This window comes from Nonomuraea sp. NPDC049758, from assembly GCF_040674635.1.
In the GTDB taxonomy this organism is placed as follows: Bacteria; Actinomycetota; Actinomycetes; order Streptosporangiales; family Streptosporangiaceae; genus Nonomuraea.
Window position 1 is genome coordinate 222,338 of sequence record NZ_JBFAMZ010000007.1, and the last position, 111,287, is coordinate 333,624.

Consider the following 111,287-nt stretch of genomic DNA (forward strand, 5'->3'; position numbering starts at 1 on the left):
CGCGGCGACCGAGTTCAGGCCCGAACGCCCCGGCCCCGGCTGCGTGCGCGGCGAGGTGCACGACGAGACGGCCCACGCCCTGGGCGGGGTGGCCGGGCACGCGGGCCTGTTCGCTCCGGCGGACGACCTGCTGGCCTTCGGGGAGGCGCTGCGGCTGGGCGGGGGCGCGATGCTGAGCTCGTCGAGCGTGGCGGAGATGACCCGTGACCAGGGGGCGGAGGGGGCCGCGTTCCGGCACGGGCTCGGCGTGCGGATCGGCGACCCCGGCATCGTGGGCCCGCTGAGCGGCGCCTACGGCCACTCCGGGTTCACCGGGACGTCGCTGGTGGTCGATCCGGCGCGCGGGCTGACCGTGGTGCTGCTGACCAACGCCGTGCATCCGGTGCGCGGGCGGCCGGGGATGCGCGAGCTGCGGTGCGCGGTGGCCGCCGAGGCGCTGCGGCACGTAGCGTGAACGCATGCCCGTGCAGCTGAACCACACCATCGTCGCCGCCACCGACCGGGACGCCACGGCCGCCTTCCTGGTCGACGTCCTCGGTCTGGAGCCCGCGCCGGTCTACGGCCCGTTCCGGGTCGTGACGCTGGCCAACGACGTCTCGCTCGACGTGATGCAGGCCGACGGCGAGGTGACCCCGCAGCACTACGCCTTCCTCGTCGGCGAGGAGGAGTTCGACCAGATCTGGGGGCGGATCAGGAGCCGCGGCCTGACGTTCTGGGCCGATCCGGGGCACACCAGGCCCGGCGTGATCAACACCCACGACGGCGGCCGCGGGCTCTACTGGTCGGGCCCCGACGGGCACAACCTGGAGATCATCACGGTCCCCTACGGCGGTTAGGGCGCCAGCGCCTCCAGGGCCTCCTCGGCCCGGCGCATCGCCTCCCCGGCGTCGGCGGTGACGATCTCCTTGTCGAAGTTGAGGTCGTGGAAGACGTCCGTGACGCCCTCGGCGGCCAGGGCGGCGACGTCCTGCCTGATCTGCTCGTACGTGCCGGTCAGCGGCCGGCGGGCGTCCTCGGCGCCGGCGGGCCGCACCTGCGTGACGCCGCGGCACACGTAGCGGAACGGGGCCGCGTCGCGCCCGGCGCCGGCGATCGCCTCCTTGATCAGTGCGATCCGGCCCGCGACCGCCGACAGGTCCTCCCTGCTGGAGCTGATCCAGCCGTCGGCCAGCCGGCCGGCCCGGCGCAGCGCGACCTCGGCGGTGCCGCCCAGCAGCACCTGCGGCGGCCCCGGCGCCGGCTTGGGGTCGATGTGGGAGGCCGGCACCCGGTAGAACTCGCCGTCGTGCTCGACGACGTCGTCCGTCCACGCCTTGCGCAGCAGCTCGACGAACTCCTCGCCCCGGCGCCCTCGGCGCTCCATGCCGACGCCCGCGGCCTCGAACTCCTCCGGCACCCAGCCGAGCCCGATGCCGGCGCTGACCCGGCCGCCGGAGAGGGTCTGCAGGGTGGCGAGCTGCTTGGCCAGCACGACCGGCTGCACGTACGCGTTCACCACGGCCACGCCCAGCCGGATCGTCCCGGTGACGCCGGACAGGTGCGCCAGCGTGACCAGCGGGTCGTGGACACTGCGGTAGGTCGGTCCCATGGGATGCCCGACGGGGTACAGCAGCCGCTGGAACGTCCAGAGCTCGTGGTAGCCCAGCTCCTCGGCCCGCGCGGCGATGCGGCGCATGTTCTCCGGTGTGGCCCAGGGCCCTGACTGGGGTACGGCGAAACCGATTCTCATGCTCCCAGTCTGACCGGCCCGGGTGCGCGATCTCCCACCACACACGGCACCCGCTCCGGCCGGCGCTTCGGCCACGAGCTGGACCCCGTACCAGGCGTACCGCACGCTGCAGAACTGCGTGTCGGCGGGCACCACCCTGCTCATCACGAAGGGGTACAAGGAGTACGACTGCCGCTGGGACAGCCCGTACCACATGCTCTGGCTCAGGAAGTAGGCGCGGTCAGGCTCGTCAGCGCCTGAGGGCGGCCCTTCGCGAGGGCTCGGGTGGCTTCATCCGTCATGTCACCCGTGTCCCCGCTCCCGCCGCGCCCGGGCCCGCGCCCGCTCCAGCGAGGTCGCCCGCGCCAGCGCCGCACGCGCCCGCTCGATCTCCTCCTGGCCCGGACCCTCCGCCGCCGGCTCGACCGCCCACCGCGCCGGCTCCCGGGCGGCCTCCCGGTCCACGGGCCTCCCCCGCCGGGCCGCCGCCGGACGCCGCTCCCGGCGGCGCCGGGCGGCCTCCTGATCGTGCTCGCGCATCGCCTGGGCGGCCCGCGGCGAGCTCGCCCTCAGCCACTCGCGCGCCAGCGCCGCCCACTCCCTCGCTTCCGCCATCACGACGGCATTTACCCCCAACACTGCCCAATACTCTGTACGAGTGGGTCTAGAGGAGGAACTGGCGGGCATCGCCGCGGCGTACGGCGGCACGGGCGAGCCCGTGCGACACCAGACACGCACCGACGTGGTCGTGTTACGGATGGGCGAGGTGGTGGTCAAGGCCCACTCCGCCCGCGACGAAGTGGAGCCGCTGCGCGTCCGCCTCAGGGCCGCCGCCGCGGCCTCGGTCAATGGTGTGCTGCTGGCCCCGCTGGAGGCCGAGGTGCTGACGGCCGCGGGCCGCGCGGTCAGCGTCTGGCCGGCCGGCCGCCCGGTCCCCCACGACGATCCCGGGTCCGCCCCCTGGGAGGAGGGCGCGCGGCTGCTGGCCCGGCTGCACGCCGTCCCCCTGACGGTGGTGCCGCCGATGCCGCCCGCCGGAGGCCCCGCGCGGGCCGCCCGCGCGGTGTCCAGGATGAGCGGCGACGGCCCGGTCGAGCAGCTCGTCAGGCACGCGTTCAAGGAGCTGCCCGAGCCCGCCCCGGTGCCGGGCCTGCTCACGCATGGCGACTGGCATCTGGGCCAGCTCGTCTGCCGCGACCGCTGGCTGCTCATCGACGTCGACGACCTGGGCGTCGGCGACCCGGCCTGGGACCTGGCGCGACCGGCCGCCTGGTACGCGGCGGGCCTGCTGGAGCCGGCCGTCTGGGAGCGGTTCCTCGGCGCCTACCTGGCCTCGGGCGGCCCCGCGCTCGGCCAGGGCGACGATCCCTGGCAGCGGCTCGACCTGCCGGCCCGGGCGCTCACCGTGCAACTGGCCGCCGTGGCCGTGCTCAACGCCGAGCGCGAGAACCGGGAACTCGACGAGGTGGAGCACGCGTTAATCGAATCGTGCAGCAGAATCGTCCGAGCGTGACGGGGGCCGCACGCGGTAGGTTTCAGCCTGAGACCCCGGATCCAAGGAGAGCGACTTAGATGCAGTGCCCGAAGTGCCGCGGCAACATGCGGACATATGAGCGCAACGGCGTCCACATCGAGCAGTGCGACAACTGCCGTGGGATCTTCCTCGACTATGGCGAGCTGGAGACCCTGACCCGCATGGAGTCGCAGTACCACGCCGCTCCGCCGCCGCCCCCCGCCCCCGGGCCGGCCTGGGGCGCTCCCCACCACGGCGGTCACCACTACGGCCACCACCGCCAGCGCAGCTGGGTGGGCATGCTGTTCTCGACCTGATCGCCCCGGCAGCCGCGAAGGGGCCGCGCGTTCGCGCGGCCCTTTCGCGTGTGCGGGCCCGGCTCCGGAGGGTCAGCTCGGGAAGTCGTCGGGGTTGACGGGCGCGGTACGGGCGTTGCCGCCGGTGATGGCGTGCAGGGTGACCCGCCAGTCGTGCCAGAGGATCTGGGTGGCGGTGACCGTGGTCTTGAACTTCACCGACTTCTGGAACCGCTCGAAGCTGCACTGGCGGCTGAAGGACCGGCTCTTGCCGTCCCAGTCCACGCCGTGGGTGAAATAGATCTTGTACGTGCCGTCGGGCACGCCCCTGACCTTGAACTTGGCCTTCTTGCGCACGTACACGCTGAACGTCTTGCCGCCGCCTCTGACCGCCGTTACGACGGCGTCGCGGGTGCCGCCGTTGTCGACCTCCAGGGAGCTGCGTCCGCCGAGGGAGGTCCGGCGGATGAACGCGCCGTTCTTCAGCCGCCTGTTCTGCTTGCCGCCGGCCTTGACCGTGACGACGTCGGCCGGGTAGTCACCGGCGCTCTGCAGGGCCTCGCCCGCCTTGTTCAGGGCGGTGAGCTTGGTGTTCAGGTCGCTCAGCACGGCCGAGGGGGTGCACAGCTCGCGGCTGCCGACCTTGCCCGCCGTGGAGCCGAGCTCGGTGGCGAAGTCGCGCAGGCTGGTGACGTACGCGTCGTGCTGGGCGCGGATCTCGGCGGGCGGGGCGATCGCGGACAGGGCGTCGGCGGCGCCGCTCAGCGCCTGCTCGGCCTTGTCCACGCGCTGGTTGAGCGCCTGGACGCCACGCGCGCCGGCCAGGCCGCTGATCGCGCCGGTCATCGCCTTGTGCCTGCTGTCGAGCTCGCCCTTGTACGCCTCCGGCGTCAGGGCGCTGACGGCGGGGCTGGATCCCGACGAGGGGTCGCCGCCGGGATCCCCACCGGGATCGCCGTTGAAGGCTCCGCCCTTGCCGTCCGCCACGCCGCTGACCTTCGGCTCACCGCCGGTCAGCGGTGGCGGAGAGGAGCAGGCGGCGAGCGTCACCGTCGCCAGGGCGAGAACGCAGGAGATCAACCGGGGTGAAGCCACCTGCCCCACTATTGCCCGGTTGATCCCCAGACGTCAATTACGATTCGGCCAGGCCCTCATCCCGATCCTGTCGCAGCCACCGGGTGATCCCCAGCGTCTCCAGGAACGGAACGTCGTGGCTGGCCACGACGAGCGCGCCCCGGTAGGCCGCCAGCGCCTGGGAGAGCTGGCGAACGCTGGACATGTCCAGGTTGTTCGTCGGCTCGTCCAGCAGGAGCAGCTGCGGCGGCGGATCGGCCGACAGCAGCGCGGCCAGGGCGGCGCGGAACCGCTCGCCGCCCGACAGCGTGCCCACAGGCTGGTCGGCCCGCGTGCCGCGGAACAGGAAGCGGGCCAGCCGCGCCCGCACGTCGTTGACCGAGGCCGCCGGCGCCACGGCCCGGACGTTGTCCACGACGCTCAGCGCGTCGTCGAGCACGTCCAGCCGCTGCGGCAGGTATGCCACCGGGACGTGCGCGCCGTGCTCGACGATCCTGCGCAGCAGGGTCGTCTTGCCCGACCCGTTGGGCCCGAGCAGCGCGATGCGTTCGGGGCCCCGGACGACCAGCCGGTCGAGCGCCTTGAGCCCCTCCCGGCCGGGCGTGCCGTCAGGGCCGCCGGGGCCGCCGGAACGGTCAGGACGGTCGAGCGGCAGCGTCAGCAGGGTCCGGCCGGCCGGGACGGCGGTGCCGGGCAGCTCGACGCGGATCTCGGCGTCGTCGCGCACGGCCAGCTCCGCCTCGGTCAGCCTGCCCCTGGCCTCGGCCAGCCGCTCCTGGTGCAGCGCGCGGTGCTTGCCCGCCGACACCTGGGCCTTCATCTTGAGCCCGCCGGCGACGATCTTGGGCACCTTCTTGTTCTCGAACGCCTTCCGCGCGGTGCGGCTGCGCCGGTCGAGCTTGGTCCTGGCCTCGATCAGCTCGCGCTGCTGCCGCCGCACCTCGCCCTCGGCGGTCCTGACCGTGCGCTCGGCCGCCTCCTGCTCGGCGGCGGCCTGCTCCTCGTAGGCGCTCAGGTTGCCGCCGTACAGGCGCACGGCGGCGTCGCGGAGCTCGGCGACCTGGTCCACGAGATCGAGCAGCGCCCGATCGTGGCTGACCACGACCAGCACCCCGGGGTACGCCGAGACCGCGGCGTAGAGCCGCCGCCGGGCGTCCAGGTCGAGGTTGTTGGTGGGCTCGTCGAGCAGCAGCACGGCGGGGCGCTTGAGGATCTGCGCGGCCAGCGCGACCATGACGGCCTCGCCGCCCGACAGCGTCGCGACCGTGCGGTCGAGCCCGACGTGGCCGAGCCCGAGCCGGTCGAGCTCGGCCCGCGCGCGTTCCTCGACGTCCCAGTCGTCCCCGATGGCGGTGAAGTGCTCCTCGGCGACGTCGCCGCTCTCCACGGCGTGCAGCGCGGCCCGCTTCCCGCTGATCTCCAGCAGGTCGGACACCGTGCGGCTGCCCTCCAGCGGCACGTTCTGCGGCAGGTACCCCACCTCGCCGGTGACCGAGACCGAGCCCGATCCGGGGGTCAGCTCCCCGGCGATGATCTTGAGCAGGGTGGACTTGCCCGACCCGTTCGCCCCGATGAGCCCGGTACGTCCGGCGGGGAAGGCGGCGTCGAGACCGTCGAGCACCATGGTCCCGTCGGGCCAGCCGAAGGACACGTGATCGACGACAATGGAAAAAGACATGTGGCGGCTCCCATCACAAAAATCGAAATTTCGTGACTTGGCGGGAACACCGCTGCGCGCGCGACGACCAGACAGCTTGAGCTGCGAAGAACCGGGGCGAAGAGGTCGCCGAGGTCGAGGTGCGCACGCGACAGAGCCCGTGACCGGGCGGTAGGCGCGGTGCCCGCGGCCTCAGATCCTCACGTCAGCTGCCCCCAGGGGTCGGCGATACGACCCCGACACATTACCCGAAACACGGCCGACAGGCAACGTCCCGGGCTCGATGGGCGGCCACGTTGACCCGGTTCGCGCAGGTCAGCGAGCAGAATCGGCGCCGCCCGTTACGCGAGGTGTCCACATAGACGGTCTCGCACCCCGTCCGGTCGCACCGCCCGAGCCGCCGCCCGTCGGAGAAGCACACGGCCATGGCCAGCCCGCCCGCGGTGGTGTCCTTGGCCCTGGAGACGATGTCGGCCTCGGTGGAGAAGAAGTGCAGGTGGGGTTCGAGGCCGTCATGGGTGCTGATGTGCGGCCTGGACGCGGTGATCTCCAGCAGCTCGTTGATCAACCGCACCTGGACGCCGAGGTCGGGCTCCCCGAAGACGGGGGCCAGCCGGCGCGCCCAGGCCGCCAGCTCCGCCGCCTGGGCCGGGGTGACGTCCGTGCGCCACATGGCGTTGGCCGTGAGCGTCTCCCGCACCGCGGCCGGGCTGAAGTCGCTCGCGTTGACCAGGGCCGCGGCGAGTTCGGCGCCGTTGCCGCCGTAAGTGTTGAAATGCACAAGGTCATTACATCAGGTTGGAGTCATGCATCCCGGAGAGCCGCACGACCCCTTCGCCCTGACCCTCGTCTCCTCCCACCGCACGTCCGAGGGGCTGGTCTCCTACCTGCGCTGCGCCTGCGGCGCATGGGAGGTGCGCACGTCCAGGACGGTCGCCAGCGCCGGCCCGCCCCCGGCCGGCGGCAGGTCGATCACGGCCATCGACTGATCCGGCGCACTCGTCCTAGAGTCGGCGGCACACCCCTCAGGAGGTCAGGCATGTCCAGCATTCCCTCCCTGCTGCGCGACCGGATCACGGCCACCCCCGACGCCGAGGCGTACCGGGTGCCGTCGGGCGAGGCGTGGACCTCCCTGTCGTGGAGCGAGGTCGGCGAGCGCGTCCGCGGACTGGCGCTGGGGCTGTCCGGGCTCGGCGCGGGGCCCGGCAGGCGCGTGTCGATCCTCTGCTCGACCAGGCTCGAATGGATCCTCGCCGACCTGGCCGTGCTCTCCACGGGCGCGGCCACCACCACCATCTACCCGTCGAACACGGCCGCCGAGTGCGCCTTCGTCATCACCGACTCCGGCAGCACGATCGTCATCGCCGAGGACGACGAGCAGGTGGCCAAGCTCAGGTCCGTGCGGAAGGAGCTGCCCGACGTCACGTGCGTGGTGGTCGTGGACGGCTCGGCAAGCGACGACGGCTGGGTGGTCACCCTCGACTCGGTCAGCCAGGGCGAGGGTGACGCGCCGGACGACTACGACGCCCTGGTGGACGCCATCGCCCAGGACGACCTGGCCACGCTCATCTACACCTCCGGCACCACCGGACGCCCCAAGGGCGTCGAGCTCACCCACGACAACTGGCTGTTCGCGGCCGGCTCGGTCCGCGAGATCGGCCTCCTGTCCCCCGCCGACCTGCACTTCCTGTGGCTGCCGCTGTCCCACTCGTTCGGCAAGCTGCTGGAGGTCGTGATGATCGACATCGGCGTCCCGACCGCGATCGACGGCCGCCTCGACCGCATCGCCGACAACCTGGGGGCGCTGCGCCCGACCGTGATGGCCGCCGCGCCGCGCATCTTCGAGAAGATCCACAACACGGTCGTCGCCACCGTGCGCCGCGAGGGCGGGGTCAAGCTGCGCATCTTCGAATGGGCGCGGGAGACCGGCCTGCGGGTCAGCAGGGCGCGGCAGCGCGAGGCGGCCGTCCCGCTCACCACCCGGGTCGAGCACGCGCTGGCCGACCGGCTGGTCTTCGCCAAGCTGCGGGCGCGCTTCGGCGGCCGCATCCGCTTCTTCATCTCCGGGGCCGCGCCGCTGTCGCGGGACGTGGCCGAGTTCTTCGACGGCGCCGGCCTGACGATCCTGGAGGGGTACGGCCTGACCGAGTCGTCGGCGGGCAGCTTCCTCAACCGGCCCGAGTCGGTGCGGTTCGGCACGGTCGGCCCGCCGCTGCCGGGCACCGAGGTCCGCATCGCCGACGACGGCGAGATCCTCATCGGCGGGCGCGGCGTGATGCGCGGCTACCACGGCCTGCCCCAGGAGACGGCCGAGGCGCTGGCGGACGGCTGGCTGCACACCGGCGACATCGGCGAGCTCGACCAGGCCGGCCGGCTGCTGATCACCGACCGCAAGAAGGAGCTGATCAAGACCTCGGGCGGCAAGTACGTCGCCCCCACCTACCTGGAGGGCCGGATCAAGGCCGCCTGCCCGTTCGCCTCGAACGTGTTCGTGCACGGCGACCGCCGCAACTACGTGACGGCGCTGGTCACCCTCGACATGGACGTCGTGCGCCCATGGGCCGAGGCAGAGTCGCTGCCGGCCGACCCCGAGGCGCTGTGCGGGCACCCGCGCATGCGCGAGGAGGTCGACAAGGCGATCCGGCAGGTCAACGCCGACCAGGCCAGTTACGCCACGGTCAAGAAGTTCGCGATCCTGGCCGGCGACTTCACCGTGGAGACCGGCGAGCTGACGCCCAGCCTGAAGATCAGGCGCAAGGCCGTCGAGGAACGCCACGCCGACGTCCTCGACGGCTTCTACGCCGACTGACGACGCCCGCCGACCGACGGCGGCGGGCCCGAGGACCCGCCGCCGTCCGGCGAGCCTGGTGCCGGGGCCCGTCGTCTCACTCCTGGCCGGAGGGCTTGCGGAACTGCTCGATCAGCGCCGTGTAGCCCTCGCCGCCGTGGCCCGCCGCGACGGCCCGGCCGGCCAGCTCCCTGATGAAGCGCGGCAGCGTGGCGTCCACGCCGTGCGACTCGCTCTCGTGCACGAGGTGGTCCATGGCCGCGACGTGCGTGTCGAGGGTGGAGTCGGTGGCCGGGTGCGCGCCCTCGTCGATCTGCCGCGCGTAGTCGGCCAGCCAGCCGGCCACGGTCTCGACGCCGTTCCGCGCGACCGGGACGAACGCCGCCGCCTCCACCCCGGCGGCCCCGAGCAGCGCCGCGCCCTGGAGGAAGCCGTTGAGGATGTTCCACATCAGGCTCAGCACCCCGACGTCGTAGAGCGCCGACAGGCCGTGGTCCGCGCCGAGGTACGTCGTCGCGCCGCCGAGGCTGCGCAGGGCCGGTTCGTGCAGGTCGAAGGCCGATCGCGGGCCGCTGTAGAGCAGGGCGGCCGCCGGGGTGCCGATGGCGGCGGGGGTGGTCATGATCGCGCCGTCCAGGTAGGCGCCGCCGTGCCGCGCCACCCGCGCGGCGGTGTCGCGGGCCTCGGCGGAGGTGCCGGAGGTGAGGTTGACCAGCACCCGGCCGTCCAGGGCTTCGCCCAGCGGGTCGAGCACCTCGCGTACGGCGTCGTACCCGGTCAGGCAGACGACCACGAGCGGGGCGGCGGCCACGGCCTCCAGCGCCGACCCGGCCCGTACGGCGCCCTGCCCGGCCAGCCGCTCGGCCCTGGCCGCCGTACGGTTCCAGACGGTCGTCGGCCGGCCGTCGCGCAGGAACGCCCCGGCCAGCGCCTCCCCCATCAGCCCCAGGCCGAGGACGGTCACGGGGGTACGGCTTTCCTTCGTCATCACAGTCGCTCTCCCAAAAGAGGTGGTTCAGCAGCTATGGGAGAATCGTCAACGTTCAGACCGGTATGAAGGTCAAGGGGGACGGCCGTGCTGATCGGTGACCTGAGCCGGCGGACCGGGGTCCGCCCGCACCAGTTGCGCTACTACGAGGCCCAGGGCCTGCTGGAGCCCGGCCGCCGCGCCAGCGGCTACCGCGAGTACGACGACGGGGCCGTGCTGACCGTGGCCCAGATCAGGAAGCTGCTCGACGCCGGGCTGTCGACCGACGAGATCGCGTACCTGCTGCCCTGCGTCACGGGCCCCGACCCCGATCTGGTGCCCTGCCCCGAGCTGCTGGACACGTTGCGCGCCCGGCTGCGCGGCCTCGACGAGCAGATCGACACGCTCAGCCGCTCCCGGCGCGCCCTGCGCGGCTACCTGGAGACCACCGAACGGCGCGCGCCGGCCGATCAGGCCGGCCGGGCCCCCGCGGGAGCGCGGCCGGCCTGATCGGGCGCCGGGGAGGCGGTCAGCAGGACAGGTTGCCGCCTGGCGCGACACCGAGGATCTGGGTGAACCGCTGGTAGGCGTTGACCCGGCTCTGCACCTGGCCCGGGTTGCCGCCGTTGCACTCCAGGCTGCCGTTGATGCTGCGGATGGTCTCGCCGAAGCCGCGGCTGTTGACCATGGCGTCGTGCGGGGTCATGGTGCCGGGGCCGTTCTGGGTCATCCAGTACCACAGCGCGGTCTTCCAGGCCACGGACGCGTTCCGTTCCACCTGCCAGGGGTCGTTCAGCAGGTTGATGCCGAGGGCGTCGCCGGCGGCCTTGTAGTTGAAGTTCCAGCTCAGCTGGATGGGCCCGCGGCCGTAGTAGGCGGCCTGCCCGGCCGGGCAGCCGTAGGGCTGGGTCGCGTCGCAGTAGTGCGGGTAGTTCGCGGTGTTCTGCTCGACGATGTAGACCAGCCCGCCGGTCTCGTGGCTGACGTTGGCCAGGAAGGCGGCGGCCTCCTGCTTCCTGACGGTGGCCGAGCCGGTCCCGGCGAAGGCGGGAAATGCGGCGATCGCCGTGGTCAGGCCGCTGTAGCTGTAGAAGGAGTTGCGGCCGGGGAACATCTGGTCGAACTGCGCCTGACTCACCACGAAGCCTCCCGGGTCCGGCGGGTCGGTGGGCGTGCCGCCGCCGTCGCACGCGTACGGGTCCCAGTACCAGGTGCTGATCACGGGGTCGTAGCCGGGATTGTCGTGGACGGCGATGTAATAGTTGCCGTCGGTGTATCGCACGATGCTGCCGGTGGCGTAGTACCGGCCGGCCACCCAGTTCGGGTGGTCGCAGCCGGGCGTGGGGGTACCGCCGCCGCCCCCGCAGGCGCCCTGGTCGGCCCAGACCGCGGCGGTGCCGGGGGTCTCGTTCTGCGTCCACCACCTGGCCGACCAGTTGTGCCCGCCGCGGGACACCACCGCGCCGCCGTTGTAGGCCGTCGAGGCGTTCCACGGCGTCGCGCACGTGGCCGCCCCGGCCGGCGGGGCCGGCACGACGGCCGACAGGACGCCCGCCACCAGCAGCGCGGCGGCGAACAGCGTCAGGCTCCGGCGCACCCCGATCACTTCCCTTCACGGAATCTCTTAAGAAAGTTTCCTAAGAGTTAGCGCGATGGTGGCACGCCGCCGAGGGCCCGGCAAGGCCCAAAGTCAAGCCCGCAGTCAGAGGATGCGCCTGGCCCCCGGCAACGACCGGACCGCGTACGCCAGCCCCCAGCACAACGGCAGCGACACCGCCAGCACGAGGGCGAACTTGACGACCGCCGCCGCGTGCAGCCCCCGCACCGCCCAGGCCACGGCGACCAGCACCAGCGGGTGGATGACGTAGACCGCGTAGGCGTTGCCGGACAGGAACCTGCCGCGCGGCCCCTGCCGGGCGAACCGCTCCCTGAACAGCACCACCAGACCGACGATCATGCCGACGGCGAACACGGACTCCCACAGCGCGTTGATCGCGACCGCGACCAGGCCCGTGGTCAGGGCCGCGGGCGGCAGCAACACCACGGTCGCCACGCCCGCGACGACGAACCCGGCCCGCCCGGCCCGCCTGGGCAGCGCCTCGAACCAGCCGCGTCGGAAGGCGACCACTCCGGCCGCGAACATCGCCGCGTACTGCGGCAGGAAGTAGGGCGTGGGCAGCCCGAGCACCGGCACGTACGTGCCCTGCGGCACCGGGATCCGCCACAGGAGCGTGGCCGCCGCCAGCCCGAGGGTGAACAGCACGACCCCCTTGAGGCTCGGCGCCCCGACTCTCTCCGCGCCGGCCCGTCGCCCGCCGGCACGCCGCCACCACGCGTAGAGCAGGGCGAAGACGATCAGCACCTCGACGAACCACATCGGCCCCGGGTCCCACGAGACGACGTACCACTTCCAGAACGGCATGCCGTGCTCGCCGATCGTGAGCAGCGGCCGCAGCAGCAGGAGGAAGACCAGCAGCGGCACCCCGAGCCTGACCAGCCGGTCGCGGACGAACGCGCGCCCGCCCTTGCGGTCGTGGGAGCCGGGGGTGAAGAAGCCGGAGATGAGGAAGAAGAACCCCATGAAGAACGCCTGGTTGAGAACCACCAGGATGTCCAGCGCCGTCCCGGAGGGGTCGGCGGCCGGCTCGGTGTAGTACCACAGCGGGATGTTGCCGTACGTGACGGCGACGTGATGGGCGACGACCAGCGCGGTCAGCAGCACGCGCAGGTTGTCGACGGCCAAGAGTCTGGTGCCGGTCTCGGTCTTCATCGCCTGCATGCCCTCTCGAACAGGTCGGCCAGCTCCGCGGCGTGCGCGTCGAGGTCGTGGTCGGGGTTCGCCACCCAGTAGGCGAACATGTCGTCGATGGCGGAGAAGTGGGTGATGGCCATGACGCGGCGGTCGAAGTCGCGGAACTCGCCGCTGGACTGGCCGTAGGCGTAGATCTGCTCCATCACCTGGTAGAGCTCGTCGTTGGCGTTGACGCCGTAGCGCGGCTCCCCGTCGGCGGTGCGCAGGTTGTAGAAGATCTCGCCGAGGGCCTTGAGCCGGGTGCGGTGGTCGCGCATGTGCTCGGCGACGGCGAGGATGTGCGTGCGCACCATGGCGGTGGGGCCTTCGACGCCCTCCATCCGCGCCATGACGTGTGTGGCGATCTCGCCGTAGACGCTGTTGACCACCTCCTCCATCAGCTCTTCCTTGCCGGCGAAGTGGTAGGAGATGACGCCCTTGCTGATGCCCGCGTGCTGGGCGATGCGCGCCAGCGACGCCTGACCGAACCCGACCTCGGCGATCACCTCCACGGCCGAGGCGATGATCTGCGCCCGCCTGGCCTCCTCGATGAACGAGCGCACCTTCTGGCCACCCGACTGATTTTCTGACCGCATGGCCAAAATCTAGCACAGGCGGCCAGAAACGCGCGGGTCAAGCATCGTGCGGGAGTCGGGAAACCGCGAGCCGGGGGTCAGGACAGGCGGTCGCGGTAGACCGCTCTGGCCTGGTCCAGGAGGGCGACGTGGTCGGCGAGCTGGCCGGGGGCGGTCAGGCGGGCGTGCGACCTGATCAGCTCCTCCAGCAGGTCCAGCCACTCCAGGCACCAGCGCACGTCGTCCCGCCTGGCCACCCGGCGGCCGGCCACGTCCACGTAGACGGGGCTGGTCAGGGCGTAGCCGGTGCCGGTCATGGTGCGCGGGTGCGGGTCGCACACGACCTCGGCCAGCACGTACGTCGGCTCGTCCACGCGCAGGTCGGCCGTCACGGTCAGCCGCTCCTCGCCGTCCGGGCGCCGCTCGCCGTCCGGGCGCCGCTCGCCGTCCGGGCGCCGCTCGCCGGCTGGGAGTCGTTCCGCGCCCGCGCGCACGCCCTCGGCCGTGCGGACGCGCACGGCGGTCACCTCCGGGCCGATCGCGGTGGCGGTCACCCGGACGTGGTCGCCGGGGCGGGCGTCGATGACGTGGCCGGGGCCGTGCCCGTCCACCGTCAGCTCCAGCCACGGGCCGGTGGTGGCGAACGTGCGGCCCGCCCGTACCGCGTCGGCGAACGCGCGGGCGGTCAGCTCGCCCTCCACCCGGGCGTAGACGCGGGCCCAGCCGGGCGGGTTGGACTGGTTGTCCGAACGCGTGAAGGAGATCATCGAGTCGGTCCCGGCGGTGACGGCGAGCCGGTTGCCGGCGCCGATCAGCCGCCGGTAGACGGCCGCCGTGGACGGGATCGAGGCGTGGGTGAGCACGTCGAGGCTGTCCACCAGGCCGAGCGCGGCGTCGGCGACCAGCTCGCGGGCGGCGCAGTTGCGCGGCGCCGGGGAGACGACGGCCCTGGGCGGATCGCCGTCGGCGAGCGGCGTGGCGAAGGGGTGGCTGTAGCCGAGGACCGCGCCGAGGCCGCGCAGCTCGCGCAGCCCCTCGGCGTTCGGCGGCCAGTCGGCGTCGCCGGCGAACCCGGTGTGGAACCGGCCCGGCGCGCGCTCCGGGGCGAAGGCGTAGACGTGGCCGAGCAGGTCGTTGCGGTACTCGACGCCCATGCGGGCCAGGTGGGTGGCGTCGGACCAGGGCAGGTCCTCCCCCGCCCAGTGGTCGAGGGCCTCCCGGTCGTAGACCCGCGACCCCGAGACGTTCCCGGCGAGCAGGTTGAGCACGTGCAGGTCCTCGCCGAGCTGGGCGGCGGCCGCGTCGGCGGGCAGGCCCACCAGGTCGCCGGCCCAGTTCAGGTGGACGTGCAGGTCTCCGCCGTACCAGCCGCGGGCGGCGGCGTCGTAGAGGCGTTCCGGGGTGAGCCGGACCACGCGTTCCTCGCCCGGGGCCAGGGTGACGTCCAGGGCGGACTCGGCGTACTCCATGCCACGGGTGACGGTGATCGTCAGCGGTTCGGCCGGAACGTCGAGGGTGCGGCCGTCACCGTGGAAGTAGGGCCTGCCGTGGTAGTCGTGCCGGGCCGGGACGCCGGGCGGGTACCAGCCGCGGCCGTCCCGGGAGGCGACGCTCCACCGGCACGGCTCCCCCGCCACCAGCGTGAGCCGGGCGGCGGGGACCGGGCGCAGCAGGGGATCCAGCCGGACGCGCTGCCCGTCGGCCACGATCACGCTGCCGGCGTCGGCCTCGACCAGCCAGACCCCGTGGGGGGCCAGCTCGCGGCGGGCGTCGTCCACGCTGACCGGGCAGGGGGTGTCGCGGGAGGAGTCGACGAGCAGGAAGATCTTCTCCGCACCGCGCCCGGAGGGCGGCGGCGGACCCTGAACGGCCGTCGCGGGCCGGGCGTCCGTGACCGGCACCGCGCCCACCCAGCGCGGGCCCGAGTGCGGCTCTCCCGGGGTCAGGACGGTGATCGGCGCTCCGCGCAGCTCGATCCGGTCGGGGCCGACGCGGAGCGCGGTCAGGTGTGGCGGCAGCTCGCCGGCGAGGGCGTCGCGCAGCACCCGGTCGTAGTCGGGCTCGGCGAGGTGGGCGGCCAGCCGGTCGATCGGCTGGCCCGGGTGCAGCCGCACGGCCTCCTCGAAGGCCAGGCGCCAGAACGTGCCGAACAGCGAGGGCGGCAGCACCCTGCGCCGGGCGAAGAACTTCACATAGTGGATCTCCGGCTCGCCCCAGGTGATGCCGTGCTCGGCCAGCAGGCGGCCGTACTCCTCCAGGGCCTCCGTGACCGTTCCGGGCAGCATCGGTTCCGCACACATCTGCGCTTCTCCCCACGTCGGTTGCGCGACATCGTGACATGTCCCGCTCAAGCCGTCGGATCGCAGATGACGCTGCGGATGCGGATATTTCTCCCCCGGGCGCAAGTCTGTTCCTCCGGGGAGTGGACAGCTCCCGGCGCCCGCCGCCGGACGTCAGGACCGCTCGAACACCGACGGCCGGACGTCAGGGCCGCTTGAACACCGACAGCAGGCGGTCGGCGGCGAGCGCGGGGGTCAGCTCCCCCGCCAGCACCTCACGCTCGACCTCCGCCGTGATCGCCGCCACCTCGGGGTCGTGGCGCAGCTCGGCGAGCAGGCGGTCGCGGACCAGCGTCCAGGTCCACTGGACCTGCTGGCGGCGGCGCTTGGCGGCCAGGTCCAGCGAGTCCTGATGGGCCAGGATGCGCCGCCACAGCTCCTCCAGGCCGTCACCGGTGAGCCCGCTGCAGGTCAGGACGGGCGGCGGCCCGGCGTCCGAGCGGAGCATGCGCAGCGCTCCGGCCAGCTCCCTGGCCGCCTTCCTGGCCGCGAGCTCGTACTCGCCGTCGGCCTTGTTGACCGCGATCACGTCGGCCAGCTCCAGCACCCCCTTCTTGATCCCCTGGAGCTGGTCGCCGGTACGGGCCAGGGTGAGCAGCAGGAACGTGTCCACCATGTCGGCCACGGCGGTCTCCGACTGCCCGACCCCGACGGTCTCGACCAGCACCACGTCGAACCCGGCGGCCTCCACCACGACCATGGCCTCCCTGGTCGCGTTCGTGACGCCGCCGAGCGTGCCGGAGGTCGGCGACGGGCGGATGAACGCCGCCGGATCGACCGACAGCCGGGCCATCCGGGTCTTGTCGCCGAGGATGCTGCCGCCCGTCCTGGTCGAGGAGGGGTCGACGGCCAGCACGGCCACCCGGTGCCCCTGGCCGGTGAGGTACGTGCCGAGCGCGTCGATGAACGTGGACTTGCCCACGCCGGGCACGCCCGAGACGCCGACCCGGCGGGCCCGGCCGGACAGCGGGGTGAGCTCGACGAGCAGCCGCTGGGCCAGCGCCATGTGGTCCGGTCTGGTCGACTCGACCAGGGTGATCGCGCGGGCGATCCACGTACGGGAGCCTGCCCGTACGCCTTGGGCGTAGTCCTCCAGCGAGCGCACGCGGTTCACCCCTTTCTTCTCATTGATCAGCCTAACTTCTGACAAGTCCGGTTATTTGCCAGTAAGGTGCTGGAGTTCTGATCACAGCCGTCACAGGAGTCACTCCCCTCATGCCCAACGTCGAACCCCTCCGCGAGGGCGACCCGGCGGCGGTGGGACCCTACCGGCTGGCCGGACGGCTCGGCGCGGGCGGCCACGGTGTCGTGTACCTCGCCCGCGGGCGCGACGGCGGTCCGGTGGCCGTCAAGATGCTCGCCGAGGGCGTCACCGCCGGTGAGCCGTTCGCCAGGGAGCTCGCCGCCGCGCGTGCCGTGGAGCCGTCCTGCGTCGCGCGAGTGCTGGACGCCTCGGTCAGGGGCCGGCCGTACGTCGTGACCGAATACGTGGACGGGCCCTCACTCCAGGACGCCGGCGCCCTGCGCGGCGCCGACGAGCTGCGGCGGCTGGCGGTGACGACCGCGACGGCGCTGGCCGAGGCGCACCGGGCGGGCGTCGCGCACCGCGACTTCAAGCCGTCCAACGTGCTGCTCGGGCCGGACGGTCCGCGGGTGACCGACCTCGGCGTCTCGGCGGCGTTCGGGACGGGGGTGAGCGCGACCGGCGCCATCACGGGCACGCCCGCGTACATGGCGCCCGAGCAGCTCTCGGGACGGGAGGCGGGTGCGCCCGCGGACGTGTTCGCGTGGGCGTCGGTGATCGTCTTCGCGGCGACGGGGATGCCGCCGTTCGGCGAGGACTCGCTGCCGGCGGTGATCAACCGCATCCTGCACGACGAACCCCGTACCGGCGACCTGCCGCAGCCGCTGCTCGGCGTGGTCCTGGCCTGCCTGGCCAAGGACCCCGCCCGCCGCCCGCCCATGGCCGACGTCCTCCGCCACCTGCTCACCATCCCCGCCCCCACCTCGGGCCCCTCACCCCACCAGGCCCCCTCAGGACCCGCGCCCCACCCGGCACCGTCGGGACCCCCGACCCACCCGGCGCCCTCCGACCCCTCGCCTCGCCCGTCATCCGCCGGAACGCCGACCCGCCCGGCACCCTCGGGAACGCCGACCCGCCCGGCAGCCCCCGGAACGCCGACCCGCCCCGCGGCCGCCGCGGGGCCGGGAGCCGCGTCGGGGACCACCGGGCTGCGACTGGTCGCGGGCACGCCGCCCCTCCCCCACGCGGGATCGCCGGCCCCACAGGTGCCGGACCCACAGGTCCCCGCCCCGCAGGCCGTCAAGCCGGGAACCGCGCCCAAGATCAAGGTGCGGCGGCGGGTGAAGACGGCGATGGTGGCCGGGGTCTCCGGGGTGTCCGTGCTGGTGCTGTCGGGCGCGATCGTGTGGCTCACTCCCTCGACGCCCACGCCCAAGGCCACCCACGTGGCCGACGTGACCACCGCCCCCGCGCCCACTCCAGGCACCGCGACCTCCCCCACCCGACGCCCACGACACACCCGCACACCGGTCCCCGGGCCGCAGGACGAGAGCACCTCCGGCACCACCCCGGCCCCCGACCGCCTCACCCTGGCCTCCCTGCGCCCGTCCGGCGGCACCAGGAACGGCGACTGCTGGGACGGCACGGTGCGGCTCCAGGCGGCGGTGACCAGGACCGGCGCCCCGGTCACCCTCCGGTACACCTGGATCGTCGACGGCACGGTCACCGCCCGCTCCTCGGCCACGCTCACCGAGGACGCCCCCCGCCACCTGACCTCGCCGACCGCGCTGACGACCGCCGGCCCCCACAGCGTCACGCTGCGGATCACCGCACCGGTCGCCCGCCAGCGCACCGTCGCCGTCACCATCTGCGACGACGCCCTCTGACCCGGGCGAGCCGCCCGAAGGGTCACGGGCGGCCGGTGACCCGCCGAGCCGCCCGCAGCGCCATGGGCGGCCGATGAGCGGCCGGAGAGCGCTACGGGCGGCCGGTGAGCGTCCGGAGCAGGTCGAGGGCGGCGTCGGCGATCACCGTGCCCGGTGGGAAGATGGCGGCGGCGCCGGCGGCGCGCAGCTCGTCGTGGTCGCCCGGCGGGATGACGCCGCCCACCACGATCATGATGTCCGCGGCGTCGAGGTCGGCCAGGGCGCGCCGCAGCGCGGGCACCAGCGTGAGATGCCCGGCCGCCAGCGACGAGACGCCCACGATGTGCACGTCGGCCTCGACCGCCTGCCTGGCCACCTCTTCCGGCGTCTGGAACAGCGGGCCGACGTCGACGTCGAAGCCCAGGTCGGCGAAGGCCGTGGCGATCACCTTCTGGCCCCGGTCGTGGCCGTCCTGGCCCATCTTGGCGACCAGGATGCGCGGGCGGCGGCCCTCGTCCCGCTCGAAGTCGGCGCAGGCCAGGCGGACGCGCTCGATGGCCTCGGCGTTGCCCGACTCGTCGCGGTACACACCGGAGATGGTACGCACCTGCTCGGCGTGCCGGCCGAACACCCGCTCCAGGGCGTCGGAGATCTCGCCGACGGTGGCCTTGGCGCGGGCGGCGTCCACGGCGAGCTTGAGCAGGTTGGCGTCGAGGCCCGGCGCGGGGTTCTCGGCGGCCTTGGTGAGCGCGTCGAGTGCGCGCTGCACGGCCTCGCCGTCGCGTTCGGCCCTGAGACGGGCCAGCTTGTCGAGCTGCTGGGCGCGTACGGCGCTGTTGTCGACCTTGAGCACCTCGATGGGCTCGTCGTCGGCGGCGCGGTACTTGTTGACCCCGATGACCGGCTGGCGGCCGGAGTCGATGCGCGCCTGGGTACGGGCCGCGGCCTCCTCGATGCGCAGCTTGGGCAGGCCCGCCTCGATGGCCCTGGCCATGCCGCCGGCCGCCTCGACCTCCTCGATGTGGGCCCAGGCGCGCTCGGCGAGGTCGTGGGTGAGCCGCTCGACGTAGTACGAGCCGCCCCACGGGTCGATGACCTGGGTGGTGCCCGACTCCTGCTGCAGGAGGAGCTGGGTGTTGCGGGCGATGCGGGCCGAGAAGTCGGTGGGCAGCGCGAGCGCCTCGTCGAGGGCGTTGGTGTGCAGCGACTGGGTGTGGCCCTGGGTGGCGGCCATGGCCTCGACGCAGGTGCGGGCGACGTTGTTGAAGACGTCCTGGGCGGTGAGCGACCAGCCGGAGGTCTGGCTGTGCGTGCGCAGGCTCAGCGACTTGGGGTTGGCCGCCCCGAACCGCGACACCAGCTTGGCCCACAGCAGCCGGGCGGCGCGCAGCTTGGCGACCTCCATGAAGAAGTTCATGCCGATGCACCAGAAGAACGACAGCCGGGGGGCGAACCGGTCGACGTCCATCCCGGCGGCGATCCCGGCGCGCAGGTACTCGACGCCGTCGGCGAGGGTGTAGGCGAGTTCGAGGTCGCAGGTCGCCCCGGCTTCCTGGATGTGATACCCAGAAATGCTGATCGAGTTGAACTTCGGCATCTTTTCGCTCGTATAAGCGAAAATATCCGAGATTATGCGCATCGAAGGAGCCGGCGGATAGATGTAGGTGTTGCGGACCATGAACTCCTTGAGGATGTCGTTCTGGATGGTCCCGGCCAGCTCCTCCGGCGCGACGCCCTGCTCCTCGGCCGCCACGATGTACATCGCGAGCACCGGCAGCACCGCGCCGTTCATGGTCATCGACACCGACATGCGGTCGAGCGGGATGCCGTCGAAGAGCTGCCGCATGTCGTAGATGGAGTCGATCGCCACCCCGGCCATGCCCACGTCGCCGGCCACGCGCGGGTGGTCGGAGTCGTAGCCCCGGTGCGTGGCCAGGTCGAAGGCGACCGACAGGCCCTTCTGCCCGGCCGCCAGGTTGCGCCGGTAGAAGGCGTTGGAGTCTTCGGCCGTGGAGAAGCCCGCGTACTGGCGGATCGTCCAGGGCTGGTTGACGTACATGGTGGGGTAGGGCCCGCGCAGGTACGGGGCCGCGCCCGGATAGGTGCGCAGGAAGTCGAGCCCGTCGAGGTCGGCGGCCGTGTAGAGCGGCTTGACCCCGATGCCCTCGGGCGTCTCCCACACCTCGCCCCCGGGGACGGCCGCCGCGCCGGAGCCGGCCCCCGGCCCGAGCGGGACGCCCGAGAAGTCGGGGATCATCGCAGCACCTCCAGGTCCTCGAACGTCTGACGGAGCACGGCGAGCGCGTCGCACCCCGCATACAGGCAGGCGTCCACGCCCTCGTAGTCTGCCTTCCCCGCCAGCCAGACGCGTCTCGCCCCCGCGTGCCGCAGGGCGGCGGCCACGGCGCGGGCGTGCTGGGCGTACAGCTTGTCGGTGGAGCACAGGCAGGCGACGGCGGCGCCGCTCACGGCGAAGGCGGTGGCGATCTGCTCGGGGTCGGCGCCCGGCCCGGCGGTCTCGGTGGCCAGGCCGCCGGCGTGGAACAGATTGGCGGCGAAGGAGGCCCGCGCGGTGTGCGCGGCGACCGGCCCGATGGTGGCCAGGAACACCTTGGGACGCTCGGGCAGGGCGTCGGCGACGTCGCGCAGCGCCTCGAACTCCTGGGCGTAGCGGGCCACGGGCCGCCCGGCGGGGGCGGGCGGCCGGCGCAGCGGCTTCTCGCCGGGGTCGGGGAACTCGCTGACGCCGGTGATCGGGAAGCGGCGGTGGGCGATGTCGTCGTCACGGCGGGACCGGGTGGCCGCGACGCGCCGCTCGATCAGCTCGCCGGCGGCCGCCACGCCTCCGGCGGCCTCGATCTCCTGGAACCACGCCCAGGCACGCTCGGCCAGGTCGGCGGTGCGGCGCTCGACGTACCAGGAGCCGCCGGCGGGGTCGGTCACCCGCCCGATCCCCGACTCCTCCAGCAGCAGCGACTGCGTGTTGCGGGCGATGCGCCGGGAGAAGGCGTCGGGCAGGCCGAGCGCGGCGTCGAACGGCTGCACGGTGACCGCCTCCGCCCCGCCGACGCCCGCCGCGAAGCAGGCCAACGTGGTGCGCAGCATGTTCACCCAGGGGTCGCGGGCGGTCATCATGGCCGCGCTGGTGACGGCGTGCTGGCGCTGGCCGCCGTGCTCGGCGGCGCCGCACACCTCGGCCACCCTGGCCCACAACCGGCGCGCCGCGCGCAGCTTGGCGATGGTGGCGAACTGGTCGGCGGTGGCGGCGTACCGGAAGTCGATCTGGCCTAGCGCTTGCTCAACCGTGAGGCCGGCGCCGGTGAGCGTGCGCAACTCGGCCACGCCCCGCGCGATCGAGCAGCCCAGCTCCTCGGCGTCGGCGGCGCCCGCGTCGTGGTACGGCGTGGCGTCGACCATGACCGCGCGCAGCCCCGGGACCGCGACGCACCGCCCGGCCAGCTCCGCCCCCTCGACGCCGCTCGCGCCCAGGTTGCCGCTGGGCGCGACGCCCTGCGCGGCGGCCAGGCCGAACAGCGCCTCGGCGGCCTCCCGCGTGTGCTCCCCCGCCTCCAGCACGATCGGGGCCAGGTCGAGGTAGACGTCCTTCAGCACGGCGGGCAGCGCGCCCACCGGGATCGCGCCGTCGCCGACGACCAGCCAGAGCGAGGTGACGCCGTTCTCCAGATCGGCCAGCACCGCCTCGGGGTCGGCCACGGCGTGCCGCTGCCGGACGTCCCAGCCGGGCCGCGCCCGCGCCCCCCGCGTGAACGGCGGCGCGCCCGGCAGCCCCGGATCGCCCGGCAGGTCGCCCGCGTCATAGAGCGGCGCGACCGGCACGCCGTCGTAGGTCGGGCTGGACAGCGCCTCCTCGGGCGAGCCCGCCTCGACCCCCGACTTGCGCAGGACCTCGACCGCCAGCCTCCGCCAGTCGTCGCGAGTGGTGGGAGGAAAGCCCGCTGCCAGTTCCATGCAACGGATAGTAGGCGCTGCCCGGCCCCCGCAGTAATCCGGGGGTTACCCGTCAGCCGCCGGCGCCTCCCAGGCCAGCCTCCACGTGAGCGGGCCCACGATCCCGTCGTCCTCGACGCCCTGCTCGCGCTGGAACTCGCGGCACACGTCGCGGGACCGGGCGCCGTACGCGCCGTCGACGGTCAGGTCGTAGCCGCGCTTGGCCATCTGCCGCTGCCAGGTGCGCACGTCCTCGCCCTCCATGACCGGCGGGTACTTCAGCAACCGGCCGGGGAAGGGCGGCGCGCCCTTGGGCGGCGGCGGGGTGGTGCCGCCGCCGGGGCGGGGCGCGCCGCGCTTGATCCAGGCGTACAGGGGGTCGCCGGGGCAGTCGGTCGAGTAGCCGTCGCGGTGGCCCTTGATCTCCTTGCCGGCGCCGCCCCGGTCGCGGACGTACTGGACGGCGTCGAGGACGGCGTCGAGCATCGCGTCGGGCGGCTGCACGAGCCCGGCGTTGCCGACCAGCCCTAGCACGGCGTAGTGACCGGCGTTGAGCCCGGGACCGTTGGCGGCCGGCAGATGATGCAGCCCCCGCCCCTCGAACACCTTCCGGTGCGGACAGGCGACGAAGGAATTCCCCGTGAAGTAGACAGTGCCGTCGCGCCTGGCCAGCCAGGTCTGGTTCGCGGTCCTGGGACACCAGATCTCACCATGGTAGATCTCGCGGCTGATTCTGAAGCTGGCGCTCTTCCGGGCCGCCCGCGGCGCGAAGTACTGCTGCCGCCGGATGGTGACCGCCCACATGTCGCTCGCACAGGTGGCCGTCGGCGACCTGCGACGCAAGGACGCGGCACTGCCCGTCAGAAGCACGGCGAACATGAACGCCTCCGCCCCCGCGCGATTCTTCTGCGCCAGCTTGTCCTTTCCGTTGTTGTCCGCGGCGAGCGAGGTCTCGATGAACAGGGACAGCTGTGCCCGGGTGAGGGAAAGCAGAAACTCGAAGGTCGGCACTCTGTCCGGCGCCATCTCCAGCAGCCGCCGCCCAGCGTCGGAGGACAGGTGGAACTCGGTGAGGTGCCGGTTGACGGTCTCCCGCCATCGAGGCACCCCGTCGGTGCTCCGGCCGGTGCGCGGGAAGCCTGGGACGGGCGGGCCGAAGACCGACGTGAGCGCCTCGCGGATCCTGGCCACGTACACCGGGTTCTTCTGCGACTGGTAAATGGCCACACTCGTGGTCGCGCGGCCCCGAAGCGGCTTGACATGCCCTTCTGTCCAGAACCAGGCAACGAGCTCCACGAGGGCGTCCGACCATTTCGCCTCGGTGGGCAGATCGGCACAGGGGGCCGCCAACGGCACTCTGTCCCAGTACCCCATCGTCTCCGTGGTCACCCACAGCCGCTCGTGCTCGGTGACCGCTCGGGGCATTCGGCCGGCGGGCGGCCCACCGTCACGGCCCTTGCGCCGGTCCGTTCCGGTACGCCGTCTACGGCGCTCGACGGGCCAGCGGTGCTGCGGCGTGGTCAGGGAAGAGTGGGACGCGCCTTCCATGCGCACCATCTCCCTGGCACCGGCCGGAAAGACGTACACGTCGAGCAGCCCCTGCCATTCGGACGCGCCCGTCTCGTGGTTGAGGGTGAGCACGCTCTCCCCCGGCTCCAGCTCGCGATACCGCTTCCAGCCCTGCCGCGTCAGGATCTCCGTCTCCTCGTCGACGCAGTAGCCGATGTCGATCCAGCCGTTGCCGTCCATGTGATAGCCCTGGATGGATCTCACCAGCTCGACGCAGCCGGCGTGATCGGACACGATGGCGGGTTCGACCCGGCCGCCGGTGTAGTGGACCTTGACGCCCCTGGTCGAGTCAAGCTGGGTGTAGGAGCCGCGGGGCGCGCGGGCCTGCCAGTCGCGGCGTAACACCAGATCGATGTCCACGAGTGCTCTCCGAGAGTAGATATCGGGACGACCGAGCGTAACGCCAGCGAGGTGAGCAGGTCCGGGGATCGCGCTATTTCACGGTCTGATCACCCGCCGTTCGGTCACGATCGCGGTGATCAGATCGTGCGGCGTCACGTCGAACGCGGGGTTCAGCGCCTGTGTGCCCTCGGGGGCCAGGCGTACACCTCCGACGGTGAGGATCTCCTCGGGGTCGCGGTCCTCGATCTCGATGTGGTCGCCGGTCGGGGTGGCGGGGTCGATGGTGGACTCGGGGGCGACCACGATGAACGGCACTCCGGCCCGTTCGGCGCCGAGCGCGAGCGCGTACGAGCCGATCTTGTTGGCGGTGTCGCCGTTGGCGGCGATGCGGTCGGCGCCGATGAGCACCGCGTCCACCTCGCCCTTGGCCAGCAGGTACGGCCCCGCCGAGTCGGCGACCAGCCGGTGCGGCGCGCCCATCCTGGCCAGTTCCCAGGTGGTGAGCCGGGCGCCCTGGAGCAGCGGGCGGGTCTCCAGGGCGAGCACCTCGGCCAGGCGGCCGCGTTCGTGCAGGGTCTGGACGACGCCGAGGGCGGTGCCGCGTTCGACGGCGGCCAGGCCGCCGGTGTTGCACACGGTCATGATCCGCAGCCGGTCGCCCTCCAGCAGGGCGGCGCCGCGCTCGCCCATGGCCAGGCAGGCGGCGATGTCGTCGTCGCGGATCCGCAGTGCGGCGGCCAGGACCGCCTGCCGGCCCTTGTCCAGGTGGGCGGCGGCCTGGTCGACGCCCCAGGCCAGGTTGGCGGCGGTCGGGCGGGCCGCGCGCAGTTCGGCGATCTGGCCGCGGTCGCCGTCGGCGAGGACGACGCCGAGCGCGCCGGCCACGCCGAGCGCGGGGGCGCCGCGCACGGCCAGCCGCCTGATCGCCGCGACGAGCTCGGCCACGGTCTCGACGCGCAGCCGCACGCACCGGCCGGGCAGCAGGGTCTGGTCCACGAGCTCGACGGCGTCGCCGGCCCAGTCGATGGTCCTCACGCCGCACACGGTAGCCGACGGCTCCCGGGCCGGGCCGTGGGGTCAGCGTTCGGCCAGGACGATCACCGAGTCCTGCCGGCCGAGGACGACGGTGTCGCTCTTGGCGGGGTTCAGCACGATGCCGTAGTGCGGCGGGACGTTCCTGGAGACGTTGTCGCGGTAGCCGATCGCGGTCTCGCCCCTGCGCCGGGCCGCCTCGACGATGGTGGCGAAGGTGACCTCGGCGCCGGTCCTGACGTAGGAGTCGGCGGGCCGGGGGTAGATCTCCGAGCCGTGCGAGTCGAACAGGTAGCCGAACACGTCGGCGAGGTGCCGGTTCTCGGCGAGCTGGGCCAGCAGCAGGCCGATGACGGTGTCGCTGATGACGATGTCGTCGGCCTCGGTGACCTCGGCCAGTGCCCGGTTGCCCTCGTCGTGCATCTCGCTGACGATCGAGTAGTGCTCGCCGAGCGTGCTCTGCATGTCGCGGAGCTGGAGCAGGGTCATGAGCGTGCGGGTGTCGGCGTGGTGGGGGTCGAAGCGGTCGTCGGACAGGACGATGACGTGCTGGTAGAGGCCGACGCCGAGGGATTCCAGCGCGTACCGGTCGGTGGTGTCGCAGTCCTTGACGTTGACGGTGAGGGTGCGCAGCCCGGTCAGGCCGGTGCCGGCCTTGGGGTGGTCGGCGGCGATGTCCAGGACCGAGCCCGTGGAGACGTAGCCGTCCAGGTAGCGCACGATCTGCTCGGCGCGGCCGTTCCAGTTGAGCAGGAGGGTGCGTTCGGGCTCGGGCTGCGGGGCGGCGGCGGTGGTGACGGCCTGTTCGTCGATCGGGGGCTCGCCGGTGGCGAGGGTGATGCGGGAGTCGTCGTGGGCGATGACGACGACCTGGTCCTTGGCCGTGATGACGGTGTCCATGGGCGGGTTGAGCACGACGCCGGCCGGGCCGCGTAAGCCGATGACAGCGGCGGTCTCGTAGGCGTGCAGGGCCTTGCTGTAAGTGGCGCCGACCAGTTCCTCGTCGGCGCGCAGGTAGATCTCGCCGCCGTCGAAGTTGAGCAGGTCCATGCAGACGACGGACATGCCGGACTGGCGGGAGGACTGCACGATCAGCCGGGAGGCGGTGTCGTCGGAGTCGACGAGGTGCACGTCCTCGCCGCCGGCCAGCCGCGCTGCGGCGAGGTTGCGGGCGGAGGCCAGGGCGGCGACCACGGGCGGGTGGGAGCCGTCCCGCTTGGCCAGGGCGAGCAGGATCTTGATGACGTGCGCGTCGGGGTCCTCGCCCTCGGGTGAGAGCACGACGACGGACCTGGCGGCGGTGAGGTTCATCAGGCCGAGGTCGCGCGGCTCGGTGGGACGTCCGGTGCGGCAGACCAGGCGGGTCCTGCCGAGATCGCCGACGTGCTCGCGGATGTCCTCCTCCATGGCGAGCTTGTCGCGGTCGGCCAGGACGGCGATGACCGAGTCCTTCTGGCTGGCGTGCGCCTTGACGAGTTCGGTGACGATCGTGAAGATCTGGTCGGACCAGCCGAGCACCACGGTGTGGCCGGACTCGACGATGCGCGAGCGGCCTCTGCGCAGGCGGTCCACCTTCTGCTTGAGGCCGTTGGACAGCAGGCCGACGAGCATGCTGACGATGAAGATGCCGCCCAGCGACCCGGCGAACATGACGGCCATGTAGCCGAGCGAGCCCTTGTCGCTGGCGACCTTGCTGGGGGTGAGGGCGTGCATGAGGGCCACCCACAGCACCTGCCCGGGGCCGCTGACGCCGTCGGGCTCGTCGGGCGCGAGCCAGAGGGTGAGCGCGGCCACCACGAGGATGAGCGCGACCGACACCACCGCGAGCCAGCCGATGAGCGAGGCCGTTCCCCTGGACATGGTGTTGTCGAACCAGTACCGCGCCCGTTCGCGGACCGTGATCCTCGACACTTCCCCGATACCTCCGTGTAAGGAGTGATTTAAACCGACGTCACAAGGTACCGGGCGATCTTGGCTTCCGCATGGCGACCGGTAACGTAGCCGCCATGGTGATCCCCCTCACACCGGACGATCCGGCGTTCCTGGGCGATTTCCGCCTGGCCGGGCGTCTGGGCGAGGGCGGGCAGGGCGTGGTCTACCTGGCCCGCTCCGCCTCCGGTGAGCCGGTCGCGGTCAAGCTGCTCAACGCCGGTGACCAGGAGACCCGGGCCAGGCTGGCGCGCGAGCTCGACGCGCTGGAGTCGATCGCCTCCTTCTGCACGGCCCGCGTGCTCGGCGTCTCGACGCGGGGCTCGCGGCCGTACGTGGTGAGCGAGTTCGTGGACGGGCCCTCGCTGGCCGACCGGGTGGCCGGGAACGCCGCCGGGAACGCCGCCGGGTGCGGCCCGCTGCGCGGCGGGGAGCTGGAACGCCTGGCGGTCGGCACGGCCACCGCGCTGGCGGCCATCCACGCGGCCGGGGTCGTCCACCGTGACTTCAAGCCGTCCAACGTGCTGCTCGGGCCGGACGGGCCGCGGGTGGTGGACTTCGGCATCGCCAGGGCCGAGGGGGCGGCGACGCACACCTCGGGGCTGGTCGGCACGCCCGCGTACCTGTCGCCGGAGCAGATCGCGGGCTCGCCCGCCTCCGGGGCCTCCGACGTGTTCGCGTGGGGGGCGACGATGGTCTACGCGGCCACGGGGGTCAGCCCGTTCGGGGCGGACACCGTGCCGGCGGTCCTGCACCGGGTGCTGCACGCCGAGCCCGACCTGTCGGCGCTGCCGCCCCGGCTGCGCGGGCCGGTCGCCGGCGCCCTGGCCAAGGACCCCGCCCGCCGCCCGACGGCCGCCGCCCTCCTGATGACCCTGGTCTCCCCCACCCCGGCCACGGGAGCGGGACCAGGAGCGGGACCGGGTGCGGGGGCTCTGAGGGGCGATCCGGGGGCGGCCGACACGCGCGAGAGCCGCGCGGCCCGAAATCGGGGACGCCGCGCCCTCGTCGGCGCCGGAGCGGCCCTGCTGGCCCTGGCCGTGGCCGGCGGCGTGGTCCTGCTGACCACCCGCACGCCCGGCTCGACCGCCACCCTGTCCACGCCGCCGCCGTCCACGGCCGCCGCCGCCCTCTCCACCCCGCCGTCCACGGCCACCGGCCCCGCCACACCCGCCGCCACCTCAGGGACGGCAACGGCGCCGGCCACCGCGACCCCCGGCGGCACCGGCGATCCGAAGATCCCGGCGGCCTTCGCCGGCACCTGGTCCGGCCACACCGACACCACCAACCCGCTCGACCCCGACGGCGCCGAGAACACGGTGGAACTGAAGGCCGGCCAGTCGCAGGCGGCCTGGACGGAGAAGGACTCCCAGGTCGACTGCGCCGCCACGATCACCCTGACCGAGGTGCGCCCGGACCGGCTGACTTTCTCCCTCGGGACGTCCACGGGCGGCTGCATCCCGGGTACTGTCTGGCTGGAGCTTGAAGGCGACACTCTCACCTACACCTGGCGGGACGTACCCGGCCTGGGCATGGTCACCCAGACCGGCGATCTCGGCAAGAAGTGACCGAACCACTCGTATAACCCTTCGACATCCGAGCCCACGAAGGAGATCCTTTACCTATGTCTGTGATCAGGGAGGTGCCGTTCCCCAGCGCGGACTCCTCGTCCGAGCTGCCGATGAACATCTGGATCGACGACGCCGACTCAGCGATCGACGTCATCGACGCCCTGGCGTTGTCGCCGTTCGCGACCGGCGTCCAGCCCTGGTCCAAGCTGGCCAATCTGGAGCGCGTACGTCCGGACGCGCGGTTGCAGCCGGCCGAGGGCCGGATGCTGCGCACCGCGCAGGTGGAGGACGGTTCGGAGTCGCGGCTCATCTGCGGCGAGGGCTGGACGTTGCGGGTCGTGCGGCACCGCAACCGCACCGCCACGGTGAGCGTGACGGCGGTGAGCGAGGAGCTGGCCGCCTCGGTGCTGAAGGAGAGCATCGACGGCGCCGAGGAGCCGATGCCCGACGCCGACCACGTCGAGATGGGCTTCTGGTGGCGCGGCTCCCACGGCGGCAACCGGTCGGAGAAGCCGATCACCGCCCAGCCGTGGGACGAGATCGGCACGAACTACTCGGCGCAGGTGCGCCCGGCGCTCGGCCGCCTGATGGCGACCACGCCCGCCGACGTCAACGGCCGGCTCATCCTGCTGCACGGCCAGCCCGGCACCGGCAAGACCACGCTGCTGCGCACGCTGGCCAAGCAGTGGCACGACTGGTGCCAGGTCGACTGCGTGCTCGATCCCGAGCGGCTGTTCAACGACCCGGGCTACCTGATGGAGGTGGCGGTCGGCTACGACACCGACGACGACACGCAGCGGTGGCGGCTGCTGGTGCTGGAGGACTGCGACGAGCTGATCAGCTCGGGCGCCAAGGCCCAGGCGGGGCAGGGGCTGTCGCGGCTGCTCAACCTCACCGACGGCCTGCTCGGCCAGGGCCGCGACGTGCTGGTGGCCATCACCACGAACGAAGACCTGACCCGCCTGCACCCGGCCGTGATCCGTCCGGGCCGGTGCCTGGCGCAGATCGAGGTGGGCCCGCTGACCAGGGACGAGGCCGTCGCCTGGCTGGGGTCGTCGCAGGGCGTGGGCGCCTCGGGGGCGACGCTCGCCGAGCTGTACGCCCTGCGCGCCGGCCGCGCGATCGCCCCGGCGGGCACGGACGAGTCCACCGGTCTCTACCTCTGATCCGGCTCCGCCGGGGGCGCCACGCGCGTCCCCGGCGTCCCGCGCGCCGGGGGCACGTCCGGGCTGGTACGTAAACCAACCGATGTGCGACACCGGGTGTGAAACCACAATATGGCTGGTGCTCACCGTCGATCTGGCGCGCGTCGCCTTCACCCGTCTCACCGTGCCCGGAGGCACGTGGACCAGCGAGGAACACCGGGTCGGCTTCGCGGCCACCCAGCTCGTGCCCTCGTGGACCGCGCGCACCCCGCCGGGCGGCGGGGTCGAGGTGGAGCTGCGGGCCAGGACCGGGGCGGGCACGCTGACCAAGTGGTACGTCATGGGCCGGTGGTCCGAGCACGGGCCGCGCACCTCGGTGCCCGGCCAGGGCGACGAGGACGGCGACGTGGCCGTGGACACGTTCGTGGCCAGGCGGCCGGTCGTGGCGTTCCAGCTGAGGGTCACCGCGCGCGGCGAGGGCGCGCGGATGACCTCTCTCGGCGTGCTGGCCTCGGCCCTGCCGCAGCGTCCGGTCACGGTGAGCACGCCCGGGGTGGCCGGGCACGTCGAGCTGGACGTGCCCGGCCACTCCCAGTACGCGCACGCCGGGCACCACCCGCGCTGGGACGGCGGCGGCGCGAACTGGTGCAGCCCCGCCTCGGTGGCGATGGTGCTGGCCTTCTGGGGCCGCGGCCCCGAGCCCGGCGAGCTGGCCTGGGTGGGCGCGGACGACCCCGCCCCGGCGGTGGACCACGCGGCCATGGGCACCTACGACGACAGCTACCAGGGCACCGGGAACTGGCCGTTCAGCGTGGCCTACGCCGGGCGTTACGGGCTGACCGGCTTCGTGACCAGGCTGCTGTCGGCGGCCGAGCTGGAGGCGTTCGTCCTGGCGGGGATCCCGGTGATCGCCTCGCTGTCGTTCCGGGCCCACGAGCTGCCCGGCTCCGGCTACTCCACGAACGGCCACATCCTCGTCGTCACCGGCTTCACCGCCGCGGGCGACGTCGTCGTCAACGACCCCGCCGCGCCCGCGGACGGCGAGGTTCGGCGGATCTACCCGCGGGCAGCGTTCGAGAACGTGTGGCTGAGGAGCTCGGGCAGCGGCGGCATCGTGTACGTCCTCCATCCGCCCGGGCACCCGCTGCCTCCCTGTACCAACGGCAATTGGTGATCTTTCATGAGTATTCGACCGATCGATGTGGCGCGTACCGACGGCGGCCCCCAGTGGGTGGAGGCCGTCGCCACGCCCGAGGGCGTGGAGGTGTGGTGGGACGAGCCGCGCCCGCACGAGGGCGGCAGGCGCTGCGTGGTGCGCCGCCTGCCCGACGGCTCGCGCGCCGACGCGCTGCCTCAGGGCTGGAACGCCCGCAACCGCCTGGTCGAGTACGGCGGCCGCTCCTGGCGCCCGCTGCCGGGCGGTGGCCTGGTCTTCACCCATTGGGCCGACCAGCGGCTCTACCGCCTGGACGCCTCTTCGGGGACGGCCGCCGAGCCGGTCGCCCTGACGCCCGGGGGCCCGGCCCGGTACGGCGACCTCTACCTGCCGCCCGGCCGCGACGAGGTGTGGGCGGTCCGCGAGATCGACGACGCGCGTGACCTGGTCGCGGTCCCCCTGGACGGCGGCCCGCTCAGGGTCGTCGCCCGCGCCCACCATTTCCTGATGAACCCCCGCCTGTCCCCCGGCGGCGCCCGGATCGCCTGGATCGGCTGGAACCACCCCGACATGCCCTGGGACGGCACCGAGCTGTGCGTGGCCGACCTGTCCCCGGACGGCGTCGCGGGCCCCCACCGGGTCGTCGCCGGCGGCCCCGAGGAGTCGGTGACGCAGGCCGAGTGGCGCGACGAGGAGTCCCTGTACGCCATCACCGACCCGACCGGCTGGTGGAACGTGCACCTCGTGCACCTCGACGGCTCCCCCTCGCGCAACCTCACCCCCGTGGAGCTGGAGTTCGGCGCGGCGGCCTGGAAGCCGGGCCTGGCCTGCCTGGCCCCGGCGGGCGAGCAGCTGGTCGTCGTGTACGGCACCGCCGACCACCGCCGCCTGGGCGTGCTCGACCCGGCGACGGGCGGCCTGCGCGAGATCGGCGGGGACGGGCACACGTACTGGGCCTCGACGGTGTCGGCGGCCGGGGGCAAGGCGGTGGCGGTGGGGGCGACGCCGTACACGCCGCTGGAGGTGACGCTGGTCGATCTCGCCACCGGCGGGCACGAGGTCGTCTCGGCCCCCAAGCCGCTGCCGGACCGGGCGCTGCTGCCCACGCCGGAGGCGGTGACGATCGAGGGCGTGCACGCCCATCTCCACCCGCCGGCGGGGGTCGCCGGGCCGGCGCCGTACGTGATCTTCGTGCACGGCGGCCCGACCGGGAACACGCCGGTCGTGCTGGACCTGGAGGTCGCCTACTTCACCAGCAGAGGGATCGGCGTGGCCGTGGTGAACTACGGCGGCTCCACCGGTTACGGCCGGGCCTACCGCGAGCGGCTGCGGCACCAGTGGGGAGTGGTGGACGTCCAGGACTGCGCGAAGGTGGCGCGCGGGCTGGTGCAGCTCGGCCTGGCGGACGCGGCCAGGATCGCGATCCGGGGCGGCAGCGCCGGCGGCTGGACCACGGTGGCCGCGCTGGTGCACAGCGACGTGTTCGCGGGCGGCGTCGCGCACTACGCGATCACCGACCCGGAGAGCTGGGCGGCCGAGACGCACGACTTCGAGTCGCGCTACCTCGACGGCCTGGTGGGCCCGTTGCCCGAGACGCGGCAGCGGTACACCGACCGCTCGCCGCTCCTGAACGCGGCCCGGGCATCGGGCCCATGCCTCATGTTGCACGGTCTGGAGGACGCGATCGTGGACGTGAGCCAGGCCGAGCGATTCACCGCCGAACTGGACAAGCACGGCAAACAGTGGGCTCTGCTCACCTTCGCCGGCGAGCAGCACGGCTGGCGCAGGGAAGAGACCATCGTGGCGGTGCTGGAGGCCGAGCTGGCCTTCTACGGGCTGATCTTCGACCTGGAGACGCCCGGCGTGCCGCCGCTGACGCTGAAGGGGAGAGCGTGAAGAGCGTCGCCGAGATCTGCTCGGACCTGATCAGGTTCGACACCACCAACCCGGGCTCGGGCGAGCGCCCGGCGGCCGAGTACGTGGCCACGCTGCTGGCCGACGCGGGGCTGGAGCCGGTGGTGTTCGAGTCGGAACCCCGGCGGACGACCGTCGTGGCCAGGATCGACGGCGACTCCTCCGACGCGCTGCTCGTCCACGGCCACCTGGACGTGGTGCCGGCCGACCCCGCCGAGTGGCGGATGCACCCGTTCTCCGGCGAGATCACCGACGGCTGCGTGTACGGCCGGGGCGCGGTGGACATGAAGGGCTCGTGCGCGATGACGCTCGCGGCCGTGCTGGACATGGCGGCGCGCGGCGTGCGGCCCAAGCGGGACCTGGTGCTGGCCTTCCTGGCCGACGAGGAGGCGACCGGCGACCACGGCTCCCGGTACGCGGTGACCGAGTACCGGCACCTGTTCGACGGCGTCACCGAGGCCATCAGCGAGTCGGGCGGCTTCAGCGTCGAGGCCGGCGGGCGGCGCGTCTACCCGATCGCCGTCGGCGAGCGCGGCACCGCCTGGATGAAGGTGACCGCCCACGGCGTGGCGGGCCACGGCTCGCGGCCCGCCGTGGACAACCCCGTCGCCACGCTGGCCCACGCCCTGTCGCGGGTCGCCGCGCACCAGTGGCCGGTACGCCTGACGCCGTCGGTCGCCGCGCTCCTGGAGAGCCTGTCGGAGATCACCGGGCAGCCGATCGACCTGGACCGGCTGGACGCCGAGGCCGACCGGCTGGGCGCGCTCGGCGAGCTGTTCCACGGCCAGATCCGCAACTCGGCGAACCCGACGATGCTGGACGCCGGGTACAAGGTCAACGTGGTGCCCTCGACGGCCTCGGCGCACGTGGACGGCCGGTACCTGCCGGGCCTGCAGGAGGAGTTCCTCGCGACGATCGACGAGCTGCTCGGGCCGAAGATCACCCGCGAGTTCGTGAACCTGGAGGAGGCGCCCGCCGCGCCGTACCCGTCGGCGTTCTTCGACGAGCTGGTGGGGGCGCTGGTGGCCGAGGATCCGCAGGCGCGGCCGGTCCCGTACGTGATGAGCGGCGGCACCGACGCCAAGTCCTTCGCCACCATCGGCATCCAGGGGTACGGCTTCGCCCCGCTCATGCTCCGGCCCGACCTGGACTACTTCGGCATGTTCCACGGCAAGGACGAGCGGGTGCCGGTGGAGGGCCTGGAGTTCGGCACCCGCGTGCTGACCCGCCTGCTCACCTGACCGTCCCGGCCCGGCTCAGGCCGCCGGGCCGAACCAGGCGGTCAGCGCCTCCTCCAGGCCGCTCCCGCCCGCCCAGGCGACGTAACCGTCGGGACGGACGAGCAGCGCCCCGCCCCCGGCCTGGGGCACGTCGGCCACGGCCGGGCGCACGCGGTCGCGGTGCCCCGCCAGAGCGTCCGCCGGCGCGCCCGCGCCGCCGGACAGGTCGAGCAGCAGCCCCCGCCCGTCCCGCAGCAGCTCCGCGACCGGCCGCCCGGCCCGTTCCGCCGTCGCGGCTCGCGCGTCCGGCAGCGGGGTGGCGGTCAGGGACGGGGTGAAGCGGCCCACGCGGGGGTCGGGCGCGGCGGGCGCGTAGTCGACGTCGGTGCCCTCGACCATGCGGGTGAAGTGGCGCTCGGCGTCCGGCAGCGCCATCACCTCGGCCAGCACCTCGCGCAGCGCGTCCACCTGGGCTCCCGGGCGCATCGCCGCCACCTGGGCGCGGGTGTTGCGCAGCACGCGGGCCGCCACCGGGTGACGCTCGCCGGTGTAGGTGTCCAGCAGGCTCTCCGGGGCCGCGCCGCGGGCGACCAGCGCCAGTTTCCAGCCCAGGTTGACGGCGTCCTGCAGCCCCAGGTTGAGCCCCTGGCCGCCGATCGGCGAGTGCACGTGGGCGGCGTCCCCCGCCAGCAGGACGCGTCCCTTGCGGTAGGAGTCGGCGTGCCGGGTGTTGTCGCTGTAGCGGATGCCGGCCTCCAGGCGGGCGACCCCGACGTCCTGCCCGGTCACCCGGCGCAGGCTGCCCGCCAGCTCCTCGGCGGTCACCAGCGCGTCCCGCCCGGACGACGTGTCGCCGGGGCCGCCGTCGAACTCGATGGTCGCGATCTCCCCGGGCACCAGCGACAGGTTCACCAGCCCGCCCGGGCTGCGCAGGGACGAGCCGACCACCCCTGGGCCGGTCAGCGTGGCCACGGCCGTCCTGCCGGTCATGGTGGCGGGCGTGCCGGAGAAGGCGAACCCGGACCGCTTGCGCACCAGGCTCCGCCCGCCGTCGCAGCCCACCAGGTAGGCGGCCTCGACGCGCTCGCCGTCCGCCAGGGTGGCCACCACGCGGTCGGCGTGCGCGGTGACGTCCACGACGGCGCGGCCGTGGCTGACCGGCACGCCGAGCTCGGCGGCCCGCGCGGCCAGCACGGCCTCGATCCGGTGCTGCTTGAGCATGACGTACTCGGCCGTGCCGTCCTGCGCCAGCAGCGGCAGGCCGGCGAAGTGGCCGCGCATCACGCCCTTCCGCAGCAGCTCGGTCATCATGCCGACCATGTCGGAGCGGTCCGGCTCGGGGCCGGCGGCCAGCTCGTCGAGCATCCGCCACTGCGCCTCGGCCAGCGGCCGCACCAGCCCGCGCAGCTCCAGCGAGTGCAGGGTGCGGGCGTTGAGCGAGCGCAGGCCGAGGCTGCGGGTCACGCGTTCCGCGCCGGTGGCCGCCTCCAGGACCAGCGGCCGCGCGCCGCCGAGCCGGAGCTCGCAGGCCAGCAGCAGCCCCACCGGCCCGCCGCCCACGATGATCACGTCGGTCATGCCGACTCCTTACTTACGCCGTATGCTTACGTCGTAAGTAGAGCACGTACACCGTAAGCTCTGTCAAGCGCGAAGGGAGAGCCGATGGCACGGCGCGAGCCGCTGAACCGGGACAAAGTGCTGGCCGCAGCCTTGGAGCTGGCCGACAACGAGGGCCTCGACGGCCTGTCGATGCGGCGGCTGGCCAAGGTGCTGGGCGTGGAGGCGATGTCGCTCTACAACCACGTCTCGAACAAGGCCGACCTGGTCGACGGCATCGTGGAGCTGGTGTTCCGCCAGGTGGAGCCGCCCGACCCGGAGCTGCCGTGGCAGGAGCAGCTGCGCGCGACGGCGCGCAACATGCACCGGGCGTTCAGCCGTCATCCGGTGGTCCCGCTGGCGCTGGCGACCGACCGGTCCAACCCGACCTCACCGCACGCCCTGCGCACCCTCGACGGCCTGGTCGGCACGCTGTACGCGGCGGGCTTCGACGACCTGGGCGCCTGGCGGGCGCTGACCGCCGTGAACGGCCTGGTGTTCGGCACCCTGCTGCTGTCCACCGGCGGCTTCGGCGGCGCCCCCGGCCGGCACGCCGGCGAGGAGCAGGTGGGCGTCTACATCCGCGCCCTCGACCCCGGCCGCCTGCCGCACTTCGCCAGGCTGCTCCACTGGACGCACGGCGGCGTCGATCCGGCCGCCGACTTCGACCAGGCCCTGGACCTGCTGATCGACGGCCTCGCACAGGCCGTCGCCAACTAGTGGAACAAACTATTCCGTTCTGCTAATATGGAGTCATCTCGAAAGGAGCTCCACATGGGCGACATCATCAGCGGCTGGGACGTTCTGGACGCCTCGCACGAGGCGCTGCGCAAGGCCGTCAGCGGCATCCCGGCCGGCGGCTGGGACCTGCCGACCCCGTGCTCCGAGTGGAGCGTCACCAAGGTCTTCAAGCACGCCGTGGGCGACCAGATCGGCTTCGCCGCCACGCTCACGGGCGAGGCCGGGCCGGCGTTCAACCCGTTCGACCCGCCCGCCGAGCCCGGCGCCGATCCGGCGGCCGAGCTCGATGACGCGCTGACCCGCTCGGCCAGGGCGTGGGCCGCGGTCGACCGCGACGCCGCCGAGGTTCCCACGCCGGTGCCGCCGAACAAGATGTCGCCGTGGGCGGGCTCGACGGCGTGCGCGCTCGACGCGGCCGTGCACGCCTGGGACATCGCCGTGGCCACGGGTCAGCCGTCACCGCTGACGCCGGAGATGGCCGGGCCGCTGCTGGAGGTCGCCCGGCAGATCGCCGACCCGCTGCGCCCGTGGGGCGCCTACGCCCCGGCGCTCCCGGACGACGCCTCCGGCGACGAGGTCGCCGCCCTGCTGCGCTACCTCGGCCGCGACCCGCACTGGTCGCCGGCCGCCTGAGGCCCGCGTGCGCCCCGCCCTGAGCGGCGGGGCGCACTCCCTCGGTCAGGAGAACTTGGTCTGCGGACGCTCCTCGCGCTCGCCGTCGAGGAAGATGTCCAGCTTCTCGTTGTAGAAGGCGATCAGCCCCGCCACGCGCTCGCTCTCGGGCAGCGGCGTGCGGTAGGACCAGGCCAGGTCCTTCTTCCCGTTGACCGACCAGTACTCCGCCGTCCCCTTGTACGGGCAGTGGGTCGCGGTGTCGGTGTGCTCCAGCAGGTCGAGCCGCACGTCGGTCTTGGGCAGGTAGTAGCGGGCCGGGAGGCCGGTCTCGAACAGGATGCGGGCGTTGCGCGAGTCGGCCACGGTGACGCCGTCGACCTCCACCCGGATGTGCCGCGAGCTCGGCAGGATGTCCACCCGCGTGTACGGGTCGCGGGCGTGCACGTAGACCTCCTCGTCCTCCTCGAACCAGGCGTCCATGGCGTCCCAGTCGAAGCGCACGTGCCCGCGGATCTCCTCCAGCGGCGAGTCGTCGTAGACCAGCGCCGCCTCCGGGGCCTGCGCGGCGCCCGAGGTGACCGTGTGGACGGCGGCGTCACCCCTGCTCGGGGAGTGGCTGGACACGCCGGTCGGCTTGAGCGCCGCCTCATCGACGTCCTGGAGGGGGACGTAGTAGGTGGGGTAGAAGGGGCCTTCCCACACCAGCAGGGCCCGGGTCGTGTCGGCGATCGGCCGGCCGCCCAGGTAGGTCCGCACGCGCTTGGCCGACCGCTCGACGCGGACCCGGCCCCGGTTCGTGGCATCCATGTCCCCGCCAACCCGCGTGGCGGCGGGGCTATTCCGGCATTCAGACCCCGAACAGCGCCAGCGTCACCCACGTGGTGAGCGTGCCGGTGACCGCGCCCGCCGCGACCTGCGCCCACGTGTGATGGGCGAGACGGACCCTGGCCCAGCACACCAGAGCCACCACGGCCGCGCCGGCGATCGCCACCGGCACGGCGGGCAGCACGTGCGCCAGCACCACCACCGTGCCCGCCGAGACGGCGGCGTGGAAGGAGATCTTCCAGCGGGTGGTGATCGGCACGGTCACCGCCAGGGCGACCAGCATCGCGGTCACCGTGGCCACCAGCAGCCGCGGCGCGCCCAGCACGACCAGCAGCGCGAGCGCGACCAGCACGGCGGCCACGGCGGCCAGCAGCGGGCCCGTGCGGCGGGCCCGGTCGACGATGTGATGGGAGTCGAGCCGCCCCGAGCGCACGCCGAGCGCGATCACCGCCGCCGGCACGCCGCCGCAGAACGCCGAGGCCACCAGCCCCCAGGCCGCGCCGGCCCATCCCTGGGCGAGCAGGCCCACGGCGGGCGGCATGACGATCACCAGCACTTGCGGTGCCAGCAGGTTCGTCACCCGCTTCGCCACCAGGTCGGCCATCATGGCATGAAAGATTACGCGATCATGGCTGCTGCCCGTTTCAGCGACGCCCCGGCCGCTCCGGGGCCGCCCGGTCAGCCCTTGCCGGCGGCGTTCACGATGCGGGTCGTGGAGCGGTCGGGGATGGCCGCCATCTCCCAGCACTCGGCGCCCAGGATGGCCGCCGCCGTGGCCCGCGCGCCCGCGTGCGGGTCGCCGGCCGTGTGGGCCAGCGCACCGGGCCGCATCGGCGCGAGCAGGTCGATGTAGTCCTCGGGGCCGTGGGCGTCGGGCGGCCCGGCCACCACGAAGACGCCGGCCACGCAGCGCAGCGCGGCCAGCACCTCGGCCCGCTCCGCCGCCGGGTTGAACGGCCGGCTGGGCCCCTTCCACGCCCGCACGCGCGGATCGTCCTCCACGCCGACCACCAGGGGCAGCCCGCGGGCGGCCACGGCGCCCAGGTAGCGCACGTGGCCGACGTGCAGGATGTCGAAGACGCCGGTCACGACGGCCGCCCCGGGCCGGTCGTACGGCTCCACCCAGACGGCCTCCAGGCTGCTCACGCGACCTCCTCCGACGGCCGGGCGAGTAGGCTGCTGTGCACGCTTTGCTCCCCCACGGGCCTAGACGACTCGTCGATCGCAGCGTACTCGGTCGCCGCGGCAGGTCGTGCAGGCGACCTTGGAAAGAGCATTCCTACCTTTTCGCGATAATCTCTCGCCCCCTGCCCGCGCGTCTCATGACGTCACCTGATTCGGGGGAGGTCGCCGTGGCGTCGAGGGACTCAGACCATGCCGACGGGGGTGAGACGCCCGGGTTCCGCGACCTCGCGGTCCGGCTTCCGGGGGTCGCGTCCCAGGTCTCGCGGGCCAGGGGGCTCGTGACGGACGCGCTCGGCCGCGATCATCCCTTCCATGACGAGGTGGTGCTGCTGACCAGCGAGCTGGCCACGAACGCGATCCTGCACACCAGGTCCGGGGACGGCGGCTCGTTCACGGTGTCGGTGCTCAGCTCGGACACCACGGTCCGGGTGTGCGTGGCCGACGGCGGCGCGGACGGCCCGCCGTGCGTGTGCCGGACCGCTCTCCAGGCGACCAGCGGCCGGGGGCTGCCGCTGGTCGAGGCGCTCAGCCACCGCTGGGGGTTCGTCCGCGAAGGGGGCTCGACGACCGTCTGGTTCGAGCTGACGCAGGCCCGCGTGCCCGCCGGGCCGGAGCCGTGCGTCACAGGTCGAGCCGGCACAACCCTTCGGCCAGCGCCTTCGTGGTGAGCCTGGTCCGGCTGTCGCAGCCCAGCTTGGCGAAGATGTGCTCCAGATGGGTGGTCACCGTCCGGACGCTCAGCACCAGGCAGGCCGCGATCTGCGGGTTGGAGTCGCCGGCCGCGACCCGGGTGAGCACGTCGACCTCGCGGCCGGTCAGGTCGTAGGGCAGCGGGCAGGGCCGTTCGGCGGCGACCGCGCCCTGCAGCGAGCCCTGGTAGCCGACGCCGGCCCGCAGCAGCCGCACCTCGTGCCAGCGGCCGCCGCCGTCGAGCCACAGGCCGCGCCGGCTCAGCTCGCGCGAGTCGATGAACGCGCGCGCGAAGGCCGCCATGGCGGGGTCGTCCCACAGTTCGCGGGAGACCTCGTGGCCGGGCACCGCGCGGCGCTCGCCGAGCCGGTCGAAGGCGACCGCGCGGAAGTCGGGCGGCAGCCCGGCGGGGTCGATCACGCACCGGGTCAGGTCGGTGACGTGCGCGAGCATCGGGCTCACGGCGGCGACCAGGGCGCCGGCCAGCAGCGGGAAGGCGTCTTTGGCGGCCAGGTGGAGCAGGCCGGTGTAGCGGCCGCCGTCGGCGAGGAACAGCGGCGCGGTCAGCCCGGCCCGCCATCCGTAGGGGGCCAGGTGGCGGCGGAAGTACCGTTCGGTGCCCGGCTGCGGCATGGGCACCGGCCGCCGCCCGGCGATGGCCTCGCGGCAGGCGTCGAGCGCGGCGTACTCCTCGGCGGCGTCGCGGTCGATACGGCGGTGGCCGTCGGAGACGACGCTGTGGTGCCGGCCGGTGGCGGGGTCGAAGGCGACGAACTCGTAGGCGTCGAGCGGGACCACCTGGCGCAGCGCCGCCATCGCCGCGTGCGCGCCGCCACCGCCCGCGACCTGGTAGCCGACCTCGGCGAACGCCTGCAACTGGCGGACGCTCAAGGTGATCTCAGCCACGGCTCTTTTATATCATTTGCCATTCCTTGCCCTGCTCTTGAAGATTTTCTTCACGACCGCCGCGGTGCTACGGTGGCAGGCATGCAGCGCGCTCTCGTCACGACGACGCCGGACACGGTCCCGGCGCGCTGATTCCATGCATCCCGGGCGGGCGCCCGGGAGCTGGTCGTTCGCCCTTTCACCGCAAAGGACGATCATGAACGACCACCGCAGGCTCGGCCGCGAGCTGGAGATCTTCGGCACCGACCCGCTGATCGGCTCCGGTCTGCCCTACTGGCTGCCCGCCGGTGCCGCCGTGCGCAAGGCCGTGGAGGACTACGTCCACGAGCTCGAACGCCGCCACGGCTACGTGCACGTCAACTCCCCCGTGCTCGGCAAACGCGAGCTGTACGAACGGTCGGGTCACTGGGCGCACTACGCCGAGGACATGTTCCCGCCCATGAACGTGGGCGGCGAGGAGTTCGTGCTGCGGCCCAGCCTGTGCCCGCACCACGCGCTGATCTACCGCTCGCGCGGGCGCAGCCACCGGGAGCTGCCGCTGCGCGTGGCCGAGCTCGGCGGCATGTACCGCTCGGAGCTGTCCGGCGTGCTCGGCGGCCTGACCAGGGTCCGGGCCATCCAGCTCAACGACGGCCACGTGTTCTGCGCGCCGGAGCAGGCGGCGGCCGAGGTGTCGGCCGCGCTCGACCTGATCGAGGCCGCGCACGCCCAGCTCGGCATCCAGGCCGCCCGCTACCGGCTCTCGCTGCGCGGCGAGGGCGGCAAGTTCGTGGACGACCCCGCGATGTGGGCGCGCTCGGAGGCCGTGCTGCGCGAGGTGCTTCAGGAACGCGGCCGCGTCTACGACGAGGAGCGCGGCGAGGGCGCCTTCTACGGCCCGAAGATCGACATCCAGATCGCCGACCCGGCGGGCCGCGAGAGCACCCTGTCGACCGTCCAGGTGGATCTGTACCAGCCCGAGCGCTTCGAGCTGTCGTACGCGGGCGGGCGGCGTCCCGTCATGGTGCACCGCAGCGTGGTCGGCGGGATCGAGCGCCTGGTCGCGCACCTGATCGAGGTGCACGGCGGCGCGTTCCCGGCGTGGCTGGCGCCCGTGCAGGCGGTCGTGCTGCCGCTGTCGGACGCCGAGCTCCCGGCGGCCGAGGACCTGCTGCGGCGGGCGGTGGCCGCCGGGCTGCGGGCCGAGCTGGCGCCTGCGGACCGGGGCAGCCTCGGGGCCAGGATCAGGGCGCACCGGCTGGTGCCGTACCAGCTCGTGGTGGGGCCGCGCGAGGTGGCCGGCGGCGTGCCGTCCGTCCGGCTGCGGGACGGCCGTCAGGCGGGCCCGGTGCCGGTCGAGAGGCTGGCCGCGGAGTGCCGGCCGCGCTTCTGACGTCCGTCACCGGCGCTCAGAGCCAGTCCTTCTTCTTGAAGACCGCGTACAGCACCACGGACGCCACCGCCACCAGCACCGACGACACCCAGAAGCCCGAGATGTGCCCGGAGCCGGGGTAGGGCACGTTCTGGCCGTAGAAGCCGGTGATGGCGGTGGGCACCGCGATGATGGAGGCCCAGCTCGTCACCCGCTTCATGATCTCGTTGAGGCGGAAGCCCTGCTGGGCCAGGCGGGTCTCGCGGACGTTGGCGAGCATGTCGCGGATCGCCTCCACCCACTCGGCGACCCGCTGGACGTGGTCGTAGACGTCCTCGTAGTAGGGGGCCATCACCGGGTCGGCGACGATCTCCTGGTCGCGGCGGAGCAGCGTGCCGAGCACCTCCCGCATCGGCATCGAGATCTTGCGCAGCCTGGCGGTGTCCTTGCGCAGCAGGTACATGGCGCGCTGGAGCTGCCTGCCGTCGCGGGGCGCGTCGTCGAACAGCGACTCCTCCATGGCCTCGGCCCGCGCGTCGAGGTCCTGGACCAGGTCGAACTGGCTGTCCACGACGTAGTCGAGCAGGCCGTGCAGCAGGAAGGAGACGCCGTGCCCGGCCAGGCGGGAGGTCGCGTCCCAGCGCCTGACCACCTCGTCGATGTCGAAGCAGGCGTTCTCCCGCACGGTCACCAGGGCGTTGCGGGTGACGAAGGCGTTCACCTCGACGGGGACGAGGCGGCCCTCGTCGAGGTGGATGCCGTACACGGTGATGAACAGGTGGTTGTCGTAGACGTCCACCTTGGGGCGCTGGTGGTCGCTGAGGACGTCCTCGACGGCCAGTTCGTGCAGGCCGAGCTCCTCCCCGACCTGGTTGAGCTGCTCGGGGGTGGGCGAGCACAGATCGAACCAGACGGCGGCCTCGGGGTCGCCGACGTGGTCGGAGACCTCCTCGACGGGGAAGCCCTCCTTTTCGAGGACGCCATTCCTGTACAGACGCGTGCGCATCAGGCGAGTGTGGCAAATCGCCGCGCATCGCGCACGGCCGCTCCCCCCGGGTCGTTGTTGAAGTAGACGTGGACGTCCCGCCATCCGGCCTGCTCCACCCTCCTCGCCCAGCTCTTCAGCGCCGCCACGCCGTAGGACGGCCGGGGGGCGGCCAGGCCCTCGTGCAGGCGCACGTACCCCCAGTCGGCGGTGCGCCACAGCGGCGTCAGCGGCCGGCCGAGCCGGTCGGCCCAGCACAGCGCGGCACCCCGCGCGAGCAGCACCTCGCGCACCTCGCCGGTCCACCAGGAGTCGTGCCGCGGCTCCACCGCCACCCGCACGCCGCCGGGGAAGCAGCCCAGGCAGCGGTCCAGCAGGGCGGGGTCGGCGCGCAGCGTGGGCGGCAGTTGCAGCAGGACCGGGCCCAGCTTCTCCTTGAGCGCCCCGGCGGCCGCCATCAGCCGGGCGACCGGCTCCTCGGGCCCGGTCAGCCGCTTGATGTGGGTGAGGTAACGGCTGGCCTTGACCGCCATCACGAACCCGTCGGGCGTGCGCTCCCGCCAGGCGGCGAACGTCTCCGGCGACGGCAGGCGGTAGAAGGCGTTGTTGCTCTCGACCGTGGGGAACTCGGCCGCGTACGTCTCCAGCCACAACCGCTGCGGGACCCCCTCGGGGTACAGCACGCCGCGCCAGTCCTTGTACTGCCATCCGGAGGTGCCCACCAGCGTCGCCACACCCGGCTCCTACCCCGCGCCGGGTGCGTTACTGTCGCAGTCCCGGAAGCCTAGGAGGATCTTTCACGCGATGGGCGCCGATCATTTCCACGGCCATTCCCACGGTCACGGCCACTCCCACGGCGTGGCCGACGCGCCGCCGTCGCGCGGCGCGGTCGTGGCGAGCCTGGCCGTGCTGGTGCCGCTGGCCCTGGCCACGCTGGCCTGCCTGGTGTGGCTCTGGCCCGCGGGGCAGGCGGCGCCGGACGGCCAGGACGGGCGGGAGGCGCCGGCGGTCGAGCGGGTCGAGGGCACGATCGCCTCGGTCACGCTCAGGCGCTGCCCGGCCGTCCAGGAGGGCATGCCGGTGCCCGACCCGGCCACCTGCGGCAACGCCACCGTGCGGGTCGGTTCGGGGCCCGACACCGGCCGCGACGTCACGCTGCGGCTGCCGGGCGGCCCGGGGGCCCAGCGGTTCACGGCGGGCGACGACGTGCTGCTGCTGCGCGCCGCCGACGGGGACTACCAGCTCTCCGACCACGACCGGTCGACGACGTTGTGGCTGCTGGGCGGCGCGTTCGCGCTGGCGGTCATCGCGTTCGGACGGTGGCGCGGGGTGACGGCGCTGGTGGGGCTGGCGGTGACGTTCGGGCTGCTGCTGACGTTCGTCATCCCGGCCGTCCTGGCGGGCGAGCCGCCGATGCTGGTCGCCGTCGTCGGCTCGGCCGCGATCATGCTGACGGTGCTCTACCTCACCCACGGCTTCTCGCTGACCACGTCGATGGCGGTGCTGGGCACGCTGGCCAGCCTGGCGCTCACCGGGCTGCTGTCGTACGGGGCGCTCGGCCTGGCCCGGCTCAACGGCGTCACCGACGACACCGCGCTGACGCTGGGCATGAGCCTGTCCATCGACACCGAGGGGCTGCTGCTGGCCAGCATCATCATCGGGGCGCTCGGCGTGCTCGACGACGTCACCGTCACCCAGGCGGTGACGGTGGGCGAGCTGGCCGCGGCCAACCCCTCCTACGGCTTCGCCCGCCTGTACCGGGCCGCGGGACGCGTGGGGCGGGCCCACATCGCCTCGGTGATCAACACGATCATCCTGGCGTACGCGGGGGCGTCGCTGCCGCTGCTGCTGCTGTTCAGCATCGGCGCGCAGCCGCTCGGCGACGTGCTGACCACGCCGGTCGTGACCCAGGAGATCGTCCGCAGCGTCGTGGGCACGCTCGGGCTGATCGCCGCCGTGCCGATCACGACCGCGCTGTCGGCCCTGGTCGCCGCCCGCGGCGCGCGGCCCGCGCAGGCGCCGGAGGGCGAGCCGTCCACCAGGCCCGTGCGGGCCGGCGGGCCGCTCACCAGGCCCGCCCGGCACCGCCGCTGAGCGGGGTCAGCCGACCTCGGCGCTGCCGTCCACCCGCAGCTTGCGGCGGGCGCGCTCGTAGAAGGTGGTGCCGACGCGGACCACCTTCGCCGCCCCCGGCCAGGCCGTGACCGTGACGGTGTCGCCGGGGCACAGGTGGCCGACCACCCGTCCGTCCACCTCGACGGCGAGCCGGCCGCTCGTGGGCAGCACCTCCAGCGTCACCTCCTCGTCGGCGGGCAGCACCAGGGCCCGGTTGAAGGAGGAGTGGGCGGCGGCGGGCACCACGAGGATGGCCTCCACGCGCGGCGAGACGATCGGCCCGCCGGCCGAGAAGCTGTAGGCGGTGGAGCCGGTGGAGGTGGCCACGATCACGGCGTCCGCGGACAGGCTCACGAACGGGCTGCCCGACGGGGTGACCGACACCCCGGCCAGCCCCTCGCCGGGGATGCGGACCAGTGCGATGTCGTTGAACGCCGTCACCTCGACCCCCGCGACCACGCTCTTGATCGCCATCCGCGGCTCGATCGTGTACTCGTGGCGGTCGATGGCCGACAGCGTGCCGGCCAGCTCGTCCACGTCGATCTCGGCCAGGAAGCCGAGCTTGCCCAGGTTCACCCCGAGGATGGGCGTGGGCCGGCCGGCCAGCAGCCGCATGGTCCGCAACATCGTGCCGTCGCCGCCGAGCCCCACCAGCAGGTCGGCCCGCTCGACCAGGGCGACCGCGTCCACCGGCACCGCGCTGCAGTCGATGCGCCCGACCTCCTCGGGCAGCCCGAGGACGGTGGCCCCCTTCTCCGCGGCCCAGCGCAGGATCGTGTCGATCGCCTTCTTGGAGTCGCGCTGGGGATGCAGCACCAGCCCGACCGTCCCGACCATGCCCATGCGACCAGCCTAAACGGTGGCGTACCCGGACATCGGCGGCGGCCCCGGGCACCCGGCGGCTCCGCTAACGTCGGAGGCATGCGGCTTCATGTGGGATGCGCGATGTGGACGCACACACCGTGGAACGGACGTTTCCTGCCCCATCCGCTCCCGCCGGGAGAGCGCCTGCGCGCCTACGCCACCTGGTGCGACGCGGTCGAGGGCAACACCACGTTCTACGCCACCCCCGCCCGCGCCACGGTGGAGTCGTGGGCCCGGCAGCTCGACCCCGACTTCCGCTTCGTGGTCAAGCTGCCCAAGGCCATCACCCACCACCACCGGCTGACCGGCGCCGAGCAGGAGCTGCACGCCTTCCTCGACGCCATCGAGCCGCTCGGGCCACGCGCGCACGCCCTGTGGGTGCAGTTACCGCCCGGTTTCGGCCCCGCCGACCTGGGCACGCTGGCGGCCTTCCTGCACCGCCTGCCCCGCTCCCACTGCTACGCCGTCGAGGTCCGCCACCGCGCCTTCTTCGACGACGCCCGTCAGGCCGGGCAGCTCGAACGGGTGCTGGCCGCCGCCGGCGCCGAATGGGTGCCGTTCGACACGGTGACGCTGTTCCGCACCCCGCCGACCAGCGACGCCGAACGCGACGCGTGGACGAAGAAGCCGCGCGTGCCGCGCCGCACCCGCGCGCTCACCGGCCATCCGATCATCCGCTACCTGGGCCGCGACTCCGTCGAGGCCACGGTGGAGGGCTGGCGGGAGTGGGTGGACACGGTCGCCGGGTGGCTGCGCGAGGGCCGCTCCCCCACCGTGTTCGTCCACACGCCCGACAACGCCGACGCGCCGATGCTCGCCCGCCGCTTCCACGACGAGGTGCGCGCCCGGGTGCCGGAGCTGCGCCCGCTGCCCGAGCCGATGCCCGCCGAGCCTCCCACGCTGTTCTGACCGCCCGCCGGCCGCGCGGGCGGCCTCACGCGCGCAGCGTGTAGCGGATCGGCAGGTGCTTGATCCCGCCCACGAACGTGGTGGCCACCCAGGCGGGCTCGCCGTCGAACTCCACGCTCTCCAGCCGGGGCAGCAGCTCGGCGAACAGCGCCCGGATCTCCATGCGGGCCAGCGCGGCCCCGAGGCAGAAGTGCACGCCGGAGCCGAAGGCCAGGTGCCGGTTGGGGTCACGGCCGGCGTCGAAGCGGAACGGCTCGGCGAACACCTCCTCGTCCCGGTTGGCCGACGGGTACGACAGCAGCACCGACTCCCCCCGCCTGACCGGCGTGCCGCGTACGGCGGTGTCGGCGGCGGCGGTGCGCATGAACTCCTTCACCGGGCTCACCCACCGGATCATCTCCTCGGCCGCCAGCGGCAGCAGCCCGGGGTCCCGGCGCAGCCGCCGCAGCTCGCCGGGGTGCCGGATGAGCGCCTCCAGGCCGCCGGCGATGGTGGAGCTCGTGGTGTCGTGCCCGGCGGTGGCGATGATGACGTAGTAGGAGGCGGCGTCCAGGTCGCTCAGCGGGCGGCCGTCCACGCGGGCGTTGGCGATCTCCGAGGCGAGGTCGCCGGTGGGCCTGGCCCGGCGCGCGGCGGTCAGCTCGCGGAAGTAGTCCAGCAGATCCGCCAGCACGGCGGTGTGGTCCTGGGCGGTGCCGCCGCGCCGGTTGTCGCTGTCGTCCTGGCCGAACAGCTCCTGGGTGAGCCGCAGCATGCGCGGGAAGTCGGACTCGGGCAGGCCCAGCAGCGACAGGATGACGTAGAGCGGGTAGTGCACGGCGACCTGCCGGGCGAAGTCGCAGGAGCCGCCGTGGGCGGCCATCCGGTCGACGTAGCGCCGGGCCAGGTCGCGGACGCGCACCTCCAGGGCGCGCATGGCCCTGGGCCGGAACCAGTCGGCGGCGACGGCGCGCACGACGCGGTGCTCGGGGTCGTCCATGTGCACGAGCGTCTTCAGGCCGGTGCCGCGGGCCCGCTGCTCGGCCAGCCGGGCGTCGATCTCCGCGCTCCGCAGCACCGGGCGCGGCGCGCTCAGCCACAGGGCGTTGTTCCGCTCGATCTCCAGCAGGTCGGCGTGCCGGGTGACGGCCCAGAAGGGGTTGTAGCCCGGCACCTCCACGCGGTGCACCGGGGACTCGCGGCGCAGCAGCGCCAGGGCCTCGTGGAGCCGGGTCTCGTCGGCGTACGCGGCGGGCGTGGCGAACACGTGCCCGGCCTCCTCCACGGACATGGTCGCGGTCACGGGCGGGCCCTCCTCTGGGTGCGGGGTGATGCGGCCAGGAGAGCCATTCCCGCGGGGCGTGTGCGCCATTCGGCCCTGCGGCGGCCACCGGCAGGGCAAGATCGGATGGCAGCGTCCCCGCAGTGTCCCCGCGGTGTCCCCGCAGTCGAGTCGAGCAGTGGAGTGGAGCGCACATGACGGCTACCGCCGAGTCGTTACGGCAGTCCTCCGGCGGCGTGACCGCCCGCCTGATGGGCGTCGAGGAGGAGTACCTGGTCGTCGATCCGAGCACCCGCGCCGTGGCCCCCGGGGCGGGGGCCGTCGTCAGGCGCGCCGCGGCCGGGCTGGGCGACCGGGTCTGCACGGAGATCACGCAGTTCCAGGTGGAGGCCAAGACGGCGCCCTGCGCGAGCCGGGCCGAGCTGGAGGCGGAGCTGCGGCGCATGCGCGAGGTCGTGGCCGCCGCCGCGCGCGCCGAGGGGCTGGCCGTGGTCGCCTCCGGCACACCGGTGATCGGCGACGTCGTCCCGCCGCCGATCACCGAGCACCCGCGGTACGGCGTCGGCATCGACAACTACCGCGCCCTGCACGACGAGCAGGCCATCTGCGCCGGTCACGTGCACATCCACGTGCCCGACCGGGAGCAGGCCGTGCTGGTCTGCAACCACGTGCGCCCGTGGCTGCCGGTGCTGCTCGCGCTCATGGCCAACTCGCCCTTCTGGGCCGGCCGCGACACCGGTTACGCGGGCTGGCGGGTGCTGGCCTGGGGCAAGTGGCCCGTGGCCGGGCCGCCGCCGTACTTCGGGTCGCTGGAGCACTTCGAGCGCACGGTCGCGGCGCTGACCGACAGCGGCGCGCTGGTCGACCCCGGGACGCTGTTCTGGGACGTGCGCCCGTCGGCCCGGCTGCCCACGGTGGAGGTGCGGGTGGCCGACGTGCCCGCCTCCACGCGCGAGTCGGTGTTCCTGGCGCTGGTGGTGCGGGCGCTGGTCACCACGTCGCTGCACCGGGTGCGGGACGGCGATCCGGGCCCCGAGGTGCCCGCCGAGCTGCTGCGCGCGGCCTACTGGCGGGCCGCCAGGGACGGGCTTGGCGGGTCCGGCGTCGATCCGTTCACGGGGGCGGCGCGGCCGGTCGCCGAGCTGGTGGCGCGGCTGCTGGAGCACGTCGGGCCCGCGCTGGCCGCGGCCGGCGACCTTGAGGCGGCCGAGGAGGGGTGGCGGCTGCTGCGCGAGCACGGCGGCGGCGCCGAGCGCCAGCGGGCCGCGCACGCCCGGCGCGGGGCGCTCGCCGACGTGGTCGACGATCTCGTGGCCCGCTTCTCCTCCTACGCCTGAAGCCGACCGGCTCCCGGCTGAAGCCGGCCGGCTCCTACGGCTGAAGCCGGTCGGCCAGGAACGCGCGCAGCGGCTCGACGTGGCGTACGGGGTCGCGCCAGCGGGCCTGGAGGTCCTCCAGGAGGTGCTGCTCGGCGACCGGCTCGCCGTGCCGCCAGGCCCGGACGACGGGATGCAGGAAGGCGCACTCGTCGGCCCGCTCGGGCGTGGGGTGGCGCTGGATGGCGAACACGTCGGCCCGGTCGCGCGGCCCCCAGCGCAGGGTCAGCGTGAGGCACAGCCCGGCGGCGGCGAAGCGCTCGCGGGCGTAGTCCTCCGGCAGGTCCTCGTAGTGGCGCACGACGCCGTCCGGGCCGAGCACGTACGCGTCGGACAGGTACTCGAACTGGGTCCACAGCGCCGAGCTGTGGTTGACCCGGTCGAGCATCGACCCGGTGAGCACGTCGGCGTCGGCGGGCAGCTCGCGCACGGGCAGCGGCCGGCCCTCGTAGCGTTCGAGCAGCAGGGCGGTCAGCGAGCGCAGGTTGTAGCGGAAGCCGTCGATGAACGCCGAGGAGGCCCGTTTGAAGTCGCGGGCCTGCATGAGGGTGCCGGCGAAGTACAGGCCCTCGACGTCGGCCGACTGGAAGTCGGGACGGATCGCCGGCATCCGGCCGCTGGGGGTCAGCGCGGGCCGGCAGGAGTCGCCGAACAGCCCGGTGTCCATGGTGAAGCCCGTGCAGCGCAGGACGGCGTCGTAGTCGAGCACCGCCTGCTCGCCGTCGGCCAGCGTGTAGGTGATCGCGGCCCTGATCCCGCCGCCCTCGCGCCAGAGGCGGTCGACGGTGCACTCCAGGACGCCGTGCAGGGTCTTGAACCAGTAGCTGTCCAGGAAGGCGCCGTACTGGCCGCGGACGTGGCCGGGGTGCTTGCTCGTCCAGGCCAGGCGGACGGGGCTGGGGCTGGCCAGGTGGATGACCGCGGCGTACGGGAGCAGCGCCTGGGCGGTCTCGAACGCCGAGTTGCCCTTGCCGATGACCAGGACGCGCCGGTCGGCGAAGTCCTCGCCGTTGACGGGGACGTCCTCGTAGCCGGTGGCCAGCTCGATGCCCGGGATGTCGGGGATGTGCGGGCCGCCCCAGCCGGTGGCGACGATCAGGCAGTCGGCCCGGAGAACCTGGTCACCGGTGTGGACGACGAAGCCCGCGCCGTCCTTCTCGACGCGCTCGACGGCCGTCGAGTACCGCACCCGCAGCCCGTGGACGCGCTGGAAGTCGGCGAGGTAACGGACCAGGTCGTCGGCGTGCGGGAAGTACTCGCGCGAGTAGTTCGGGAACATCAGGTCGGGCTCGTCGTTGAGCAGGGAGTTCCAGTCCCAGCGGAGCTGGATCTCGCGCTCCTTCTCGCCGGTGTGCACCTTGTTCAGCGAGATGAGCCGGCGGTGGCGCGGGTAGCTGCGGAAGAAGCCTCCGGGCGCGTCCTCGCGTTCCAGGGTGACGTAGTCGGCCCCGGCGCGCTGCAGGAAGTAGCTGAGCTGCAGCCCGCCGGGTCCGGCGCCGATGATCACGAACCGGTGGTGTTCCGCGTCCATCAGTCCTGCTGTCCCGCCGCCGGTGGGACGGTCGTGTAGCCGTGCGTCAGGATGCGCTGCGCGGCCAGGTCGTACCCGGCGGGGTCGTCGGGGGCGAAGGTGCCCAGGCCGTCGACGTACCGGTTGAACATGCAGAACGCGGCCGCGATCAGCACGGTGTGGTGCAGCTCCTTGTCGGTGGCCCCCTCCGCCCTGGCCGCGGCCACCAGCTTGTCGGTGACGTCCCTGCCGCTCCGCTGCACGGCGGCGGCGATGGCGAGCAGGGCGCGGAGCTTGGGCGTGACGGGCGCCGTGCCGGGGTCGGCGCGGACCTGGTCCACCAGCGTCATGCCCTCGGGGAGCTGGGCGGCGGCGAACGCGGCGTGCGAGGCCGTGCAGAACCGGCACTCGTTGAGCCCCGACACGTAGGCCGCGATCAGCTCCCGCTCGCCGCGGCTCAGTGTGCTGTCGCCACGCAGGAGGACCTCGGCCAGCGCGTTCATCGGAGCGGCCGTCTCTGGGCTGAACTGGAAAAGTCCGCGGATTCCTGGTTCATCGGAATCGAGGGCAATATGGGGCACGCAAGCTCCCATCGATGCGGTTTTCTCCTAGTCTGCACACTCCGGCAAATTGCGCAAGATCTCGTTAATTGTGCCTCCTTCTTGTCTCCTGCAACTGACGCGCGTAATGTCACGGACGCCACCTAAACCCCGTTTGTGACTGGCGGTCGTCATGGATGAGCATCCCCACATCACCGTTGCCGGCAACACCTACGACGCCATCGCCAAGGGCGACCTGGAGGACCTTCGCCGGCTGCTCGCCGACGACGTGATCTTCCACGTCCCCGGCCGCGGACCGATGGCCCGCGACTACTCCGGCAAGGAAGCCGTGCTCGGCTACCTGGCCGAGCTGCTGAAGTCCACCACCGGCACGCTGCGCCTGGAGCCGGAGTCCTACCTCGTCGGCGGCGACCAGGTCGCCGCCGTCCTGCGCATCCGCGGTGAGCGCGACGGCCGCTCGCTCGACGACCGCGGCATGCAGTTGTTCCGGATCACCGACGGGAAGATCAGCGAGCGCTGGAGCTTCCCGCTCGACCCCTATTCGGTGGACGAGTTCTTCGGCTGATCACGCCCGGGTGGACGGGGCCGCTCAGCCGGCCTCGTCCAGCGCCTCGTCGTTCCACACCTTCACGTACCCGCTGGTCAGACGGGCCCTGTCGGCGTAGTGGCCGGGGTCGTCGGTGGCCAGTGTGGCCAGGCCGTCCACGTACCGGTTGTACATGCAGAAGGCCGCCGCGATCAGCACCGTGTCGTGGATCTCCAGGTCCGTGGCGCCCTCGGCCCTGGCGGCGCGCACGTGCTCGTCGGTGACCTCCCGTCCGCCGCGCTGCACCGCCCCGGCGATGGCCAGCAGGGCCTTGAGCTTGCCGGAGAGCGGGGCCGCCGCCGGGTCGGCGCAGGTCTCGTCGACCAGCGTCATGCCGTCCGGCACGCGGACGGCGGCGAAGGCCGCGTGGGTGTGGAAGCAGAACCGGCACCGGTTGAGCGACGACACGTACGCCGCGATCAGCTCGCGCTCGCCCCGGGTCAGCGGGCTGTCCCCGCACAGCAGCACCTCGGAGAGCAGGGTCAGCGGTTCGGCCGCCTCGGGACGGTAACGGAACAACCCCCGGATCCCCGGCTCGTCGGACACCAGCTGGATATGCGGACGCGTGCCGCCCGCGTGATTAACGAATTCACGCCGCCCAGCGTCGCGCGAGACGGAACGTAATGCTGAATTTCCCATTCGGTCCTCCAACGTCCGTTTGCCTGCCTATGGGGTCCAGTGTGCGGGTTCGTCGCGCGCAGATTCCGCCGCGGAACGACCAGGAAGTTGCGTGCCGGTGACCACTTGATGCCAGCGGCGCCGCTGGAACCATCCGCCCGGAATCGGGTTCGGGTGCCGTCCGGCGCGCCGACACGGCCTCCGACCAGCGATAACGCATTGTGACGATATCCTGGCGAGCAGTAGCTGAGGCGCACAACCGGGGGCGGAGCATGAAGATCGGCATCATCGGCGCGGGGAACATCGGCGGCACGCTCACCCGGCGCCTGACCGAGCTGGGGCACGAGGTGGCGGTGGCCAACTCCCGGGGGCCCCAGACGCTCACCGGCCTGGCCACCGAGACCGGCGCGACCCCCGTGACCGTCGAGGAGGCACCCCAGGGAGCCGACCTGGTCGTGGTCACGATCCCCCAGGGCAAGGTGCCCGAGCTGCCCGACGGCCTGTTCGACGACGTCACCGGCGGCCTGACCGTCGTGGACACCGGCAACTACTACCCCCAGCGCGACGGCCGGATCGACGAGATCGAGGCCGGGATGCCGGAGAGCCGGTGGGTCGAGCAGCAGCTCGGCCATCCGGTGGTGAAGGCGTTCAACAACATCTTCGCCGACCACCTGGGCCACGGCGGGCGCCCGTCCGGCACCCCCGGTCGCATAGCCCTGCCCGTGGCCGCCGACGACGAGCGCGGCAAGAAGATCGTGATGGGCTTGGTGGACGCGCTCGGCTTCGACCCCGTGGACGCCGGCGGCCTCGACGAGTCGTGGCGGCAGCAGCCCGGCAGCCCCGTCTACACCACCGACAAGGACGCCGAGGGCGTCAGGGAGGCCCTGGCCCAGGCCCGCCAGGAACGCACACCGGAGTGGCGCGCCTGACCCGCCCGGGACGCCTTACCTGGTCGGCGCTGCCCGGGCCCGGTCGGCGCTGCCCAGGGTCGGTCGGCGCTGCTCAGGGTCGGCCGGTGCGCAGGAGCAGCATGGCGATGTCGTCGGCGCGGTGCTCGACGGCCGCGGCGGCCGCGATCATGTCCTCGGCCACGTCCGTGAGCGGCTGGTCCGGCGCGGGGGCGAACCCGGCGGCCAGGCTGCCGATGGCCTCGCCGAGGTCGTGTCCGGGCACCTCGATGAGCCCGTCGGTGTAGAGGGCCAGCACCGAGCCGGGCGGCAGGGCGAGCTGGGTGGTGGCGTACTCGGTGCCGGGTTCGATGCCGAGCAGCAGCCCGGGGGCGGACTCCACCACCTGCGCGGGCTCGCCGGGCCGGCGCAGCAGCGCCGGCAGGTGGCCCGCGCTGGCCACGCACGCCATGCTCCGCCCCAGGTCGACGCTGATGTACAGGCAGCTGGTGAACCGGTCCGGGGCCAGCTCGTTGAGCAGGCGGTTGGTGTGCGCGAGCACCTCGCCGGGGTTGGCGCCCGCGCTCGCGTGGGCGTGGATGGCCGTACGCACCTGGCCCATCAGCGCGGCGGCGGTGACGTCGTGCCCCTGGACGTCGCCGATGACGGCGGCGGCCACCTTCTCCTCCAGCCGGATCAGGTCGTAGAAGTCGCCGCCGATGTCCATGCCGGGCGTGGCGGGCAGATAGCGGGCGACCACCTCCAGCCCGGGGATGCCGGGCAGGGTGCGCGGTAGCAGGCTCGACTGCAGCGACTGCGCGAACTGGTGCTTGACGTCGTAGAGGCGGGCGCGCTCGAACGCCTGGGCGATGAGCCCGCTCAGGGCCGTCAGGCTGGCGCGCTCGTCGGTGGTGAAGCGGTGGGGACGGTCGTAGGCCAGGATGCACAAGCCGGCCGTCCGCCCGCCGGCCGTCAGCGGCAGGAACGCCCAGGCCGACATGTCGTCCGACCTGATCGCCTCCGGGTACGTCGCGCGCAGCTCGGCCCAGGTGCCGAAGAAGGCCGGCGCGCCGGCGGCCAACGGGTGGCCGGGCGACAGGTGCAGCAGGGGCTGGCCGTCGTACTCCTCGATCGCCTTCTCGCTGTACCCGCGCGAGGCGGCCACCTGCATGCGCCCGCCCCTGGAGGTCAGGATGGCCAGGGCCTGCACGTGGTAGGCGGGCATCACGTGGTCGGCGACCAGGTTGATCACCTCCTGGGCGGTGACGGCCCGCGCCAGGGTGGTGGCCAGGTGCAGCATCTCGTGCAGCGCAACGAGGCGCGGCGGCCGGTCGGCGGCGACGAGCTGGTCGGGCATGACCGGACGCGGGTCGCGGGCCATCGTGCTCGGCGTGACCCGCATGGTGACGCCGGCCAGGCCCGGATAGAGATGGAAGGCCAGCCACTGGCCGCCCGGGTTGCGGGTGGTGAAGTAGGTGACCTCCTGGCTGACCACCGCGGCGCGGTAACGGTCCTCGTAGGCGGGCTCGCCCAGCCAGGGCAGGGCGTCCCAGGGGCGCTTGCCGGTCAGCTCGCCCGCCGCGGCCTGCAGCAGCTCCTCGGCGGGGGCGGTGACCAGGGTGAGCCGCCCCTCGACGTCGAGCATGCAGTAGCCCTCGGGCAGCCGGTTGAGGCAGGTCAGCAGCAGGCCCTCGCCGCCGGGCGGCTCCCTGGTCAGCACGCGCGGCTGATGCCCCGGCGGCACCGGCCGGTTCCCCCTCGGGACGATCTCCGCCAGGTCGGCGCACGTGGCGGTCAGGACGTCGAGCTGGTGCCGGGTAGGACGGCCGGCCGGGGCGGGCGGCCAGAGCAGCATCATGGCCCCCCGCACCTCGCCGTCGCGGTCGACCAGGGGCGCGACGGCGAGCGCGAACCCGTACGGGAAGGCGAGCGCCACGAGCGGGAACTCGCGGGCCATGGCCTCCCGGTCGGGCACCCACACCAGCCGCCGCTGCCGCACCGCCATCGCGACCGGCGACTGGTCGGTGGATCTGATCAGGACCCATGAGCGCGAGAAGGGCTCGGGGAGCCCCGACTCGGCGTCCATCATCAGCACGCGCCCGTCCTCGGCCAGGACGAAGAGCACGCACACGTGCGCCTGCGTGCTGGTGGCCGCGCCGAGCAGCAGCCTGTCGACGTGCGCGTCGCCCGCCGAGCCACCGTCGTGCGCCGAGCCACCGTCGTGCGCCGGGCCGCCGTTGTGGGCCCAGCCGCCGTCGCCGGCCGCCGGGCCGGGAGGTGATGGTGGCGGTACGTGGGGGATATCTCCCATGAAATCAGGCTATGCAAGCTCCCTGTACGGGAATATGCACGGTCCGTAATGGCTGAGCAAAGTGTTCCAAGGCTCCGTCAGGCGAGCGGCCCGAGGTACGTGCCACCGGAGACGTCGATGGTCTGCCCGGTCACCCACCGGCCCGCCGGACCGGCCAGGAAGCCCACCACGTCGGCGACGTCCTCGGGCTCGCCGAGCCGCCCGAGCGCGGTGATGGACTCCAGCGCCGCCACCACCTCGGGGATCGAGGTGTAGCCCGCGGTCATGTCGGTCCGTACGGCGCCGGGCGCGACCGTGTTCACGGTGATGCCGCGCCGTCCCAGCTCGTTGGCGAGCGTCGGGGCCATCGCCTCCAGCGCCGCCTTGCTGATCGTGTAGCCGATCTGCGTGGTGACGGCGAACCGGCTGGCCGTCGAGCCCATGTTGATGATGCGGCCGCCGTCGTTCAGCAGCGGCAGCGCGCGTTGGATCACGAAGAACGGAGTGGTGACGTTGACCGTCATCACCCGCTCGAACTCCGCCGGGGTCAGGTGCGCGATCGGGACGGTCGAGGCGATGCCGGCGTTGTTGACCAGGATGTCCAGGCCACGCCCGGCCAACCCGTCGGCCAGCCCCTCGAACAACCGCTCCACCGCCCCCTCAACGCCCCTGCCCTCTTGCCCGCCCTCCGCGCTGACGACGTCCGCTCCACCATGTACGCCCTCCGCGCCCTCCGCGCCCTTGACGCTCTGCTGGGGCTTCGCGCCGAAGCGGGCCTGCACGGCGAACGCCCGGCCGCCGCGCTCCTCGATCAGGGCGACGGTCTGCTTGGCCGCCTCGTCGTCGCCGCCGTAGTGCACGGCCACCAGCGCGCCCTCGGCGGCCAGCCGCAGCGACACCGCCCGGCCGATGCCCCGGGAACCGCCCGTCACCAGCGCCGTCTTGCCATTCAGCATGCCCATTGTCCGCTCCCCACGTGTGTGGCCTGTGCTCCGCGGTCGCGGAGACAGGTCAACAGTGGCGGGGCCGGCTCACCGCGTCCTCACCGGCGACTCACCGCTCACCAGCCGTCTGAGAGCAAAGACGGACGGGCGGATCACCGTGGCTCAGCTGGCCGCAGGGGAGGAGTCGCCGCCCTGCCAGGGACGCAGACGGGTGGCGAGCGGCAGACGCATACGCAGCCGCAGCCTGCTGCCCCCTTGCGGATGATCGATGCCGACCTCGTCGCACAGACGATGGATCAGCCACAGGCCGAGACGCCGCGCCGAGGGCGAGGGACGGGTGAGCCGGGCGTCGGCCAGATGCTCGGCCCGCAGGCGTCCGGCCGTGTCACAGACATCGACCGTGAGGACGGCGGCGTCGGTGTAGGCCGTCACCGTGCCGCGACCGCCACCGTGTTCCAGGACGTTCGCGGCGGCCTCGTTGACGGCGAGCACCAGGTGGTCGAGCCGCGCGCCGGACAGCCCCGCGTGGGTGGCGTAGACGCGCACCAGATCGCGGGTGAGCGCGAGATTGTTGGTGATGGTGCACCGCAGGTGGAAGGGTGCTTGCATGGCTTGCCCCTACCGTGTACGGGGGTTACGGCGGCGTAAAGCGCTCGATCGAGGGCAGAGAGTAAGGCGACCGAGTAAACGAGCCGAGCCGGGCGCGCCACGGGCGCACCTGTCCAGTTCACCGGTGGCCGAAGCCGTGGTGACCTGGACGATGCCTGGCGGAAAGGGTTGATCGCCCGACATCTGCTTCTCCCTCTGCCCGATGTGCCGACGCTGTATGGACGCGCGGCGCGCCGGGCCCTCTTGTTTTCGGCGATCTGTCAGGGGCGCCCGCACCTTCCCTCGATAGGGAACGTGGCGCGGCTCGGCTCTGCCCTAGACGACCGCATTGGTGTGATTTCAATGACCGACCAGACCGGCGACCCTGCCGATGTGCTGCCCATGGTGCACCCCTTCGGCCTGCGCGTACGCGGCGAGATCGACCACCATGGACGGCCCGCGCTGGCCCGAGCGCTGGCGTGGGCGTTACGCATCGGCGAGACCGACGTCCATCTGGACCTGTCCGAGCTTACCTTCATCGACGCCGGAGGGCTGCGGCTGATCATCAGCACGGCCACCGACCTGCCGCCGCCGCGCAGGCTGGTGCTCCAGAACGCCTCGTCGACGGTGCGCGAGCTGCTGGAACTGCTCGGCTGGCGGCTGGGGCCGGAGGATCAGCTGTACCAGGTGATCAACGCGTCACATCCCCACGGCCCGGACCCGGCCCCCTCCCCACCGTCCTGACCTGACGTCCAGGCCCGCTTCGGGGCCCCTGCCCGTCACCGCCCGCCCAAGCCCCGCAGGCCCCGGCCCCGCCCGGCCTCGCCCGCCCCCCCAGGGCCCGGGTCCCGCCGCCGCTACCGGCCCATTCCGCCCCCTCCCGGCCATGCTGCTGTTTCCTCCGGGCCATGCTGCTGGCCCCTCCCGATCCCGCCGCCGGCCGCTACCGGCCCATTCCGACCCCACTGCCGGCACTTTCCGACCACGTCCGGCCGTACTGCCCTCCCGATCCCGCTGCCGACCGCTCTCGCCTCCCTGCCGGTCCCTGCCGGTCCCTCCCGATCCCCCTGCTGTCTCGGTGCCGTGCTGCGACCCTTCACCGGCACACCCGGCCTGGGCGTCCGCCGCGATCCCCGTCGCCCCGAAGGGCCGTCATCGGGCCCCTGGCCGCCCGAAGCCCTCACCGCGCCCCTGGCCTGGCTCACCCGTACCGGGCCCGGACCCGCGCTTGTCGTTGCTGAGCGGCCGTGGCCGCCGCCCTCGCCGCCCCTCCGGGGTCAGGACGGCCAGCCGCGCGGCTTGGCCCAGCTCGCAGTCTCGGCCGGACCTTCGTCCGAAGGGAACAGGCGCGACAGACGCGTGATGTCCAGCAGGCGGGCCAGCGGCCCGTGCACCCCGACCAGCCGGACGCTGCCGCCGCGCCGCTCAGCCTGCCGCTGGCCGACGATGAGGGCCCAGAGGCCGCACGAGTCGCAGAAGGCCAGGTCGGTGACATCGATCACGACCTTCGGACGCTCCGCCTCCAGGAGTTCCGCGAGCGTACGGGCCAGCGGCATGCGGGTCACGCGGTCGAGGTCGCCGTCGAGATGCACCACGTGGCAGCCCGGCAGACGTTGGACGTTGATCGCTAACTCTGTCATGAGGGGATCCAGAGCTCAGCGCCACCGCTGTCCGCAACCGGCACATCGGCGGCGACATCGGACATCGCCCGCCCCTACCCCTCAGCGGCAGCCTTGCTCCTCCACGCATACCCAGGTAAGCACGATGTGGCTCAGCCGCCACAGCTCGGGTGGCCGCCTTTCAGCATGCCGCCTCAAGTCGTGCGCCTCCCGGCATCTTCGCCGCGTCCTCACCCAGCCCGCCCGCGCCGCGCGGACTCAAGCGGTACGTGGAAGCGCCCATCCCGGCCGTCTTCGACATATAGTAAGTTGGGTGACTGACTCAACGAGGACACGGGCCCGGGGGGCCGACAAGCGGCGCAGGCTGATGGCCGCCGCCGCCCGCGTCCTGCACGAGCAGGGCGTCGAGCGGACGACCATCGCCGACATCGCCGAGGCCGCCGGCGTGCCCGTGGGAAACGTGTACTACTACTTCAAGACCAAGGACGAACTGGTCCTGGCCGCGCTGTCCGAACACGCCGGGCACCTGGCCGAGCTCACCGCCGAACTCGACCGACTCCCCGACCCGCGCGCCCGCCTCAAGGCCATGGTGGACGCCTGGGTGAGCCAGCGGGACATCGCCGCCCGCTACGGCTGTCCCACCGGCACGCTCGCCTCCGAGCTGGACAAACGTGCGGAGGGCGGCCTCGACGTCGAGGCGGGCCGGGTCGTACGGCTGCTCCTCGACTGGTCGGAACGCCAGTTCCGCGACCTCGGCCAGCCGGACGCCGACGATCTCGCGCTCACCTTCGTCGGGGCGTACCAGGGGATGTCGCTGCTGGCCAACGCCTTGCGCGACCCCGAGATCATGACCCGCCAGGGCACCCGCCTGACCCACTGGCTCGACTCCCTCCCCACCAACCCCCATCACCGCTGATCCCCCTCCTCCCTCCACGAAGACCCCGCCGTCCAGACCACCACCTGGACGGCCCCACTTCCTACCCCAAGCCCCCTGCCGCCTCGGGAAGCTGCACCGCAATGCCCGAACCGCGCACACCCCCATCCCCGGCCCGCCCCTCTGCCCTCCGATCGCGCATAGGCCCCCACCAGAGGCCCGCCCGCTCCGCGCGCCGCTCGGCCGGCTGCTCGCGGCGCATAAGCCCCCACCTGAGGCCCGTCCCCTCCCCCAGCCGCTCGCGTATGCCTCCTGCGCCAAGCCGGCCCTGTCCCCTACGGCCGCGCACGGTTTCCCGCCCCCACCCCGCCTCTCATCCCCTCCGCTCGCGCACGACTCCCCCAACCCGTCCTCATCCCTCTCCGATCGCGCACGGGGTCCCGCCCCAAGCCCGCGCGCTCTCCCCCTCTGATCGCGCACGGCTTCCCACCCCAAGCCCGTGCGCTCTACCCCCTCCGGTCACGCATGCCTCCTGCCCGAGGCCCGCAGCCCTCCCCCGTTCCTCCCGCGCATGACCTCCCAACCCGAGCCCTCCCCCGTTCCTCCCGTCTTTGACCTGGAGCCCAAGCCCGTCCCTCATCCCTCCGATGGCGCATGGATCTCCGCCCCACGTTCGCCCGCCATCCGACCGGGAAACGGCCTTCCACTCCTCCATCTGACCTCGTATGGCTCGCGGCCAAAGCCCGCCCGTCCTCACGCGAGGCCCCGTGCGGTGGGCTGGCAAAGAGGGGGGCTGGTGCGGCGTGTCGGGGCGGTACGCGGGGCGCGGGACGCTGATCCTTGCTGAAGGCGGGGCAAAGAGGGTGGTCATGGACTTCGCGCGGATCGTGGAGGCGATCGGCCAGGCTGTCGATCTCGCAGGCGTGGCGATCATCGTGCTGGGCGCGCTGACGGCCACCGTGTCCTTCGTGCTGCGGCTACGCGAAAGAGAGGCCCCGCACGGCGTCTACCGCGCCTACCGCCAGGGCCTCGGACGAGCGATCCTGCTCGGGCTGGAATTCCTGGTGGCCGGGGACATCATCCGTACGGTGGCGGTGGCCCCGACGTTCGTGAGCGTCGGAGTGCTCGCGCTCATCGTGCTCGTACGGACCTTCCTCAGCTTCTCGCTGGAGGTCGAGCTGGAGAACCGCCTGCCCTGGCAGCCACGGCGCAGCACCGACACCCCCGGCTGAACCCACCCCACCCGCCCGAAAACAGCAAGCCCCACGAAGTGCACCGTCTCGCTCGAAATCGCACGCCTCGAAGGAAACGCCCGATTCGGAGCGATGCAGCCGTCCGCTCCAAGGCGTCCGGCCACCCGAGGACGCGAGGTCGCCTCGGGGGGCCGGACCGCCGGGGTCATCTGAAGATGCAGGGCCGCCCGTTGCGATCCACCCCGCTGGACTCGTTCAGGTTCACCGCCGAACCGCGCGGCACGGTCGCCCCCGCCCCCGGGCTGCTGAACAGCACGGTCCCGCGAACGTCGACGCAGTTGTTGTCGAACGTGACCCCGCCGACCGTGAGGCCCGCCGCGGTGATCGAGTTCCGCGCGCTGCCGTCGTCGAAGCCCTGCACGTTGGGCACGGTGGTGAGGTTGCACTGCACCCGGAACAGCTCCCACGACCGCACCTGGGTCGCGTCGCTGTGCACCACGTCGGTGGTCCGGTTGCCGCCGCCCACGGCGGTCAGGAAGTGGCCGTCGACCGTCTGGATCGCGAAGCCGTCGCCGCCCTGGCGGACCAGCGCGAACTTCTCCCACGCCTGCAGGAGCGTGGCGTTGGAGTGGATGACGTCGGTCTGCAGGCCGCCGCCGTTCACGGCGGTCAGGTAGTTGCCGGTCAGCGTCCTGATGCCGACGTGCACGCCGTCGCCGGCGTCCACGAGGGTGAAGCGTTCCCACGAGCGGGCCACGGTCGCGTCGCTGTGGATCACATCGGTCGTACGGCCTCCGCCGCCCACCGCGGTCAGGTAGTTCCCGGTGTTGACCGTCTGGAACGTACAGGTGGTCGGGGTGGCGAAGGGCAGCGCCGCCCACGCGGGCCCGCTCAGCCCCACCATCCCCGCGGCGCCCAGCGCCAGCCCCGCCATCGTGCCGAACGCGCGTCTCAGGTTCATGCGTCTCTCCCTGCTCCCGGCTCCTCGGTCGGAGCCCTCGCCCTGAGGGCGTTCCAGACCGTGCCGCCCCCGTTCCACCGGCATGCGGGACGGGAGCCCTTCCACCGGCATCGGGGACGGGGGCGGCGCTGGAGCAGGAGTGACGCCTACTTCCGGCAGACCCGGGCGTCCCGGATGTCGACCGGCAGGACGGGCTTGCCGTCCACGGGCGGCGTGGGCCCGTCGGGCTCCGGCTGGATACCGCCCGCGGCGATACGGTCGAGCGCGGCGAGCCCGGCGGCGTCGACCGTGCCGAAGACCGTGTAGTTGGGCGCCAGGCCCGAGTCACCGTAGACCAGGAAGAACTGGCTGCCGTTGGTGTCGGGCCCGGCGTTGGCCATGGCCAGCACGCCCCGCGCGTACGTCTTGCGCACTCCGGTCGGGTCGCCGGGCCACGGCGGCAGGTCGGTGGGCAGTTCGTCCTTGTACCGGTAGCCGGGCCCGCCCTCGCCGGTGAAGCTGGGGTCGCCGCACTGCAGCACCTTCAGCCGGTCGTACGCGGTGAGCCGGTGGCAGGAGGTGACGTCGTAGAAACGGTGACGGATCAGGTGCACGAAGCTCTGCACGGTGCACGGCGCCTTGGCCGGGTCGAGGGTGAGCCCGATGTCGCCGTGGTTGGTCCTGAGCACCGCCGAGACCGGACGGGTGGGGGTGTGGCGCGGGTCCGGCGGCAGCGGAACCTTGCGCACGGCCGGGTCCTCGGGGGTCTCGGTGTACGCGCACGGCCCCTTGGTCGTCCGCGGCGGCCGGTCCAGGACCGTCGCGGAGGCCGGCATCGCGGCGGCCGCGACCAGCGCGCCCGTCGTGACTGCGGATAACGCGGCGCGGGCCGCGAGTCGTACCAACGCTCTGCCGGACATCGTGTCCTCCACTGCGTGATGATCGCCGGGCTTCCTGTGGTCTAGTCGATCTGACCCGCCCAGTCAAGACCGTGGCCGCACGAGGTCGGCGCCCCCTTGTGCGACTTCCGCGGCAGCCAGGATCCACCCCTGGTCGGCACGCTATGGCCAGCCCGAGGTCCGCGTGACAGCCGCCCCTCACCACCTCCCCCTCGCCCTTCGCCCCTCGCCCCTCGCCCCTCGCCCTTCGCCCTTCGCCCCTCGCCCTTCGCCCTTCGCCCTTCGCCCTTCGCCCTTCGCCCTTCGCCGGTGGATCTTCGCCGTCGTTTGCTCGGCCGGGCGCGGCTACGCTATGGCCTGCGGCCACATGATCTTTGCTTGTCAGCACACCGCTCGGTGATCGTGGTGGCCGCACGCGTCTCTGCCCTTGCCCACCGGAACACCGTTGCAGGAGGACGCCAAGTGCGCTGGCTCGACGTGCGCCGACACAGCTTGACCAAGAAGGGCGCGGCACGTGGCCGGGGGTCACACCTGTCAGGTGACGGCATCGCCCTCGCCCGCTTCATCGGCTCCGGAGTCGGTCCCTACGAGCGCGTGGTCACGAGTTCGTCTCCTCGGGCCGTCGAGACCGCTGTTGCGATGGGTTTCGCCGTCGACGACACCATGGAGATGCCGTCGGGTTATGTGCCTGGAGAGATCGCTCGGCACGCGCAATGGGGCTGGGCCGAGCCCTACCGGCGGCTCGCGGAGATCATCCGGGAGGGCCGGGAGGCGGCGACCGTGGCCGGGACCCACCGAGCGATCTGGGTGGACACGGTCCGCGACGTCGCGGAGGGCTGCTCGGCGCTCCTGGTCGGGCACGGAGGGGCGATCCAGCTGGCGTTGGCGGCGTGCTTTCCCGACGCTTCACACGACTCCTGGGGGACGCCGTTCGCGCACTGCGACGGTGCACGCCTCGGCTTCGACGACGGTCGGTTCGTGAGCATCGAGTTCCACCGGGCGCCGCAGAGCCCCGTCCGGACGAGTTGAAGATCGCCGACTGCGGCCGGCGTACTGGCCCAGCAAGACCTCGTCCTTCCCCTCTCGCTCGGGAGCCGAACCGCTCCGGCTGAAGCGTGGGGCGAGGACATTCGCGTTCGCCCGGATGGCTGCCTACCGGCGGGGTCGAGGTGGTCAGCATTGGGTGTTCGGCGGCGGCAGGGTCAGGTCGGTGAAGTAGCGGTTCATCAGGTCGCGGGCACAGGGGTTGAAGCCGTAGAGCGTGTGACCGGGGCCGTCGTGGCGGATGGTGACGCTGCCGGGGACGGTGGCCAAAGCACGTTCGACCGCGTCCGACTCTCCCCAGGCGCCCGCTCCCAGGACGGGAGGCACGCCCTTCGGGAGGGGAGCGGGTGGGTTGGTGACCGGGACGGGCCAGCCGATGCAGGTGAGGGTCGCCGAGGCCAGCGTGTTGGCGGTGCCGGTGAGAGGGGCGATCTTGCGGAGGCGGGCGTCGGTGCTGGCCAGTTCCTTGAGGGTCGTGGGGCGCGGCCAGTCGAGGCATTCGGTGACGGGGGTGGTCTGGTCGGGGTAGCGGGCCCCACGGGCTGGGACGAAGTCGGAGGCGTCGCCCTGGCCGGCCGCCTTGCGGATCGCGCGTGCCAGGGCGGGCCAGGCGGGGGCTCCTTGGCGGGCCATGAAGAGGGCGAGGGACTGCAGGTCGCGGGCGTTGTAGGCCATGTTGGCCGTCGTGGTGGGGATGGGCTTGCGGCGGGCTCGTTCGGTCAGCGCGTGCCAGAGGCCGGGTATGTCTTGGCAGTCGTGGGTGGCGCACCAGGTGAAGAAGCGCCGCATGGACTGCTCGTTGGACTTCGCCATCTCCTCCAGTTCGCGCGACCAGTCGGCGGGGCTGTGGTTCCAGGTGCCGTCGAGGACCATCGTGCGGATCTGGCCGGGGAAGAGGCGGGCGTAGTCCTGGCCGTAGAAGCCCGCGTAGGAGGCGCCGTAGTAGTTGAGCTTCGCGCCGCCCAGGGCCTTTCTGATCGCCTCCATGTCTCTGGCCTGGTCGGCCGAGCTCATGTTGGCGAACAGTTGGGGGTCTTGGTGGCGGCACGCCTCGGCGAAGCCGCGGTTGGTGTCGGACAGGCGGCCGAAGCCGGCGTCGTCACGCGGGGCTTCCGGGATGGGGATGCGGGTCCAGACGCACGCGAGGCCGGTGCTCAGGCCGCCGAACTGCTCGCCGTAGCCGCGGGTGTCCCAGGTGACGATGTCCATGCGCTCGCGTAGCCGGGCCCACCAGTCGGGGACGGCTGCGGTGGTGGCGATGCCGGGGCCTCCTGGGCCGCCGTAGGCGACCAGGACCGACCCTTCGGAGGCGCCGGTCGCTTTCAGCCTGCCCAGCTTCAGTGTGATCTTGCGGGCGTCGGGCTTGCGCCAGTCGACCGGGACCTGGAGGTCGGCGCACTCCATGCCGATCTTGTCGTTGGGGCAGGGCTGCCAGGTCAGTGAGGTTCCGGCGGCCATGGCGGGTTGGCCGGTGATCGCCAGCAGGGCGGCCAGGATCGTGGCGAGGGGTTTCGGCATGCGGTCATGATTGCGGCGCGGAGGTTGGGAGCGCGTCGGACCAGGGTCTGGTCTTGGAGCGGAGAAGTCCTACCACGGGTTGTCAGACCGTGGTCTGGCCGGTGTCATGCACGGCCCATGGGCCAGCCGATGTCACGCACGCTCTCTGGGCTGGCCGGTGCCACGCACGGCCCGGGGTCCAGCCGGTAGCACGCATGATCCGTGGCCCGACCAGTGCTACGCACGGCCCGTGGTCCAGCCGAAGTCACGCACGATCTGGAGCCCGTGTTACTGCTTGTGCAGGCTGTCCTGTCACCTCGCCGTCGAGGAGTCCGTCCGGTCAGGACGCTCGGTGAGGGGCGGGTCGTCGCTCGGCAGGGGCGTGGGGAAGGCGTCGCGCGTTCGAATGGCCTGGCAGCACTGCGGGCTCGGCGGGGACGGCTGCGCTAGCCTGCCGGGATGCGGCGGATTCTGGTGGCGGGCATCAGCGGGGCGGGCAAGTCGACGCTCGCCCGCGCACTGAGCAACCGGATCACCGTGCCCTGTCACGAGATGGACGGCCTGTACTTCGCCGGGCCAGGTTGGGCCGTGGACGAGGCGTTCCCGGAGCGGGTCGCCGAGATCGCCGGGACCCCGGCGTGGATCTTCGACTCCTTCGGCTACCCGGAGGTGCGCGACCTGCTGTGGGAACGCGCCGACACCATCGTCTGGCTGGACTATCCGCGCCGGGTCGTCATGCCGCGGGTCCTGCGGCGTTCGCTGCGCAGGACGGTTCTGCGCGAGCCCGTCTTCAACGGCAATCGGGAGACGGTCGCCGGATGGTTCCAGAGTGATCATCCGGCGTGGTGGGCCTGGTCGCAGCACGCCGCGCGGCAGGCGGAGATCCGGCGGCGCACCCGTGATCCGCGGTTCGCTCCCTTGCGCGTGCTGCGCTTCACCAGCCCGTACTCGGCGGCGGTCTGGCTGCGGTCGGTCGAGCCGGCCTGACGGCGGACCGCCTCCCCTCACAGGCGTCCGTCACCTCAGGGCCGTCTGCTTCACCCACGCGGTCGGCGGGATGAACGTGGGGTGGGCGGACCGGGATCGCAGGATTCTGGACGTCCAGGGTGTTCGGCCACAAGGTGGGCGGAGGTGGCGCGGGAGAGTCGGGGCATGGTTGAGATGTCGTCCGCGCAAGGCGGCTCGCAGGAGCGCTCCCCCACCGGCCGGGGGCTCATGGCCGTCGCACGTCGCTGGCCCACGGTGCTGGGCGTGGCTTTCATGGTCTTCAATGTCCTGGGACTGAAGGACGGGCGGGACGCGGCCCTTGTGGTGTTCCTCGCCGCGCTCGTCTACCTCGCCACGGCGGTGACCGGCAGGCCGGAGGTGGCCTGGCCGTTGTTCTGGGCGTCCGTGGTGGCCGTGGCGGCGCTGCGGCTGCTCGGGCCGGCGCCGTGGCCGGGGCTGGTCGGGGGTGCGGTGTGCGTCGCCGTCGTCGGCCTGGCGGGCGGGCTGGTGAGGAGGCCGACGCTGGTCGCGGCGCAGGTTCCGGCGATGCTGGTCTTCGGGGCGGTGTCGGTGGCCGCGCTGTCCCTGTCGCCTGCGGTCGGGGGCTGCCTGGTCGCCGCGGCCCTGGTCGGGCATGCCGTTCTGGACGTGGTCCTCTGGCGCAGGAACAAGGTGGTGGCCCGGTCGATGGCCGAGTTCTGCGCCGCGCTCGACCTGACGCTCGGGGTGGTGATCGTGGTGCTGACGGTCTCGGCCTAGACGGCGGTGCCGGCCGCGTCGAGGGCCGCAGGGCGAACCCAGCACTACCGGTGGGATTACCTTCATCCCAGGCTGAGAATTCCGACCTCGTCACCCGCGACAGCCACCTCGCACCGGGGCGGCGGCACGAGAAGAGGAACTCGACCATGCCCAAATATCTGATCCAGTCCACGTACACCACAGAGGGTCTCCGCGGGGTGCTGCGGGACGGCGGCACCGGACGCCGTCAAGCGGTGGATCGCCTGGTGGAAAGCCTGGGCGGACGGGTCGAGCAGATGTACTTCGCGTTCGGTGAGACGGACACGTTCGTGGTCGTCGACCTGCCGAGCAACGCGGCGTCGGCGGCGTTGGGGATGGCGGTGTCGGCGTCCGGGGCGGTGCGGACGACGACGGTCGCCCTCCTGACGGCGGAGGAGGTCGACGAAGCCACCCGGATGGACGTGACTTACCGGGCTCCTGGCGCGTGACAGCCAGGCGCAGATGCAGGGCTCATGCCTCGGCTCGCGGGGGAAGGTCAGGCGCGCTCAGCCTCGAACGCTGAGACGCGGTCGGCGATCTTCCTCAGCTTCGCCTCGAACACAGCCCGCGGGTCGTCGACGACGGAGGTGAGGGCCACCATTGCCGTCACGATCACGTCGCACAACTCGTCGGCGAGGTCCTGGCGGGTGTGGGAGGCGGGTTTGCGCGGGTTCTGGCCGAGTTCCCCGATGCGGGCCTCGACCGCCTCGCCGAACTCCTCGCCGATCTTCATGACGCGCAGCGTGAGTTCGTGAGGGTCCCGGCCGTTGTTACGGTCCAGCCATGCCACCAGCTCGCCGATCGTGGACCACAGGTCTGTCGAGGTGGGATCAGGCATCGGGCTCCTCCTCCATGCCGGCGTCTGGCGTCGAGGCCGGGCGTCCGCCTCACGGACGGCAGCGTTCGATGGATTCAGGGTGGTGCGCTCACAGCGCCCAGCGCAAAGCTTCCTGACCGTCGTGAGCGTGAGAGGGCTCGGTGTCCGGTGGGCCCGAGGGGTGCGCCCTTGGGCCCACCGGGGGACGTACGCCCGTGTGGGGAGCGTGCTGCTAGACGTGGGCGAGCAGCACGGCGGGGTTCTCCACGCAGTCGGCGACGAAGCGCAGGAAGCCGCCCGCCGCGCCGCCGTCGCAGACGCGGTGGTCGAAGGTGAGGGACAACTGGGTGATCTTGCGGGGCACCACCGCGCCGTCGTGCACCCAGGGGCGGTCGATCACGCGGCCCACCCCCAGGAGCGCCGCCTCCGGGTGGTTGATGATGGGGGTGGAGCCGTCCACGCCGAAGACGCCGTAGTTGTTGAGGGTGAACGTGCCTCCCGTCAGCGCGGACGGGGGCAGCCCGCCAGAGCGGGCCAGCGCGGTCAGGCGGGTCAGCTCGGCGGCCAGGCCGGCGGTGGTCATGAGGTGCGCGTCGCGGACCACCGGCACGACGAGGCCGCGTTCGGTCTGGGCGGCGAAGCCCAGGTTGATGTGGCCGTGGCGGACGATCTCGGCCCGGTCGGTGTCGACCGAGGAGTTCAGCTCGGGGAAGCGGAGCAGGCCGGCCACGCAGGCTCGGGCCAGGAGTGCCAGCAGGCCGATGCCCAGGTCCGGGCTGGTCCGCCGGAGGGTGTCGCGGATCGTGAGCAGGTCGGTGGCGTCCACGTCCACCCAGGTGGTGGCGTCGGGGATCTCGGTGCGGCTGCGGGTCAGCTTGTCGGCGACCGTACGGCGCAGGCCCCGCAGAGGGATGCGCTCCGCCACCGGGGCCACCGGAGACGCGAGGGCCACGGGAGACGCGGGGGCCGCCGGAGACGCCGCCTGGTCGGCGGACAGGGCCTCAGAAGTCGCGCCGGAGTCGGCGCCCGGGTTGGCGATGGCGTGTTCGACGTCGCGGCGGAGGATGACGCCGTGCGGTCCGGTGGGAAGGACGGCGGCGAGGTCCACGCCGTGCTCGCGCGCCATCCGGCGCACCAGCGGCGAGATCACCCGTGGCGCCCGCTCCGGCCCGCCCTGGGACGGAGGAGCAGGCTCAGTCCCGGACGCGCGCCCAGGCGCGCTCGCGGACCCCGATGCCGGTCCCCTTGCGGGTGCCGGCGCGGTTCCCGCCACCGATCCCGAAGCAGGTGCCGGGACGGAACCCGCTGCCGGTGCAGGGGCCGCCTCCGAAGCGGGGGCCGGGACGGAACCCAGTGCCGGTGCAGGGGCCGATCCCGGAGCGGGGGCCGGGGTCGGGGTGGAAGGGGTGGGCTTGGGAAGGCGGGGGCGGCGGCGGCTCTTGTGGGGGGTGCCGGTGGTGCCGTAGCCGATCAGGACGTTGCCCGAGCCCGCGCGTTCCTCCTCCCGGTACCGCGCCGCCGCCGGGTCCGCCTGCGAGTCCCCGACCTCGATGAGCGGCTCCCCCACCGCCACGACCGCGCCCGCCTCGGCGTGCAGCCGCAGGACGGTCCCCGCGTACGGCACGGGCACCTCCACCGCCGCCTTCGCGGTCTCCACCTCCACCACGATCTGGTCGATCTCCACCGTGTCCCCCACGGCCACCTTCCACTCGACGATCTCGGCCTCGGTCAGGCCCTCGCCGAGGTCCGGCAGCCGGAACACCTGCCGCGCGGCGGTCGCCGTCATGACGCCTCCCGGGTGAGGTGCAGCAGGTCGGGCTGGTCGTCGAACTGGAGCCGGTCCACGGCGTCGAGGACGCGGTCGACGTCCGGGAGGTGGGAGTGTTCGAGTATGGGCGGCGGGTACGGGATGTCGAACCCGGTGACGCGCAGCACCGGCGCGGCCAGCGAGTGGAAGCACCGCTCCTGCACGCGGGCGGCGATCTCCGCCCCCACCCCGGCGAACCCCTGGGCCTCCTGGATCACCACGCAGCGCCCGGTCCTGCGCACGGAGGCCACCACGGTCTCGTCGTCGAACGGGACGATCGTCCGCAGGTCGACCACCTCCAGCGAGAGCCCGTCCCGGGCGGCGGCCTCGGCGGCCTGGAGCGCCACGGGCACGCTGGGCCCGTAGGCGACGAGCGTCGCGTCGCGGCCCTCGCGGCGGACGGCGGCCCGGCCGAACCCGGCGGCGCGGCGGTCCGCGAGGGAGGTCTCCTCCTTGGACCAGTACAGCCGCTTGGGCTCCATGAAGATCACCGGGTCGGGGTCGGCGACGGCGTCGCGCAGCAGCCAGTAGGCGTCGTCGGCCGTCGCGGGCGTCACGACCTTGAGCCCCGGCGTGTGGGCGTAGTACGCCTCGCTGGAGTCGCAGTGGTGCTCGACGCCGCCGATGCCGCCCGCGTACGGGATCCGGATCACGATCGGCAGCGACAGCCGCCCGCGGGTGCGGTTGCGCAGCTTGGCCACGTGCGAGGCGATCTGCTCGAAGGCCGGGTAGGCGAAGGCGTCGAACTGCATCTCGATCACCGGGCGGAAGCCGCCCATGGCCAGGCCCACGGCCAGGCCCACGATGCCCGCCTCGGCCAGCGGCGTGTCGAAGCAGCGCTCCTCGCCGAACTCCTTGGTGAGCCCGTCGGTGACGCGGAAGACGCCGCCGAGCGGGCCGACGTCCTCGCCGAAGACGAGGACGCGCTCGTCCTCGCGCAGGGCGTCCCGCAGGGCGGCGTTCAACGCCTGGGCCATGGTCATCTTCGCGGTCATGTCAGTCCTCCCGCGCGGTCAGCTCGGACGCCAGCAGGGCCCGCTGCTCGTGCAGCTGGGGCGTCGGCTCGGCGAAGACGTGGTCGAACAGCTCGAAGGGGTCGGCCTCGGGGTCGGCGTTCATCGCCTCGCGCAGGCGCGCGGCGTACTCCTCGGCGGCCTGGTGCGCGGCGGCGACGTCCTCGGCGCCGAGCAGGCCGCGCCCGCGCAGGTAGGTCTCCAGCCGGGCCAGCGGGTCGGCCGACTCCCACTGCTCGACCTCCTGGCTCTCGCGGTAGCGGGTGGGGTCGTCGGCGTTGGTGTGGGGGTCCATGCGGTAGGTGTGCGCCTCGACGAGGAACGGGCCGCCGCCGGTCCTGGCGTGCGTCACGGCGGCGGTCAGGACCGACAGCACGGCGACGAGGTCGTTGCCGTCCACCTGCTCGGAGGGGATGCCGTAGCCGATGCCCTTGTAGGCCAGCGCCGGGGCCGCGCTCTGCTTGGCCAGCGGCACGGAGATGGCGTACTTGTTGTTCTGGACGAGGAACACGACGGGGGCGCGCAGCACCGCGGCGTAGTTGAGCGCCTCGTGGAAGTCGCCCTCGCTGGTGCCGCCGTCGCCGATGAAGGCCATGACGACGCCGTCCTCGCCCTTGCGGCGCATGGCCTCGGCCATGCCGACCGCGTGGATCGTCTGGGTGGCCAGCGGCGTGCACTGGGGGGCGACGCGTGTGGCGGCGGGGTCGTAACCGCAGTGCCAGCCGCCGCGCAGCAGCGTGAGCACCTCGACCGGGTCGAGGCCGCGGGAGACGAGCGCGACCGAGTCGCGGTAGGTGGGGAACAGCCAGTCGTCCTCGCGCAGCGCGAGCACGCCGGCGATCTGGCAGGCCTCCTGGCCGCGGCTGGAGGGGTAGACGGCCAGCCGGCCCTGCTTGGTCAGCGCGGTCGCCTGGCGGTCGAAGCGGCGGCCCAGGACCATCCGCCGGTACGCCTCCACCAGGTGCTCCCCGGCAGGCTCGGCGTACCCGGCGGGCGGCTCGACGGCGGCGCCGTCCTCGGCGACGAAGCGCACCGGCTCTGGCGAGGGCAGCAGGCCGTCGACCGTCTGGGGACTCCTCCTCACGGACATGGCGACGCTCACTTTCTCTGGACGTTTGTGAGGGAAAGCGTCCGCTGCTGGAGCCATCCGTTCAAGACATCAGGCATGATGAGCGACAAACGGCTTTATATGGGACTAATGGAGGGCCAATTGTCAGCCAACGAGGGCGTCGAGGGCGGCTGGCCGGGACGTTCGGCCGCAAACCTGGACGGAGTGGACCGGGCGATCATCGCCGAGTTGCTGCGCGACGGCCGGATGTCGATGCGCACGCTGGCCGAACGCGTGCACGTCTCGCGCGCCAACGTCTACGCCCGGCTCACCCGGCTGATGGACGACGGCGTGATCACCGGCTTCACCGCCGAGCTGGCGCCGCACCGGGCGGGCCTGGGCACCAGCGCGTACGTGTCGGTGACGATCGAGCAGAACTCCTGGCGCCAGGTCACGGCACGGCTGCGCGAGACGCCGTACGTGGAGCACTTCGCCATGGTCGGCGGCGACTACGACGTCCTGGTGCTGGTCAGGACGCCGGACAACGCCGCGCTGCGGCACGTCGTGCTGGAACGCATCCAGGACATCCCGGGGGTGCGGGCCACCCGGACCTGGCTGGTGTTCGAGGAGGCCCGCGGCCGGGGCGCGGAATGGGGGGCCCACGAGAGCTGAGCCCCCCGAGTCCTCGTTCAGCGCCCTCCGAAGGTCGGCCTGCGCTTGGCGAGGAACGCCTCCACCGCGCCCGCGTGGTCGGCGGTCAGGCCGAGGCGGGCCTGCGCGCGGGCCTCCTCGGCGAGCACCGCCCCGAGGCCCTGCTCCCACCCCTGCGCGATGAGCCGCTTGGACTCGGCGTAGGCCGCGGTCGGCCCGGCCGCCAGCCGGGCGGCCAGCTCGCGTCCCGCCATGCACACCTCGGCCCCCGGCACCACCCGCCCCGACACGCCCCACGCGACCGCCTGCGCGGCCCCGAACGGCTCGCCGAGCAGGACCAGCTCCTTGGCCCTTGCCTCGCCGACCGCCCGCGTCAGCGTCGCCGACAGGCCGGAGTCGCAGGTCAGCCCGATCCCCGTGAACGCCGTGGCCAGCTTGACGTCCTCGGCCAGGACGCGCAGATCGCAGGCGAGCGCGAGGGCCAGCCCGGCGCCGACGCAGGCGCCGTTGACGGCGGCGACGACCGGCTTGGGCATCGTGGCCAGGAGCCGGACGACCGGCGCGTAGTCCGCCTCGACGGTGTCGAAGGCATGGCCGGGATCGGCGCGCAGGGCCTCGGCGTGCTCGGCGAGGTCCTGGCCGACGCAGAACGCGCGGCCCGCGCCGGTCAGCAGCACGGCCCTGACCGAGTCGTCGGCGGCGACCTCCTCCAGCGCCCGGCGCAGCGCCTGCTTGAGCCCGTCGTCCAGCGCGTTGCGGTGGTCGGGACGGTTGAGCGTCACAACGGCCACGGCGCCGTCGCGTTCGAGCAGGACCGGGGTGTCGTCCACGTCAGCCCTCCGGCCAGGTCTTGGCCACCAGGGTCAGCACGTCGTACGTGGCGACCGGGACGCCGTCCTGGTTGGTCACGGTGGCGTCCCAGCGCACCTCGCCGTAGTCGGCGCCACTGCGCGGCGTGATCTGCTTGACGGTCAGCGCGACGGCGATGGCGTCGCCGGCCTTGACCGGGGTGAGGAAGCGCAGCCCGTCGACGCCGAAGTTGGCCAGCACCGGGCCGGGCGCCGGGTCCACGAACAGCCCGGCGGCCAGGGACACCACCAGGTAGCCGTGCGCGACGATGCCGCCGAACAGCGGGTTGCGGGCGGCGGCCTCGGGGTCGGTGTGGGCGTAGAAGGTGTCGCCGGTGAACTCGGCGAAGTGCTCGATGTCGGCGAGCGAGACCGTGCGCGGCGCGGAGGCGATCGTGTCGCCCACCCGCAGCTCGGCCAGCGACTTGCGGAAGGGGTGGACGCCGGAGTCGGCGCGGGCCGAGCCGGTCGTCCAGCGGCCGGTGATCGCGGTGAGCTGGTCCGGCGAGCCCTGGACGGCGGTGCGCTGCATGTGGTGCAGGACGCCGCGCACGCCGCCCAGCTCCTCGCCGCCGCCGGCCCGCCCGGGGCCGCCGTGGACGAGGACCGGCAGCGGCGAGCCGTGCCCGGTGGACTCCTTGGCGTCGTCGCGGTCGAGGACCAGGACCCGGCCGTGCCAGGGCGCGAGCCCGAGCACGACGGACCGCGCGACCTGCGGGTCGTGGGTGGCGACGGAGGCGACCAGGCTGCCCTTGCCGCGCGCGGCCAGGGTGACCGCCTCCTCGACGCCGTCGTAGGCGAGCACGGTCGCGACCGGCCCGAACGGCTCCACGTCGTGCGGCTCGGCGGCGCCGGGGCGGGCGCGCAGCAGCAGCGGGGTCATGTACGCGCCGCGCTCGGGGTCGCCCTCCAGCAGGGACGCGCCGCGCGGGTCGCCGTGGACGACCTCCGCGCCGGCCCGCAGTGCCTCGACCGCCTTGCGCACCTCCTCGCGCTGGCCCAGGCTGGCCAGCGGGCCCATGCGCACGCCGGGGTTGCGCGGGTCGCCGACGGTGATCGACGACAGGCGCGCGGCCAGCGCCTCGGTCACCTGGTCCGCCAGGTCCGCCGGCACGAGCACGCGGCGGATGGCCGTGCACTTCTGGCCCGCCTTGACCGTCATCTCGGTGACGACGCCCTTGACGAACAGGTCGAACTCCGGATCGTCCGGGCGCACGTCGGGGCCGAGGATCGAGCAGTTGAGCGAGTCGGCCTCGACGCCGAGCACGACGCCGCCGTCGAGCACGTTCGGGTGGCGGCGCAGGATGCCGGCGGTGTGGGCCGAGCCGGTGAAGGCGACGGAGTCCTGGACGGTCAGCTCGTCGAGCAGCCCGGCAGGGCTGCCGGCCAGGAGCTGGAGCGTCCCCTCCGGCAGGATGCCGGACTCGATGATCTGCCGGACGGCCAGCTCGGTGAGGTAGGCGGTCTGGGCGGCGGGCTTGACGATCGAGGGCAGCCCGGCGAGGAAGGCCGGGGCCAGCTTCTCCAGCATGCCCCAGACGGGGAAGTTGAAGGCGTTGATCTGCACGGCGACGCCCGGCCGCGAGGTGTAGAGGTGCTGGCCGGCGAAGGTGCCGCCCTTGCCCAGGCGTTCCAGGCCGCCGTCGAGGAAGACGGTGTCGTTGGGCAGCTCGCGCACGCCCTTGCTCGCGTAGCTGAACAGCGTGCCGATGCCGCCGTCGACGTCGACCATGGTGTCGCGGGCGGTGGCGCCGGTGCGCGTGGACAGGGCGTACAGCGCGTCCTTGCCTTCGAGCAGGTGCTTGGCCAGCGCCTTGAGCAGGGCGGCCCGCTCGTGGAAGGTCAGGGCCCGCAGCGCCGGGCCGCCGGTGTCCCTGGCGTGCCTGACCATGGCGGCGACGTCCAGCCCCCGGCTGGAGATCCGCGCGACCTCCTCGCCCGTCGCGGCGTCGAGCAAGGGTTCCCCGTCGTCCGACGCGCGGAACCATCGTCCGGCGGCGTAGCTCTCCAGCAGCGCGCTCACGCTGTCTCCTCTCTTGCGCGGAAGCCCCGACTCATGCAACCGTATTACTGACCGAGCGATAAGTAAATAAGACCGATGTCTCGGAGGGACGATGACCACCACGCCGGCGGAGCCGGACCTGGAGGAGCGGCTGCAGTCCGCCTTCGACGCGACCATCGCGGGTCACGACCGGATCGAGCCCCGCGACTGGATGCCGGAGGCGTACCGCAGGACGCTCGTCCGCCAGATCGCCCAGCACGCGCACTCCGAGATCATCGGCATGCAGCCGGAGGGCGAGTGGATCGGGCGCGCGCCGTCGCTGCGCCGTAAGGCGATCCTGCTGGCCAAGGTGCAGGACGAAGCCGGGCACGGCCTCTATTTGTACTCCGCGTGCGAGACATTGGGCGTCTCCCGCGCCGAGCTGACCGAACTCCTTCTGGCCGGGAAGCAGAAATACTCCTCGATCTTCAACTACCCGACGCTGTCCTACGCCGACGTCGGCACCATCGGCTGGCTCGTGGACGGCGCCGCGATCTGCAACCAGGTGCCGCTGTGCCGCACCTCCTACGGCCCGTACGGGCGCGCGATGATCCGCATCTGCAAGGAGGAGTCCTTCCACCAGCGGCAGGGCTACGAGCTGCTGATGACGATGATGCGCGGCACGCAGGCCCAGCGGGAGATGGTCCAGGACTCGGTCAACCGGTTCTGGTGGCCCTCCCTCATGATGTTCGGCCCGCCCGACGACCGCTCCCCCAACAGCGAACGCTCGATGGCCTGGGGCATCAAGCGCAACTCCAACGACGAGCTGCGCCAGAAGTTCGTCGACATGACGGTCCCGCAGGCCAAGGCGCTCGGCATCACGCTGCCCGACCCCGACCTGCGCTGGAACGAGGAGCGCGGGCACCACGACTTCGGGCAGCCCGACTGGTCGGAGCTGGCCGCGGTCATCCGCGGCGACGGGCCGTGCAACGCCCAGCGGATGCGCCACCGCCGCGCCGCCCACGAGGACGGCGCCTGGGTGCGCGAGGCCGCGTCGGCGTTCGCGAGCCGCACGGCGGCCGGGGCGGGCGCCCGATGAGCGCCGACCGGCGGGAATGGCCGCTGTACGAGGTGTTCGTCCGGGTCAAGCGCGGGCTCAACCACGTGCACGTCGGGTCGCTGCACGCGCCCGACGACGCGATGGCCCTGCGGCACGCCCGCGACGTCTACACCCGGCGCAACGAGGGCGTGAGCATCTGGGTCGTGCGCTCCGACGCCATCACCGCCTCCAGCCCGGACGAGAAGGACCCGCTGTTCGCGCCGAGCGGCGACAAGGTCTACCGGCACCCGACGTTCTACGACATCCCGGGCGACGTCCCGCACATGTGAGAGGGGGTCCAGCGTGAGCGATGACCACGAGAGCATCTTCGACGGCCTGACCGGCGGGGACTCCGCGCAGTGGGCGTTCGGCACGGACTTCGAGGACCCGCTGGCGGGCGTGGACACGACCGTGCCCGACGGGGTCGGCTCCGCCGAGCTGGCCGCGTACTGCCTCATGCTCGGCGACGACGCGCTGGTCATGTCGCAGCGGCTCACGGAGTGGTGCAGCCGCGCGCCCGACCTGGAGGAGGACATCGCGCTCGCCAACGTGGCCCTCGACCTGCTCGGGCAGGCGCGCCTGCTGCTGGCTCGGGCGGCCGCGGCCGACCCCGGCGTGGTGCCCGCGCTGCCCGAGGGCTCGCCGGTGCCGCCGGAGGACGCGCTGGCGTTCTTCCGCGACGCCGGGCAGTTCAGGAACGTGTGGCTGGCCGAGGTCGCGAACGGCGACTTCGCGCACGTCGTCGTGCGCCTGCTGCTGTTCTCGACGGCCCGGCTGGCGCTGCTGGAGCGGCTGTCGGCGAGCGCGGACACGGTGCTGGCCGCCGTCGCCGCCAAGGGCGTCAAGGAGGTCGCCTACCACCGGGACTGGGCGGGCCGCTGGTTCCTCACCCTGGCCCAGGGCACCGAGGAGTCGCGCCGCCGGCTCGACGCCGCGCTCGGCGAGCTGTGGCCGCTGCTGGCCGAGCTGGTCACCGCGCACCCCGTCGAGCTCGCGCTCGCCCGTTCGGGCGTCGCCGTCGAGGCCGGCGCGCTGCGCGCCGACGTGGACGCCGTGCTCGACCAGGTGCTGACGGTGAGCGACGTCCCCCGCCCGGCCCTCGAAGACCGGCCGGACGAAGACAGGCCGGACGAGGACAGGCCGGGCGGCGGCCGGGACGGCGTTCACACCCCGGCGCTGGCCGGCCTGCTCGCCGACATGCAGTCGGTCGCCCGCGCCCACCCGGCGGGCCGCTGGTGACCGCCGCCGAGCACACCGGCCCCGCGCCCGGGGACGCCCGCGAGCGCGCCGCCCGGGTCGCCGAGCGGGTGCGGGACCCGGAGATGCCGATGCTCACCCTCGCCGACCTCGGCGTGCTGCGCGGCGTCGAGCTGCGGCCGGGCCCGGACGGCGAGGTCGTGGTCGCCTCGATCACCCCGACGTACACCGGCTGCCCGGCCATGGCGACCATGCGCGACGACCTCGTCCACGGGCTGCGGGAGGCGGGTTTCCCGCGGGTCGAGGTGCGGGTCGTGCTCGACCCGCCGTGGTCGAGCGACTGGATCTCCGAGCGCGGCCGGGACGCCCTGCGGGCCGCCGGGCTGTCGGCGCCCGGGCCGGCCCGGCGCACGTCCGGGCCGGTGCCGCTGACGCTCGGCCCGGCCAGGACCGCCCCGGCCTGCCCGCGCTGCGGCTCCCGGGCCACCCGGCTGACCTCCGAGTTCGGCGCCACCGCCTGCAAGGCCCTCTATGCCTGCGCCGACTGCCTGGAACCGTTCGAGCATGTCAAGGAGATATGAGATGACCACGCTCGCGCCCGCGCCGGCCCGGGCGCACGCCGCCTTCCACGAGCTGACCGTGGCGGCGGTCGACCGCCTGTGCGAGGACGCCGCCGCGATCACCTTCGCCGTGCCCGGCGAGCTGCGCGAGGCGTACGCCTTCCGCGCGGGCCAGTCGCTCACCCTGCGCCGCTTCGTGGACGGGCGGGAGGAGCGGCGGTCGTACTCGATCTGCGCCCCGGCCGGGGACGCGCCGCGCATCGGCGTCCGGGAGATCCCGGACGGGCTCTTCTCCTCCTGGCTCGTCCGCGAGGTGCGGCCGGGCACGCGGATCGAGGTGCAGACCCCCACCGGCTCCTGGCAGGCCGACCCCGGCGCGGGCGAGCGGCACCTGTGCGTGGCGGCCGGGTCGGGCATCACCCCGATGATGTCGGTCGCCTCCACGGTGCTCACCCATCCCGGCGCGCGGGTGTCGCTGCTGTACGGCAACCGCAGCAGCCGCACCGTGATGTTCGCCGAGGAGCTAGGCGACCTGAAGAACCGGTACGGCCCCCGCCTCCAGCTCGTCCACGTGCTCTCCCGGGAGCCGCGCGACGTCGAGCTGTTCTCCGGCCGGCTGGACGGCGACCGGCTGCGGCGGCTGTTCACCGAGCTGGTGCCGATCGAGACGTTCGACCACGTCTGGCTGTGCGGGCCGCTGCGCATGGTCGAGGACGCCCGCCAGGTGCTCGCCGAGCTCGGCGTCCCGGCGGCGAAGGTGCACGTCGAGCTCTTCTACGTCGACGCTCCCCCGCCGCGGCCGAGGCGCCCCGAGGGCGTGCCGGCGGGCGCGACGACCGTGCTGACGACGGTGCTCGACGGAAGGCGCACGACCGCCACCGTCTCGCGCGAGTCCACCCTGCTCGACGGCGCCCAGCAGACCCGCTCGGACCTGCCGTTCGCCTGCCGGGGCGGGGTCTGCGGCACCTGTCGGGCGGTGGTCCGCGAGGGCGCGGCGGACATGCGCCGCAACTACGCGCTCGAACCGGCCGAGGTGGACGCCGGTTTCGTGCTCACCTGCCAGACGTTCCCGGCCGGCGACCGTGTCACCGTGGACTACGACGCCTGACCCCGACGCAGAGGAGTTTTTCCGTGACGAAAGCCCGCGCTCCCCAGGCGGAGCGCCCATGACCCTCATCGTCGAGGAGGGCGCCGACCGGGTGGTGTGGCGGCTCAACCGGCCGCAGGTGCGCAACGCGATCGACCGGGAGCTGGTCGCCGCGCTGCACGAGGCGTGCGCCGCCGTCGAGGACGAGCCGCGCGTCGTGCTGCTCACCGGCGAGGGCACGACCTTCGCCGCCGGGGCGGACATCGCCCAGCTCCGCGACCGGGACCGGGACGACGCGCTGCGGGGCATCAACTCCAGGATCTTCGACCGGATCCACCGGCTGCCGATGCCGACCGTGGCCCTCGTGGACGGTTACGCCCTGGGCGGCGGGGCCGAGCTGGCCTACGCCTGCGACTTCCGGATCGGCACGCCGCGCACCCGGATCGGCAACCCGGAGACCGACCTCGGCATCCTGGCCGCCGCCGGGGCCGCCTGGCGGCTGGCCGAGCTGGTCGGGGAGCCGCTGGCCAAGGAGATCCTGCTCGCCGGCAGGGTGCTGACGGCCGAGGAGGCGCGGGCGGTGCATCTGCTCAACGACGTCGTGGAGCCGGCGGACCTGCTCGCCGCCGGTCACCGGCTCGCCGACCGCATCGCGGCGCGGGCGCCGCTGGCCACCCGGCTGACCAAGGCCGTCTTCCACGCCCCGCGCGCCGCGCACCCGTTCGTGGACGACCTGGCCCAGGCGGTGCTGTTCGAGACCGAGGAGAAGCACGCGCGCATGACGGCGTTCCTCGACCGGCGGAAGGAGCGGCGCTCATGACGTCCCCATCGACCCTGCCGCACATCGTCGGCGTCTTCGGCGGCGGGCGGATGGGATCGGGCATCGCGCACGCCTTCCTCGCCGCCGGCAGCCGGGTCGTCGTCGTGGAGAGCGACCCGCGGGCCGCCGCCCAGGCCCTGGAACGGGTGACCGGCAGCCTGGCCAAGGCCGCGGAGAAGGGCAGGCTGGGCAGCCCGCTCCCGGACGTCCTGTCCCGGCTGCGCACGACGGCCGACCCGGCCGAGCTGGCCTCGTGCGAGCTGGTCGTGGAGGCGGTGCCGGAGGACGCGGCGCTCAAGGCCCAGGTGTTCGCCCTGGTCGAGCGGCAGGCGCCGGGCGCGGTGCTGGCCACGAACACCAGCAGCCTGTCGATCGGCGGGCTCGCGGCCGGCCTGGCCGCGCCGGAGCGCTTCATCGGGCTGCACTTCTTCAACCCCGTCCCGGTCAGCGACCTCATCGAGGTCGTCGTCGGCCCGCGGACCGACCCCGAGCTGGTCGAGCGGGCCCAGGAGTGGACGCGGGCGCTCGGCAGGACGCCGGTCACGGTGGCCGACTCGCCGGGCTTCGCCAGCAGCAGGCTCGGCGTCTGCCTGGCCCTGGAGGCGATGCGGATGCTGGAGGAGGGCGTGGCGAGCGCGGCCGACATCGACACGGCCATGACCCTCGGCTACCGCCACCCGACGGGCCCGCTGCGCACCACCGACGTGGTGGGCCTGGACGTGCGCCTCGCGATCGCCGAGCACCTGGCCCGCGAGCTCGGCCCCCGGTTCGAGCCGCCGCGGATCCTGCGCGACCTGGTGGCCGCCGGGCATCTCGGCCGCAAGACGGGCCAGGGGTTCTACACCTGGTGAGCCCCGGGCGCGTGCCCGGCCAGGCCGTCGAAGGCGATCGCGGTGACGGCGTCGGCGACCATCGCCCGGTCGTAGGCGCCGTCCGGGCGGTACCACTCCACCAGCGAGTTGACCATGCCGAACAGCAGCCGGCTGACCAGCGCGGGCGGCACGTCGTCGCGCAGCGCGCCCTCGGCGACGGCGTCGGCGACCAGCGCGGCGAGGCGGTCGTCGAGCCAGCGGCGGCGTTCGAGCGCGGCCAGCTCGACCGGGCTGTTGCCGCGCACCCGGAGCAGGAGCGTGACGCTCGGCTGATGGGCGACCAGCACCTCGACGCTGCGCCGCACGACCTCGCGCAGGCGTTCGTAGGCCGTGCGGCCGGCGGCGTCGCGGGTGGCGGCGGTGACGGCGGCGGTGAGCTCGTCGAGGGCGTCGTCGAGGGCCTGGCCGAGCAGTTGCTCCTTGCCCGTGACGTGGTGGTAGATGGCCGGCTTGGTCAGACCGAGCTCCTTCGCCAGGTCTCCCATGCTGGTGGCGTCGTATCCCCTGCGGTTGAACAGCTCCACCGCGGCGCGCAGGATCGCGGCCTGGTCGTAGCCGGGTCGGCCGCGCCCGCGGCGCGGGGCGGGCCCGGCGGGCTCGGTCGTCGTCACGAAAGCCAGCATCTCACGGCAGATCAGACCTCTTCCCCGAGGCGGCCACGCCCCCGGGACGCCGGGACGCTCGCGGGATACAGTCGTGACGATCTTCTCCTACCCTCCGAGGAGTGAGCCCCATGACGTTGCCCGCCGACAGCCATGTGCACAGCGAATGGTCCTGGGACGCCCCGAAGGGCGACATGGAGCGTTCCTGCGCGCGGGCGGTGGAGCTCGGCCTGCCCGCCATCGCCTTCACCGAGCACGTCGACCACACGGTCTGGACGGTCGACCCCGGCGCCCTCGACGGCCACGACCACCTGCTCGCGCTGACGACGCCGGACGGTCACCTCCCTCCCCCGGCCTTCGACGCCGCCGGCTACCTGGAGGCGGTCGAGCGGTGCCGCGAGCGTTTCCCGCAGCTGCGCATCCTGAGCGGCCTGGAGCTGGGCGAGCCGCACCGGCACGCCGGGGAGGTCGCCCGCGTGCTCGCCGCCGGGCGCTTCGACCGGGTGCTCGGCTCCCTGCACAGCCTGCCCGCCGGCGACGGGTTCTGCGAGCCGCCCGGCCTGTACGCCCGCCGCGCCGCCGCCCAGGTGGTCCGGGACTACCTGGCCGAGATCCCCGAGCTGGTCGCGGGCAGCGACGTGTTCGCCGTGCTGGCCCACGTCGACTACCCGGTGCGCTACTGGCCGCAGGCCGCCGGGCCGTTCGAACCGGCCGACTTCGAGGAGGAGTTCCGGCACGCGCTGCGGGCGACCGCCGGGTCGGGCCGGGCGCTGGAGATCAACACGGTCCTGCCGCTGCACACGACGCTGCTCGGGTGGTGGCGGGAGGAGGGCGGGCAGGCCGTGACGTTCGGCAGCGACGCCCACGAGCCGTCCGTCGTCGCGCGCCGGTTCCGGGAGGCGGCGGAGCTGGCCCGGGCGCACGGCTTCCGCCCGGGCCGGGACCCGTACGACTTCTGGGGCCGTACGGGCTGACCGCCGCCCGCCGGTCCTCTCAGCGGTCCACCAGGCGGGCCCGTAGCAGCGCCAGGTCGTCCGGTGGCAGGCCGCCGGCCAGCAGGTACGCCTGCGCGCCGCCGTGCCGGTCGTCCAGGTGGGCCAGGGCGGCCAGCATAGTGTCCGCGGTGACCTCGGCGAACAGGCGCAGCGCCCTGGCCCGCCCCGAGTCGCCGTCCAGGGCGGCCAGGTGCTCGTCGAGGCGCAGGCAGACGGCCGTCATGGCGTAGTCGGCGGCGATCTCCTGCCGGGAGACGCCGGCCAGCGAGAGGGCCAGCGCGACCGCCAGCCCGGTTCTGTCCTTGCCGGAGTGGCAGTGCAGCAGGACGCCCCCGTCCGGCGCGTGGGCGACGGCCGACAGGACGGCGGCGAACCGGGTGGCGCCCCGGTCGAGGATCACCCGGTAGATGCCGGGCAGGGTGTCGTCCAGCGCCTCCAGGACGGTGTCCTCGTCCCGCAGCACGGGCAGGTGGCGGCGGCCCGGCACGTCGGGACCGGGGTCGGCCCGGCACTCGGCGGCCAGCCGGAGGTCGGCCACGAGCCGGATCCCGTGCGCCCGCAACGCCGGGACGGCCGTGCCCCTCGGACGGTCGCCCCGCACCAGCGCGCCCCACCGGATGCGCCCGCCGTCCTCGGTCGGCAGCCCGCCGAGGTCGCGCACGTTCTCGCAGCCCGGCCAGCTCAGCACCCGGCCGCCCGGCGGCGGCTCCAGGGGCGTCACGCGAGGTCCCGCAGGTTGCTGGTCCAGGCGTCGATGGTGGCCTGCCACTCCTTCGGGTCCTCCGGCCGCCCCGGCACGCCGGGCCTGGTCTGCCAGGGCAGCGGCCCCGACTCCGGCCGGTACTCCACCCCGATCGCCGCCAGCCGCGGCAGGTGGCCCGCCAGCCGCGCGCGGAAGTCCGCCAGGTCGCGCCCGGGCGGCCCCCAGACGGTCTCGGCGAAGGCCGCCAGCCGGGGGAAGGCCATGTAGTCGACCCGCCGGTTGGAGTCGATCAGCTCCGTCCAGACCCCGCACTGCGCGCCGAGCACCCGTTCCGCCGCCGGGTCGTCGCGCAGCTGCGCGGGCACGGGCTCGAAGGCGTAGACGTCCTCCAGCGCCAGCACGGTCCCGAACGGCACCGGCTCGTCCTCCCCCGGCCCCTGGCGGTAGTCGAAGTAGACCTGGGTGTTGGAGCAGTTGATGACGTCGTGCCCGCGCCGGGCGGCGGCCACCGCCCCGAGGTCGCCGCGCCAGGACGCCACCACCGCCCCGGGCGCCAGGCCGCCCTCCAGGATCTCGTCCCAGCCGACCAGGCGGCGTCCCCGGGCGGCCAGGAAGTCGTCGAACTGGTGGATGAACCAGCTCTGCAGCTCCTCCTCGTCGCGCAGGCCCAGCTCCCTGATCCGGCGCTGGGCGGACGGGCTCTCCCGCCACTGCTCCTTGCGGCACTCGTCGCCGCCCACGCACACGTACGGGCTGGGGAACAGCTCCAGCACCTCGTCGAGCACGTTCTTGAAGAAGGCGATGGTGGCGTCCTCGGCGTTGAGCACGTTCCGGCCGATGCCCCAGGTCGTGCGGACCTCCAGCGGCGTGCCGAGGTTGCCCAGCTCGGGGTAGGCGGCGATCGCGGCCTGGGTGTGGCCGGGCAGGTCGATCTCCGGCACGACGGTGACGTGCCGGGCGGCGGCGTAGGCGACGATCTCCCTGAGGTCGTCCTGGGTGTAGTAGCCGCCGTGGGGGCGGCCGTCCATGGCGCCGTTCCAGCCGGTCTGGCTCTCCCGCCGCCACGCGCCGACCTCGGTCAGGCGGGGGTAACGCCTGATCTCGACGCGCCAGCCCTGGTCGTCGGTCAGGTGCAGGTGCAGGACGTTGAGCTTGTGCAGGGCCATCAGGTCGATGAACCGCAGCAGGTCGTGCTTGGTCATGAAATGCCGGGCGACGTCGAGGAGGCAGCCGCGCCAGCCGAAGCGCGGCTCGTCCTCGATGTGCACGCCCGGTGCGACCAGGGGTTCGGCGGCCGGCGACCGGCGGTAGGCGGCGGCGGGCAGGAGCTGGCGGAAGGTCTGCGCGCCGTAGAAGGCCCCGGCGGGCCCGCCCGCGTCGATGGCGACGCCGTCGTCGCCCACGCTCAGCCGGTACGCCTCCGGGCCGAGGCCGTCGCCCAGCCCCAGGGTGATCGTCCCCGGGCCCGGCGTGCCGGGCAGCAGCTCACCTCCGGTGACCTGGCCGAGCTCGGCGCGCAGCCAGGCGGCCACCCCGGCGAGCGCCGGGTCGGCGGTGAGCGCCGTGCGCCCGTCGAGGACGAACCTCCCGCGCCTGGTCCCGTGGCTGACGGGCCTGGGAACGATCTTCAAGTGCATCTCCTCACTGACAGGTGACGGTGGCGTCGGCGAAGTCGGCGTGGTCGGAGGTGGCGTTGTCCCCGCCGTTGGTCGCGACCAGCCGGACGAACCGGGCGCCCGCGACGGACGCCGTGACCTTCCTGGCGGGCATGGCGCCGGTCAGCACGCCGGAGTGCGCGACCCGGCCGCCGTCGGCCCACACCTCGAAGTCGGCCGAGCCGGCCTGGCCGACCTCGTCGTCGATGCCGGCCTGGAACTCGACCGTGGTGCACCGGCCGGCGGTGTAGAACTCGATGTCGGCGGGGGCGTGCGTGCCCAGGCCCTTGGCGTACCGGACGCCCTCGACGGTGATCGGGCGGCCGTCGCCGGCGGCCCGCTCGCCGTTGCTGGTGTCCTTCTCGACCGGGCCGAAGTAGTTCGTGGCCCTGGTCCAGGCCAGGTCGCTCAGGTAGGTGCGGCCCGTGCCCGGCGCCCTGGCCACGATGACGACGGCGACGGCGCGCCGGTCGCCCTGGGTGAAGGCGACCTCGTAGGTGCCGGGCGCGGCGTCCGCGGGCGGGGTGACCGTCCAGGTCACGGTGAACGTCTCGGCGGCGCCGAGCCGGGCGGTCCTGGCCGGCGTGCGGGCCTCGGCGCGCCAGCCGTCCGGCGCGGACGCCTTGACCTCGACGTCCCGCAGCGGGGCGGTGGCCCCGGTGTTGGTGACGCGGGTGACCAGCTCGCCGGGCACGCCGGGCTCCAGCACCGAGGGCCGGTCCTCGCCGAGGAAGCGCGGCGGGTCGGCCTCGAAGGTCACCAGCGGCGGCGCCTGCTCCCGGCTCTCCGAGACCCGGTAGAGCACCGCGGCGTGCGCCGGGACCTGCGCCGACAGCACGTCCTTCGTCGAGCTGACCACGCCGGACCACAGCTCCTCGACCCGGTGACGCGAGCCCGCGCCGAGCCGGGTGGAGATCACCGCCGCCCGGTCGCTCTCGTTGAACAGCGCGATCGCCCGGTCGCCGCCGTCCAGGGGCTTGGCCAGCACGTGGTACCAGCCGTCGGAGGAGACGAGCCGGCCGTGCGCGCCCAGCCGGTCCTGGTCCACCGCGATCACCTTGGGGTTGGCGACGACGGCCGCCGGCGCCTTGGCCGGGTCGGCCTGCAGGACGAGCGGCGCGGCCCCCATGGCCCACAGGGTGAACTGGGCGCGGTACTCGGTCTCGGTCATCCCGCCGCGGCCGGCCTGGATCAGGTCGGGGTCGGCCCAGCTGCCCGGCCCGGCGTACTCGGCTCTGAGCTGGTTGGTCTCCCAGATGTCGACCATGCTGGGGTAGCTGTCGGGGATGGGCTTGTTGTAGACGTTCGTCCGCCAGGTGGTGGCGCCGGCGTCCTTGCCCCACAACCACGGCACGGTGCTGCCGTCCTCGTTGTTCATGGCGAACACCACGCCGTCGCCGAGGGCTTGGCGCATGCGCGGGTAGAGGGTCTGGGCGATCTGCTGCACGTTCTGGCCGGGGAAGTCGGCCGTGGGGACGTTGCACCAGTCGTACTTGACGTAGTCGGCGCCCCAGGCCCTGAGCTGGGCGGCGTCGGCGGCCTCCTGCTTGTAGGAGCCGGGGCCGCCGCCGGAGCACGCCTTGCTGCCGGCCGACAGGCTCAGGCCGAGCTTGAGGCCCTTGGCGTGCAGCTCGTCGGCCAGCGCCTTGACGCCGCCCGGGAAGCGGGCCGGGTCGGGGACCAGGGCGCCGCCGCTGCGCTGGGCGGCCAGCCAGCAGTCGTCGAGGACGACGTACCGGTAGCCGAGCGGCGCGAGCGGGGTGAGGGCGCCGGCGGCCTGGCGGACGGCCGCCTCGGAGACCGAGCAGCCCAGGGAGCGGCTGCTCCAGCCCATCGGGGGCGCCTCGACGGCCGCCGCGGTCGCCACGGAACCGGGTAAGGGCGCGAAGGGCAGGGTGAGGAGGGCCGCCGCGGCGGCGGCCGTGATCGTGCGCATGGGGATCCCGTCAGGCTGGGTGGAGGCTCGGGTCGCCCGGCTCGACGACGAACGAGCCGGAGGTGTAGGCGGGCGCGTACGGCTCGGTCACCCGGGACAGCGAGCGGAAGTCGACCTTCATCTCCTGCTGGGTGAGCTTGGCGCGGACGTAGCCGCGGCGGCCGTTGAAGAACTTCACGTGCGGGTTCTCGGCGAGCAGCGTCTGGGTGTTGGGGTACTCGTCGAGGCCGTTGCCGGCGCTGGTGACCGACGTGGTGACCAGCTCGACCGCGACGGACTTCGACTCGGGGTCCTGGAAGTCGCGCTTGACCTCCCCGGCCCAGTGGGAGTGCACGTCGCCGGTGAGGACGACCGCGTTGCGCCGGTAGTCGTCGATGGCGGCGGTCAGCCGGTTGCGGGAGGCGACGTAGCCGTCCCAGCCCTCGTTGGAGTAGCCCTTGCCCTCGCCGTTGGTCCAGTCCATCTCCATGAGGAAGACCTGCTGGCCGAGCAGGTCCCAGGTGGCCTGGGAGCCCTTGAGCTGCCCGTCGAGCCAGGACTCCTGCTCGCCGCCGAGCATCGTGCGGTTGGGGGCCAGCCGCTCGGCGCAGTCGGCGCCGACCGTGCCGCTCTTGCCGGTGCAGGCGTACAGGTCGCGGTACTGGCGGGTGTCGAGCATGTGCAGGTTGGCGACCGCGCCCCAGCGGATCGTGCGGTAGAGCCGCAGGGCGGGGCCGTCGGGGCGCTGGGCGCGGCGCAGCGGCATGTTCTCGTAGTACGCCTGGAAGGCCGCGGCCCGGCGGGCGAGGAAGGGCGGGTCGGGCTGCTCGGGCACGTCGCCGGCCCAGGCGTTCTCGATGTCGTGGTCGTCCCACACGACCACCCAGGGGGCGATCGCGTGGGCCAGCCGCGACTCGGGGTCGGCCTTGTGCTGGGCGTGCCGCAGCCGGTATCCGGCCAGGTCGAGGCATTCGCCGCCGGCCTGGTCGCGGACGGGGTACTTGTAGTCGCCGTACTCGTAGATGTAGTCGCCGAGGAAGGCGATGAGGTCGGGGTGGTCCTCGGCCATCCGGCGGTAGGGGGTGAACCAGCCGGTCTGGTAGTCGGCGCAGGAGGTGAACGACAGGTTCAGGGGGCGGGAGCGGGCGCCGGGGGCGGGGGCGGTCAGGGTGCGGCCGACCTCGCTGATCTCGCCCTCGGCGCGGAAGCGGTAGAAGTACTCCGCGCCCGGGCGCAGGCCGTCCAGCTCGACGTGCACGCTGTGGGCCGACTCGCGGCGGGCCTGCTCGACGCCCTGGCGCACGACGTGGCGGAAGTTCTCGTCGGAGGCGAGCTGCCAGTGCACCGGCACGACGCGGTCCGGCATGCCGCCGAGCCCGTCGAGCGCGACCGGGTCCATGGCGAGCCGGGTCCAGAGGACGACGCCGTCCGGCGTGGGCTCGCCGGAGGCGACGCCGAGCTGGAACGGGTCGGACAGGGGGGCACGCCGGGCCGCCGCGCGCACGGGTGAGGCACCCAGTGCGGCGGCGAGGCCCAGGCTCGCGCCCCCGGCGAACAACGATCGCCGGGTGATCAATGGAGCTCCTACTTGACGGAGGCGTTGCCGGCGGCCACGGCCTGGTCGGCGGCCTGCTGGGGGGTGAGCTTGCCGAGGTACATCTCGTTGAGGATCTGGTTGAGCTTGTTCTCGAAGCCGGTGAAGCCGGTGGTGACCGGCAGCGGGAAGGTCTGGCCCTCCGACTCCTCCTGGAACGGCGAGACGTCGAGCTTCTTGGACTTCCAGTAGTCGACGTAGCCCTGCGACAGCCCGTTGAGCGCGGGGAAGACGTAGCCGCCGTCGGCCATCATCTTCTGCGGCTCCTCGGTGCCGAGCCAGGTGGCCAGCTTCATCGCCTCGGCCGGGTGGGCGCTCTTGGCGGAGACGGCCTCGGACAGGCCGTTGAGGTTCACCGAACGGCCCTGCGGGCCCTCGGGCATGGCGGCGACGCCGATCTCGAAGTTGGCCTCCGGCGCGACGAACGGCAGCAGCGCGTTGTTCGCCGGGAACATGGCGACCTTTCCGGCCTTGAACATGTCGGTGACCTTGCCGGTGGGCGGGTTGGTCTGGGTGGCCGGCGGCGAGACGTGGTGCTTGTTGACCAGGTCCACGCCGAACTGCAGCCCCTGGACGGAGGCGGCGTCGTTGAAGGTGTAGCTGCCGAAGGGCTTGTCCAGCAGCTTGCCGCCGTTCGAGCTGACCCAGTTCATCCACTGCGTCTGGTAGTGGTTCCAGGAGGCGAAGCCGTACGTGGTGACCTTGGCGGGGTCGAAGCCGGGCTCGTCGGGGTGCTTGCCGGCCTCGTCCACGGTGAGCTTGCGGGCCGTGTCGAGCAGGGTGCCGGAGCCGTCGGCCGCCCAGGTGAGCTTGTCCGGCATGGTCACGCCGGCCTTGTCGAACAGGTCCTTGTTGTAGAGCAGGCCGACGATCCCCCAGTCCTTCGGCACGCCGTACAGCTTGCCCTGGTAGGTGAACGAGCCGACCACGGTCTGGTGGTACTTGGAGCCGTCCACCTGGACGGGCGCCAGCACGCCCTTGGTGACGAACTCGGGGAACTGGGTGGGGCTCATCCAGAAGACGTCCGGCGCGGTCCCGGCGACGGCGTCGGCGGTGAGCTTGGTCCAGTACTGGTCGTAAGGCAGCAGTTCTATCTTGACGTCGATGCCCGGGTTGGCCTTCTCGAAGGCGGCCATCACCTTCTCGTAGCCGACCTTCTGCTGGTCGTCCCAGAGCCGGTAGGTGAGCGTGACCTTGCCGGAGTCTCCGGAGCCCGACCCGCAGCCGGACAGGATGAGCGTGGCGGCGCAGAGCAGCGCCCCGGCCCAGCGAATCGGGGGGGATTGCAACATTCGCTGACCTCTTGTTCGTGTGCTACTTGAGGCCGGTGAGGACCACCGACCGGACGATGTGTCTTTGGAAGAAGACGAAGACGGCCACCATCGGCACGAGCGCGATCAGCCCGCCGGCCATCATCAGGTTGTAGTCGACGCCGATGCCGACCTTGAGGGTGGCGAGCGCCACCGTCATCACCCTGGTCTCGTCGCCGCTGGTGATGATCAGCGGCCAGATGAAGCTGTTCCACGACGAGATCACGGTGATGATCGTCAGGGTGCCGAGCGCCGGGCGGCACAGCGGCAGCAGGATGCGCAGCAGGACGGTCATCGCCCCGGCCCCGTCGATCCGGGCGGCCTCCTCCAGCCCGGCGGGCAGGGACTTGAAGAACTGGCGCATCAGGAAGATGCCGTACGGGGTGCCCAGCACGTACGGGATGAGCAGGCCGTACCAGGTGTTGACCAGGCCGAGCTCGCGCATGATGAGGAACAGGGGGATCATCGTGACCGCGCCCGGCACCATCATGGTGGCGACGTACAGCCAGAACAGGGCCTCCCTGCCCCGGAAGCGCAGCCGCGCGAAGGCGTAGGCGGCGAAGGTGGTGAAGACGAGCTGCCCGAGGGTGAGCACGACCGTCATCAGCAGGGTGTTGAGCATGTACCGGGGGAAGTCGCCGCTCAGCAGCCGGGTCAGGTTGGCGGTGGTCGGCGGCAGGCCGGGCAGCCACGGCTCGGTGGAGCTGAGCTGCGACTGCGTCTTGAACGCGGTCAGCACGACCAGCAGGTACGGGAAGACGGAGACGAACGCGCCGGCCGCGAGCACGACGTGGAGCAGGGTGCGCTTGATCATGGGGGCCTCAGCTCAGGTCGTAGGTGGTGCGCTTGCCGAAGAACCTGACCTGCGCCAGCGTCACCAGCAGGATGACCCCGAACAGCAACATCGACAGGGTCGAGGCGTAGCCGAAGTCGAACTGCTTGAACGCCGTCTCGTAGATGCGGAAGTTGAGCACTTCGGTGCTCTGGCTGGGGCCGCCGTTGGTCATGACGTAGACGGTGTCGAACACCTGGAAGGCGCCGATCAGGTTGGTCACCATGACGAAGAACATCGTGGGGTTGAGCAGCGGCAGCGTGATGCGCCAGAACCGCTGGGCGGGGGTGGCGCCGTCGGTGGCGGCGGCGTCGTACAGCTCCTTGGGGATGCCCTGGAGGCCGGCCAGGAAGAACAGCATGGTGTAGCCGGTGTGCTGCCAGACGTTGACCAGCGCGATCGCGGGCAGCGCCCAGGCGGGGTCGGACAGCCAGTCGGGGCCGGTGACGCCGGCCAGGCCGAGCAGGCTGTTGAGCGCGCCGTCGCGCGGGTCGAAGATCCAGTTCCAGACCAGGCCGAGGACGATCGGGGTGGCCATCCACGGGATCAGGTACAACGAGCGGTACAGCCGCAGGCCCTTGACCTTGCGGTCCAGCAGCAGCGCCAGCACCAGGGCCAGCACGGTCTGCAGCGGGATGCACAGCACGACGTACAGGAGGGTGACGCCCAGCGCGTGCCAGGTCTCGCCGTCGGCGGCCAGCCGGCGGTAGTTGTCCAGCCCGGCGAACGTGGGCTCAGACAGCAGCTCCCAGTCGAAGAAGCTGAGCACCAGGACGATGACGACCGGCAGCAGCAGGAACGCCACCACCCCGAACAGGCTGGGCCCGACGAACAGGTAGGCGTGCCAGTCCCGGGTGCGCCTGCGCGGCGGCCGCCGCGGGGCCTCCTTGGCGGCGGCCCGGACGGTCTCGGTGATCACGACGGGTCCGTGGCGGTGGGGACCAGCAGGCGGCGGGTGGTCTCCAGCCCCCACTCGTCGAGGGCGGCGATCGGGTCGCTGGAGCCGCGCAGGCCGCCGGTGCCCTCGATGTGCGCCGCCCACTCCTGCCGGGCCTCCACCTCGGGCCGCACGATGAGGCAGTCGGGGTCGTTGACCCACCAGCGGGCGTGCAGGAACTCGCGGGCCGCGCCGGTCAGCCGGGCGCCGAGCTGGGAGGGCTGGCTGATGTCGCCCGACCGGGGGTGCAGGGTGGGCGCGATGTCGGGGCTGACCCGCATGATGTCGACCAGCCCGATGCTGGGCAGCATGGGCGCGCCGCAGCCGTGCAGGGTGGCCTCGGGGCCCGCGCCGCGCCGCACGAGCTCCAGCCCGCGCCGGTAGGCCGCGATCGGGTCGAGGTCCTCGTGGCGGCGGCCGGCCAGGGCGCCGGCGTAGAGGTAGTCGAGCTTGAAGTGGGTGACGCCCATCGCGGCGAAGGCGGCGAACACGTGGACCAGGTGCTCGGCCGCGCCGGGGTGGGTGACGTCGAGGACGGCGAGGTCCTGGTTCCACATGCGGCCCGCGTACGCGCCGTCCACCAGCCAGTCGGGGTGCTCGTGAAACAGGCGGCTGTCGTGGCCGACCAGGAAGGGGGCGGTCCAGATGCCGGCGCGGCGGCCGGAGCCGGTGACGGCGTCCAGGGCGCGGGCCAGGGAGCCGAAGCCGGGCCTGGGGTCCAGCCAGTCGCCGATGCCGGCCTCGTAGCCGTCGTCGACGAGGAACATGTCGGCGGTCAGGCCGTGCCGGTCGGCCAGCGCCAGGTTCTCCAGGACGTCGGCGTCGGTGACCTTGTCCCAGTAGCCGTACCAGGTGCACCACATGGGGGGGACGGCGGGGAACGTCCTGGGTTCTGCCATGCCGTCCGCCCAGTCGCGCAGGGCCGGGCCGAGGTCGCCCTCGACGCGGTGGTGGCGTACCGGGCCGTCGGCGGAGATCACCAGGCGGTCCCCCTTCCGGCGGGCCCGGAGGGAGGGCACCTGGAGCGGTCCGGGCGCGCTCCACAGCTCGACCACGCCGTCGCCGGACTCGACGGCCAGCAGCCCCTCGCCCTGGAAGACGCCGTCGGGGACGGGCGTCTCGGGGCGGTAGCAGAGGATCTGGATCGTCTCGTCGGCGGGTCTGGGCGGAAGGTCCCCGAGGCCGTAGGCGCCGGTGGGGCTCCACGACTGCCAGCCGTGCTCGAACACCCGGGTCCGGGCCTGGTCGCACCTGATCTCGCCGACGTCAACGAATGACATCAGACCTCATCTCTCTCAACTTACGAAGGAGCGCTTCATTAGTAGCACCGTCGGTTTCGGAGGGTCAACGCCCAATTTGAAGGGGTTCGCGGGTGGTGCGCCGTCGAGCTGGTCCCTGGCATAATCTCTGCTTACAGAGGAGACCTACGTTAAGGACGGCGATGGCGGAGCTACGCGGCGGCGACCTGTCACGGCTGCGACAGCTCAACTCGCTGACCGCCATCCGGGCCTTGCGCCGGGCCGGCCCGCTCACCCTGTCGGCGCTGGCCGAGCGCACGGGGTTGTCGCGGCCGTCCATGAAGGAGGTCGCCGGCGAGCTGATGGACCTGGGCTGGGTGGAGGAGGTGCCGCCGAGCCCGGGCTCGATGGGCCGGCCGGCCCGCCGCTACCGCTTCCGCGCCGACAGCGGCTACCTGGTCGGCGTCGACGTGGGCGGCCACAACATCCGCGCCGCCCTGTCCGACCTCGACGGCGAGATCCTGGCCGAGACCCGCCAGCCGGTGCTCCCGGACGCGCCGCTGGAGGAGCGCCTGGCCGCGATCGAGCGGGCCGTCTCCGGCTGCCTGTCGCTCGGCCGCGTCGCGGTGTCCGACCTGTGGACGATCGCCGTCGGCACCATCGGCATCATCGACATCGAGGGGCGGGTCATCTACTCGGCCGCCGTCCCGTCCTGGCGCGACCTCGACCTGGCGGGCCGGATGCGGGAGATGTTCCCCTGCCAGGTGCTGATCGAGAACGACAGCCGCCTGGCCGCCATGGCCGAGACCCGGCGCGGCGTCGCCCAGGGCGCCAAGGACGTGGTGTTCCTGCACGTCGGCAGGCGCATGGGCGCCGGGCTGATCATCGGCGGCCGGGTCCACCGGGGGTTCGGGGCGGCGGCCGGGGAGATCTCCATGCTGCCCGAGGCCCGCTGGTTCGACGCGCCCGAGCACCTCGACTCGTGCGCGGCCGTCCCCGAGGGCACGCCGCCGGAGGACGCGGCGGGCTACACGCTGGCCGCCGCCAGGAACGGCGACCCCGTGGCGCTGGAGGCGGTCGGGCGCTTTCTCGACGACCTGGCCGTGGGCGCGGCCGCCATGGTGCTCGTCCTCGATCCGCAGGTCGTGGTGCTGGGCGGCGGGTTCTCCAGGTCGGCGGACGTGCTGCTCGGGCCGCTGCGCGAACGGCTGGAGCGGCGGTGCATGCGCATGCCGGAGGTGCGGGCGTCCACGCTGGGCGACGAGTGCGTGGTGGCGGGCGCGATCGACTACGCCGTCGACCACCTCGACGAGCAGCTCTTCACCCCCGAGAGCGGCCCGCTGCCCCTCACCCGCTGACCGCTGTTTGCAGATTTCCTGCAATCGGTTGTTGCAGAAATAGCCACGCCACCAGGCACAACGCTCGAAGCGTTTGCAGTTTTACCTGGACGTATTGACCTTTCCTCAACACGAAGCCACTGTTACTGCAACCGGTTGGCAAGGCTCGCGCGGCACCCCCCTTCCACTCCTCCATCGAAACGGAGCTGGACGTGCGTAAGAACCAACCCTTGGCGACGAGACTGGCGGTCGTGCTGACCACCGGCCTGCTCACCGCCGGCGGCCTGGTCGCCGTGCTGAACACCCCCGCCTCGGCGGCCCCGGCCGGCGGGAACTACACGCTGGTCAACGGCGGCAGCGGCCTGTGCGCCACCGTGCCGGGGCAGAGCACCGGCGACGGCGTGCAACTCGCGCAGAACGCCTGCGCCGAGGCCGCCGGGCAGGTCTTCACCCTCACCGCCGCCGGGAGCGGCTTCCAGGTCAAGGCGGCGCACAGCGGAAAGTGCGCCGGCGTCCGCGACGCCTCCACCAGCGCGGGCAAGCCCGTACAGCAGGAGACCTGTACGGGCGCCGCCTCCCAGACCTGGCAGCTCACCGCCGCCGGCGAGGCGTACCGGATCGTCAACGCCAACGGCGGCAAGTGCCTCAACGTCCTGGACAACTCCACCGCGCCGGGCGCGCTCCTGCAGCAGAACTCCTGCGACTCGGCCGCCACCAAGCAGTGGACCCTGAAGCCGGCCGGCGGCGGACCGACCACCAGCCCCACCCCGACGCCCACGGTCACACCGACCGTCCCGCCGCCCACCGGCGCGCTGTACGTCTCCCCGACCGGCAGGGACGGCGCGACCGGCACCCAGTCCGACCCGACGACGCTCACCTCCGCCATCACCCGTGTCGCCGCGGGCGGCACGATCTACCTGCGCGGCGGCACGTACGCCTTCAGCCAGACGGTCACCATCGCCCCCGGCAACGACGGCACCGCCGCGGCCCGCAAGAAGTTGTCGGCCTACCCCGGCGAGACGCCGGTGCTGAACTTCGCGGCCCAGAGCGAGGACCCGGCCAACCGCGGGCTCGCCGTCAACGGCTCGTACTGGCACCTGTACGGCATCACCGTCGAGCGCGCCGGCGACAACGGCATCTTCGTCGGCGGCAGCGGCAACATCATCGAACGGTCGGTGACCCGGTACAACCGCGACACCGGGCTGCAGCTCTCCCGGATCGCCTCCGACACGCCGCAGAGCCGGTGGCCGTCCGGCAACCTCGTCCTGAGCACGGTCTCGCACGACAACGCCGACTCCGACGGCGAGGACGCCGACGGCTTCGCCGCCAAGCTGACCGTCGGCCCCGGCAACGTCTTCCGGTACGCGGTGTCCCGCAACAACATCGACGACGGCTGGGACCTGTACACCAAGACCGAGACCGGCCCGATCGGCCCGGTCACCGTCGAGGACTCCCTGGCCTACGGCAACGGCACGCTCAGCGACGGCAGCCAGGCCGGCAACGGCGACCGCAACGGCTACAAGCTGGGCGGCGAGGACATCAAGGTCGACCACGTCGTGCGGCGCAACATCGCCTACCGCAACGGCAAGCACGGCTTCACCTACAACCGCAACCTCGGCACGATGTCGATCACCGGGAACGTCGCCGTCGACAACACCGAGCGCAACTTCTCCTTCGACGGCGGCACCTCGGTGTTCCGCGACAACACCTCCTGCCGCTCCGGCAGCGGCGCCAACGACAAGATCGTCGGTTCGGCCGACGCGTCCAACCAGTTCTGGTCCGGCTCGAACGGCTCCCGCTGCTCGGCCTACGGCGGCGCCCTGAACTGGTCCTTCGCCGCGGACGGCCGTCTGGTGGTGACCTTCGGCGGCGTCCCGGTCGTGCCGGCGGGCTGACCGGCGGCCCCTGAGGTCCGGGACCCGCGTCAGGGTCCCGGGCCTTCGCCGTGCCGGTGGGGTAAACGAGGCGGAAGTGGAAAAGGTGGCCTTGTGAGGGCCTCCCGGTGAGGCCGCTGCGTCCCGTACGAAGAAAGAGCAGACGCCATGCCGTCTTCTGCCCTGCACCGTTCCATCCAGGTCGCCGAGCCCGGCGGCGCCCTGGCCCAGGCCCCGACGCGGACCCGCGAACCGGGCCCCGGCCAGGTGCGGATCACCGTCGAGGCGTGCGGGGTGTGCCACTCCGACGCGCTGATCATCGGCGGCGCGCTCCCGGGCACCGCCTTCCCCGTCACGCCGGGGCACGAGATCGCCGGACGCGTCGACGCGCTCGGCGACGGCGTCGCGGGCTGGTCCGTGGGCGACCGGGTGGCGGTCGGCTGGTACGGCGGGAGCTGCGGCCACTGCGACGCCTGTCGGGAGGGCGACGGCGTGCTCTGCCCCGAGCTCCAGGTGCCGGGCGCCGCCTACCCGGGCGGGTTCGCCGACTCGGTCGTGGCGCCGGCCGTCGCCCTGGCCGCGATCCCCGACGAGCTGACCGCGGTGCAGGCGGCGCCCCTGGCCTGCGCGGGCGTGACCGTGTTCAACGCGCTGCGGCGCAGCTCGGCGCGGCCGGGCGACACCGTCGCGATCCTCGGGCTGGGCGGCCTCGGCCACCTGGGCGTGCAGTTCGCCGCGCGGATGGGCTTCGACACGGTCGCCATCGCGCGCGGGAGCGACAAGGAGCCGCTGGCCCGCGAGCTCGGCGCCGCCCACTACATCGACGGCACCGCCGAGCAGGCCGCCGACGCGCTGCTGGCGCTGGGCGGCGCCAAGGTGGTGCTGGCGACGGTGACCAGCTCGGCGGCGATGTCCGGCACGATCGACGGGCTGGGCCGGCGCGGCGAGCTCATCACCGTCGGCATCGACACCGACCCGCTGGCCGTCACCCCGCTGCAGCTCGTCGGCGGCGCCCGCCGGGTCTACGGGCACGCCTCCGGCATCGCCGTGGACACCCAGGACACCATGAGGTTCGCCGCGCGGAGCGGCGTGCGGGCCTGGACGGAGGAAGTGCCGCTGGAGGAGGCCGCGACGGCGTACCAGCGGATGATGTCCGGGCAGGCCCGCTTCCGCATGGTCCTGACCACCGGCAACTGAGGGGGCGGCCATGACCGAGTCCTACGACCCGCGCCGTACGGCGGTGCTGCTGGTCGATCCGTACAACGACTTCATCTCCGAGGGCGGCAAGGTGTGGCCGCGGCTCGGACCGGTGGCGCAGGCGATCGGCCTGCTGGACAACCTGCGGGCGGTGATCGCCGCGGCGCGCGCGGCCGGCGTGCGGGTGGTGTTCGTCCCGCACCGCCGCTGGCAGCCGGGCGACTACGAGAGCTGGGCCCATCCGAACCCGACGCAGCACGGCATCCAGGAGCGGCACACCTTCGCCCGCGGCTCGTGGGGCGGGGAGTTCCATCCCGACCTCCAGCCGGAGGAGGACGACGTCGTCGCCGCCGAGCACTGGGCGCAGAGCGGGTTCGCCAACACCGACCTGGACCTCCAGCTGCGGCAGCGCGGCGTCACGCACGTGGTGGCCGTGGGCGTGCTGGCCAACACGTGCGTCGAGGCCACCGGGCGGTTCGCCATGGAGCTGGGCTACCACGTGACGCTGGTGCGCGACGCGACCGCCGCGTACCTGCCGGAGATGTTGCACGCCGCGCACGAGCTCAACGGCCCCACCTTCGCCCACGCCATCCTGACCACGGAGAAACTCCTCGCGGCCTTCTCACGGGGCTGACCGGGCCGAGCCGGGGCTCGGGCGGGCGGGGCGGGTGGCCGTCCAGTAGGACCGGGCCATCCCGGCGGCCAGGCCGGCCACGACGAGCCCGATGATCCCGTGGTACCAGCGCCAGCCGACGCCGAGGCCGACGAACCCGTCGAGGATCATGATGCCCGCGCCTCCGCCGAGCGCCGCCAGCATCACCGCCAGCACGGCGAGCATCGCGGCCCGCGGCAGCCGGCGGCCCGCGGCGGTGACGGTGGCCACGGCGACACAGGCCCCCAGCACCCCGGAGGCCGCCGCGAACCCCTGCGCGAGTGACGGATCCAGGAAGTAGCGCGCGGCCTCGGCCGCAGGCACGGGCGGACCGCCGGGGAACCCGAGCCTGCCCTGGACGGCGAAGACGGCCTTGCCCGCCGCGTACCCGAGCATCAGCGCCGCCAGCCCGTAAGCCGGCCAGCGCCGCGGGCGATGAGAGTCGACCATGCCCGCAACGCTAGGGACCGCCCGGCGACCGCCCCTCCCCACTGCGCGCGAATCTCCTCCCCCGTCAGAGGGATCCCACCTGCCCGCTGCGTCGGCGAGGGGCCCGCGATTCGGTGGCCGGAATTCATGCCATTCTTCTTCCGGAAATTCAGGGCTATGGTTTCGCCATCTCATGGATTCAATGTCCGGACATATCCCTTTCCGGCGTTAATTCATTCCTATGGAGGTGGCTTCATGCCCTCACGGCTTTGGAGAATCGCGGGCGCGCTCGCGCTCGCCGTCCCGTTCACCGTGGCCACACCGGCCGTGGCGAGCGCGGCGGACCCGCCGTCGGTGGTGATCGACTCCGCCGAGCCCGCCCCCGGCCTGATCCGGCTGACCGGCCGCTTCACCACCGCCTACGACGTGTCCGTCGTGGTGGACGGCGAGCGCGTGGAACGGGCCGAGGTCACCGACCCCGACGCCGACGACAGCGGAACCTGGTCCTACGACCTCGACACCGGCGCCCTGGACGGCGAGATCGAGGTCTACGCCAAGGCCACGGCCGCCGACACCCGCTACGGCGCCTGGTCGCCGCCGCTGACCCTGCGCGTGGACAATCCGCGGGCCAGGGCCCCGCGCGTGGCGATCGCCGAGCCCGCCGACGGGGCCCGGCTCACCCGTCCCACGCCGGTCCGGGTGGACGTGGCCGGCGCGGACGTGCGCTCGGTCCGGGTCCGCGTCAACGGCGGCCCCTGGCAGCCCGCCGCCAGCGCGCGGGGGCGCTACGTCACGCTGCTGAACCCGGCCAGGTACGGCGACGTGATGGCGAGCCTGGAGGCCGAGGCGGTGGACGCGCGCGGCCACGTGTCCAGGTCGTCCACCACGTACGTGGCGCTCGGCGCGGCGCGCGGGCGGGCCCCGGTGCCGCACCGGCAGGACCGGGCGATGTGGATCTGGGAGAAGGCGTCCTACAACCTGGTGCTCAACCCGGGGTCGCGCCGCCTGCTGGAGACCGTCCTGCCCGCCGGATCGACGCTCTACCTGGGCGTGGACACCTACGCCGGGCGCGACATGATCGAGGACGCGCGTCCCGGGCTGCGTGACCTGGTGGCCTGGGCGCACGGCCGGGGCATGAAGGTGCACGCCACCGTCGCCGGCGGGACGCGGCCGCCGTACCTGGGCGCGCTGTCCCGCTACCGCGAGCGGGCCGTCGGGGAGATGGAACGGGTGCTCGACTACAACCTGTCCTCGAAGCCCGCGGAGCGGTTCGACGGGATCAACGTCGACATCGAGCCGTACAGCCTGCCCTGGTTCACCAGCGGCAAGCCCGACGTGCAGCTCCAGTGGCTGGACACGCTGCGCGCGATGATCGCCCGCCGGGACGCCTCCGGGCAGCCGCTGCTGTTCGGCCCGGCCGTGCCGCGCTGGCTGGACACCTCCGCCTGCTGCACCGGCATCACCTACGGCGGGACCACCCGCACCTTGGCCGAGCACGTCCAGGACCTCAGCGACTACATCGCGATCATGGACTACCGCGACCAGGCCGACGGCGGCGCCGGCATCATCGCGCAGGCGGCCGGCGAGCTGGCCTACGCCGAGCGGATCGGCAAACCGCTGTCGGTGGTGGTCGGCGTGGAGACGCTGGACATCGCGACCAGCGGCGACCCGTCCAGCATCACCTTCCGCGAGGAGGGCAGGGACGTGCTGGAGGCCGAGCTGGCCAAGGTCTCCCAGGCGTTCGCGGGCAGCCCGGCCTTCGCCGGGATCGCGCTGCACCACTACGACTCCTACCGGGAGCTGCCCACGGTCTGGGGGCCCTCGGCCAGGTGGCCCGAGCCGCCCGCCGACTCCGGGCCGCCCACGGGCGTGGCCTCGCCGCCGCGGGCCGTGGCGTTCGGCCACGCCACCGTGGACCTGACGTACGGGCGGGCGCGCGACGACACCGAGGTCGCCCACTACGAGGTGCACCGCTCGACCGAGGCGGGCTTCACCCCCGGCCCCGGCACGCTCGCCGGGAAGGCCCGCGGCCTGACCCACACCGACACCGGCCTGCTGCCCGCCACCACCTACCACTACCGGGTCGTTCCGGTGGACGTGGCCGGTCACCGCGGCCCGCCCTCCGCCCCGGTCACCGTGACGACCGGCGCGAGCGACCTGCGGCCCATGGTCGTGCAGTCGGCGGCGGTGACGGTGGAGGGCGGTGCGGCCCGCGTACGGCTGCGCGTGGTGGACATGGAGAGCGGGCAGCCGGTGGCCGCCACGGTGCGCGGGCGGTTCACCTTCTCCGCCGGCCGCTACGTGACGGTGGCCGCGGGCGCCGACGGCTGGGCCACCGCGACGTCGGAGGCGCTGAAGCAGCCGACCGGCGAGGTGGGCTTCGCCGGTCACCGCCTGACCGCCGCTGGCCACTACTGGGCCGCCGCCTACGACCGCGACAAGGACGTCACGGCCCGCTGGTGACCCCCAATGGGACGGAATTCATTCCTGATATGCCGCAAATAATGGAGTGAATTTGGGGTTGACATTACTTCGGAATGACGAGAAGAATCCCGTTATGGAGCCACCTGAAGGAATGAATTCCCTCCCCAGGGGAAGGCGATTCCGCACCCTCGCGGCGCGCCTGCGGCAGGAGATCGTGCAGGGCCGCTGGCCGGTCGGCGGCCGGCTGCCGACCGAGTCCGAGCTGGCGCAGACCTACTCGGTCGGGGTCAACACCGTGCGCCGCGCGGTCGACCTCCTGGTCGAGGAGGGGCTCGTCCGGCGCCGGCAGGGGTCGGGCACCTTCGTGACCAGCTCCGTCACCCCGGGGGCCAGGCCGCGTCTCATCGGCGCGCTCGTCCCGTCGAACACCTACTACTTCCCGCAGGTCGTGCAGGGCATCGAGCGGGCGGCCACCGCCGCCGGCGTGCAGCTCGTGCTGGCCTGCTCCAACTACGACCCCGACGTCGAGGCCGGGCAGATCCAGCAGCTCGTCGACGTCGGCGTGGCCGGTCTGCTGCTGGTGCCCAACCTGCACCTCGCCGCCGACCCCGACGCCCACCTGGCCCGCCTGCGCGGGCTGCCCGTGCCGTACGTCCTGGTGGAACGCCGCCCGGCCGACCCCCGCCCGGCCGACCCGACCTCCTACGTCTGCACCGACGTGCACGGCGGCGGCTACGCGGCGGTGCAGCACCTCAGCGGGCTCGGCCGGAGCCGGATCGGCTACCTCGGCCGCATCGGCACCGCCAGCTCCGAGCAGGTCTTCGCGGGATACCGCCAGGCCGTCGCCGACCTCGGGCTTCCGGAGATCCCGGAGGCCGTGGCCAGGCAGCCCGTCTGGACCGGCCCCGACATGCTCGCCTACGCCAACACGCTGGTCGCCGAGAAGGTGCGCGCGGTGGTGTGCCTCGGCGACCGCGAGGCCACCGCGCTGCTGCCCTACCTGCGCCGGGTCGGCCTGACCGTGCCCGACGACATCGCCGTCGTCGCCTATGACGACGAGGTCGCCGACCTGTCGGAGGTGCCGCTCACCGCGGTCTCGCCGCCCAAGGCCGAGGTCGGCCGGATGGCGACCGAGCTGCTGCTGCGCCGGATCGAGCTCGGCCCCGCCGCCCCCGTCTGCCGGGTCGTGCTCCAGCCCCGCCTGGCCGTCCGCGCCTCCTGCGGAGCCGCCTCCGGCAGCCTGGTCGAGGTCCGCGTCCCGACCTGACGGCGGCGTCCCCCTCACCCCCCTTCCCCCCCTCTTCGTTCCTGTTGGAGGACCCAATGAGAGTGCGCGTGCTCGCCGCTGCCGCGGCGGCCGTCCTCACCGTGGCCGGCACGGCGTCGTGCGGCGGCCCGGCCGACGACTCCGGGGCGGTCACCCTGAAGCTCGGCTTCTACGCCGCCGCCGGCGACCCGGCCGACACGACCATGCGGGAGCTCGTCAAGGAGTTCACGGCCGCCAACCCGTCGATCAAGATGCAGCTGGAGGTCGCGCCGTACGTCAAGTTCTTCGAGCGGCTCAGGACGCAGATCGCCGGCGGCCAGGCGCCCCAGGTGTGGTTGTCGGACGGCGTGCTCGTGCAGGAGTTCGCCGCCCGCGGCGCGCTCGCCGACCTGAGCGACCGGGTCAAGACGGTCAACGCCGCCGACTTCTCCGGCATCGAGCTGAACCGCGACGCCCAGGGCCGGGTCTTCGGCTTCCCCCAGGGCGCCCAGACCCCGGTGCTCTTCTACAACAAGAAGCTGTTCGCCGAGGCCAAGGTGGCCGAGCCGACGGCCGAGTGGACCTACGACGACCTGGCCGCCGCGGCCAAGAAGCTCACCAAGGACGCCAACGGCGACGGCAAGCCCGACACCTACGGCTTCCGCGCGTACTCGCCGGGGTTCACCGAGAGCTGGTGGCCCATCGTCAAGGCGTTCGGCGGCGACGTCGTCGGCGACGGGGGCCGCAAGGTCGTCGTCGACAGCCCGCAGTCCACGGCCGCGCTCGACTGGATGCTGCGCGCCATGGGCAAGGACGGCTTCGCCCCCGACTACGTGACCACCGAGGCCATGGGCAAGGGCGTCGTGCACACGCTGTTCGCGACCGGCCGCGTCGCCATGTCGTACGGCATCTACGCCCGGACGCTGCCCGCGGTGAGCGCGGGGATCGACTTCGGCGTGGCGCCGATGCCGAAGGGCCCGGCCGGACGCGGCAACGTCGCCATCGTCAACTCCTGGGTGGTCGGCAAGGGCGCCTCCCCCGCGCAGGCCGACGCGGCGTGGAAGTGGATCACCTTCTTCTCCGGCGAGGGCCCGCAGCGCAAGTGGGCCGAGCTGGGCGAGGCGATCCCGATCAACAAGAAGGTCGCCGCCACGGCCCTGCCCGCCGACCGCGGCCCGGTCTTCCTCGAGTCGCTGGACGCGGCCACCGACCTCGGCACCAACGCCGTGTGGTCGGAGTACACCGAGGCCCTGGCCAAGCGCATGAACGAGGCCCTGTCGGGCGCCACGCCGGTCGCCACCGCGCTGCAGACCGGGCAGAAGGAGGCCCAGGAGGTCATCGACCGCTTCTACGCCGGGAAGACGCAGTGACGGTGCTCACCAGGCGTTCCGGGCAGGTGGCCGCCGAGCCGCGGCCGCCCGCCCGGCGGCGGCGCACGGGCGAGCGGGCCTGGGCCTTCGCGTTCGCCTCGCCCTACCTCCTGCACCTGGTCGCGCTGGCCGCCTGGCCGCTGCTGGCCTCGCTGTTCTTCAGCATGACCGAGTACGACCTGATGTCGGCGCCGAGGTTCGTCGGGTTCGGCAACTTCACCCGGCTGTTCGGCGACCCGGTCTTCTGGCGCACGCTGGGCAACACCGCCTACTTCGCGGTGCTGTTCGTGCCGGCGCAGACGGCGCTGGCGCTGGCCCTGGCGGTCGCGCTCAACCAGCGGCTGCGCGGCATGGCACTGTTCCGCGCGGCCTACTTCGTGCCGGTCGTCTCCTCGTGGGTGGTCGTCGCGTACGTGGCCGACGCCGTCTTCAACCCGCAGACCGGCATCGCCAACCAGGTGCTCGGCTTCCTCGGGCTGCCGGCCGAGAACTGGTTGCAGGATCCGGCGCTGGTGATCCCCACGCTGGCGGCGGTCGCGGTCTGGAAGGGCGTCGGCTACATGACGGTGCTCTTCCTGGCGGGCCTGCAGGCCATCCCCGAGGAGCGCTACGAGGCCGCCAAGATCGACGGCGCGTCGGCCTGGAACCGGTTCCGCTACATCACCCTGCCGGGCATCTCCGGCACCACGTTCCTGGTGCTGGTGCTCACCTCCATCGAGACGCTGCAGTCGTTCGAGCAGGTCTTCGTGATGACCGACGGCGGGCCGCACGGCGCGAGCGAGCTGACCGTGCTCTACCTCTACCGGCAGGGTTTCCAGTTCTTCCAGATGGGCTACGCCTCGGCCGTGGCGTGGGTGCTGTTCGTGCTGGTGCTCGCGCTGACCCTGGTGCAGTTCCGGCTCCAGCGCAGGTGGGTGCACTATGCGTAAGACCGTCTCGTACGTGCTGGTGCTGGCGGGGGCGGCGGTCATGCTGCTGCCCTTCGCCGCGGCGATGGGCAACTCGCTCAAGAGCTTCGCCCAGTACATCCAGGTGCCGCCCGCGTGGATCCCCGACCCGGTCCAGTGGGACAACTACGCCGAGGTGTGGCGGCGCACGCCGTTCGGGCTCTACCTGGCCAACAGCCTGGTGATCGCGGTGCTCGCGGTGGCCGGGAACGTGCTGACCAGCGCCATGGTCGGGCACGCCCTGGCCAGGATGCGGCTGCCGGGCAAGCAGGCGCTGCTGACGATGGCCCTGGGCACGATGATGTTGCCGGCCGTCATCACGATCGTCCCGAACTTCCTGCTGTTCCGCTCGCTGGGCTGGCTGGACTCGATGTTGCCGCTCATCGTGCCGTACTGGCTGGCCACGCCGATCGGGATCTTCCTGATGCGGCAGACGTTCCTCGGCATCCCCAAGGACTTCGAGGAGGCGGCCGGCCTCGACGGCGCCAACCCCTGGCAGGTGTTCTGGCGCATCCACCTGCCGCTGGCCAAGCCCGCCCTGGCCACGCTCGCGGTCTTCACCTTCACCACGTCGTGGAAGGCCGTGCTGGAGCCCACGATCTACCTCACCTCGCCGGAGAACTACACGCTGCCGGTCGGCGTGCTGAGCCTGAAGGGGCAGTTCGTCGGCAACGACCAGCTGGTGACGGCCGCGGCGATGATGAGCCTGCTGCCGATGCTGGTGGTGTTCGTGCTGGCCCAGCGTTACTTCGTCCGCGGAACCATGTCCGCGGGTCTCAAGGGCTGACCAGAGCCCATTTCCCGATCCGGAAAGGAAATCGTGACCACAACATCCGGGCTGCGCCTGGGCGTCATCGGCGCGGGCACCATCGCGGAGTTCCACGTGGCCGCCGCCCGCCAGAGCGCCGGGCAGGTGAAAGTCGCCGCGGTGTGCGACGTCCGGGCCGAGGCGGCCGAGAAGCTGGCCGCCGAGGCCGGCGCCCGCGTCTTCACCGACCACCGGGCGATGCTCGACGCCGGCGGCCTCGACGCGGTCGTGATCACCGTGCCGCACGCGCTGCACGCCCCGATCACCCTCGACGCCGCCGCGGCCGGGCTGCACGTGCTCGTGGAGAAGCCGATCGCCACCACCCGCGAGGACGCCGTCCGCATGATCGAGGCGTGCCGGGCGGCCGGCGTCGTGTTCGCCGTCGGGCACGTGCTGCGCTTCGTCCCGATGCTGCGCGCGGCGGCCGGGTTCCTCGCCTCGGGCGAGCTCGGCCAGGTCGTGGTGGCCGCCGAGCGGCGCACCGCCGACTACGCCGACCCCACGCGCCCCCGCTGGTTCCTCGACGCCGACATGGCCGGCGGCGGCATCGTGCTCAACGTCGGCACGCACAGCATCGACAAGCTCCAGATGCTGGTCGGCTCGCCGATCGCGGAGGTCACCGCGCACGTCGCCGGGCCGGCCGGCGGGTCGGTGGAGACCGAGGCGGTCGCCCTGGCCCGGCACGCCGACGGCACCCGTTCGACGATCTCGGTCACCGGCACCGGCCTGCCGTTCACCGACGAGGCGGAGATCGTGTGCGGTGAGGGCGCACTGCGCATCAGCCGCGGCGAGGGCGTCTGGTCCTTCCGGGGCGGCGTCGCCACGCAGGTGGCCGCGCCCGGCATCGGCGAGATGGCCACCGCGTTCGCCGCGCAGCTCGCCGACTTCGCGCGGGCCTGCGCCGGCCGCACCGCCCCCGAGGTCACCGCCGAGTACGCCCTGTCGGTCCTCGACGTCGCCCTGGCCGTCTACGAGTCCGCCCGCCGGGGTTCCACCGTCACAGTGAAGGGACAGTCATGAACCCGCTCGCGTTCAGCACGCTCGGCATGCCGGGCGCACCGGCCGAGGAGGTCGTCGCCACCGCGGCCCGGTACGGCTGCGCCGCCGTCGAGCTGCGCTGCGCCGAAGGTGAGATCGTCGCGCCGGACACCCCCGACGCCGAGCTGCGCTCGATCGCCCGGACGTTCGCCGCCGCCGGGATCGGGATCGTCGCCGTGTGCTCCTACACCCGCGTGGCCCGGCCGGACGGCGACCCGGTGGCCGAGGTGCTGCGCCACGTCGAGATCGCCGAAGCGCTCGGCTCGCCGTACGTGCGGGTCTTCGGCGGGGTCGAAGGGCAGGACGACCCGGCCGCCGCCGCGACTCGGAGGCTCGCGGACGTGGCCGGTCGGCTGCCGGACAACGGCGTGGACGTGCTGCTGGAGACGCACGACGTGTTCCTGACGGGCCAGGCGGTGGCCGGCGTGCTGGCCGGGGTCGGCTCGCCGCGCGTCGGCGCGCTGTGGGACGTGGTCAACCCGTGGCGGGCCGGCGAGAGCGCCGCGGCCACCGCGGACGCGCTGGGCCCGTACCTGCGGCACGTGCAGATCAAGGACGCGGCCTCGCCCGCCGACCTCGCGCCGGTGCTGCCGGGCAAGGGCGCGGTGGGCGTGCCGGGCGTGCTGGCCGAGCTGGACCGGATCGGCTACGCGGGCTTCCTGGCGCTGGAGTGGGAACGCGCCTGGTACCCCGACGCGGCGCCCGTCGGCGAGGCCCTGGCCGCCTTCCGAACGGTGCTGGGACGGTGATCCCCCTGGCCGCCTCGGTACACCGGGGCGAGGGAACGTTCCAGCCCGGCGTGCGCGCGCCGGTCCGCGGGCCGCACGCCGCCCTGGCCAGGGAGCTGCTCGGACCGGCCACCGGCGGCGACGCCCCGGGCGAGATCGAGCTGCGCCTGGTGCCGGACCCGTCGCTCGGCGCGGAGGGCTACACCCTCGACGTCACCCCGGAGCGGGCGGTGATCGCCGCGGCGGACGTCGCCGGGCTGCGCTGGGGCGTGCAGACGTTGCGCCAGCTCGACGGCCCCGGCGGCGTGCCCTGCGGGACGGTGCGCGACGTGCCCAGGTACGCCTGGCGCGGCGTGATGATCGACGTGGCCCGCTGGTGGCGTCCGATGTCCTTCCTGCGGTCGTACGTCGACCTGCTGGCGTTGCACAAGTTCAACGTGCTGCACCTGCACCTGACCGACGACCAGGGCTGGCGGTTCGAGGTGCGCGCGCACCCGCGGCTGACCGAGGCCGGGGCCCGCCGCGCCGAGTCGCCGGCCGGGCACGCCCGCGAGGGCCGGTTCGACGGCGTCCCGCACGGCGGCTTCTACACCCAGCGGGAGCTGCGCGACCTGGTGGCCTACGCGGCGGCGCGCGGCGTGAGCGTGGTCCCCGAGATCGAGTTCCCCGGCCACTCGCAGGCCGCCATCGCCGCCTGCCCGTGGCTGGGCCACCCCTCCGGGACGCCCGTCCAGGTGCGGACGTCGTGGGGCATCTCCTCCCACGTGCTCAACGTGGGCGAGCGGGCCGCCGGGTTCGCCCGCGACGTGCTCGACGAGCTGTGCGAGGTGTTCCCGTCCCGGTACGTGCACATCGGCGGGGACGAGGTGCGCGCCGGCGAGTGGGCGGCCGACCCCGAGGCCGCGCGGCGGGTCGCCGAGGCTGGGCTCGACGGGCCGCGGGCCCTGCTCGGCTGGTGGGGCCGGCTGCTGGCCGGGCACCTGCGCGGGCTCGGCCGCCGCGCGGTGGCCTGGGACGACATGCTCGACCACGACCCGCCCGAGGACATGGTGATCATGGCCTGGCGGGGCGTGGACCGGATCGAGGCGGCCCTGCGCGCCGGGCACGACGTGGTCGCCGCGCCGCACACGCACACCTACCTCGACTACGCCGAGTCCGACGCCCCGGGCGAGCCGGTCAGCATCTCCGGGCCGCTCCCCCTGGAGACGGTCTACGGGTACGACGCCGGCGACTCCGTGCTCGGCATGCAGGCCCAGCTGTGGGGTGAGTACCTGCCCACCAGGGAACGCTTCGACCACAACGCCTTCCCGCGCCTGTGCGCCGTGGCCGAGGCCGCCTGGTCGGCGGGCCGCGACCTGGGCGGCTTCACCCGGCGGCTGGCCGATCACCTCCCCCTGCTGGACCGGATGGGCGTGGCCTACCGGCGACCCGAAGGAGCCCCGCGTGTTCACCTCTGAGCAGGAGCTGGAGGACCGGCTGGCCACCCCGTCGGCCGCGCTGGCCGCCGACGTCGCCGCGCTCGACGGCGACCTCATCGTGCTCGGCGCGGGCGGCAAGATGGGGCCGAGCCTGGTCCGGCTGGCCCGGCGGGCCCTGGAGGCGGCGGGCCGCGGCTCGGCCCGCGTGTACGCCGTGTCCCGCTGGTCGGACGGCCGGGCGGCGCGGGCGCTGGCCGACGAGGGCGTCGAGGTGGTCGCCGCCGACCTGATGTCCGGCGGCGACCTGGCCGGGCTGCCCGACGCGGCCAACGTCGTGTTCATGGCGGGCGCCAAGTTCGGCACGTCGGCGGCGCCGTACCAGGCGTGGGCGGTCAACGCGGCACTGCCGGCCGCCGTGGCCCGGCGCTACCGCGACTCGGCGATCGCGGTGTTCTCCACCGGCAACGTGTACCCGCTGGTGGACGTGGCCGGCGGCGGCAGCGCCGAGGAGGACCGTCCGGACCCGGTGGGCGAGTACGCGATGAGCTGCCTGGGACGGGAACGCGTCTTCGAGCACGCCGCCGCGGCCTACGGCACCAGGGTCGCGATCCTGCGCCTGAACTACGCGGTGGACCTGCGCTACGGCGTGCTGGCCGACCTCGCGGCCACCGTGGCGGCGGGCGAGCCGGTGGACCTCACCACCGGGCACGTCAACGTCGTCTGGCAGGGGTACGCGAACGAGGTCGCGCTGCGCTCGTTGCGCCACGCGCGCGCCCCGGAGGCGTTCACCCTGAACCTGACCGGCCCGGAGACCGCCTCGGTGCGGCGCACGGCGGCCCGGCTGGCCGCCGCGATGGGGACGAAGGCGTCCTTCACCGGCGGCGAGAGCGGCACCGCGCTGCTCAGCGACGCCTCGCGCTGCCACGGCCTGTTCGGCTACCCGGACGTGCCGCTGGACACCCTGATCGCCTGGCAGGCCGGCTGGCTGTCACGCGGGCTGCCCCTGTCGGGCAAGCCGACCAAGTTCGCGGTACGCGACGGGAGGTTCTGACATGTCGATCGGCCTGTTGCGGCAGGGGACGGTCATCCCCGCCCACCCGCTGGCGCTGACCGGCGGGCGCGTCCTGGACGAGCGCCGCCAGCGCGCGCTCACCCGCTACTACCTGGCCTCGGGGGCGGGCGGCGCGGCCGTGGCGGTGCACACGACGCAGTTCGAGATCCGCCGGGCGGGGCTGCTGCGGCCGGTGCTGGAGCTCGCCGCCGAGGTCGTGGCGAAGGAGGCGGAGCGGCCGTTCGTCATGGTCGCGGGCGCGTGCGGCGACACCGCCCAGGCCGTGGCGGAGGCCGAGCTCGCCGCCTCGCTGGGCTACCACGCCGTGCTGCTGTCGCCCCAGGTGCCCGGGGCGGGCGAGCCGGAGCTGCTGGCGCGGGCCAGGGCGGTGGGCGAGGTGCTGCCGGTGATCGGCTTCTACCTCCAGGAGGCGGTGGGCGGACGCCGGCTGGGCCCGTCGTTCTGGCGGTCGCTGAGCGAGCAGGAGTCGGTGGTGGCGATCAAGATGGCGCCCTTCGACCGGTATCGCACGCTCGACGTGGTCAGGGCGGTGGCGGCGTCCGGGCGCGGCGACGACATCGCGCTCTACACCGGCAACGACGACAACATCCTGGCCGACCTGCTCTCCCCCGTCGCGGGCCGCCGGATCGTCGGCGGGCTGCTCGGCCAGTGGGCGGTGTGGACGCGGGCGGCGGTGCTCATGTTCGACGAGGTGCGCCGGGCGTGGACGGGGGACGACGAGGTGCTGCGTTCCCTGCTGGCCCGCGCCGGCGACCTCACCGACGCCAACGGCGCGGTGTTCGACGTGGCGGGCGGGTTCCGCGGCTGCATCGCCGGGGTGCACGAGGTGCTGCGCCGCCAGGGCCTGCTGGCCGGGACGTGGTGCCTGGACCCGGACGAGGGCCTGTCCCCGGGTCAGGCCGATGAGATCGCGCGGGTGAGCGCGGCCTATCCCTGGCTGGTGGACGACGACTTCGTCGCCGCCCACCTGGACGACTGGCTGCGCTGAGACCGCAGCCCGGCCCGATCCCGCGGCACTCTCCATGCGAAGGGGGTGAAAGGGCCCCGCTCGTGGACGGCACATGCAGCGGGGCCGCAATTCATCGGGCCGCCACAGAGGTTACTTACGGCGCATTGTAGTATTGGTAATATATGGCCCCATTTTCACTGCAGGAGCCCACACGCCAGCCCCTCAGGAGGCATTTGCTCGCGTCAGCCACCGGATGGTACCAATAGCGGCCACTGTGCTGACTGGTGCCGGCCGAGATCTTTTCCTCATTGAATTGCTGGCTCCAGACGTTGCCGCAGGGGCCGGTGGTGACGGTGAAGCTGCCATCGACATTCAGACATTTGTCGTAGTTCACATTGTGGAGTACGACCATGTGGGTGACCGTGTTGTAGCGGACGTGCCAACGAGCTCTGGTGCCGCCTTGCGCGCAGTTCCCCTCATAGGTCTTGCCGTCGGAGATGGAGTGCATGCACAGCTTGTTCGGGAGGTCGAACACGAAGCTGTAGGGGCCGTACGTCTTCCA

General features: G+C 73.1%; 105 protein-coding genes (2 of these 105 running past the window's edge). 53 read left to right on the top strand and 52 right to left on the bottom strand.

Annotation, left to right across the window (positions count from 1 at the left end; translation table 11 throughout):
• Both AB0J46_RS20560 and AB0J46_RS20565 read left to right on the top strand, forming a co-directional pair.
• Positions 1 to 454: the end of a serine hydrolase domain-containing protein gene (locus AB0J46_RS20560; protein WP_364333955.1), read on the top strand. 641 nt of this gene lie to the left of the window's left edge; the window shows 454 of its 1,095 coding nt (coding positions 642–1,095); the start codon falls outside the window, past its left edge; its stop codon occupies positions 452 to 454.
• Positions 455 to 458: 4 nt separating this feature from the next.
• On the top strand, positions 459 to 836 hold the full coding sequence (locus AB0J46_RS20565) for a VOC family protein (RefSeq protein ID WP_364333958.1): 378 nt from the start codon (positions 459 to 461) through the stop codon (positions 834 to 836).
• Here AB0J46_RS20565 and AB0J46_RS20570 read toward each other — a convergent pair.
• Positions 833 to 1,729: a TIGR03619 family F420-dependent LLM class oxidoreductase gene (locus AB0J46_RS20570; RefSeq protein ID WP_364333961.1), complete on the bottom strand. Its 897-nt coding sequence runs from the start codon at positions 1,727 to 1,729 to the stop codon at positions 833 to 835. The two genes, AB0J46_RS20565 and AB0J46_RS20570, sit on opposite strands and share 4 nt — an antisense overlap.
• 22 nt (positions 1,730 to 1,751) lie before the next feature.
• Here AB0J46_RS20570 and AB0J46_RS20575 point away from each other — a divergent pair, with 22 nt between their 5' ends.
• Positions 1,752 to 1,943, top strand: a complete 192-nt coding sequence (locus tag AB0J46_RS20575; protein WP_364333964.1) for a hypothetical protein — start codon at positions 1,752 to 1,754, stop codon at positions 1,941 to 1,943.
• A 68-nt stretch (positions 1,944 to 2,011) separates the two neighbouring features.
• Here AB0J46_RS20575 and AB0J46_RS20580 read toward each other — a convergent pair whose 3' ends face one another.
• Positions 2,012 to 2,326 (bottom strand): hypothetical protein, encoded by a 315-nt coding sequence (locus AB0J46_RS20580; protein ID WP_364333967.1) that lies wholly within the window; start codon positions 2,324 to 2,326, stop codon positions 2,012 to 2,014.
• 40 nt (positions 2,327 to 2,366) lie between these two features.
• Here AB0J46_RS20580 and AB0J46_RS20585 point away from each other — a divergent pair, with 40 nt between their 5' ends.
• On the top strand, positions 2,367 to 3,221 hold the full coding sequence (locus AB0J46_RS20585; protein WP_364333970.1) for a phosphotransferase: 855 nt from the start codon (positions 2,367 to 2,369) through the stop codon (positions 3,219 to 3,221).
• 59 nt (positions 3,222 to 3,280) lie between these two features.
• Entirely contained in the window at positions 3,281 to 3,538 is a 258-nt protein-coding gene (locus AB0J46_RS20590; protein WP_352331027.1) for a zf-TFIIB domain-containing protein, read from the top strand.
• Positions 3,539 to 3,610: 72 nt separating this feature from the next.
• On the opposite strand, the gene AB0J46_RS20595 is transcribed toward AB0J46_RS20590, so the two are convergent.
• The 3 genes from AB0J46_RS20595 to AB0J46_RS20605 form a co-directional block, all read right to left on the bottom strand.
• Positions 3,611 to 4,612: a hypothetical protein gene (locus AB0J46_RS20595; RefSeq protein WP_364333973.1), complete on the bottom strand. Its 1,002-nt coding sequence runs from the start codon at positions 4,610 to 4,612 to the stop codon at positions 3,611 to 3,613.
• Between the two features lie 37 nt (positions 4,613 to 4,649).
• Positions 4,650 to 6,269 carry an ABC-F family ATP-binding cassette domain-containing protein gene (locus tag AB0J46_RS20600; RefSeq protein WP_364333976.1) on the bottom strand — a complete coding sequence of 540 codons (1,620 nt, stop codon included), beginning with the start codon at positions 6,267 to 6,269 and terminating at the stop codon, positions 4,650 to 4,652.
• A 223-nt stretch (positions 6,270 to 6,492) separates the two neighbouring features.
• Positions 6,493 to 7,029: a CGNR zinc finger domain-containing protein gene (locus AB0J46_RS20605; RefSeq protein WP_364333979.1), complete on the bottom strand. Its 537-nt coding sequence runs from the start codon at positions 7,027 to 7,029 to the stop codon at positions 6,493 to 6,495.
• Between the two features lie 25 nt (positions 7,030 to 7,054).
• Between AB0J46_RS20605 and AB0J46_RS20610 the strand changes: the two genes are divergently transcribed.
• Both AB0J46_RS20610 and AB0J46_RS20615 read left to right on the top strand, forming a co-directional pair.
• Complete coding sequence (locus AB0J46_RS20610; protein ID WP_352354135.1) at positions 7,055 to 7,237, top strand: hypothetical protein; 183 nt, start codon at positions 7,055 to 7,057, stop codon at positions 7,235 to 7,237.
• Between the two features lie 50 nt (positions 7,238 to 7,287).
• Entirely contained in the window at positions 7,288 to 9,057 is a 1,770-nt protein-coding gene (locus AB0J46_RS20615) for a long-chain fatty acid--CoA ligase (protein ID WP_364333982.1), read from the top strand.
• A 76-nt stretch (positions 9,058 to 9,133) separates the two neighbouring features.
• Here the strand turns inward: AB0J46_RS20615 and AB0J46_RS20620 are convergent, their stop codons facing one another.
• Positions 9,134 to 10,024 (bottom strand): NAD(P)-binding domain-containing protein, encoded by an 891-nt coding sequence (locus AB0J46_RS20620; RefSeq protein WP_364333985.1) that lies wholly within the window; start codon positions 10,022 to 10,024, stop codon positions 9,134 to 9,136.
• Positions 10,025 to 10,111: 87 nt separating this feature from the next.
• Here AB0J46_RS20620 and AB0J46_RS20625 point away from each other — a divergent pair, with 87 nt between their 5' ends.
• Positions 10,112 to 10,513, top strand: a complete 402-nt coding sequence (locus AB0J46_RS20625) for a MerR family transcriptional regulator (RefSeq protein WP_364333988.1) — start codon at positions 10,112 to 10,114, stop codon at positions 10,511 to 10,513.
• A gap of 19 nt (positions 10,514 to 10,532) precedes the next feature.
• Here AB0J46_RS20625 and AB0J46_RS20630 read toward each other — a convergent pair whose 3' ends face one another.
• The 5 genes from AB0J46_RS20630 to meaB form a co-directional block, all read right to left on the bottom strand.
• Positions 10,533 to 11,600: a glycoside hydrolase family 19 protein gene (locus AB0J46_RS20630; protein WP_364333991.1), complete on the bottom strand. Its 1,068-nt coding sequence runs from the start codon at positions 11,598 to 11,600 to the stop codon at positions 10,533 to 10,535.
• A gap of 105 nt (positions 11,601 to 11,705) precedes the next feature.
• Entirely contained in the window at positions 11,706 to 12,773 is a 1,068-nt protein-coding gene (locus AB0J46_RS20635; RefSeq protein ID WP_364333994.1) for an acyltransferase family protein, read from the bottom strand.
• Positions 12,770 to 13,390 (bottom strand): TetR/AcrR family transcriptional regulator, encoded by a 621-nt coding sequence (locus tag AB0J46_RS20640; RefSeq protein WP_364333997.1) that lies wholly within the window; start codon positions 13,388 to 13,390, stop codon positions 12,770 to 12,772. The genes AB0J46_RS20635 and AB0J46_RS20640 overlap by 4 nt, the downstream gene beginning before the upstream one ends.
• A gap of 77 nt (positions 13,391 to 13,467) precedes the next feature.
• Positions 13,468 to 15,669: a CehA/McbA family metallohydrolase gene (locus AB0J46_RS20645; RefSeq protein ID WP_364334000.1), complete on the bottom strand. Its 2,202-nt coding sequence runs from the start codon at positions 15,667 to 15,669 to the stop codon at positions 13,468 to 13,470.
• A 184-nt stretch (positions 15,670 to 15,853) separates the two neighbouring features.
• Entirely contained in the window at positions 15,854 to 16,822 is a 969-nt protein-coding gene (gene meaB / locus AB0J46_RS20650; RefSeq protein ID WP_364334003.1) for a methylmalonyl Co-A mutase-associated GTPase MeaB, read from the bottom strand.
• 101 nt (positions 16,823 to 16,923) lie between these two features.
• Between meaB and AB0J46_RS20655 the strand changes: the two genes are divergently transcribed.
• A complete protein-coding gene (locus AB0J46_RS20655; protein ID WP_364334006.1) occupies positions 16,924 to 18,618 on the top strand; it encodes a protein kinase in 1,695 nt (564 codons plus the stop codon).
• A gap of 91 nt (positions 18,619 to 18,709) precedes the next feature.
• Here the strand turns inward: AB0J46_RS20655 and scpA are convergent, their stop codons facing one another.
• The 5 genes from scpA to AB0J46_RS20680 all read right to left on the bottom strand — a co-directional run bounded on the left by scpA (position 18,710) and on the right by AB0J46_RS20680 (position 27,399).
• The gene (scpA, locus tag AB0J46_RS20660) at positions 18,710 to 20,854 is read right to left on the bottom strand and encodes a methylmalonyl-CoA mutase (RefSeq protein ID WP_364334009.1); all 2,145 of its coding nucleotides are present in this window, start codon (positions 20,852 to 20,854) and stop codon (positions 18,710 to 18,712) included.
• Positions 20,851 to 22,566, bottom strand: a complete 1,716-nt coding sequence (locus AB0J46_RS20665) for a methylmalonyl-CoA mutase family protein (RefSeq protein ID WP_364334012.1) — start codon at positions 22,564 to 22,566, stop codon at positions 20,851 to 20,853. The genes scpA and AB0J46_RS20665 overlap by 4 nt, the downstream gene beginning before the upstream one ends.
• Before the next feature lie 45 nt (positions 22,567 to 22,611).
• The gene (locus AB0J46_RS20670) at positions 22,612 to 24,474 is read right to left on the bottom strand and encodes a peptidoglycan-binding protein (RefSeq protein ID WP_364334015.1); all 1,863 of its coding nucleotides are present in this window, start codon (positions 24,472 to 24,474) and stop codon (positions 22,612 to 22,614) included.
• 78 nt (positions 24,475 to 24,552) lie between these two features.
• Positions 24,553 to 25,491 carry an S-methyl-5-thioribose-1-phosphate isomerase gene (mtnA, locus tag AB0J46_RS20675; RefSeq protein WP_364334018.1) on the bottom strand — a complete coding sequence of 313 codons (939 nt, stop codon included), beginning with the start codon at positions 25,489 to 25,491 and terminating at the stop codon, positions 24,553 to 24,555.
• Positions 25,492 to 25,533: 42 nt separating this feature from the next.
• The gene (locus AB0J46_RS20680) at positions 25,534 to 27,399 is read right to left on the bottom strand and encodes a potassium transporter TrkA (RefSeq protein WP_364334021.1); all 1,866 of its coding nucleotides are present in this window, start codon (positions 27,397 to 27,399) and stop codon (positions 25,534 to 25,536) included.
• Between the two features lie 95 nt (positions 27,400 to 27,494).
• Here AB0J46_RS20680 and AB0J46_RS20685 point away from each other — a divergent pair, with 95 nt between their 5' ends.
• From AB0J46_RS20685 to AB0J46_RS20705, 5 genes are all read left to right on the top strand, one after another.
• Positions 27,495 to 28,985 (top strand): serine/threonine-protein kinase, encoded by a 1,491-nt coding sequence (locus tag AB0J46_RS20685; RefSeq protein ID WP_364334024.1) that lies wholly within the window; start codon positions 27,495 to 27,497, stop codon positions 28,983 to 28,985.
• A gap of 56 nt (positions 28,986 to 29,041) precedes the next feature.
• Positions 29,042 to 30,154, top strand: a complete 1,113-nt coding sequence (locus tag AB0J46_RS20690; protein ID WP_358293268.1) for a DUF5925 domain-containing protein — start codon at positions 29,042 to 29,044, stop codon at positions 30,152 to 30,154.
• Between the two features lie 118 nt (positions 30,155 to 30,272).
• Positions 30,273 to 31,307 (top strand): C39 family peptidase, encoded by a 1,035-nt coding sequence (locus AB0J46_RS20695; protein WP_364334027.1) that lies wholly within the window; start codon positions 30,273 to 30,275, stop codon positions 31,305 to 31,307.
• A gap of 6 nt (positions 31,308 to 31,313) precedes the next feature.
• Positions 31,314 to 33,185: a prolyl oligopeptidase family serine peptidase gene (locus AB0J46_RS20700; RefSeq protein WP_364334030.1), complete on the top strand. Its 1,872-nt coding sequence runs from the start codon at positions 31,314 to 31,316 to the stop codon at positions 33,183 to 33,185.
• The gene (locus AB0J46_RS20705; protein WP_364334033.1) at positions 33,182 to 34,444 is read left to right on the top strand and encodes a M20/M25/M40 family metallo-hydrolase; all 1,263 of its coding nucleotides are present in this window, start codon (positions 33,182 to 33,184) and stop codon (positions 34,442 to 34,444) included. The genes AB0J46_RS20700 and AB0J46_RS20705 overlap by 4 nt, the downstream gene beginning before the upstream one ends.
• 15 nt (positions 34,445 to 34,459) lie before the next feature.
• Here AB0J46_RS20705 and AB0J46_RS20710 read toward each other — a convergent pair whose 3' ends face one another.
• Positions 34,460 to 36,001, bottom strand: a complete 1,542-nt coding sequence (locus AB0J46_RS20710) for an FAD-dependent monooxygenase (RefSeq protein ID WP_364334036.1) — start codon at positions 35,999 to 36,001, stop codon at positions 34,460 to 34,462.
• 84 nt (positions 36,002 to 36,085) lie between these two features.
• Here AB0J46_RS20710 and AB0J46_RS20715 point away from each other — a divergent pair, with 84 nt between their 5' ends.
• Together AB0J46_RS20715 and AB0J46_RS20720 are read left to right on the top strand one after the other, a co-directional pair.
• Positions 36,086 to 36,739, top strand: coding sequence for a TetR/AcrR family transcriptional regulator C-terminal domain-containing protein (locus tag AB0J46_RS20715; RefSeq protein ID WP_364334039.1), 654 nt, complete (start codon positions 36,086 to 36,088; stop codon positions 36,737 to 36,739).
• A gap of 54 nt (positions 36,740 to 36,793) precedes the next feature.
• On the top strand, positions 36,794 to 37,393 hold the full coding sequence (locus AB0J46_RS20720) for a TIGR03086 family metal-binding protein (RefSeq protein ID WP_358293298.1): 600 nt from the start codon (positions 36,794 to 36,796) through the stop codon (positions 37,391 to 37,393).
• A gap of 45 nt (positions 37,394 to 37,438) precedes the next feature.
• Here the strand turns inward: AB0J46_RS20720 and AB0J46_RS20725 are convergent, their stop codons facing one another.
• The 3 genes from AB0J46_RS20725 to AB0J46_RS20735 all read right to left on the bottom strand — a co-directional run bounded on the left by AB0J46_RS20725 (position 37,439) and on the right by AB0J46_RS20735 (position 39,346).
• Complete coding sequence (locus AB0J46_RS20725) at positions 37,439 to 38,182, bottom strand: DUF427 domain-containing protein (RefSeq protein WP_364334043.1); 744 nt, start codon at positions 38,180 to 38,182, stop codon at positions 37,439 to 37,441.
• 40 nt (positions 38,183 to 38,222) lie between these two features.
• The gene (locus tag AB0J46_RS20730; protein WP_364334046.1) at positions 38,223 to 38,807 is read right to left on the bottom strand and encodes a hypothetical protein; all 585 of its coding nucleotides are present in this window, start codon (positions 38,805 to 38,807) and stop codon (positions 38,223 to 38,225) included.
• A gap of 71 nt (positions 38,808 to 38,878) precedes the next feature.
• On the bottom strand, positions 38,879 to 39,346 hold the full coding sequence (locus AB0J46_RS20735; RefSeq protein ID WP_364334049.1) for an adenylyltransferase/cytidyltransferase family protein: 468 nt from the start codon (positions 39,344 to 39,346) through the stop codon (positions 38,879 to 38,881).
• A gap of 206 nt (positions 39,347 to 39,552) precedes the next feature.
• Between AB0J46_RS20735 and AB0J46_RS20740 the strand changes: the two genes are divergently transcribed.
• Positions 39,553 to 40,053: an ATP-binding protein gene (locus AB0J46_RS20740; protein ID WP_364334052.1), complete on the top strand. Its 501-nt coding sequence runs from the start codon at positions 39,553 to 39,555 to the stop codon at positions 40,051 to 40,053.
• Here AB0J46_RS20740 and AB0J46_RS20745 read toward each other — a convergent pair.
• Positions 40,007 to 40,981: a LuxR C-terminal-related transcriptional regulator gene (locus tag AB0J46_RS20745; RefSeq protein WP_352328875.1), complete on the bottom strand. Its 975-nt coding sequence runs from the start codon at positions 40,979 to 40,981 to the stop codon at positions 40,007 to 40,009. The two genes, AB0J46_RS20740 and AB0J46_RS20745, sit on opposite strands and share 47 nt — an antisense overlap.
• A gap of 196 nt (positions 40,982 to 41,177) precedes the next feature.
• Here AB0J46_RS20745 and thrS point away from each other — a divergent pair, with 196 nt between their 5' ends.
• Positions 41,178 to 42,353 (top strand): threonine--tRNA ligase, encoded by a 1,176-nt coding sequence (thrS, locus tag AB0J46_RS20750; RefSeq protein WP_364334055.1) that lies wholly within the window; start codon positions 41,178 to 41,180, stop codon positions 42,351 to 42,353.
• Positions 42,354 to 42,369: 16 nt separating this feature from the next.
• Here thrS and AB0J46_RS20755 read toward each other — a convergent pair whose 3' ends face one another.
• Positions 42,370 to 43,338 carry a magnesium transporter CorA family protein gene (locus tag AB0J46_RS20755; protein ID WP_364334058.1) on the bottom strand — a complete coding sequence of 323 codons (969 nt, stop codon included), beginning with the start codon at positions 43,336 to 43,338 and terminating at the stop codon, positions 42,370 to 42,372.
• Positions 43,338 to 44,051 (bottom strand): DUF72 domain-containing protein, encoded by a 714-nt coding sequence (locus AB0J46_RS20760; protein ID WP_364334061.1) that lies wholly within the window; start codon positions 44,049 to 44,051, stop codon positions 43,338 to 43,340. Before AB0J46_RS20760 ends, AB0J46_RS20755 begins: the two co-directional genes overlap by 1 nt.
• A 70-nt stretch (positions 44,052 to 44,121) precedes the next feature.
• Here AB0J46_RS20760 and AB0J46_RS20765 point away from each other — a divergent pair, with 70 nt between their 5' ends.
• Complete coding sequence (locus tag AB0J46_RS20765; RefSeq protein ID WP_364334064.1) at positions 44,122 to 45,411, top strand: YibE/F family protein; 1,290 nt, start codon at positions 44,122 to 44,124, stop codon at positions 45,409 to 45,411.
• Between the two features lie 6 nt (positions 45,412 to 45,417).
• Here the strand turns inward: AB0J46_RS20765 and AB0J46_RS20770 are convergent, their stop codons facing one another.
• Positions 45,418 to 46,275 carry an NAD(+)/NADH kinase gene (locus AB0J46_RS20770; protein WP_364334067.1) on the bottom strand — a complete coding sequence of 286 codons (858 nt, stop codon included), beginning with the start codon at positions 46,273 to 46,275 and terminating at the stop codon, positions 45,418 to 45,420.
• A 78-nt stretch (positions 46,276 to 46,353) separates the two neighbouring features.
• Between AB0J46_RS20770 and AB0J46_RS20775 the strand changes: the two genes are divergently transcribed.
• Positions 46,354 to 47,205, top strand: coding sequence for a DUF72 domain-containing protein (locus AB0J46_RS20775; RefSeq protein ID WP_364334070.1), 852 nt, complete (start codon positions 46,354 to 46,356; stop codon positions 47,203 to 47,205).
• Between the two features lie 25 nt (positions 47,206 to 47,230).
• Here AB0J46_RS20775 and AB0J46_RS20780 read toward each other — a convergent pair whose 3' ends face one another.
• On the bottom strand, positions 47,231 to 48,487 hold the full coding sequence (locus AB0J46_RS20780) for a cytochrome P450 (RefSeq protein ID WP_364334073.1): 1,257 nt from the start codon (positions 48,485 to 48,487) through the stop codon (positions 47,231 to 47,233).
• A 173-nt stretch (positions 48,488 to 48,660) separates the two neighbouring features.
• On the opposite strand from AB0J46_RS20780, the gene AB0J46_RS20785 reads away from it, so the two are divergent.
• The gene (locus AB0J46_RS20785) at positions 48,661 to 49,803 is read left to right on the top strand and encodes a glutamate--cysteine ligase (protein ID WP_364334076.1); all 1,143 of its coding nucleotides are present in this window, start codon (positions 48,661 to 48,663) and stop codon (positions 49,801 to 49,803) included.
• A gap of 34 nt (positions 49,804 to 49,837) precedes the next feature.
• On the opposite strand, the gene AB0J46_RS20790 is transcribed toward AB0J46_RS20785, so the two are convergent.
• Together AB0J46_RS20790 and AB0J46_RS20795 are read right to left on the bottom strand one after the other, a co-directional pair.
• On the bottom strand, positions 49,838 to 51,373 hold the full coding sequence (locus tag AB0J46_RS20790; protein ID WP_364334079.1) for an NAD(P)-binding domain-containing protein: 1,536 nt from the start codon (positions 51,371 to 51,373) through the stop codon (positions 49,838 to 49,840).
• A complete protein-coding gene (locus tag AB0J46_RS20795) occupies positions 51,373 to 51,945 on the bottom strand; it encodes a carboxymuconolactone decarboxylase family protein (RefSeq protein ID WP_358293315.1) in 573 nt (190 codons plus the stop codon). Before AB0J46_RS20795 ends, AB0J46_RS20790 begins: the two co-directional genes overlap by 1 nt.
• A 139-nt stretch (positions 51,946 to 52,084) precedes the next feature.
• Here AB0J46_RS20795 and AB0J46_RS20800 point away from each other — a divergent pair, with 139 nt between their 5' ends.
• Positions 52,085 to 52,477, top strand: a complete 393-nt coding sequence (locus AB0J46_RS20800; protein WP_352330337.1) for a nuclear transport factor 2 family protein — start codon at positions 52,085 to 52,087, stop codon at positions 52,475 to 52,477.
• Between the two features lie 24 nt (positions 52,478 to 52,501).
• On the opposite strand, the gene AB0J46_RS20805 is transcribed toward AB0J46_RS20800, so the two are convergent.
• Complete coding sequence (locus AB0J46_RS20805) at positions 52,502 to 53,044, bottom strand: carboxymuconolactone decarboxylase family protein (protein WP_364334084.1); 543 nt, start codon at positions 53,042 to 53,044, stop codon at positions 52,502 to 52,504.
• 293 nt (positions 53,045 to 53,337) lie between these two features.
• Here AB0J46_RS20805 and AB0J46_RS20810 point away from each other — a divergent pair, with 293 nt between their 5' ends.
• A complete protein-coding gene (locus AB0J46_RS20810; RefSeq protein ID WP_364334087.1) occupies positions 53,338 to 54,045 on the top strand; it encodes an NAD(P)-binding domain-containing protein in 708 nt (235 codons plus the stop codon).
• A gap of 73 nt (positions 54,046 to 54,118) precedes the next feature.
• Here the strand turns inward: AB0J46_RS20810 and AB0J46_RS20815 are convergent, their stop codons facing one another.
• From AB0J46_RS20815 to AB0J46_RS20825, 3 genes are all read right to left on the bottom strand, one after another.
• Positions 54,119 to 56,314: a SpoIIE family protein phosphatase gene (locus tag AB0J46_RS20815; protein WP_364334090.1), complete on the bottom strand. Its 2,196-nt coding sequence runs from the start codon at positions 56,312 to 56,314 to the stop codon at positions 54,119 to 54,121.
• Positions 56,315 to 56,391: 77 nt separating this feature from the next.
• The gene (locus AB0J46_RS20820; RefSeq protein WP_364334093.1) at positions 56,392 to 57,255 is read right to left on the bottom strand and encodes an SDR family oxidoreductase; all 864 of its coding nucleotides are present in this window, start codon (positions 57,253 to 57,255) and stop codon (positions 56,392 to 56,394) included.
• A gap of 144 nt (positions 57,256 to 57,399) precedes the next feature.
• A complete protein-coding gene (locus AB0J46_RS20825) occupies positions 57,400 to 57,846 on the bottom strand; it encodes an ATP-binding protein (RefSeq protein WP_358293322.1) in 447 nt (148 codons plus the stop codon).
• 342 nt (positions 57,847 to 58,188) lie between these two features.
• Here AB0J46_RS20825 and AB0J46_RS20830 point away from each other — a divergent pair, with 342 nt between their 5' ends.
• A complete protein-coding gene (locus AB0J46_RS20830) occupies positions 58,189 to 58,569 on the top strand; it encodes an STAS domain-containing protein (protein ID WP_364334097.1) in 381 nt (126 codons plus the stop codon).
• A gap of 533 nt (positions 58,570 to 59,102) precedes the next feature.
• On the opposite strand, the gene AB0J46_RS20835 is transcribed toward AB0J46_RS20830, so the two are convergent.
• The gene (locus AB0J46_RS20835; protein WP_364334100.1) at positions 59,103 to 59,465 is read right to left on the bottom strand and encodes an STAS domain-containing protein; all 363 of its coding nucleotides are present in this window, start codon (positions 59,463 to 59,465) and stop codon (positions 59,103 to 59,105) included.
• Positions 59,466 to 59,757: 292 nt separating this feature from the next.
• Here AB0J46_RS20835 and AB0J46_RS20840 point away from each other — a divergent pair, with 292 nt between their 5' ends.
• The gene (locus tag AB0J46_RS20840) at positions 59,758 to 60,360 is read left to right on the top strand and encodes a TetR/AcrR family transcriptional regulator (protein WP_364334103.1); all 603 of its coding nucleotides are present in this window, start codon (positions 59,758 to 59,760) and stop codon (positions 60,358 to 60,360) included.
• 827 nt (positions 60,361 to 61,187) lie between these two features.
• The gene (locus AB0J46_RS20845; protein ID WP_358293330.1) at positions 61,188 to 61,550 is read left to right on the top strand and encodes a DUF1622 domain-containing protein; all 363 of its coding nucleotides are present in this window, start codon (positions 61,188 to 61,190) and stop codon (positions 61,548 to 61,550) included.
• A 166-nt stretch (positions 61,551 to 61,716) separates the two neighbouring features.
• On the opposite strand, the gene AB0J46_RS20850 is transcribed toward AB0J46_RS20845, so the two are convergent.
• Both AB0J46_RS20850 and AB0J46_RS20855 read right to left on the bottom strand, forming a co-directional pair.
• Positions 61,717 to 62,472: a PASTA domain-containing protein gene (locus AB0J46_RS20850; protein ID WP_364334105.1), complete on the bottom strand. Its 756-nt coding sequence runs from the start codon at positions 62,470 to 62,472 to the stop codon at positions 61,717 to 61,719.
• A gap of 146 nt (positions 62,473 to 62,618) precedes the next feature.
• Positions 62,619 to 63,371, bottom strand: coding sequence for a peptidylprolyl isomerase (locus AB0J46_RS20855; protein ID WP_364334108.1), 753 nt, complete (start codon positions 63,369 to 63,371; stop codon positions 62,619 to 62,621).
• Between the two features lie 441 nt (positions 63,372 to 63,812).
• Here AB0J46_RS20855 and AB0J46_RS20860 point away from each other — a divergent pair, with 441 nt between their 5' ends.
• A complete protein-coding gene (locus tag AB0J46_RS20860) occupies positions 63,813 to 64,379 on the top strand; it encodes a histidine phosphatase family protein (protein WP_364334110.1) in 567 nt (188 codons plus the stop codon).
• 144 nt (positions 64,380 to 64,523) lie between these two features.
• Here the strand turns inward: AB0J46_RS20860 and AB0J46_RS20865 are convergent, their stop codons facing one another.
• Positions 64,524 to 65,912 carry an alpha/beta fold hydrolase gene (locus AB0J46_RS20865; protein WP_364334113.1) on the bottom strand — a complete coding sequence of 463 codons (1,389 nt, stop codon included), beginning with the start codon at positions 65,910 to 65,912 and terminating at the stop codon, positions 64,524 to 64,526.
• A gap of 438 nt (positions 65,913 to 66,350) precedes the next feature.
• On the opposite strand from AB0J46_RS20865, the gene AB0J46_RS20870 reads away from it, so the two are divergent.
• The 3 genes from AB0J46_RS20870 to AB0J46_RS20880 all read left to right on the top strand — a co-directional run bounded on the left by AB0J46_RS20870 (position 66,351) and on the right by AB0J46_RS20880 (position 68,104).
• Positions 66,351 to 66,878: a hypothetical protein gene (locus tag AB0J46_RS20870; RefSeq protein WP_364334116.1), complete on the top strand. Its 528-nt coding sequence runs from the start codon at positions 66,351 to 66,353 to the stop codon at positions 66,876 to 66,878.
• A 165-nt stretch (positions 66,879 to 67,043) separates the two neighbouring features.
• Positions 67,044 to 67,637: a hypothetical protein gene (locus AB0J46_RS20875; RefSeq protein WP_364334119.1), complete on the top strand. Its 594-nt coding sequence runs from the start codon at positions 67,044 to 67,046 to the stop codon at positions 67,635 to 67,637.
• A 146-nt stretch (positions 67,638 to 67,783) separates the two neighbouring features.
• A complete protein-coding gene (locus AB0J46_RS20880; RefSeq protein WP_364334121.1) occupies positions 67,784 to 68,104 on the top strand; it encodes a GYD domain-containing protein in 321 nt (106 codons plus the stop codon).
• Between the two features lie 47 nt (positions 68,105 to 68,151).
• On the opposite strand, the gene AB0J46_RS20885 is transcribed toward AB0J46_RS20880, so the two are convergent.
• The 4 genes from AB0J46_RS20885 to pdhA form a co-directional block, all read right to left on the bottom strand.
• Positions 68,152 to 68,493, bottom strand: coding sequence for a MazG-like family protein (locus tag AB0J46_RS20885; RefSeq protein ID WP_364334124.1), 342 nt, complete (start codon positions 68,491 to 68,493; stop codon positions 68,152 to 68,154).
• Positions 68,494 to 68,704: 211 nt separating this feature from the next.
• Positions 68,705 to 70,258, bottom strand: coding sequence for a dihydrolipoamide acetyltransferase family protein (locus AB0J46_RS20890; protein ID WP_364334127.1), 1,554 nt, complete (start codon positions 70,256 to 70,258; stop codon positions 68,705 to 68,707).
• Positions 70,255 to 71,274, bottom strand: a complete 1,020-nt coding sequence (locus tag AB0J46_RS20895) for an alpha-ketoacid dehydrogenase subunit beta (RefSeq protein WP_364334130.1) — start codon at positions 71,272 to 71,274, stop codon at positions 70,255 to 70,257. The genes AB0J46_RS20890 and AB0J46_RS20895 overlap by 4 nt, the downstream gene beginning before the upstream one ends.
• Before the next feature lies 1 nt (position 71,275).
• Positions 71,276 to 72,376, bottom strand: coding sequence for a pyruvate dehydrogenase (acetyl-transferring) E1 component subunit alpha (gene pdhA / locus AB0J46_RS20900; RefSeq protein ID WP_364334133.1), 1,101 nt, complete (start codon positions 72,374 to 72,376; stop codon positions 71,276 to 71,278).
• Between the two features lie 126 nt (positions 72,377 to 72,502).
• Between pdhA and AB0J46_RS20905 the strand changes: the two genes are divergently transcribed.
• Positions 72,503 to 73,012, top strand: a complete 510-nt coding sequence (locus tag AB0J46_RS20905; RefSeq protein ID WP_352354020.1) for an Lrp/AsnC family transcriptional regulator — start codon at positions 72,503 to 72,505, stop codon at positions 73,010 to 73,012.
• 17 nt (positions 73,013 to 73,029) lie between these two features.
• On the opposite strand, the gene AB0J46_RS20910 is transcribed toward AB0J46_RS20905, so the two are convergent.
• Positions 73,030 to 73,821, bottom strand: coding sequence for an enoyl-CoA hydratase-related protein (locus AB0J46_RS20910; RefSeq protein WP_364334137.1), 792 nt, complete (start codon positions 73,819 to 73,821; stop codon positions 73,030 to 73,032).
• A 1-nt stretch (position 73,822) separates the two neighbouring features.
• Positions 73,823 to 75,862 (bottom strand): phenylacetic acid degradation bifunctional protein PaaZ, encoded by a 2,040-nt coding sequence (gene paaZ, locus AB0J46_RS20915; RefSeq protein WP_364334140.1) that lies wholly within the window; start codon positions 75,860 to 75,862, stop codon positions 73,823 to 73,825.
• A 91-nt stretch (positions 75,863 to 75,953) separates the two neighbouring features.
• On the opposite strand from paaZ, the gene paaA reads away from it, so the two are divergent.
• From paaA to AB0J46_RS20950, 7 genes are read left to right on the top strand one after another with little or no spacing between them, the layout of a single operon-like run.
• Positions 75,954 to 76,919 carry a 1,2-phenylacetyl-CoA epoxidase subunit PaaA gene (paaA, locus tag AB0J46_RS20920; protein ID WP_364334143.1) on the top strand — a complete coding sequence of 322 codons (966 nt, stop codon included), beginning with the start codon at positions 75,954 to 75,956 and terminating at the stop codon, positions 76,917 to 76,919.
• Positions 76,916 to 77,209: a 1,2-phenylacetyl-CoA epoxidase subunit PaaB gene (gene paaB / locus AB0J46_RS20925; protein ID WP_352324188.1), complete on the top strand. Its 294-nt coding sequence runs from the start codon at positions 76,916 to 76,918 to the stop codon at positions 77,207 to 77,209. Before paaA ends, paaB begins: the two co-directional genes overlap by 4 nt.
• A gap of 13 nt (positions 77,210 to 77,222) precedes the next feature.
• A complete protein-coding gene (gene paaC / locus AB0J46_RS20930; protein ID WP_364334146.1) occupies positions 77,223 to 78,158 on the top strand; it encodes a 1,2-phenylacetyl-CoA epoxidase subunit PaaC in 936 nt (311 codons plus the stop codon).
• Complete coding sequence (paaD, locus tag AB0J46_RS20935; RefSeq protein WP_364334149.1) at positions 78,155 to 78,697, top strand: 1,2-phenylacetyl-CoA epoxidase subunit PaaD; 543 nt, start codon at positions 78,155 to 78,157, stop codon at positions 78,695 to 78,697. Before paaC ends, paaD begins: the two co-directional genes overlap by 4 nt.
• Position 78,698: 1 nt before the next feature.
• Positions 78,699 to 79,784, top strand: a complete 1,086-nt coding sequence (gene paaE, locus AB0J46_RS20940; RefSeq protein WP_364334152.1) for a 1,2-phenylacetyl-CoA epoxidase subunit PaaE — start codon at positions 78,699 to 78,701, stop codon at positions 79,782 to 79,784.
• A 58-nt stretch (positions 79,785 to 79,842) separates the two neighbouring features.
• Positions 79,843 to 80,583 (top strand): enoyl-CoA hydratase/isomerase family protein, encoded by a 741-nt coding sequence (locus tag AB0J46_RS20945; RefSeq protein WP_364334155.1) that lies wholly within the window; start codon positions 79,843 to 79,845, stop codon positions 80,581 to 80,583.
• Entirely contained in the window at positions 80,580 to 81,434 is an 855-nt protein-coding gene (locus AB0J46_RS20950; RefSeq protein WP_364334158.1) for a 3-hydroxyacyl-CoA dehydrogenase family protein, read from the top strand. The genes AB0J46_RS20945 and AB0J46_RS20950 overlap by 4 nt, the downstream gene beginning before the upstream one ends.
• Here the strand turns inward: AB0J46_RS20950 and AB0J46_RS20955 are convergent.
• Positions 81,422 to 82,066: a TetR/AcrR family transcriptional regulator gene (locus AB0J46_RS20955; RefSeq protein WP_358293360.1), complete on the bottom strand. Its 645-nt coding sequence runs from the start codon at positions 82,064 to 82,066 to the stop codon at positions 81,422 to 81,424. The two genes, AB0J46_RS20950 and AB0J46_RS20955, sit on opposite strands and share 13 nt — an antisense overlap.
• A 122-nt stretch (positions 82,067 to 82,188) precedes the next feature.
• Between AB0J46_RS20955 and AB0J46_RS20960 the strand changes: the two genes are divergently transcribed.
• Positions 82,189 to 83,031, top strand: coding sequence for a PHP domain-containing protein (locus AB0J46_RS20960; RefSeq protein WP_364334161.1), 843 nt, complete (start codon positions 82,189 to 82,191; stop codon positions 83,029 to 83,031).
• Positions 83,032 to 83,050: 19 nt separating this feature from the next.
• On the opposite strand, the gene AB0J46_RS20965 is transcribed toward AB0J46_RS20960, so the two are convergent.
• The 8 genes from AB0J46_RS20965 to AB0J46_RS21000 are packed head-to-tail and all read right to left on the bottom strand — an operon-like array spanning position 83,051 to position 93,278.
• Positions 83,051 to 83,773, bottom strand: coding sequence for a tyrosine-protein phosphatase (locus AB0J46_RS20965; RefSeq protein WP_364334164.1), 723 nt, complete (start codon positions 83,771 to 83,773; stop codon positions 83,051 to 83,053).
• Entirely contained in the window at positions 83,770 to 85,380 is a 1,611-nt protein-coding gene (locus tag AB0J46_RS20970) for a beta-N-acetylhexosaminidase (protein WP_364334676.1), read from the bottom strand. Before AB0J46_RS20970 ends, AB0J46_RS20965 begins: the two co-directional genes overlap by 4 nt.
• A 16-nt stretch (positions 85,381 to 85,396) precedes the next feature.
• Positions 85,397 to 87,346 carry an NPCBM/NEW2 domain-containing protein gene (locus AB0J46_RS20975; RefSeq protein ID WP_364334167.1) on the bottom strand — a complete coding sequence of 650 codons (1,950 nt, stop codon included), beginning with the start codon at positions 87,344 to 87,346 and terminating at the stop codon, positions 85,397 to 85,399.
• Positions 87,347 to 87,356: 10 nt separating this feature from the next.
• On the bottom strand, positions 87,357 to 88,901 hold the full coding sequence (locus AB0J46_RS20980; RefSeq protein WP_364334170.1) for an alkaline phosphatase D family protein: 1,545 nt from the start codon (positions 88,899 to 88,901) through the stop codon (positions 87,357 to 87,359).
• Positions 88,902 to 88,909: 8 nt separating this feature from the next.
• On the bottom strand, positions 88,910 to 90,211 hold the full coding sequence (locus AB0J46_RS20985; protein WP_364334173.1) for a sugar ABC transporter substrate-binding protein: 1,302 nt from the start codon (positions 90,209 to 90,211) through the stop codon (positions 88,910 to 88,912).
• A 22-nt stretch (positions 90,212 to 90,233) separates the two neighbouring features.
• Complete coding sequence (locus AB0J46_RS20990) at positions 90,234 to 91,043, bottom strand: carbohydrate ABC transporter permease (RefSeq protein ID WP_364334176.1); 810 nt, start codon at positions 91,041 to 91,043, stop codon at positions 90,234 to 90,236.
• A gap of 7 nt (positions 91,044 to 91,050) precedes the next feature.
• Positions 91,051 to 91,980, bottom strand: a complete 930-nt coding sequence (locus AB0J46_RS20995; protein ID WP_364334179.1) for a sugar ABC transporter permease — start codon at positions 91,978 to 91,980, stop codon at positions 91,051 to 91,053.
• Positions 91,977 to 93,278, bottom strand: coding sequence for a glycoside hydrolase family 36 protein (locus tag AB0J46_RS21000; protein WP_364334182.1), 1,302 nt, complete (start codon positions 93,276 to 93,278; stop codon positions 91,977 to 91,979). Before AB0J46_RS21000 ends, AB0J46_RS20995 begins: the two co-directional genes overlap by 4 nt.
• Positions 93,279 to 93,439: 161 nt before the next feature.
• Here AB0J46_RS21000 and AB0J46_RS21005 point away from each other — a divergent pair, with 161 nt between their 5' ends.
• The 4 genes from AB0J46_RS21005 (at position 93,440) to AB0J46_RS21020 (ending at position 98,278) form a co-directional block, all read left to right on the top strand.
• Positions 93,440 to 94,594 (top strand): ROK family protein, encoded by a 1,155-nt coding sequence (locus AB0J46_RS21005; protein ID WP_364334185.1) that lies wholly within the window; start codon positions 93,440 to 93,442, stop codon positions 94,592 to 94,594.
• Positions 94,595 to 94,803: 209 nt separating this feature from the next.
• A complete protein-coding gene (locus AB0J46_RS21010; protein WP_364334188.1) occupies positions 94,804 to 96,468 on the top strand; it encodes an RICIN domain-containing protein in 1,665 nt (554 codons plus the stop codon).
• Between the two features lie 147 nt (positions 96,469 to 96,615).
• Positions 96,616 to 97,644 (top strand): alcohol dehydrogenase catalytic domain-containing protein, encoded by a 1,029-nt coding sequence (locus AB0J46_RS21015; RefSeq protein WP_364334191.1) that lies wholly within the window; start codon positions 96,616 to 96,618, stop codon positions 97,642 to 97,644.
• A gap of 10 nt (positions 97,645 to 97,654) precedes the next feature.
• Complete coding sequence (locus AB0J46_RS21020; protein ID WP_364334194.1) at positions 97,655 to 98,278, top strand: cysteine hydrolase; 624 nt, start codon at positions 97,655 to 97,657, stop codon at positions 98,276 to 98,278.
• Here the strand turns inward: AB0J46_RS21020 and AB0J46_RS21025 are convergent.
• On the bottom strand, positions 98,267 to 98,746 hold the full coding sequence (locus AB0J46_RS21025) for a hypothetical protein (RefSeq protein WP_364334197.1): 480 nt from the start codon (positions 98,744 to 98,746) through the stop codon (positions 98,267 to 98,269). The two genes, AB0J46_RS21020 and AB0J46_RS21025, sit on opposite strands and share 12 nt — an antisense overlap.
• Positions 98,747 to 98,980: 234 nt before the next feature.
• Here AB0J46_RS21025 and AB0J46_RS21030 point away from each other — a divergent pair, with 234 nt between their 5' ends.
• The 10 genes from AB0J46_RS21030 (at position 98,981) to AB0J46_RS21075 (ending at position 110,764) form a co-directional block, all read left to right on the top strand.
• On the top strand, positions 98,981 to 101,188 hold the full coding sequence (locus AB0J46_RS21030; RefSeq protein WP_364334199.1) for a hypothetical protein: 2,208 nt from the start codon (positions 98,981 to 98,983) through the stop codon (positions 101,186 to 101,188).
• A 112-nt stretch (positions 101,189 to 101,300) separates the two neighbouring features.
• Positions 101,301 to 102,416, top strand: a complete 1,116-nt coding sequence (locus AB0J46_RS21035) for a GntR family transcriptional regulator (RefSeq protein ID WP_358293382.1) — start codon at positions 101,301 to 101,303, stop codon at positions 102,414 to 102,416.
• A 56-nt stretch (positions 102,417 to 102,472) separates the two neighbouring features.
• The gene (locus AB0J46_RS21040) at positions 102,473 to 103,765 is read left to right on the top strand and encodes an extracellular solute-binding protein (RefSeq protein ID WP_364334201.1); all 1,293 of its coding nucleotides are present in this window, start codon (positions 102,473 to 102,475) and stop codon (positions 103,763 to 103,765) included.
• On the top strand, positions 103,762 to 104,694 hold the full coding sequence (locus tag AB0J46_RS21045; RefSeq protein ID WP_358293385.1) for a sugar ABC transporter permease: 933 nt from the start codon (positions 103,762 to 103,764) through the stop codon (positions 104,692 to 104,694). Before AB0J46_RS21040 ends, AB0J46_RS21045 begins: the two co-directional genes overlap by 4 nt.
• Complete coding sequence (locus AB0J46_RS21050; RefSeq protein WP_364334205.1) at positions 104,687 to 105,499, top strand: carbohydrate ABC transporter permease; 813 nt, start codon at positions 104,687 to 104,689, stop codon at positions 105,497 to 105,499. The genes AB0J46_RS21045 and AB0J46_RS21050 overlap by 8 nt, the downstream gene beginning before the upstream one ends.
• A 33-nt stretch (positions 105,500 to 105,532) precedes the next feature.
• Positions 105,533 to 106,540, top strand: a complete 1,008-nt coding sequence (locus AB0J46_RS21055; protein ID WP_352328344.1) for a Gfo/Idh/MocA family oxidoreductase — start codon at positions 105,533 to 105,535, stop codon at positions 106,538 to 106,540.
• Positions 106,537 to 107,307, top strand: a complete 771-nt coding sequence (locus AB0J46_RS21060) for a sugar phosphate isomerase/epimerase family protein (protein WP_364334208.1) — start codon at positions 106,537 to 106,539, stop codon at positions 107,305 to 107,307. The genes AB0J46_RS21055 and AB0J46_RS21060 overlap by 4 nt, the downstream gene beginning before the upstream one ends.
• Entirely contained in the window at positions 107,304 to 108,743 is a 1,440-nt protein-coding gene (locus tag AB0J46_RS21065) for a beta-N-acetylhexosaminidase (RefSeq protein ID WP_364334211.1), read from the top strand. Before AB0J46_RS21060 ends, AB0J46_RS21065 begins: the two co-directional genes overlap by 4 nt.
• Entirely contained in the window at positions 108,730 to 109,755 is a 1,026-nt protein-coding gene (locus AB0J46_RS21070; protein ID WP_364334214.1) for an NAD-dependent epimerase/dehydratase family protein, read from the top strand. Before AB0J46_RS21065 ends, AB0J46_RS21070 begins: the two co-directional genes overlap by 14 nt.
• 1 nt (position 109,756) lies before the next feature.
• Entirely contained in the window at positions 109,757 to 110,764 is a 1,008-nt protein-coding gene (locus AB0J46_RS21075) for a dihydrodipicolinate synthase family protein (RefSeq protein WP_364334217.1), read from the top strand.
• 115 nt (positions 110,765 to 110,879) lie between these two features.
• Here the strand turns inward: AB0J46_RS21075 and AB0J46_RS21080 are convergent, their stop codons facing one another.
• Positions 110,880 to 111,287, bottom strand: the 3' portion of a protein-coding gene (locus AB0J46_RS21080; protein ID WP_364334220.1) for a hypothetical protein. Its footprint extends 99 nt past the window's final position; only the last 408 of its 507 coding nucleotides appear in the window; the start codon falls outside the window, past its right edge; it ends in the stop codon at positions 110,880 to 110,882.

Bases quoted from the DNA above. Each gene is read 5' to 3' on its own strand.
- AB0J46_RS20590 (WP_352331027.1), top strand. From the start codon at position 3,281: ATGCAGTGCCCGAAGTGCCGCGGCAACATGCGGACATATGAGCGCAAC.
- AB0J46_RS20710 (WP_364334036.1), bottom strand. From the start codon at position 36,001: ATGACCGACGTGATCATCGTGGGCGGCGGGCCGGTGGGGCTGCTGCTG.
- thrS (WP_364334055.1), top strand. From the start codon at position 41,178: ATGAACGACCACCGCAGGCTCGGCCGCGAGCTGGAGATCTTCGGCACC.
- AB0J46_RS20895 (WP_364334130.1), bottom strand. From the start codon at position 71,274: ATGACCGCGAAGATGACCATGGCCCAGGCGTTGAACGCCGCCCTGCGG.
- AB0J46_RS20570 (WP_364333961.1), bottom strand. From the start codon at position 1,729: ATGAGAATCGGTTTCGCCGTACCCCAGTCAGGGCCCTGGGCCACACCG.
- AB0J46_RS20825 (WP_358293322.1), bottom strand. From the start codon at position 57,846: ATGCAAGCACCCTTCCACCTGCGGTGCACCATCACCAACAATCTCGCG.
- paaB (WP_352324188.1), top strand. From the start codon at position 76,916: ATGAGCGCCGACCGGCGGGAATGGCCGCTGTACGAGGTGTTCGTCCGG.
- AB0J46_RS20665 (WP_364334012.1), bottom strand. From the start codon at position 22,566: ATGGAACTGGCAGCGGGCTTTCCTCCCACCACTCGCGACGACTGGCGG.
- AB0J46_RS20845 (WP_358293330.1), top strand. From the start codon at position 61,188: ATGGACTTCGCGCGGATCGTGGAGGCGATCGGCCAGGCTGTCGATCTC.
- scpA (WP_364334009.1), bottom strand. From the start codon at position 20,854: ATGATCCCCGACTTCTCGGGCGTCCCGCTCGGGCCGGGGGCCGGCTCC.
- paaA (WP_364334143.1), top strand. From the start codon at position 75,954: ATGACCACCACGCCGGCGGAGCCGGACCTGGAGGAGCGGCTGCAGTCC.
- AB0J46_RS20655 (WP_364334006.1), top strand. From the start codon at position 16,924: ATGCCCAACGTCGAACCCCTCCGCGAGGGCGACCCGGCGGCGGTGGGA.
- AB0J46_RS20685 (WP_364334024.1), top strand. From the start codon at position 27,495: ATGGTGATCCCCCTCACACCGGACGATCCGGCGTTCCTGGGCGATTTC.
- AB0J46_RS20960 (WP_364334161.1), top strand. From the start codon at position 82,189: ATGACGTTGCCCGCCGACAGCCATGTGCACAGCGAATGGTCCTGGGAC.
- AB0J46_RS21025 (WP_364334197.1), bottom strand. From the start codon at position 98,746: ATGGTCGACTCTCATCGCCCGCGGCGCTGGCCGGCTTACGGGCTGGCG.
- AB0J46_RS20645 (WP_364334000.1), bottom strand. From the start codon at position 15,669: ATGTGTGCGGAACCGATGCTGCCCGGAACGGTCACGGAGGCCCTGGAG.
- AB0J46_RS21015 (WP_364334191.1), top strand. From the start codon at position 96,616: ATGCCGTCTTCTGCCCTGCACCGTTCCATCCAGGTCGCCGAGCCCGGC.
- AB0J46_RS20870 (WP_364334116.1), top strand. From the start codon at position 66,351: ATGCGGCGGATTCTGGTGGCGGGCATCAGCGGGGCGGGCAAGTCGACG.
- AB0J46_RS21020 (WP_364334194.1), top strand. From the start codon at position 97,655: ATGACCGAGTCCTACGACCCGCGCCGTACGGCGGTGCTGCTGGTCGAT.
- AB0J46_RS20730 (WP_364334046.1), bottom strand. From the start codon at position 38,807: ATGATGGCCGACCTGGTGGCGAAGCGGGTGACGAACCTGCTGGCACCG.
- AB0J46_RS20700 (WP_364334030.1), top strand. From the start codon at position 31,314: ATGAGTATTCGACCGATCGATGTGGCGCGTACCGACGGCGGCCCCCAG.
- AB0J46_RS21050 (WP_364334205.1), top strand. From the start codon at position 104,687: ATGCGTAAGACCGTCTCGTACGTGCTGGTGCTGGCGGGGGCGGCGGTC.
- AB0J46_RS21040 (WP_364334201.1), top strand. From the start codon at position 102,473: ATGAGAGTGCGCGTGCTCGCCGCTGCCGCGGCGGCCGTCCTCACCGTG.
- AB0J46_RS20945 (WP_364334155.1), top strand. From the start codon at position 79,843: ATGACCCTCATCGTCGAGGAGGGCGCCGACCGGGTGGTGTGGCGGCTC.
- AB0J46_RS20830 (WP_364334097.1), top strand. From the start codon at position 58,189: ATGACCGACCAGACCGGCGACCCTGCCGATGTGCTGCCCATGGTGCAC.
- AB0J46_RS20620 (WP_364333985.1), bottom strand. From the start codon at position 10,024: ATGACGAAGGAAAGCCGTACCCCCGTGACCGTCCTCGGCCTGGGGCTG.
- AB0J46_RS20720 (WP_358293298.1), top strand. From the start codon at position 36,794: ATGGGCGACATCATCAGCGGCTGGGACGTTCTGGACGCCTCGCACGAG.
- AB0J46_RS20725 (WP_364334043.1), bottom strand. From the start codon at position 38,182: ATGGATGCCACGAACCGGGGCCGGGTCCGCGTCGAGCGGTCGGCCAAG.
- AB0J46_RS20640 (WP_364333997.1), bottom strand. From the start codon at position 13,390: ATGCGGTCAGAAAATCAGTCGGGTGGCCAGAAGGTGCGCTCGTTCATC.
- AB0J46_RS20615 (WP_364333982.1), top strand. From the start codon at position 7,288: ATGTCCAGCATTCCCTCCCTGCTGCGCGACCGGATCACGGCCACCCCC.
- AB0J46_RS20765 (WP_364334064.1), top strand. From the start codon at position 44,122: ATGGGCGCCGATCATTTCCACGGCCATTCCCACGGTCACGGCCACTCC.
- AB0J46_RS20795 (WP_358293315.1), bottom strand. From the start codon at position 51,945: ATGGGAGCTTGCGTGCCCCATATTGCCCTCGATTCCGATGAACCAGGA.
- AB0J46_RS20610 (WP_352354135.1), top strand. From the start codon at position 7,055: ATGCATCCCGGAGAGCCGCACGACCCCTTCGCCCTGACCCTCGTCTCC.
- AB0J46_RS20815 (WP_364334090.1), bottom strand. From the start codon at position 56,314: ATGGGAGATATCCCCCACGTACCGCCACCATCACCTCCCGGCCCGGCG.
- AB0J46_RS20975 (WP_364334167.1), bottom strand. From the start codon at position 87,346: ATGCGCACGATCACGGCCGCCGCCGCGGCGGCCCTCCTCACCCTGCCC.
- AB0J46_RS21030 (WP_364334199.1), top strand. From the start codon at position 98,981: ATGCCCTCACGGCTTTGGAGAATCGCGGGCGCGCTCGCGCTCGCCGTC.
- AB0J46_RS20635 (WP_364333994.1), bottom strand. From the start codon at position 12,773: ATGAAGACCGAGACCGGCACCAGACTCTTGGCCGTCGACAACCTGCGC.
- AB0J46_RS20875 (WP_364334119.1), top strand. From the start codon at position 67,044: ATGGTTGAGATGTCGTCCGCGCAAGGCGGCTCGCAGGAGCGCTCCCCC.
- AB0J46_RS21035 (WP_358293382.1), top strand. From the start codon at position 101,301: ATGAATTCCCTCCCCAGGGGAAGGCGATTCCGCACCCTCGCGGCGCGC.
- AB0J46_RS20565 (WP_364333958.1), top strand. From the start codon at position 459: ATGCCCGTGCAGCTGAACCACACCATCGTCGCCGCCACCGACCGGGAC.
- AB0J46_RS20890 (WP_364334127.1), bottom strand. From the start codon at position 70,258: ATGACGGCGACCGCCGCGCGGCAGGTGTTCCGGCTGCCGGACCTCGGC.
- AB0J46_RS21060 (WP_364334208.1), top strand. From the start codon at position 106,537: ATGAACCCGCTCGCGTTCAGCACGCTCGGCATGCCGGGCGCACCGGCC.
- AB0J46_RS20690 (WP_358293268.1), top strand. From the start codon at position 29,042: ATGTCTGTGATCAGGGAGGTGCCGTTCCCCAGCGCGGACTCCTCGTCC.
- AB0J46_RS21000 (WP_364334182.1), bottom strand. From the start codon at position 93,278: ATGTCATTCGTTGACGTCGGCGAGATCAGGTGCGACCAGGCCCGGACC.
- AB0J46_RS20880 (WP_364334121.1), top strand. From the start codon at position 67,784: ATGCCCAAATATCTGATCCAGTCCACGTACACCACAGAGGGTCTCCGC.
- AB0J46_RS20865 (WP_364334113.1), bottom strand. From the start codon at position 65,912: ATGCCGAAACCCCTCGCCACGATCCTGGCCGCCCTGCTGGCGATCACC.
- AB0J46_RS20775 (WP_364334070.1), top strand. From the start codon at position 46,354: ATGCGGCTTCATGTGGGATGCGCGATGTGGACGCACACACCGTGGAAC.
- AB0J46_RS20850 (WP_364334105.1), bottom strand. From the start codon at position 62,472: ATGAACCTGAGACGCGCGTTCGGCACGATGGCGGGGCTGGCGCTGGGC.
- AB0J46_RS20885 (WP_364334124.1), bottom strand. From the start codon at position 68,493: ATGCCTGATCCCACCTCGACAGACCTGTGGTCCACGATCGGCGAGCTG.
- AB0J46_RS20835 (WP_364334100.1), bottom strand. From the start codon at position 59,465: ATGACAGAGTTAGCGATCAACGTCCAACGTCTGCCGGGCTGCCACGTG.
- AB0J46_RS20820 (WP_364334093.1), bottom strand. From the start codon at position 57,255: ATGGGCATGCTGAATGGCAAGACGGCGCTGGTGACGGGCGGTTCCCGG.
- paaE (WP_364334152.1), top strand. From the start codon at position 78,699: ATGACCACGCTCGCGCCCGCGCCGGCCCGGGCGCACGCCGCCTTCCAC.
- AB0J46_RS20990 (WP_364334176.1), bottom strand. From the start codon at position 91,043: ATGATCAAGCGCACCCTGCTCCACGTCGTGCTCGCGGCCGGCGCGTTC.
- AB0J46_RS20855 (WP_364334108.1), bottom strand. From the start codon at position 63,371: ATGTCCGGCAGAGCGTTGGTACGACTCGCGGCCCGCGCCGCGTTATCC.
- AB0J46_RS21005 (WP_364334185.1), top strand. From the start codon at position 93,440: ATGGCGGAGCTACGCGGCGGCGACCTGTCACGGCTGCGACAGCTCAAC.
- AB0J46_RS20950 (WP_364334158.1), top strand. From the start codon at position 80,580: ATGACGTCCCCATCGACCCTGCCGCACATCGTCGGCGTCTTCGGCGGC.
- AB0J46_RS20770 (WP_364334067.1), bottom strand. From the start codon at position 46,275: ATGGGCATGGTCGGGACGGTCGGGCTGGTGCTGCATCCCCAGCGCGAC.
- AB0J46_RS20800 (WP_352330337.1), top strand. From the start codon at position 52,085: ATGGATGAGCATCCCCACATCACCGTTGCCGGCAACACCTACGACGCC.
- AB0J46_RS20715 (WP_364334039.1), top strand. From the start codon at position 36,086: ATGGCACGGCGCGAGCCGCTGAACCGGGACAAAGTGCTGGCCGCAGCC.
- AB0J46_RS20785 (WP_364334076.1), top strand. From the start codon at position 48,661: ATGACGGCTACCGCCGAGTCGTTACGGCAGTCCTCCGGCGGCGTGACC.
- AB0J46_RS21075 (WP_364334217.1), top strand. From the start codon at position 109,757: ATGTCGATCGGCCTGTTGCGGCAGGGGACGGTCATCCCCGCCCACCCG.
- AB0J46_RS20600 (WP_364333976.1), bottom strand. From the start codon at position 6,269: ATGTCTTTTTCCATTGTCGTCGATCACGTGTCCTTCGGCTGGCCCGAC.
- AB0J46_RS20790 (WP_364334079.1), bottom strand. From the start codon at position 51,373: ATGGACGCGGAACACCACCGGTTCGTGATCATCGGCGCCGGACCCGGC.
- AB0J46_RS20985 (WP_364334173.1), bottom strand. From the start codon at position 90,211: ATGTTGCAATCCCCCCCGATTCGCTGGGCCGGGGCGCTGCTCTGCGCC.
- AB0J46_RS20755 (WP_364334058.1), bottom strand. From the start codon at position 43,338: ATGCGCACGCGTCTGTACAGGAATGGCGTCCTCGAAAAGGAGGGCTTC.